Source organism: Amycolatopsis sp. MJM2582 (assembly GCF_000754115.1).
GTDB lineage: Bacteria > Actinomycetota > Actinomycetes > Mycobacteriales > Pseudonocardiaceae > Amycolatopsis > Amycolatopsis japonica.
The window spans coordinates 354,476-466,648 of sequence record NZ_JPLW01000001.1 but is presented as its reverse complement, the minus strand read 5'-3'; the positions used below and the strand labels follow the sequence as shown (position 1 = coordinate 466,648).

Sequence of the window (112,173 nt, the reverse complement as noted above, 5' to 3'; positions counted from 1 at the left end):
CCTCGCCGACCCCCGAGCGGGACTGGCCGAGGCAGTCGACGTCGCCCGCGCCCGTCTCGCAGGAGACCTTCACTTCGGCTCCCGCCGGAACGAGCACCGTCGAGTTGCCCGCACCGCTGGAGACCTTCGTGGTCACCGAAGCGCCCGCCGGCAGCTTGGTCAGGTCGACATCGACGTTCCCCGCCGAGCGGTGGTATTCCGGCAGCACCTCGGACACCTGGACAGGGGTCGCCGTCAGGTCGCCGACGCCGCCTTTCACGGAGAAGCTCTCGAACGGCACCGTGGTCAGCGCCATCCCGACGATCGCCAGCGGCACCGCGAGCCCGATCAGCCCGCGACCGCCCCGCACGAACGAACCGGCCACCAGCCCGATACCGACCACGCCCAGGGTGAGCCCGACGACGTGCTGCATGGTGAACCACGGCTCGCCGTCCAGGCCGAGGACGGTGCCGACGCCGCCGACCAGCACGGCGATCCCGAAGGTCGCGGCGCCGATCTTCGACTTGCGGCGGCGGGGCATCGGCGGCGCGGGCGGCGGCGGAGGGGTCTGCGGCGGCATGCCACCGGACGGCGAGGCGTTCGGCAGATCCCAAGCGGACGGGTCGGCCGCGAGCGGGTCCCAGCCGCCCTCGGTCGCCGTCGAAGCGGAGGCGGCCGACGCCGACGCCATCGAGAACGCGGCGGCGGGCTGAGCCGGGGCGGGCATCGACGGCCGGTTGAACTGACCGCGGTTGCGGTGCAGGAGGTACAGCGCGACGGCCATCAGCGCGAAACCGATCAGCCCGGTGCCGTCGGTCATCCAGCCGCCGCTCAAGGTCCAGGTGAGACCGGGGAACAGCAGGATCAGCAGCAGCACCGCGAACGCCGGAGAACTCGACGCGCGCCCCCGGCCGATCAGGCCCTCGAACGCGGAAACGCGGTCGCCTTCCTGCGGCAGGAACAGCCAGCCCAGCAGATAGACGAAGACGCCGAACCCGCCGAACACCGTCGCGGCGACCAGCGCGACCCGGACCACGGTCGGGTCGATGCCGTACCGGTAGCCGATGCCCGCGGCGACGCCGGCGAACTTGCGGCCGTGTACCGGCCGGACCGGCCTGCTCCGCCAGAAATCCTTGACGGTCTCCTCGAAGCCGGCCGCGGGGCCGCGCTTCGGAAACTGTGTCTCACTCCCACTCATGCCACAAAGAATGCGCCCCGGTGGGCCCTCGCCACATCCGGGAACTCCCCTGAGGTTTCCCCCAGCGGGAAGAGTCAGGGGTTTCCCCGATGGATCAGTACCCCACTCCGTGTGACCATGGAGAACGTGCAGGAATCCGTCACCGACGAGCTCGCCGGACAGGTGAAGCCGACGATCATCGAGCGCCCTCCGGTGCCCGTTCCCGGCAGCCTGTCCCCGGCACCGTTCGAGCCGCCCAAGATGTATCGCCGCCGTTCCGGCCGCGCCATCGCGGGTGTCGCCGGCGGCCTCGCCGACCACCTCGGCGTCAAGGTGCTCTGGGTCCGGATCGCGTTCGCGTTGCTGGCCGCCCTGAACGGCGCGGGCCTGCTCGCGTACGGCCTGCTCTGGGTGTTCGTCCAGCAGCGATCCGGCGAGGCCGAGCCGGAGAAGTCCGCGCCGAAGGAGAAGCAGCAGGCCTTCGGGCTCATCGCGCTGGGTGTCGGCCTCGCCGTCGCCAGCGGCACGCTGACCGGTCTGATCAGCGGCTGGGTCGCCATCCCGCTGGCGCTGGCGATGATCGGTGCGGCCGTCGTCTGGCGCGAGGCCGACGAGTCGCAGCGGCGGCGCTGGCGCATCAGTGCCAAGGGCGGGGTCGCCACGGCGTTCCTCGGTGGCGGGGGCTGGTCGGCCGCGATCCGCCTGGTCGCCGGTGTCGCGCTGGTGATGACCGGCATCGGCGTCGTCGTCCTGGAAAGCGGCAGCATCGACCAGGTCAAGTTCGCGCTGGTCGCGGTGATCGCGACGCTGTTCGGCGTCGCCGTGCTGACCGTCCCGTTCTGGCTGCGCCTGGTCCGCGACCTCTCCGACGAGCGCACCGCCCGCATCCGCACCGATGAACGCGCGGAGATCGCCGCGCATCTGCACGACTCGGTCCTCCAGACCCTCGCGCTGATCCAGAAACAGGCGGAATCGCCGCGCGAGGTCGCCAGGCTCGCGCGCGGTCAGGAACGCGAGCTGCGTGGCTGGTTGTACGGGCCGTCGGGGTACGGCAAGAGCAAGAAGACCGAGGAAGAGGCCGTCAGCGGTCAGCTGTCCGAAGTGCTCGCGGCCGCGTGCGGCGAGGTCGAGGACGCGTTCGCGATCTCGGTGCAGCAGGTCGTCGTGGGGGAGGCGACGCTGAACGAGCCGTTGACCGCGCTGGTCCAGGCGGCGCGCGAAGCGATCGTGAACGCCGCCAAGCACGCGGGCGTCGACGAGGTCAGCGTGTACGCCGAGGTCGAGCCGACGGCGGTCACGGTGTTCGTGCGCGACCGGGGCAAGGGGTTCGACCCCGACGTCGTGCCGAGCGACCGGCACGGTCTCGCCGATTCCATCCGGGGGCGGATGGAACGGCACGGCGGGAAGCTGAAACTGCGTACCGCACCGGGTGAAGGAACCGAGGTCCAGCTGGAGATGCCGGTCAAGGCGGGGAAGGGTGCGGCGTGAGGTCGCTATGCTCACGGGACAGGGCGAGCGAGGGAGCATCGTGACGGAGAACCAGCAGACGCGGGAGCCGGTCAAGGTCTTCCTCGTCGACGACCACGCGCTCTTCCGGGCGGGTGTGCGCACCGAATTGGACTCGATCACCGACGACGTGCGCGTGGTCGGTGAGGCGGGCTCGGTGGCCGAGGCGGTCGCGGGTATCGCCCGGACCAAACCGCAGGTCGTGCTGCTCGACGTGCATATGCCGGACGGTGGCGGCGCCGAGGTGCTGCGCCGGGTCCGGCCGGAACTGCCGGACGTCGTGTTCCTCGCGCTGTCGGTCTCCGACGCCGCGGAGGACGTGATCGCCGTGATCCGCGCGGGGGCGCGGGGGTACGTCACGAAGACGATCTCGTCGAAGGAGCTCGTGCGCGCCGTCGTGCGGGTCTCGGACGGGGACGCGGTGTTCTCGCCGCGGCTGGCCGGGTTCGTGCTCGACGCGTTCGCCGACCGGCCGGGTTCCGCGCCGATCAGCGACCCGGATCTCGACCTGCTGACCCCGCGGGAGCGTGACGTGCTGCGGCTGCTCGCGCGCGGGTACGCGTACAAGGAGATCGCGTCGGAGCTGTTCATCTCGGTGAAGACCGTCGAGACCCATGTGTCGAGCGTCCTGCGGAAGACGCAGCTTTCGAACCGGTACGAGCTTTCGCGCTGGGCTTCCGACCGGCGTCTCGTCTAGGTGGCGCCTGTTCTCCTCGGCCTGGTTGCCGTGTTCTTCCTGGGCATGGGCTTGCTCGGGCTCGCCGCGCCGAAGCGGCTGATCCGGCCGTTCGGCATCTCGCTGGAGTCGGCGACGGCGCGGACCGAGGTGCGGGCCGTCTACGGCGGCTTCGGGGTGGCTGTCGCGGTGCTGCTCGGGTTCGCGGCTTTCGACGTCGGCGGGATCCAGCGGGGTGTCGCGATCGCGGTGGCCGTCGCGCTCGCCGGGATGGCCTTCGGGCGGCTGGTCGCACGGTTCGCAGAACGGCCCGAACGGTTCTACCCGAGCTGGCTCTACTTCTGGGTCGAGATCGTTCTCGCCGCCCTGCTCGTCCTCGCGGCCCTGACGCCCTGACGTGCGTTTCGCGGGCTAAACGCGATCCGGCGAGCCCCCAGGCCCCACCGCGTCGCGATCAGCCCGCGAAACGCAGGTCAGCGGAATTCGTGGGTGACCTCGATCTTCCCCACGATGTGCGTGTTGAACTCGGCGAGGTCTTCGGCGGGGACCCAGAGCTCCAGGATCGTCTTCCCGCCCGCCTGCTGGACGGGGTACCGCTCGACGAACGACGTCTCGACCTCGAACCGTGTCACGAAGCCCGCGCCGTCGTGGCGCACGTTCCAGTCACGGGCGATCTTGATCGCGTAGTCCTCGTTCAGCACCGGGTAGAAGATGGGCTGCTCCGGCAGTCTCGGCGGCCACTCGCGCCAGCCCGACTCGCGGACGAGGTCGAGCTCGACGGGTCCGGTGGGGCGCCACAGCGTCGTCGTGTCCGTCATGGCGCGACCTTATCGACGGCGGCCAAAGGGGGCTTGACCTGCGGAGTGGTAGCAAAGGTCCCTTGCTCCCTCGGGCGGAGCCGGGTCAGCGCGACCCCGCCCAGCACGACGACCATCCCCGCGATCACCCGCAGGTTCAGCGGCTCGGCCAGGAACACCGCACCGAGCAGCACCGAGACCACCGGCAGCAGGTAGCCGACGATCGACGCCGCCACGGCGCCCTCGCTCGCGAGGAGCTGGTAGTTCAGCGCGAACGCGATCCCGGTCGACCCGATCCCCAGGATCACCACCGCGACGATCGCACCGGCGCTCAGACGCACCGGTTCGAAGCCGCCCATCGGCATCGCGAGCAGCAGGAACCCGGTCGCCAGCAGCATCTGCCCGCCGGCCAGCGACATCGGCGAGTCACCGGTGCCGGTGAGGTACTTGCCCTCGTAGACGAACGCGAAACCGTAGCTAGCGGCCGCCGCGAGGCACGCCAGCGCGCCCCAGCTGAGCAGGCCGGACGCCTCCCACGGCGCGAAGATCAGCAGGATCCCGGCGAGCCCGACGACCAGCCCGGTGACCCGCACCGCGGTCATCCTCGTCCGCGCGCCCATCATCGGAGCGGCCAGCAACACCCACAGCGGCGTCGTCGAGTTCAGCACGCCGGTGATCCCCGAATCGACGGTCAGCTCACCCCACGCGAACAACAGGAACGGCAGCGCGTTGTGGAAGAACGCCGCGACGGCCAGGTGTCCCCAGATCCGCCGCCCCGACGGCAGCCTGTCCCGGCCGAGATAGCAGAGCCCGATCAGCACCGCCGCGCCGAGCGCCACCCGCGCCAGCACCAGCTGCACCGGCGTGAACGCGCCGAGCCCCAGCTTGATCCAGAAGAAACTCGATCCCCACATGAGCGCCAGCGCGCCGATCCGCAGCAGGGTCTTCGTCTCGCCCACCCCAGTCCTCCTTAGTGCCTGGCCCAGCTTCGCCGGGTCGACGCGTAAGGACAAGCGAAAATAACTGCAGGGAGCCTTAAGAAGAACTGTACGATCGGAGCATGCTGGACGTCCGCCGCATGCAGGTCCTCCGAGCCGTGATCAGCAGCGGCTCGATCACCGCCGCCGCCCGGAACCTCGGCTACACACCATCCGCGATCAGCCAGCAATTGTCCACCCTGGAAAGGGAAGCGGGCGTCGAACTGCTCGAACGCGTCGGCCGGGGCGTGCGCCCGACCCCCGCCGGTTCGCTGCTGTCCGAACACGCGGAAACGCTGAGCACGCAGCTCGCCAAGGCCGAAGCCGCGCTCACCGAACTCAAGGAAGGCCGCACGGGCAGGCTCGCGATCCGCTATTTCGCCACCGCCGGCGCGTCACTGGTGCCCTTGGCCGTCGCCGCGCTGCGCCGGGACTTCCCGGGTGTCCGCCTCGACCTCAAACTGGTCGAGCCCGATGATTCGATGCCCGAGATCGAGTCGGGCAAGGCCGACGTCGCGATGATCGTGCTCCCCAGCAGCGCTCCCCGGATCAAGGGCGTCGAGTACATCCACCTCCTCGACGATCCGTACCGCGCGATCCTGCCGAAGAACCACCGGCTCGCCCGCAAACGCGTCCTCGATCTCGCCGAGCTCGCGGAGGATCCGTGGGTAGGCGTCGACGGGCTCCCCGGCGCCTGCCGCGACATCCTGCTCGACGCCTGCGGTGCGGCCGGTTTCGCCCCGAACCACGTCGTCGAATCCGAGGATTACCAGACGGCACAAGGGTTCGTGGCCGCCGGACTCGGCGTCGCGCTGATCCCGGAGCTCGGTCTCGGCGCCCCGCATCCCGGTGTCGCCATCCGCAAGGTCCGCCGTCCGGATCCGGTGCGGTCCATCCACGCGGCCGTCGCCGCGCACGCCAGGGAACATCCCGCGGTGCGGCGATTCCTCGGCGCGATCCGCGAAGGGGCCGTACAGACAAGCGGGAATGGCCGAGTGGGCACGAAAACCGGCTGAGCTTGAACAGCCGCGCGGGCGGTCGACAACCTGGCGGGGAAGCCACATTCCCGCCGGCGAAAGGACTTCCGTGCGTCCCCTGATCGTCCTGCACGGCTCATGGCACCAGCCCGCCCATTTCGACGACGTCGTCGAACGCCTCCGCCGGGACGGCGCCGAGGTCACCGTCCCCGACCTCGGCGCGCGCCCGATCGCCGAAACCACCCGCACCGTCCAGGAAATCGTCGACAAGGCGGCCGAGCCGCCGGTGGTGCTCGCGCATTCCTTCGGCGGCCTGACCGCCAGCGGGCTGCGGGGGACCTCGCATCTGATCTATCTGGCCGCGATCGTCAGCGAGCCGGGTGAAACCGCGCAGTACTGGATCGAGCGGACCAGAGAGGAAACCGGCCGCGAACCGCGGCAGCTGCCCTTGATCTTCGACGATGAAGGCTGGACCCATCTCGATCTCGCCGTCGTCCGCGAGGCCATGTACGCCGACTGCACGGACGCCGTCGCCGAGCGCGCCACGACCCTGCTGCGTCCCGAACCCGTCACGATCTTCGACGAGTCGCCGGAAGGCTCGGCGTGGAAGGACACCCCGACCACGTACGTCACCTGCACCGAAGACCGGGCGCTCGTCCCGGAAATGGTCGTCCACTTCGCCGCCCGGTGCGACACGACGGTGACCTGGCGCGCGAGCCACAGCCCGTACCTCAGCCGCCCGGTCGAACTGGCGACGTTGGTCCGCGAGCGGCTCTAAATCAGGAACAGCTCCGCGAACAGCACGCCGATCAGGATCGCCGCCACGACGGCGCCGACCGTGATCAACAGCTTCCGGGTGTCCGGCGACTTCGTGGCCGCCGGCGCGGCGGGAGCGGGAGCGTACTGCCGCGTCGGCGGCGCGTACTGCGGCTGCGGCGGCTGGTACTGCTGCGGCTGATGCTGGGGGAACTGCGGAACCGGCTGCTGCGACGGGATCGGCATCGACGCCGGAACCGTCGGCATCGCGGGGGCGGTCGGCGGGATGAACGCCGTCTGCCGCCCTTCGGTGATCGCGTTCAGCGAGCGGACGGTGTCCGCCATCGTCGGCCGCGCGTCCGGCTCCGCCCTCAGCATCTTGCGCAGCGCGCCGGCCAGCGGCCCGGCGGTCTGTGGCGGCCGTTCCGAAGACTCGCCGTCCTCCCCGAACGGCGGCACCCCCTCAACGGCCGTGTACAGCGTCGCGCCCAGCGAGAACACGTCGGACGCCGAAGTCGCCGGTTCACCGCGCGCCACCTCGGGCGCGCGGTACGCCGGACTCGGGCCGCCACCGGTGATGCCGATGTCGGTGAGCTTCACGCCGCCGTCGTCGGCCAGCAGGACCGTGCCCGGCTCGACCGTCCGGTGCACCACCCCGGCCTCGTGCATCGCGGCCAGCGCGCGGCCGAGCACGATGCCCAGCCCGGCCGCCTGTTCCGCGGTGAGCCTGCCGTGTTCGGCGAGGAAGGCCGCCATCCCGCGGGACGGGATGTACTCCATCACCAGCCACACGTCCGGCCCGTCGGGCAGCACGTCGTACACCTTGATGGCGGTGGCGTGCTCGAACTTGGCCGCGTCCTTGCCTTCTTGGACGACGACGGCCTTGGCCTGCTCCGCCCGGTCCGGCGGCAGGCCGACGGGCAGATACATGCGCTTCATCGCGACCGTGCGCAGCAGACGGGTGTCGAACGCCAGCCACACGATGCCCGCCCGGCCACGCCCGATGGGCTGGTCGAGGCGGTATCGGCCGCCGATGATGGAACCTTCAGAACTCAATTGCAGCCTCGGTCACGAGTTTTGCGGGGTCGATGTCGGCGTCTCGGTGTTCGACTGAGTCGTCGGCGTAGTCGGAGTCGGTGTCTTCGTCGGTGTCGTCTTGGTCGGTGTCTTCGTCGGCGACGGCGGGTCCGGCTCCTGCGTCTGGCTCGCCTTGCTCGACGTCTTCTTCGACGAGGTCGGCGTCTCCTTGGGCGGCTCGGCCGACTGGGTCTCCGTCGGCGTTTCCGTCGTCTCCGGAGCCGAAGACGTCGCCGAAGGGGTCGGCTTCGTCGACGAGTTCCCCACCTGCGCGGGCGTCTCCGGGTTGTTCGGGCTCAGCAGCCAGAAGCCCAGCGCGGCCAGCGCCACGACCACGACACCGCCGATGATCGCGGGTTTCTTCCACGCGCCCGGCTTCTCGTCGTCGTCCTCGTCCACCGGGCTGGTCTGCGCGCGGGTGGGCGGCGGCGGGGGCGGGGGCGGGTCGTCGTAGTCGTCGTCGTACGGATCGTCGTCGTAGTCGCCCGCGGGGATCGGGACGGCGCGCGTGGGCGCGGGGCCGGCGCCCGGGTGGCCGCGTTCGGCCAGCAGCGCCGTCTCGTCGTAGTTGTCGTACCCGTCGTAGTCGTCTTCCGGGTATCCCGACGCGGGTGGCTGGTGGTAGTCGTCCTCGTCGTCGTAGTACGAACCGGCCGCGGCCTGATCGTCGAGGAGCGAACCCGAGTGGCCGGCGGCCTCGCTGTCGAGCGCCTGGGTCACGCCGCCACCGGCGAGCGCGCCCGCGATCGGCGCGGCGAGCACGGTGTCGTCGGCGGGGCCGCCCAGCGGCGTTTCACCACGCGCGACGGCGGCGAGAAGCTCTTCGCACTCTTCGGCGGTGGGCCGGTGCCGCACCTCCGGGTGCAGCAGCACGGCCAGCACGCTGGCGAGCGGGCCGGACTGACGCGGCGGGATGATCTGCCCGGCCGCGACGGCGTGCAGGAGGCTCAGCGTGTTCTCGCTCAGGCCGAACGGCGGCTGGCCTTCACAGGCCGCGTAGAGCGTCGAGCCGAGCGAGAAGACGTCGGACTCCGGGCCGGGGTCGCCGCCGATGGCCACCTCGGGCGCCAGATAGGCGGGGGTTCCAGCGATCATCCCGGTTTTCGTGACCGTGACGTCGTCCTTGGCCCGCGAGATGCCGAAGTCGGTGATCTTCACGGTGCCGTTGGGCGCCAGCAGGATGTTGCCGGGTTTGATGTCGCGGTGCACGATGCCGACCGCGTGCGCCTCGGTCAGCGCCGCCGCGACCTGCGCGCCGATCCGCGCGACCTCGGTCGGCGGCAGCGTCCGCTCCTCCTGCAGCACCTGGGCGAGGCTCGTGGAGTTCAGGTACTCCATGATCAGGCAGGGCTGGCCGTTGTCGTCGGTGACGACGTCGAACACCGAGATGGCGTTCGGGTGGTGCAGTCTCGCGGCGATCCGTCCTTCGCGCATCGTGCGCTGGCGGGCGTCTTCGGCGTCGTGAGCCTCAAGACCCGGCTGCAGCAGCAACTGTTTGATCGCCACCGTGCGGCCGAGTACCTCGTCGTGCGCTTGCCACACGGCCCCCATCGCGCCCGTGCCGATCCGCCCGGCGATGCGATATCGACCGGCGACCAGGCGACCCTCGTCGCTCACGCGACCTCCCTTTGGGCTCCGTCTTCACGTCGCGGAGTCGTCCGCGCACGCGGTGCGGCCTTCAGCACGCCACAGCGTTGGAGCGTATGCACATGTAGTGGTCTGTGTGCCGGCTTTTCCGAGACCGACTCGTGACAAGGCTAGGCGCTCACTCTGCGCACACACACGCGGCACACTCTGATCGCCCTGGGTGGAGGGCCGTTACACGCGGGGTGTTCGTCACATGTGCTGCGCGGACAACAGCCGCGCGTCGGTGATCAGGCCGGTCGTCTCGTCGGCGAATTCCAGTACCTGGGTGACCCGGAGCAGGCCGCCGTCCGGGTTGCGCATGGTCACCACGGCGAGGATGGTGCCGTCGGCCTGTTCGCGGATGTCCTGGATCTGGATGGCGTCCATCGAGCTCCAGGCCTCGATCAGCCTGCCGGCTTCGGACTCGGCCAGCACCGGCGTGATCAGCGACATCGCGCCGTACGGATCGGCGTCGACGGTCCGGTAGAACTTCCGGACCGCTTCGATCTTGTCCTCGACCGTGCTGACCGCGGCCGGTTTGGTGGCAGGCTGAGAACTCGTGCTGCCCGCCGGGGAACTCGGCCGGGGGAGCGAGCCCGAACCGGTGCCCGAGGAGGGCTGGGCCTTCGAGCTGGTGCCCGACGTCGCCGGCGTCTCCTGCTTCCGCTGCGGCTCCGTGGCGTCCGGGACGGCGAGCCCGCCGAGCGCGGCGGCTCCGCTCATCGTCTCCGGCGCGGTGGCGCGCGGCACCGTGCCTTCCCGCTGGGCGCCCGCGAGCACGCCCGCGGTGACGACGGCACCCGCGACCAGCAGTCCGGCGGCGACCAGTCCGGCCAGCTTGGCCCGCCGGGCGGCGCGGCTCTCCGGCTCGTCCTCTTCGGGCTCGGGCCGGGGTGCGGGCTCTTCACGGGTGCGCGCGGGCACGAACTTCTGCGGCTCGCGGAAGACCTGCTCGAGATACTCGCGGTCGACGCGGGTGTCGTTCAGGATCTCTTCCGGGATGACGTCCTCGACACGTACGGCGTCCTCACGCCGTATGCGCTGTCGATCAAGCACGAAATTCCTCGCTCTGGTCCGGGGCAGGCACTGGGCCGTTCGGCCGGTGCCTTTGGTCCGCGCGGCCGTCTTCTGAACGGTGCGGACCCTGCAGTCGTCAGGTAACCCTGTGCGGACGGTGCACGGCCAGGCTCTATCGCCGGAATGCCGTCGCGATACGACGAACGGCAGCTTAGGTCACCCACCCGGACCAGGGATGACCGCTCAACGCACCGCACGTGCAGAGGAACAGGACACTTGCACGTGCGCGGTCGCCTACATGCCGTCGTCGACGATCTTGTCGTCGTCACCGAAGGTGAACGTGCGCTGCTCCATGGTCTTCGTACCGTCTTTGTGGGTGACTTCGACGGTGTTGACGGTGACGCCGCGGCGCTGGTCGATGCTGACCTTCTTCACCTCGAAGTAGGCGACGTCGGCGTAGCGCTCACGGAGGCCCTGAGCACCTTCTTCGCCCAGGCTGCCCGAGGTCACCGAGGACGCCTGTTGGGGGTCGGTGGTGACGGAGTTGAGGAAGAGCTCGGTGTTGTCGCCCATCGCCTGCGGGTCCGACTGCTCCTTGTACCAAGGGGCCGTGGTCGTGGTCCGGTCGGCGGGCACGACCGGCGGCTTCTGCGGCCGGTCGCTCGACGACGGCGCGGGCCCGGAGGTGACCGGTCCGCCCGAGTCGGGCCGCGACGAGCCGGTCCCGGTGTCGTCGCTGTCCGACGAGGTGCCGGAGTTGCTGGAACTCCGGTCGTCTTTTGTGGAGGAGTCGGTCTCGGATTCGGACGGGTTCCCCGCCGCGCCACCCTGCGGCGGGGTGGTCGGATTGCCGGCGAGACCGTCCTGGGACAGCGGGCTGCCGCCGCGGTAGCCGGGCCAGCCGCCCTGGCTCTGCTGCTCGGGGAGGGGTTTGCCGACCAGGAACGAACCGGCGAAGAGCAGGCCGACCACGACCAGCGCGGACGCCGCGGCCGCGAACCAGGCGGCCTTGCGCCAGGTCTTGGGCGGGGTCACGGAGGCGGGCACCGAGCCGAGGTCGAAGGTGCTCAGGCCGTCGACGGGCGGGGCGATGTAGACACGGACGTCGCTGTCGTCGATCTCCGCCGGCTCGGGACGGCGGGGTGAGGGGGCGGTCAGCGTCACCTTCGTGCGCTGGGCGGCTTTCGCGCGCCGCTCCTCGACGGGCGTCATGGTGGGTTCGGTCAACGAGACCTCGACGCGGGCTGGGCGCTCTACGGGAACTTCGCGAGCGGGCTGGGGGAGCGGCAGCAGGCCGCTCGATGGGGCGTAGCCGGGGCTCGGCGCCCTCCTGTTCCGCGGTGGCGGCAAGGGAAGGGAACCGGTGGAAGGCGGGGCGAACTCGCGGTGCGCGTGATGCCCGTGCCCGGTCGGGCGCTGCCGCCTCGGCGGCACGGGTGGCGTCCAGCTCTCGGTGCCGCCCGCCCGGTGACGACCTGTCTGTGTGGTGCCGTTGCGTCCCTGGTGTTCCGCCCAGCCGTTCATGTCCGAGCGACCCCCTCACAGGCCCACCCTGACGGCGATGTGACACCGGTTAAGCCGAACGGAGCAGCGGTTTCACGGGATCCCTCGCTTGCAGACTCCCGGGCAGTCTCGTGAGCAAATGCACGCGCATACGACTGGGGGCGCGCGGGGCCGTCGCCCCCGCGCGCCATGCGGGCATCGCCCGACCCAGACGCAAGGGTCCTCACGAGGTCCACACTAAAAGTTCGACACCCGCAAGTCTTCACCCACTCTGCAAGTTGCAGATGTTTCACTCGGTCGGGCGCGGCCGAACGGGCCTCGGTGACGTAACGCTGTGCTATCGGCGCTGGTGAGGTCGCTCAGTTGCCGCTGCGGTACTTCTGCTGGGTCGATTGCAGGGCTTTCGTGGCGGTGATCCCACTACCCGCTGCAAGCAAAATCGCGATGATGTCGAGCGGCGTTCCCCCACTCGTGAGCAGCCAGGCGAAAAGCGAAGCCGCGGTGGTACCCGCTGCGATCGGCCAGCGCGTCTTGACGTACTGGGCGACGGGAGTGCCACCGGCGCGCTTACCCGCCGCGTTGTTCAGCATGGCGAGATAACCGACATGGCCCAATGCCGCGAGGACACCGGCGATCGCGATGATCACGGCGATGAGGTTAATCATGTGTCCAATTTGCCTGGTCCCGCGCCGTCGTGGCTCGGGGAACACCCTGAGTTCCGCCTCACGCCGCAGGATCGTGACGTGGCCGGATCGCGTTTAGCGGGCTAAACGCGATCCGGGTGCGTCGTGGGGAGCAAGGGACCTTTGCTACCACTTACCGCCCCAGCCTGCCCCGCCCCAGGTTGAGCAGCGCCATCGCCAGCTGCCGGCCCTCCGGCCCGAGTTCGCGGTAGCGCGCGAGCACGTCCATCTCGCGGTTGTAGACGATCCTGGTGCCGCCCGCGGCCATCCTGGCCGCACCGATCGTCTTGGAGACTTCGACGCGGCGTTTGACCAGCCGCAGGATCTCGCCGTCGAGGAAGTCGATCTCCTTGCGGAGCTCGCCGATCTCTTCGGCCGTGGCGGTGGGTTCTTCGGCGTCCGGCTTCTGTGTGGTGTTCATCGGGACCTTTCTTCGGTCCGGATTCCCTGCTGGCCCCCGGAACAGCGTAAAGCCCCGGGGTCCGTGGACTCCGGGGCTTCGGGTGATGGCAATGGCGGCACTATGCGATCACGGGAGCCGGAGTCCGGGTCCCGTAAAAAAATCGCGTCGCGTGGTGCCGCATGCCGGTCATTATGCCACAGCGGCGCCGCCCTCCGGCCGGAAGCGACGGCGCGCTCCGCGGACACGCGCGTGCACGAGGACGCTCATGGCCAGCCAGAACATCGGCATCGCCGGCCAGAAGAACGGCACCCCGGAGGCGACCCAGCGGACGGTCAACAGCACCGAAAGCGCGACGGCGATCGCGAGATGGACCCGCACCGCCGGATGGCCGAGGACGATCGGCCGCCGCTTCGGGGCGGGTTCCGGCAGATCCGAGGTGAGCGCGGCGAGGTCGTCCGTGTATTTGGCGGAATACACAGCGCTCAGCCGGTCTTCCACCTCTTCGAGAGTGAGCCGTCCTTCACCGCCGGCGGCCTGGATGCGGGTGGCGACCCGCTCACGGTCGGCGTCGGCGGCCCTGAGCCTGGAGGGAATTCCGTTGGTGTCCATGGCATCCGATCCTCCGCCGCGAACACCGTCCGCGCGTCGGACGGCAGGCGGCAACACCGCCTACGCCCGGCGCTGTAGCGTGGACCGGCGATGAACACCCTCTTCGATCTCCCAGCGGACGGTCCGGCCAAGCCCCGGCACTCGGATCTGCTCGACGACCTGAACCCGGCACAGCGCGAAGCCGTGACCCACGCGGGCTCGCCGCTGCTGGTCGTCGCGGGCGCGGGTTCGGGCAAGACCCGGGTGCTGACCCGACGGATCGCGTACCTGCTGGCCGAGCGGGACGTCCACCCCGGCCAGATCATGGCGATCACGTTCACCAACAAGGCGGCCGCGGAGATGCGGGAGCGGGTGAGCGACCTCGTCGGCCGCCGCGCGAACGCCATGTGGGTGTCGACGTTCCACTCCATGTGCGTGCGGATCCTGCGCCGTGAGGCCAAAACGCTGGAGATGTCGTCGAGTTTCTCCATCTACGACTCGGACGACACGAAGCGGCTCATCACCCTCGTCGCCCGTGATCTCGACATCGACCCGAAGCGGTACGCGGCGCGCACGCTGGCCGTGCACATCTCGAACCTCAAGAACGAACTGATCGATCCGGAGACGGCGGTCGCCGACGCGGGCAACGACCTCGAACGCCGCGTCGCCGAGGTGTACGTCGAGTACCAGCGGCGGCTGAACCAGGCCAACGCGTTCGACTTCGACGACCTCATCATGCGGACGGTCGAACTCCTGCAGACCTTCCCGGACGTCGCCGAGTACTACCGGCGGCGCTTCCGGCACGTGCTCGTCGACGAGTACCAGGACACGAACCACGCGCAGTACACGCTGGTCCGCGAACTGGTCGGCACCGAGACGAACGAGGCCGGGATCGAGCCCGCCGAGCTGTGCGTCGTGGGTGACGCGGACCAGTCGATCTACGCCTTCCGCGGGGCGACGATCCGCAACATCGAGGAATTCGAACGCGACTTCCCGAACGCGCGGACCGTGTTGCTGGAACAGAACTACCGCTCGACCCAGACGATCCTGAACGCGGCGAACGCGGTCATCGCGCGAAACCCGAACAGGCGCGCGAAGCGGCTGTGGACCGACTCGGGCGACGGCGAGAAGATCGTCGGCTACGTCGCGGACAACGAGCACGACGAGGCGGCGTTCGTCGCGGGCGAGATCGACGCGCTGGCGGACAAGGGCGAAGCGGACTACTCCGACGTCGCCGTCTTCTACCGCACCAACAACCAGTCCCGTGTCTTCGAAGAGATCTTCATCCGCCTGGGCCTGCCGTACAAGGTCGTCGGCGGGGTGCGGTTCTACGAGCGGCGCGAGGTCCGCGACATGCTCGCGTACCTGAGGGTGCTGGCGAACCCGGAGGACACGGTCAGCCTGCGCCGTATCCTCAACGTTCCCAAACGCGGCATCGGGGATCGCGCCGAAGCCGTCATCGCGACGTACGCCGAACGTGAGCGCATCTCGTTCGCGCAGGCGCTGCGCGGTGCCGTCAGCGGTGAGGTGCCGCTGCTGAACCCGCGTTCCGCCAAGGCGATCACCGGTTTCGTCGAGTTGATGGACGAGCTCGGCGAGGTCGTCGAGAGCGGCGCCGAAGTCGCCGACATCCTCGAAGCGGTCCTGGAACGCACGGGTTACCGCGCGGAACTCGAGGAGTCCGACGACCCGCAGGACGCGTCGCGGGTGGAGAACCTGACGGAACTCGTCACCGTCGCGCGGGAGTTCACCGAATTCACCGCGGAGGTCGCCGGTCCGGACGGTGAGCTGCCGGAGGCGGACCCGGGTGTGCCGGAGCCGGGCTCGCTGCCCGCGTTCCTGGAGCGGGTTTCGCTGGTGGCCGACGCGGATTCGGTCCCGTCGCCCGACGGCGGCGACGACGGCGAGGGGCACGACGCGGGCGTGGTCACGTTGATGACCGTGCACACCGCGAAGGGCCTGGAGTACCCGGTCGTCTTCGGAACGGGCTGGGAGGACGGGATCTTCCCGCATATGCGCGCGCTCGGTGACCCGACCGAGCTGGCCGAAGAACGCCGGCTCGCCTATGTGGCGATCACGCGGGCGAGGAAGCGGCTGTACGTCTCCCGTTCGATGGTGCGCTCGGCCTGGGGCCAGCCGCAGATGAACCCGGCTTCGCGGTTCCTCGACGAGCTTCCCGCCGATCTGGTGGATTGGCGCAGGCTCGCGCCTTCCTCTTCCTCCGGTGGTTTCGGTTCGTCGGGCGGATCGCCGCGTGCCGCGACGACCTGGGGCAGCCGGGGCGGTGGCGGCGGTTCGTCGTCACGGGCGGCGAGCACGAGTCCGTTCGGCAAGGGCTGGAAGGACACCGTCGCGCTCAAACTCGACGTCGGCGACAGGGTCAGCCATGACAAGTACGGGCTCGGCACGGTCGTCGCCTGCGACGGCGCGGGTCCGCGTGCCACGGCGACGATCGATTTCGGTGCCGCCGGCAAGGTCCGGCTGATGCTGATCGGCAGCGTCCCGATGGTCAAACTCTAGCCCTGACCTGCGGTTTTCCCCGTGCGTCCGAAAACTGTCGGACCCTTCCCGTATACCTGTGTCGTCGAACACGAGTTCGATGCGCTGGGGTATGCTGGACAAGCCGGTGTGCCCCGAACTGGGGAGGGGGCGCACGGTGTGGACGGGGTGCTGTTTCAGGTTCTCTCGAGTGGGGTACTCGAGTACTTGCGGGGTGTTGAAGAAGGGGCGGGACCGGATCGGGGTCCGGAACCGCCGGAAGTGCTCAGGCTGGTCGCGGCCTGGCGCGCGTTACTGCGGACACACGAACCGGACGGGGCCGGACGGTGTGTCGTATGCGGGCACGCGCGGCGATGGCTGTTCGGGCCGCGGCCAGCCGGGTGCCGATCTCCGTCTCGGAGACTTTTCGCCGGATGGCGGCCGATCGAACGGCGCCCGGCCGGTCTCTGCACGGTCTGGCAGATCGCCGTGGGGTACTTCGTCCGGAAGCTGCCGGACGGCGTCGCCTGAGGGCTCTGAGGGCCCGGAAAATCACTCGGGTTCCGTACCGGAGGACCTACGACGCTTCGTGATGCCCGCGATGGGGGAAGCGGAGGTCCTGGAGGCGCGCCTGAGCGTCATTGCCCGGCGCGCCCTCGTCACGGACGGGATCACCGGTGTGGTGAGAAAAGGTGATGCGGGGACGAGCGGGGCTCGATCAGCCGACGTTCACGCCACGGGCGGCGAGCCACGGGCGCGGGTCGATCTTCTTCGTGCCGTTCTGCCACACCTCGAAGTGCAGGTGCGGGCCGGTGCTCTGGCCGCGGTTGCCGACCTCGGCGATCTCCTCGCCGCACTTGACCTTCTGGCCTTCGCGGACGGAGAACGAGTTCATGTGGCCGTAGACGTGGACGGTGCCGTCGGCGAGCTGGACCTTGACCCAGAGGCCGAAACCGCTGGCGGGGCCCGCTTCGATGACCGTGCCGTCGGAGGCCGCGACGATCGGCGTGCCGATCGGGGCCGCGAGGTCGATGCCGAGGTGGCTCGTGCCCCACCGGGCACCGAAGCCCGAGGTGAAGGTGCCCTTGGTCGGCATGCAGGTCTTGGGGCGCTTGGCCTCTTCTTCGGCCTTGCGGGCCGCTTCGGCCTCACGCTTCACGCGGGCCTGGGTGATGCTGTTGTTGTCCGAGAGCTTCTGGGCCTCGGCGGAGGCGTTCGTCGACTGGCTCGTCGGCAGCAGTTCGGGGGCGCCACCACCGGCTCCGCCACCGAGGGCGAACGAGGCGCTCGCGTCCTGGGTGCTGGCCAGCGGGGTGACGGCGGCGTCGGAGGATTCCGAAACGGACTTCAGGGTCTGCCCGGCAGCGGCGGCCGCGAAGGCGCCGGCAGCGACGGCTGCGACCACGACACGGCCACGAAGGGCCGAGGACGGGGGCGACAGGCGGTGCGAGCCCCGGACGCGAACGACCGCACCATCGAGTGCGTTCTCGAGCGCCGGGGAAGGAGCTTGGCCGCCGGGGGAGCGGTGTGAAGCCAAGACGGGGCCTTCCATAGTTCGGGGAGTCGGATCAAGAGCCCGGGCGGGGGATCCCGGTGAACGACCTCGGGGGTGGTTCGTTCGGTGCTCTCATTCGTGATCTGACTGTAATGGGGACCCCGGGACAGTAACGAAGCGGCACCCCGGTCAGCAAGATCTGACGGCGCTCTCGGCCGATCGGGCGACGGAGATCTGGCCGTTGTCCAGTGGGGATTACCCAAAGTTAAACCAGGTTTACTCACAACCGTGTGACTTGCGTTACAGATTCGAAGGGCCGTTCGGGGGTACCGGGCGGCCGGAAAGGGGGCGAACGAGGGAAATAACCGGTTGCCCGACGGTGTTGAAGGGTCCTTACCCGGAGCCAGGCCAAGCCAGTCACGGCGAGGGGCGTTCGGCCACGCTGGTGCCCTGCTGCCGGGCCCGGCCGAGCCCGGCTTGCTAGCGTCGCCGTCGATGACTTCGCGCTCACGGCACCCTGGTGACGAAACCACCGGGCAAGCCGTCCCCGGGACCGCGTCCGCCGAACTTCTCCGGAGCGAACCGGGCGCCCGCCCGCGAGCGCTCCTGCTGTCGGCGGGGCTGGTGTCGGCCGGTGCGGTCGCGCTGGCCGCCGGCGCGCTGATGCCCGTCGTCCGGGGTGGTTCGCCCGGGTTCACCGCCGCTCCCTTGCTGGTCGTGCTGGCCTTGGCGCCCGCGGCGGCCGTGCTCTACGCACTGGTCTCCGGGCGTCCGGGGCTCACGGCGGGCCTGGTGCTCGGGCTCACCGCGCTCGCGCCCGGGCGGCTGCTGCTGGATCTGCAGCTGCTCGCGGACGGTTCCCTGGCCGCGCGTCCGGAGTTGTTCCTCGCCGACAGGCTGCTCGCGATGCCGCAGACCGGGCCGGGACTGTGGCCGCTGGTGGCGGGGCACCTGCTCACCCTCGCGGCCGGGGCCTTCGCCGCCGGGACCGCCCGCGACGAGGCGGAACTGGCGGGTGAACTCGACGGACGGCGCCGCTGGCGGTTGCTCGGGCCCGTGCTCGGCGTGGCGGGCGGGGTCGGTCTGCTGCTCGCGCAGTTCGGTTCGGGCAACGCGTACCTCCTGGCCAAGAACGCCTTCGAGGGCCCGACGGTCGCGATGGCCGGGTACCTGCTGCTCGCGGCCTTGCTTCCGCTGACGGTGCTCGTGGCCGTGAGCTCGCCTTCGGCCGGGGTCGGCAAGGGCGGCTTCGCGGGCGCGGGGCTGGCGGCGCTCGCCGTCGGTGTCCCGCCGGTGGTCGCGGGGCTGGTCGTGGACCGGCTTTCGGTCGCGCCGGGTTCGGTGGTGGTGACCATCGCCGGTCTGGCGCTGGTCGGACTGGCCTTCACCCGGTTCGACGTCGCGGAAGCGGACGAGGCCGTCACCGGTGACCTGGCGGGCGAAGCCAGGCTGCCCGGACTGTTCTGGTGGCGGCTGGCCACCGGAGGCCTGGCGCTGCTGGCCGCCGGTGCCGCGGCCGCGGGTGCGCTTGCCCCGGTGCTGAAGGCCAACGGTCCGACGCCGGTCCCCGAGACACCCGCGCGCTGGCTGCTGCTCGGTGCCGCCGTCGTGCTCGCCGTGCCGGCGCTGTTCGTCTTCCTGCCGCGGCTCTCGGCGTTCGCCAGGGGAGTCGTCGCGGCCACGTGGGCGGGCGTCGTCCTCGCGGGCGCGGCGGTGCTGAGCGCGGCCTTGTCCGTGACCGAGGACAAGGCGGTGGACCCGGCATTGTTCGGGGTCGACCTCCCGGTGCCGTTGCCGGACAAGGTCGGCTACTCGGCGGGCGCCGGGGTCACCTGGACGTTCATCGCGCTCGTGCTGGCGGCGCTGGCCGCGCTCGCCGCGGTGATCACCGGCGTCGTGGAGCGTGACGACTCCGAGGAAGAAACGGACGAAACGCGCGTGAGCGGGACCGTGCTCACCCCGGTCGTCGCGGCCGCGGTGCTGGCGATCGCCGCGTTCGGCACCCCGGTGTTCGGCGCGCCCGGCTACACCGCCCCGGGACTGTGGTCGAACTTCGGCGCGGCGTCGTGGGGCCTGCTCGGCGCGCTGGCCGTCGTTCTCGGCTTGTACGCGCTCGTCCCGCGTTCGCGGCCGGTCGCCGCGGCGTCCGCGCTGGCCGGGGCCGCGCTGGTGCTCGGCCTGCGCGCGGCGGAACTGCCGCTCGTCGGCTCGGAGTACGACGGCTCGTCGGCAGGGGTGGGGTTCTGGCTCGCGCTGGGCGGCGCCGTCGTCACCCTCGTCGCGGCCGGGATGGCCGTCGCGGGTTCACGGCGGGCCGGATGACCCGGCCTCTTCTTCGGGTCGTGCTGGCCGAGTTCGGTGTCGAGGAAGGTTCGGCGGTCGCGCTCGGCAGATTGCTGCGCGACGAAGGCGTCGAGGTCGTCTACGCCGGACGTCTCGACACCGTCGAACAACTCGTCCGGACGGCCGAACAGGAGGATCCGGACATCCTCGGGATCCTGCGTGGCGCGAGCGATCCGGAAGGGCTCGCCGAAACCCTCCCGGGCGTTCTGCTCTTCGCGGTCGGTAACGGCCCGAGCGGGTTCGACAACGCCTTCGAAAGCCAGGAAGACGCGGCGAACTGGGTCTCCGGTGTGCGGTCTCACACCGTGGAAACACCGTCTGACCGCGTACGGTGACCGACTTCACCAGGTGCGGAGTCCCCTGCTTCTGCGCAGGTCGCTAACCTCGACTGGTCCGACAGCGCGGTCCGGCAACGGACCACCACAGTGGCGTGTCGTCAGGAGACTGGAGTAGTGGACCTCTACGAATACCAGGCGAGGGATCTCTTCGCCGCCCACGGAGTACCGGTTCTGCCGGGTGCCGTGGCAAACACCCCCGAAGAAGCCAAGGCCACCGCCGAGAAGATCGGCAACCAGGTCGTCATCAAGGCGCAGGTCAAGACCGGCGGCCGCGGCAAGGCCGGCGGCGTCAAGCTGGCCCAGACGCCGGATGAGGCCGCCGAGAAGGCCGAGGCGATCCTCGGCCTCGACATCAAGGGCCACATCACGCGTCGCGTGCTGGTGGCCGAAGCCTCGGACATCGCCGAGGAGTACTACTTCTCCTTCCTGCTGGACCGTGCGAACCGCACCTTCCTCGCGATGGCTTCGGCCGAAGGTGGCGTGGAGATCGAGCAGCTGGCCGTCGAGCGCCCCGAAGCACTCGCGAAGATCCCGGTCGACGCGATCGCCGGTGTCGACAAGGCGAAGGCCGTCGAGATCCTGACCGCGGGCAAGTTCCCGGAGAAGGTCGTCGACGAGGCCGCCGACGTCGTCGTGAAGCTCTGGGAGACCTTCGTCTCCGAGGACGCCACGCTGGTCGAGGTCAACCCGCTGGTCCGTGACCCGCAGGACAAGATCATCGCCCTCGACGGCAAGGTCACCCTCGACGAGAACGCCTCGTTCCGTCAGCCGGGCCACGAGGCCCTGGTCGACAAGGACGCGGAGAACCCGCTCGAGGCGAAGGCCAAGGCCAAGGACCTCAACTACGTCAAGCTCGACGGCGAGGTCGGCATCATCGGCAACGGCGCGGGCCTCGTGATGTCCACGCTGGACGTCGTGGCCTACGCGGGCGAGAAGCACGGCGGCGTCAAGCCCGCCAACTTCCTCGACATCGGCGGCGGCGCTTCGGCCGAGGTCATGGCGGCCGGTCTGGACGTCATCCTCAACGACACCGACGTGAAGAGCGTCTTCGTCAACGTCTTCGGTGGCATCACCGCTTGCGACGCGGTCGCGAACGGCATCGTCGAGGCGCTGAAGATCCTGGGCGACGAGGCCACCAAGCCGCTCGTCGTGCGGCTGGACGGCAACAACGTCGTCGAGGGTCGCCAGATCCTGGCCGACGCGAACCACCCGCTGGTCACCGTGGTGGACACAATGGACAACGCGGCCGACAAGGCCGCCGAGCTCGCCGCGGCAGGTGCGTGAGATGTCGATCTTCATCAACGAGAACAGCAAGGTCATCGTCCAGGGGCTCACCGGCTCCGAGGGCATGAAGCACGCGACCAAGATGCTGAAGTCCGGCACGAACATCGTGGGTGGCGTCAACGCCCGCAAGGCCGGCCAGACCGTCACCATCGAGGGCAAGGACCTCACCGTGTTCGGCACGGTCGAGGAGGCCATCAAGGAGACCGGCGCCGACGTTTCGGTCATCTTCGTGCCGCCGAAGTTCGCCAAGGACGCGGTCATCGAGGCGATCGACGCCGAGATCCCGCTGGCCGTGGTGATCACCGAGGGCATCCCGGTGCACGACTCCGCCTACTTCTGGGCGCACGCCGTCGCGACCGGCAACAAGACCCGCATCATCGGGCCGAACTGCCCCGGCGTGATCAGCCCCGGCAAGTCGAACGCCGGCATCATCCCGGCCGACATCACCGGCGCGGGCCCGATCGGCCTCGTGTCGAAGTCGGGCACGCTGACCTACCAGATGATGTACGAGCTGCGTGACATCGGTTTCTCGACCGGTGTCGGCATCGGCGGCGACCCGGTCATCGGCACGACGCACATCGACGCCCTCGAGGCGTTCGAGGCCGACCCCGAGACCAAGGTCATCGTGATGATCGGCGAGATCGGCGGCGACGCCGAAGAGCGCGCCGCGGCCTACATCAAGGACAACGTGACGAAGCCGGTCGTCGGCTACGTCGCCGGCTTCACCGCGCCCGAGGGCAAGACCATGGGCCACGCCGGCGCCATCGTCTCCGGCTCCTCCGGCACGGCCGCCGCGAAGAAGGAGGCCCTCGAGGCCGCCGGTGTCAAGGTCGGGAAGACCCCGAGCGAGACCGCCGTCCTGGCGCGCGAGCTGTACAACAGCCTCTGATCCTTCGGAGACTGAGCTTTCCCCGGCGGGCCGGGCACCCTCACCGGTGCCCGGCCCGCCTCTTTTCGCCCGGATCGCGTTTAGCCCGCGAAACGCACGTCCGCGGCCGACCTGCGTTTCGCGGGCTAAACGCGATCCGACGGTCGGGAAGGGGTTCCGCCGGGAACCTGATCGGGTGTACAGACGTCTCAGAGCCCGAGGCGTGGGGTGTCCGCGTGTGCGCTAGCGTTCGAGCATCACAGCCGCCTCGTTTGTCCCGGGAGTCCCGCGCGCCCCGGGGTGCCGGTCGAACGACAGGAGAGCATTCGGATGTCCTATCCCAGCGGTGGGCCCGGCTACCCCCAGCAGGGTGGCGGCCAGCAACACCCCAACCCCGCCTCGGGGGCCTTCCCTCAGCAGCAGGCGCCGTCACCGGCCGCCCCGCTGAACCTGGCGTTGCTGCTCGCGCTCGCCGTCACCGTCCTCGGCCTGGTGCAGTTCTTCATCGGTTTCTCCGACGAGGCCGACGCCGCCGGACAGGTCTCGGTCTTCCTCCTGGTCAGCGGTCTGCTCGCGGCCCTGCACGCGCTGCCGCGCGGCCCGAAGACGCTGCCGTTCGCCGCGTTGTTCAGCGTCATCGGCGCTTTCGGCGCGCTGGACCTGGTCATCGGTTACGGAAGCGGTCGTGAGGACGTCTCGGTCCCGGGCATCCTCACCGTGGTGCTGATCCTCGGCATCCTGCAGATGCTGGTCGCGGTCGCCGCGCTGCTCTTCGAACACGACGTCATCAAGCTGCCCGCCGCGAAGCCCCAGCAGCAGGCGCCGCAGGCCCCGTACAGCCAGCAGTTCCCGCAGCAGGGCCCGCAGGGTCCGTTCGGCCAGCAGGGTCAGCAGGGCCCGGCCGCCACGCAGGTCCAGCCGTTCCCCGGCGCGGGCCAGCAGGGGCAGCAGCCGGGCGAGCAGTCCGGTCCGTTTTCGCAGCCCGGCGGGTTCCAGCCGCCGGTGACGCAGCCGCCGGGCCAGCAGGCCACGACGTACGCGCCGCAGCAGGGCCAGTTCTTCCAGCAGCCGCCGTCCTCGTCGTCGGAGCCCGGCCAGAACCCGGGCACGCCGCCCGGTGGTTTCGGCCAGCAGAGCTGACCTGCCGAACGCGAAAGCACCCGCTGTGACTCTCCGTGTCACAGCGGGTGCTTTTCTTTTCCGGGGTACCCGACCGGGTGGGTTGGGCCACGTGCCCCGACCGGCGGCGGCGTGCCTCACCCGGACGGCCCAGTCCGGATGTCATGGTGCGGTTCATGAAGCTGCTCACCCGCGACGAACGCCCGCCGGGCGAAGAGCCGGTGAGCGACCTCGTCCCCGAGCTGGAGGTCTCCAGGGCGAAGCGGGTTCGTGTGTTGCTCGCCGCCGCCTGCGCGCCCCTGCTCTTCTCCTATTCCGCCATCGCGGCGGTGCTCGCGGTGGTCTCGTTCGCCGCCGACCGGACCCGGTTCTCCGCCACCGGCGCCCTGCTCGCCGCCGGCCCCGGCTGGCTCGCCTCGTGGCAGGTGGAACTCGACCTCGGCGGTCATCCGCTCGGCGTGCTGCCGCTGCTGCCGACGCTCGCCGTCGGCTGGCTCGTGGCGAGGGCGGCCGCGCGCGCCACCCGCCGTGTCGGCGGCCGGACCCCGGCGGACGCCGTCCCGGTGGTGACGGTGATCGCCGGGGCGCACGCGCTGTTCGGCGTGCTGATCGCGCTGGCGGCCGGCGGATCGCCGATCGACGTGAACCCGCTGACCGCTTTCTGTGTGCCGGGCCTCCTCGCGGGGCTCGCCGCCGTCGCCGGGGTCGCCAAGGTCTGCGGGCTTCCGGCCGTGGTCCGGGACCGGTTCGACCCGGTGGCCGTCCACGGCCTGCGGGCGGGCGCACTCGGCCTGGCCGCCCTCATCGCCTGCGGCGCCGTCGTCTTCACCGCGGCCACCGCGCTCTCGTGGTCCACTGTGGACAGTCTGTTCGAGCCGGGCTTCGGTGCGAGTTTCGGCCTGTTCGTGCTCTCCGTCGCCTATCTGCCCAACGCGGTCGTCGCCGCGCTGTCGTTCACCACCGGGCCCGGTTTCTCGGTCGGCTCGCTGACCGTCGGCATGTTCGGCTACCAGGAAGGGCAGGTGCCCGGGGTGCCGGTGCTGGCGGGGATCCCGTCGCACCACGCTGCCTGGTGGCCCGCGTTGCTGCTCCTGCCCGCGCTGGTCGGTGCGCTGGTCGGCTGGCGGATCCGCGCGATCGACGAGGATCCGATGCTGCGGATGCGGGCGGTCGCCGTCGCGGGCGCGCTGGTCGCGTTCGGCTGCGTCATCCTCGGGACCGTCTCCGGCGGCAGGCTCGGCGACGGGCCGTTCGACCCGGTCAGCGTGCCGGTCGGCGTCGCGTCCGTGATCGCGTTCTGCTGGATCGTCGTCCCCGGCGGGTTCGTCGCGTTCTTCGCCGGAGCGCACGAGGCCCCCGAACCGCCGGGTGAACCCGACGTCGAAGAGATCACCGAAGTCGAAGAAGAAGCCGAACCGGCCGAGGAACCCGAAGCACTCGAAGACGAAGCACTCGACGAAGAGGCCGAAGCGGAACTCGCCGGGGAACTGGGCGAGGACACCGACGAAGTCCCGGAGGAACCGGAGCCCGAAACCGAGCCCGAGCAGGACGACGCTGTGACCGAGTCCACCGACGGGTCCGGCGACGAAAGCGCCCCCGGCGACGACCGTTAGGGTTGTCGCGACCAGGTGAAGCGCCGTACGCCCGAGTGCGTACCGCCGTGGCAAGGAGCCCGTTCTGGCTAGTCGGTTGGACCTGCCCACTCCGGTGAAGCTCGTCGTCCTCGCGTCCGGTTCCGGCACGCTGCTGCAAGCCGTGCTCGACGCCGTCGAAAAGCCGAACTTCCCGGCGAAGGTGGTCGCCGTCGGGGCGGACCGCACCGGGGTCGCGGCGCTGACCAGGGCCGAACGCGCCGGCGTGCCGTCGTTCACCGTGCGGATGGCCGATCATCCGGATCGCGCGGCTTGGGACAAGGCGATCACCGAGGCCGTCGCCGCCTACCAGCCGGACCTGGTCGTCTCCGCGGGGTTCATGAAGATCCTCGGCGCCGAATTCCTCGCGCGGTTCCCCGGCCGCGTGATCAACACGCATCCGGCCCTGCTGCCGTCGTTCCCCGGCGCGCACGCCGTGGCCGACGCGCTGGCGATGGCCGTCAAGGTCACCGGGTCGACGGTCCATTTCGTCGACGCCGGGGTCGACACCGGGCCGATCATCGCGCAGGAGCCGGTGATCGTGGAGCCCGACGACGACGAAAACGTCCTGCACGAGCGGATCAAGGCCGTGGAACGCAGGCTCCTGGTGGAAACGATCGAGAAACTCGGCCGGAGCGGGTGCTCGGTCGAGGGACGAAAGGTGAGGTTTTCGTGAGTACCGCACAGGGACAGCGTCCCGTCCGGCGTGCGCTGATCGGCGTCTCGGACAAGGCCGGCCTGCTCGAACTCGCCACCGGGCTGCACGCGGCGGGTGTCGAGATCGTGTCGACCGGCGGCACGGCGAAGGTCATCGCGAACGCCGGGGTGCCGGTGACGCCGGTCGAGGAGGTCACCGGGTTCCCCGAGTCCCTCGACGGCCGGGTCAAGACGCTGCACCCGCGCGTGCACGCCGGTCTGCTGGCCGACCGTGACCGCCCGGAGCACGTCGAGCAGCTCAAGCAACTCGACATCGCGCCGTTCGACCTGCTCGTGGTCAACCTGTACCCGTTCACGCAGACCGTCGCCTCGGGCGCGAGCCCGGAGGACTGTGTCGAGAACATCGACATCGGCGGTCCGGCGATGGTGCGCGCCGCGGCGAAGAACCACAACAGCGTCGCCGTCGTGGTCGACCCGTCGCGCTACGAATGGGTGCTGGAGCGCGTCGCGGCGGGCGGTTTCGAGCTGGCCGACCGCAAGCGGCTCGCCGCGCAGGCCTACGCGCACACGGCGGCGTACGACACCGCCGTCGCCGCGTGGTTCGCCAACGTCTACGCGCCCGCGGACGACTCCGGCTTCCCGGACTTCACCGGCGCTTCGTGGGAGCGCGGCGACGTGCTGCGCTACGGCGAGAACCCGCACCAGAAGGCCGCGCTGTACAAGCACTGGCGGCCCGGGCTCGCGCACGCGGAACAGCTGCACGGCAAGGCCATGTCGTACAACAACTACGTCGACACCGACGCCGCGCGCCGCGCCGCCTACGACTTCGACGCCCCGGCCGTCGCGATCATCAAGCACGCCAACCCGTGCGGCATCGCGGTCGGCGAGGACATCGCCGAGGCGCACCGGAAGGCGCACGCGTGCGACCCGGTTTCGGCGTACGGCGGGGTGATCGCGACGAACCGGCCGGTGAGCCGTGAGGCCGCCGAGCAGATCTCCGAGGTGTTCACCGAGGTCGTGCTGGCGCCGGACTTCGACGCCGAGGCGCTCGAGATCCTGCAGCGCAAGAAGAACGTGCGGCTGCTGAAGCTGCCCGCGATCACGTCGCCGGATCCGATCGAGTTCCGGCCGATCTCGGGCGGCATGCTGGTGCAGACCGTCGACACGATCGCCGCCGAGGGCGACGACCCGGCGAACTGGACCTTGGCGACCGGCGCGCCCGCCGACGAGCGGACGCTGGCCGACCTCGAGTTCGCGTGGCGTTCGCTGCGCGCGGTGAAGTCGAACGCGATCCTGCTGGCGAACGACGGCGCGACCGTCGGCGTCGGCATGGGCCAGGTCAACCGGGTCGACTCCTCGCGGCTCGCGGTCTCGCGGGCCGGGGATCGGGCGAAGGGCTCCGTCGCCGCTTCGGACGCCTTCTTCCCGTTCCCGGACGGGCTCGAGGTCCTGCTGGAGGCCGGCGTCCGCGCCGTGGTCCAGCCGGGCGGCTCGATCCGCGACGCCGAGGTCATCGCCGCCGCCGAGGCCGCCGGGGTCACCCTGTACCTCACCGGCACGCGGCACTTCGCCCACTGAGCCGACCTGCGTTTCGCGGGCTAAACGCGATCCGCGCGCGGACCTGCGTTTAGCCCCCTAATCGCGATCCGGGGGTGCCCGCGGGAGTTCCCGGTGCCCCGGGTCCGGGGGTTCGTGCCATGCTGGCCCCGGATCGCGTTTAGCCCGCGAAACGCAGGTCCGGGCGCATGTCGCCTTTAGCGGGCTAAACGCGACGCGGACGTAAGTGAGTCGCCAGGGGAGGATCGGTGCACCAGCCGCCGCAGGGGTACGGCCAGGGGCCGGGTTACGGCCCGCCGCCTGGGCAGGGAGGGCAGCCGGGCTACGGACAGCAGCCGGGTTACGGCCCGCCCGCCGGTCCCGGATACGGTCCGCCGCCCGGCTATGGCCCGCCCGGCTACGGGCAGCCGCCCAAGAAGAAAAAGACCGGGCTGATCGTCGGCGTGATCGTGGGCGTCGTGGTCCTGCTCGGGCTGGGCATCCCCGGCGCCATCTTCGCGTCGGAGTACTACTCCTCGGTCGGCAAGGCGCCGGTCTCACAGCAGCCGCCCGCCGAGTGCGCCGTCTCCCCGGAGCTGCTGAACAAGACGTTCACCACCAGCTTCCAGGGCGTCCGCGACAACGAGATCAAAGCGGGCGAGATCGTCACCAAGCAGCAGGGCTGTTCCTGGCTGCCGCCGGAGAGCGACAACGTCCACGACCGCGCCCTCCAGGTCATGATTTACCGCCACGAGGGCCCGGACGCCGAGAAGCGCGCGGCCGAGTCGTCCACCGGATCGGCCGCGCCGTCCGAGCGCCAGCAGCAGGTGCAGGGCATCGGGGAGAAGGCGGTCCTCGTCTCCCTCGACACCGACAGCGCCTTCAGCGGCGCCGAGCTGCGGGTCATCCAGGGCGTGTACGTCGTCCTCGTCACCTACAAGGGCTGGGACAAGGGGTTCTTCACGAACTCGCCGATCCCGCCCGCGGAATCCGCTGAAGTGGCGAAATCCGTGGGCGCCGAACTCGTGAAGAACCTGCCCCGCTAGGCGTACAGGCCGTTCAGCCAGGCTGTCCACGCCTTCGCGGCCTTGTCCGCGTCGGCGTCTTCGGCGAACAGGTGGTGCCCGATGCCCACAGGCCAGCCCCAGACGTTCCGGCCGTAGAAGCGGTACAGCGCGTCTTCGGTCCGGACGCCGATGAAGGCCGGCGTCAGGTAGTCGACGACACCGTCGACGTCGGCGACTTCGAGATGCACCCGGTCGCCGACGGCCTTCGCGCCTAGAGCCGCCTTCACGATCTCGAACGCCTCCGGAGCCTTCGACGCGTCGGGCGCATCGGCCTTGAAGTACTTCGCCTGACGCCGGTTGAAGTGCGTCAGGTACTCGCCCAGCGAGTGGTAATAGAAAGCCGTGTGCTGCTCGCACGCGTCGTATTCGACGTCCCAGTTGTCGAGGACGGTGGTGTGCTCGTAGCGCAGGTACGTGCCTCCGTCTTTCGGTTCGAGGACGTATTCGAGCGTGTTGAACCAGCCGGTCTCGTCTTCCGCGTACGTGACGAAGCGCCGCGACGGCTTCCAGACGGTCACCATGCCGCCGTTGGGGGTGAGGCCGGACTCGGCGCCGCCGTCGCGGGGTTCGTACTGGATCGGCCAGAGCCAGCCGCCGCTGGCGGTGGTGATCGCGGCCCAGGTGTCGGCGGGGGTGGTGGGCATGAAGCCCTCGAAGCGGACCTCGGATTCCTTCGCCATGACTGTCCTCTCTCTTGTGCCTTCATGAGAGCGACGCCTGGCCAAGGGCGCTTTCGACAACCGGAGCGCATTTAGCTCGCTACGACTACCGCCGGGAAGTGATCAGCCTTCGGTGGGGCTGCCTCTTCAGAGGCGTTCGACGCGGTCGGCCTGCGGGCCCCGGTCGCTCTGACGCACCGTGTACCGGACCCGGTCACCCTTCCGCAGCGGCTCCGACCCCATGATCACGGACGCGTGGGCGAAGAGATCGTCGCCGCCCGCGTCCGGGGTGATGAAGCCGAAGCCGCGGTCGTCGTCGTAGCGCGCGACGACGCCCTCGCCGCCTCGTACGGGCACGTCCCGCGCCGCCGCGGCAGGTGCCGACCGCTGCGGCGCCGTCTGGGGCTCGGCGCCCCGGACCAGGTGCACGTCGCGGGCCTGCGGGCCCTTGTCCCCACTGGTCACCTCGTAGGCGACGCGGTCGCCCTCCGCGAGCCAGGTCAGCCCCTCGGCCAGGGCCCGGGCGTGAACGAAGACGTCCCCGGCGCCGGAGTCGGGGTTGATGAAGCCGAAGCCCTTGTCCTCGTCGTACCAGGCCACCGTGCCGTCGGCACCGTCCGCGATACCAGCCGCAGCGGGTGAGCCTGCCCCTGCTCCCAGCGGGATCACGTGCCCGGCCTGCGGGCCGCGCTCGCCTTCGACGATCAGGAAGGCCACCCGCTGCCCCTCGGTGACCACGCCGCCGGTCACGATGGCGGAGCTGTGCACGAAGACGTCGGCGCCGCCGCCGTCCGGCGACGCGAAGCCGTACCCCTTGCCCGGCTCGTACCAGTTGATGGTGCCGAGCAGGCCCACGGCGCTGCCGGCGGCCGCATCGGCGGTGACGCGAACGCGCAGCGCCTGGGGCCCGCGGTCGTTCTCGCCGACCTCGAACACGACGGCCTGACCCTCACGGAGCACTTTCGCGCCGCCGTCCCCGACGATCTCGGAGGCGTGCACGAACACGTCCGGCGAGCCGTCCTCGGGGGCGAGGAAGCCGAAACCCCGTTCGGCGTCGAACCAACGGACGGTCCCTTGCGGCATAAAAGACTCCAGGTCGAGAGGGCGGGCACTGGCCCCCAGTCTCTCTGACCGACCTCCGGCCCGTTGGGCCGGGCCCACAGGCGGGCGGTGCGGAGCCAGGGCGGGTCGTTGGTTCGCCGAGGTTGAGGTGGAGTGATGCAGGTCACATTTCACGATGTCGAAGTGCGGCGGACAGCGGCGTCCCCGGGGTGTCCGCGAAGACGGCGACCCGAGGAGAGAGACATGCAGCAGAGCACGATCGACGAGATCTTGAACCGCCCGTACGCCCAGGAGCTCCTGGCCCGTGACATGGCCCGGCTGGCCTACACCGCGCTCGACGGCACGCCCCGGGCGATCCCGATCAGCATCCACTGGAACGGCACGGAGATCGTCATGTGCACTTCGACCAACGCGCCGAAGCTGGCGTCGCTGCGCCGCAACCCGGCCGTCGCGCTGACGATCGACACCGAATCGCATCCGCCGAAGATCCTGCTCCTCCGCGGCACCGTCGAGCTGGACTACGTCGACGGCATCCCCGACGAGTACATGCAGTGGAACGGCACCTATGAGATGACGCCGGAACAGCGGGCCGAGTGGGAAGTGAACGTGAAATCGCTCTACGACAGCATGGTCCGCATCGTGATGACCCCGACCTGGGTCAAGCTCATCGACTTCGAGGAAACGCTGCCCACCGCCGTCGAAGAGCTCATCCGCCGCCAGAGCGCCTGAACGGAGCCGATCATGAAGCTGGAACACATCGGTGCCGTCGTCCACGATCTCGAAGCGGCCAAGGCGTTCTTCCTCGCGCTCGGTCTCGAAGTGGAAGGCGAGGCGTCGCTCGAAGGCGACACGGTCGATCGCATCACCGGGTTGAAAGGGGTCCGCACGGATATCGCCGTGCTGCGCCCGCCGGACGGCCACGGCGGAGTGGAGCTGATCAAGTACCACACGCCGGAAGGACCGGAAGGTGATCCGCACGCGCCGATGAACACGCCCGGTATCAGTCACTTCGTGTTCTCGGTGGAGGACATCGACGCGACCCTCGAACGGTTGCGGCCGCACGGCGCCACGCTCGTCGGCGAGCTGGTGCGGTACGAGGACAGCTACCGGCTCTGCTACGTGCGTGGCCCGGCGGGGATCGTCGTCGAGCTGGCGGAAGCGCTCGTACGACGGGAAGCGTAGGCGAGAAGCCGCGTTTCGACGGATTCCCGCGACGCCCCGCGCTGCCAGCATTTCCGCCATGACACTGACAGGAATCCTGGCCGCCGCGCTGATCGTCACCGGTGCGCCCGCCATCGGCACGGACGACGTCCACGTGCACACCGGAACGATCGACGGTGCCCGGTACCGGGTCGAGGTGCCGTCGAACTGGAACGGCAAGTTGTTGCTGTACAACCACGGGATCTATCCGCCGGGCTACGTTCCCGAGGAGATCGAACTCGCCAACCGGGCGGAGGCGAAACCCGTCCTCCTCGGCGAGGGATACGCGTTGGCCGCGTCGCTCTACAGCAAGCCGAACGGTTTCTCGGCCCGTGAAGCCGTTCACGATCAGACGGCGCTGCTGTCCTGGTTCGACCGCAACGTCGGCCGCCCGGAGCAGGTGCTCACCTGGGGAGCTTCCGGCGGCGGGCTCAACGCGATCCTGCTGTCCGAGCGGCTCCCGCACCGGATCGACGGCGCGCTGGCGATGTGCGGTCCCGTCGCGGGCGGTGCGGCGTTGTTCGGCCAGGCGCTCGATCTGGGGTTCACGGTCCGGACGTTGCTGGCGCCCGAGCTGGAGGTCGTCCGCGTCACCGACCCTGGGGCGAATCTCGCGAAAGCCCATCAGGTGATCGCGAAGGCGCTGGAATCACCCGATGGACGGGCGCGGCTCGCTCTCGCCAACGCGTTCGCCGACGTCCCTGGCTGGTCGACGGCGCATCACCCCCGTTCCACCGATGTCGCCGAGCAGATCCGTCAGCAGACGAAGTTCGTCCAAGCGGTCTACGACCAGCTGGCCTGGGGTGCGCATCGGGCCGATCTGGAGACGCAGGCCGGCGGGAATCCGACCGGGAACACCGGTGTGGATTACCGCGGCCTGCTCGCCCGGTCCAGTGAACGCGGCCTCGTGGACCAGGCCTACCGGGACGCGGGTCTGGACCTCGACGCCGACTTGGCACGGCTCGCGACCGCGCCACGGGTCGAGGCCGACAAAGCCGCCGAACGATGGCTCGGCCGCGTCGGGACCCAGGCCGGGCGCGGTCGTCAGCCCGTCGTCACGCTGCATCCGATCGGCGACGGCGTCGCCCCCGAACACGAGCGGACCTACGGCGACCGCGTCGATCCCGGCCGGATCCGGCAGCTGTTCGTGAACCGGGGCGGGCACTGCCAGCACACCGCCGCGGAAGAACTGACGGCGTTGCGCGTGCTGCGGGACCGCGTCGAAACCGGTCGCTGGCCCTCGACGTCACCGGAACGCTTGAACGCCGAGGCGAACCGGTTCGGCCCGGAGTTCCGCTTCCTCTACGACTGGCTGCACGGTGAGCCGGGTACCGCCGCACCCGCTTTCCGGCGGTATCACCCGGATCCGCTTCCCCGTGCCGTCTGAGGCCGGTCGCCGACGGGATGGCAGGCTTGGAATGCCAGCCGCCCGTCGGCGTCGGCCGCGATCCGGTCGAGGACGTCGTCCAGCCCCAAGAAGATCTCCCACGGCCGCTGTCCGGTCGCGACGGCGAGACGGTCGACGAGGGCCTGTTCGAGATCGGTGACCCGCTTCGCTTTCCACACCTTGTCCGCGACGCTCACGAGGAGATCTTCGAGACCGACGTCCGCCCTCCAAGCGGCGTGTGTCCGCGCGAAACGCGCGCGGTTCTCGGCGATCCCCCGGGAGACAAGGAGTTCGTAACCGGCCTGCTCGTGAGCGGAGCCGGGCCCGGACAACTCTTCACGGTGGATCGTCTTGCCGATGTCGTGGACGGCCGCGCCGAAGAGGGTCGCTTCGCGGTCGAAGACCACTTCCGGGTGTTGCTTCTCCAACCAGTCGGCCAGTGCACACGTCACGTCGTGAACCGCGCGCAGATGCGCGGCCAGCTGCGGGGGCGCGGCCAGCTCTTCCAGCAGTCCGCTCACCTCGTCCGGCAACGGGCGAAGCGGTGGCTCACCGGGATCGGTCAGGGCGCGGCGCAAGGCTGGCGAGGGCATGGCGTCCAGAATGACAGAAACCGCCGTTCATTCCCCCTGGTAGCGCAGGCCGGTGCGCTTCAGGACGACCCAGCGCTCACCGGGCCGGTCCGCCACGACCGGATACCACCGCGGCGCGACCGCGTCGGTCAGCTCGCCACCCTGTTCGATGAGGGAACTCACCGCCGGTTCACCCACCACGATGAGCGCGGACCAGTCGACGTGCGCCAGCAGGTTGTCCTCGGTGACGCCGAACCGTTCCTCCAGAACCGTGACCAGGTCGTGCCCGCTGTCCGGACCGGACCGGACTTCGCTGACGTCAGGCACTTCTTCGACGACAACGGGTTCGACCTCATCGAGGTCGTAGTCGTCTTCATCCTCTTCTTCGTCTTCCCGTTCCTCGGACCAGACGTGGTGATCGAGCCGCGAGATGCTGTTGCTCAGGTCGAAAGCCTGTTCGTCGGTCATGACCAGCGTCACGGTGTGCCCTTCGGTCAACGTGAACGTCAGTTCGGCCTCCGGGTGGCCGCTGGTGCCGGGCTCCGCCTCGACCATGCCCGCCACGGTCCCGGCCAGCGCCGTGGGCGCCGGGCTCGTGTGCCAGTCCAGCGACGGCAGGTTCGCGGCCATCTCCAGTACGCAGGTCGCGGCGGTCCAGAACGCGTCCTTGTCCCGGAAATCCTTGCGGCTGCTGGTCAGCGTCCGGCCGCCGCCCAGCGGCTCGGTGCGGGCGTCCACCCGGCCCCGCCCGGTCCCGTTCTCCCACATCGCGGTGACCGTGACCCGGTTGGCCAGGCGTTTGCGGTAGTTCTCGATATGGCCTTCCCTGGCGAGTTCCCAGCCGTTCACCGTCTCGGGCCAAGCGTCGTCCACTGCGGTTTTCCTTTCCTGACGGGAAGACCCCCGGTCTCGGACGTGACAGGTCCGGTGATCGTTCCGGCTCGCTTGACAACCGCTGCGCCACCCGGTCTACTGGAGGTATCGAACAAGCGTTCGAAGTGCCGCCTTCCCCGTGGCACGCCGGTGCCGTCCACAAAGGACGGTCTAGGTGTCGTGGGGAGGCGAGGTCCGGTGACAGCGGAGGTGGTCGAGGCGCGGGCCTTGCCGTTGGCGAGGCTGGCGGCTTTGCCAGGAGTGAGCACGGCCAGTGGCGTGGCTTCCGTGGCCGAACACGCGAGGACGACGGGAAGGGTGCTCCCGGTGTCCCCGGCGTTGTCCGGTCTGCTGCCCGCCGCGGGGCTCCGGCGCGGGAGCACCGTTTCGGTGCTGGGGTCCACGTCACTGATGCTCACCCTGCTGGCCGCCGCGACCGCCGGCGGTGCGTGGGCGGTCGCGGTCGGCCTGCCCGCGCTCGGGGTGGTCGCCGCCGCGGAACTCGGGGTCGAGGTGGGCAGGCTGGCGCTGGTCCCCCGTCCCGGTGCCGAGTTCCCGGCGGTGACCGCGGCCTTGCTGGACGGTTTCGATCTCGTGGTCGTCGGTCCGGGGCTCGCCCGGCCCGACGTGGCGAGAAGGCTGTCCGCCCGCGCGCGCAACCGTGGTTCGGTGCTGCTTTCGCTGGGTTCCTGGCCCGGCGCGGAGGTCGAGCTGAGTTGTCGTCGTTCGCGCTGGACGGGTTTCACCGGCGGCGGCGCGGGTTATCTGCGCGCCCGTGAGGTGGAAGTGCGGGCAGGCGGCCGGGGTGCGGCCGCCCGGCCGATGTCGGCCTTGCTGCGCTTTCCCGGCGAGGGCGAGGTCGAGCGGGCCGAGTTCCCCACGACCAAGTGGGGGACGGCATGAACCCGCCGGTGCGCATGCTCGTCCTGTGGTGCCCGGACTGGCCCGCGGTCGCCGCCGCGGCCGTCGCGGGCGAACCCGTCGGCCGCCCGGCCGCGGTCTTCTCGGCGAACCGCGTGGTCGCCTGCACCGCGGTGGCCAGGGGCTACGGCGTCCGCCGCGGGATGCGGCGGCGCGAGGCCCAGTCCTGCTGTCCGGAGCTGGCGGTCTTCGGGGAGGACGAAGGTCGCGACGCCCGGCTCTTCGAATCCGTCGCACGGGCGGTGGAAGAGCTGGCCGTCGGGGTCGAGGTGGTGCGCCCGGGGATCGTCGCCGTCCCGGTCGACGGCGCGGCCGGTTACTTCGGCGGTGAGCACGGCCTCCTCGAAAGACTGGTGGACGAGGTGTCGGTGGCGGCGGGAGTGGAGAGCCAGGTCGGCGTGGCCGACGGCCTGTTCGCCGCGACGCTCGCCGCCCGCCGGTCGGCGCTGGTCGAACCCGGTGGGACGGCGGAATTCCTTGCCCCGCTGCCCATCCGCGAACTCGATCAGCCCGAGGCGGGCCGCGCCGAGCTGGTCACCTTGCTCAAGCAGCTCGGCCTGCAGACACTGGGCGCTTTCGCGGCGCTCGGTGAAAGTGACGTCTCCGCGCGGTTCGGAATGGAGGGGGTGCTCGCGCATCGGCTGGCACGAGGACGGTCCGAACGTCCGCCGTCGCGCCGCCGTCCGCCACCGGAACTCTCGCTCGCGAAGGCGTTCGACCCGCCGATCGACCGGGTCGACGCCGCCGCGTTCGTGGCGAAAGGGCTCGGCGAACGCTTCCATGCCGGGCTCGCCGCGTACGGGCTGGCCTGCACCCGGCTCGGCATCTACGCCACCACCGAGACCGGCGAACAGCTCGGCCGGGTGTGGCGTTGCGCCGAACCGCTGACACCGCTCGGCGTCGCGGACAGGGTGCGCTGGCAGTTCGAAGGCTGGCTGAAAGCCAAAGATCGCCCCAGTTCCGGGGTCGTCCGGCTTCGGCTGGAGCCGGAGGAGACGGTCGAAGGCCGGTCGCTGCAGCTCGGGTTGTGGCAGGCGGGTGCGGCGGGTGTCCTGCGGCCGTCCACCGAGGACGAGGACCTGTCCGGCGAGCGCGCCGGTCGTGCCCTGGTGCGGGTGCAGGGGTTGCTCGGCCCGGAGAGCGTCTTCACCGCGGTGCTCGACGGCGGCCACGGCCCCGCCGAGCGGGTCCGGCTGGTGCCGTGGGGCGACAGACGGGAGAAGACGGCGCAAGCGGACGCGAACTGGGCCGGGAGGCTTCCGTCGCCCTCCCCGGCGACGGTGTTCGCCCGGCCGGTGCTCGCCCAGGTGCTGGACGAGAACGGGCGCGTCGTGGAGATCACCGCGCGGCGCCGGGTCACCGCCGCGCCGTACCTCGTGAGCTTCGAGGGCGGTGAGCCGCGCGAGGTTCTCGCTTGGGCGGGGCCGTGGTTCGTCGGTGTCCGGGCCGGCGCGGGCCATGCCCGGTCGGGGACGCGGATGCGGTTGCAGGTGTTGCTGGCCGACGGGCAGGACGCGGAGGAAGCGGTGCTGCTCCGCTTCGAGCACCACAAGAATCCGATGTGGACACTGGAAGGGAAGTACGACTGAACATGGACGAGGAGTACACGCGGCTGGTGCGGCGATGGCTGGAGGAGCCGGCCATCCCGGTGCAACGTGCCGAGCTGGATTCGGCCTGGGCGGCGTGCGTCCCGCGCGCGGAAGTGTTCGTCCCCGCGCCGAGAAGCTCGACCGAGAACCGGTGACCGATGGGCTGGAACAATCCTCCGCGGCCGTGGAAGGACCTCGCCCGCGAACTCGCGGGTGAGGTACCGCCCGGCGACGGCGGTGACAGCCCCGCGTGGAGTGCGAAGCGGCAGGGATACCAGCGGCCCGCGGATCTGACCGGGCTGATCGGTGACGACGACGGCGCCACCGCGCGCCGGGTGCCGTACGCCGAACTGCACTGCCATTCGAACTTCAGCTTCCTCGACGGCGCGAGCCATCCCGAGGAACTGGTGGAGGAAGCCGCGCGGCTGGGCCTGGACGCGATCGCGCTCACCGATCACGACGGCATGTACGGCGTGGTGCGCTTCGCCGAAGCGGCGAGGGAACTGGGCGTGCACACCGTTTTCGGCACGGAGCTCAGTTTCGGGCTGTCCGGCCCGCAGAACGGGTTCGCCGATCCCGAGGGCGAGCATCTGCTCCTGCTGGCCAAGCAGAAGGACGGCTATCTGAGCCTGAACCGGGCGATCACCGCCGGCCAGCTGCACGGCTTCGACCGGCGGTCGTTGTCCCCCAAGGAAAGGGCGGAGAAGGGCAGGCCGGTCTACGACCTGCGCGCGGTCGCCGAAGAGGTGCGCGGGAAGTGCGTCGTGCTCACCGGTTGCCGCAAGGGCGCGGTGCGCAAGGCGCTCGTCACCGATGGCCCTGCCGCGGCCGTGGTGCGGTTGAAGGAACTCATCGACTGCTTCGGCCGGGAAAATGTCTATGTCGAACTCATCGACCACAGTCTTCCCTTGGACAGCACGCACAACGACCTGCTGAGCGAGATGGCCGACGAGTTCGGCCTGCCGACGGTGGCGACCACGGCCGCGCATTACGCCCGGCCGGAGCGGGCACCGCTCGCCGACGCACTCAGTGCCATTCGCGCCCGGCGGGGCCTGGAGGACATGGAAGGCTGGCTGCCCGCCGCCGGGACGGCGTTCCTGCGGTCGGGGGAGGAGATGGCCGAAATCTTCGCGCGGTATCCGGGCGCGGTGCAGCGGGCGGCGCTGCTCGGCCGGGAGTGCGCGTTCGAACTCCACCACATCGAACCGAAGCTGCCGCCGTTCGAGGTGCCGGAGGGGCACACCGAAGCGTCCTACCTCAGGGAGCTCACCTACAAGGGCGCGAAGGAGCACGAGAAGAACAAAGACGCCGAGTACCGCGAGAAGGCCCGGAAGCTGATCGACCACGAACTGGACATCATCGAAGAACTGGGTTTCCCCGGCTACTTCCTGATCGTCTGGGACATCGTGCGGTTCTGCCGGGAGAGCGACATCCTCTGCCAGGGCCGGGGTTCGGCCGCGAACTCGGCGGTCTGTTACGCGCTCGGCATCACCAAGGTCGACGCCGTGCGCTACGGCCTGCTCTTCGAACGGTTCCTCGCCCCGGAACGCGACGGCTACCCGGACATCGACCTCGACATCGAATCCGATCGCCGCGAGGAGGCGATCCAGTACGTCTATCGGAAATACGGGCGGCTGAACACCGCGCAGGTGGCGAACGTGATCACCTACCGGGCGCGATCCGCGGTCCGGGACGCGGCGCGGGCGCTGGGGTACTCGCCCGGCCAGCAGGACGCGTGGAGCAAGCAGATCGACCGCTGGGGTGCGTTGCGGGCGACGGAGAAGGACCACGATCACGACATCCCGGAGGAGGTCGTGGAGCTGGCCTGCGCGCTCGAAGACTTCCCCCGGCATCTGGGCATCCATTCCGGCGGCATGGTGATCTGCGAACAGCCGGTGAGCGAGGTGGTCCCGATCGAATGGGCCCGTATGGAGAATCGCAGTGTCGTGCAATGGGAGAAGGACGACTGCGCCGCCGCCGGACTGGTCAAATTCGACCTGCTCGGGCTCGGAATGTTGTCGGCCCTGCACTATATGATCGATCTGGTTCGTGACCACAAAGGGGAAGAGGTCGACATCTCCGAATTGGATCTCAAGGATCAGAACATCTACGAAATGCTCTGCCGTGCCGACGCGATCGGCGTCTTCCAGGTGGAGAGCCGCGCACAGCTGGCCACGCTGCCCCGCTTGCGCCCCAAGAAATTCTACGATCTGGCGGTCGAGGTCGCGCTCATCCGGCCCGGCCCGATCCAGGGTGGTTCGGTGCATCCCTACATCCGGCGCAAGAACGGCCAGGAGAAATGGGATTTCGACCATCCGAAACTGGCCAACGCGCTGGGGAAGACGCTCGGCGTCCCGTTGTTCCAGGAACAGATGATGCAGATCGCCCTTGATATCGCCGATTTCACCCCGGCGGAGGCGGATCAGCTGCGCCACGCCATGGGTGCCAAACGTTCCGAACACCGGATGGAAAGGCTCAAACGACGTTTTCTCGAAGGTGCCGCGAGGAACGACGTCGACGGGGAGCTGGCAGAGAAGATCTTCGGCAAGCTCAAAGCTTTCGCGAATTTCGGCTTCCCGGAGAGCCACGCGCTGAGTTTCGCCCTGCTGGTGTTCGCGAGTTCGTACTTCAAGTACTACCACCCGGACGCGTTCCTGGCGGGTTTGCTGCGCGCGCAACCGATGGGGTTCTACTCGCCGCAGTCGCTGGTCGCCGACGCGCGGCGGCACGGAGTGCGCGTGCTCGGCCCGGACATCAACGCGAGCCTCCCGCACGCGACGCTGGAACCCTTGCCGGACGGGGGAGAACTGCTCGCCGTGCGCGGCGGCCTGTCCACCGTGCGGATGATCGGCGAGAACCTGGCGCGGAAGATCGTCGAGGAGCGGGAACGGGACGGCCCGTTCGCGGATCTGGCGGAGGTCGCCCGGCGGGTGCGGCTGACCAAACCACAGGTCGAGGCGCTGGCCGCGGCCGGAGCGTTCGGTTGTTTCGGCGAGAGCAGGCGGAGCGCGCTCTGGGCGGCGGGCGCGGTCGCCGACGAAAGCCTGGAGAAGTTGCCGGGGCTGATCACCGGGGCCAAAGCGCCGATGTTGCCGGGGATGGACGAAATCGACATCGCGGCCGCGGACGTCTGGGCCACCGGGGTGTCACCGGACAGCTTCCCGACGCAGTTCATCCGGGAACACCTCGACGAACTCGGCGTCGTCACCGCGGCGGGCCTGCGCGAGATCCCGCACGGCGCCGAGGTGCTGACCGGGGGCGCCGTGACCCATCGCCAGCGGCCGGCGACCGCGGGCGGCGTCACCTTCATGAACCTCGAAGACGAAACGGGGATGATCAACGTCATCTGCACGATGGGTGTGTGGCAGCGCTATCACCGGGTCGCCCGCGGCAGTCCCGCGCTGCTGATCCGAGGCGTGGTCGAGCGCACCGGTGAGGTGGTGAACGTCCTCGCCGAACAGATCCGGCATCTGCCGTTGCGGATCACCGCCAAGTCCCGTGACTTCCACTGAACCCTCTTGACGATCACTCGGGGGGTGTGCTGGAGTTGCGCCAGCGTCGCAGTGCACCCGGCAAAGAGACCGTCGCGGGCATGGAGGCGCCGGACCATGGGAAATCATGGAAACCCCTTCTCGGACGAACGGCCGGTTGACGGCGTTCGGAAATCAACTCGTTCAGGTTCACAACTGGCTGCGTAAAGAGCTGGCCCTGCTGCACGACGACCTCGGGTCGGTCGCGGAGGGGCGTGCCGAGCGGCTGCGCGATCTCCGTGCGCATTGCCTCACCTTCTGCTCGGCGCTCACGAGGCATCACACCGGCGAGGACGGCGGCGCTTTCCTTGTGCTGGCGGACAAATTCCCCGAATTGCGGCCTTCGCTCGAAGAGCTCGCGCACGACCACGGGGTGATGACCGGGATCATCGAACGGCTCGAAGAGCTGGTCGCCGGTGTCGGCCCGGGGTCGAGTCAGGACGAGATCCTCGACGTCCAACGGGAACTGGACGGCCTCACGGCGATCATGGAGACGCATTTCCGCTACGAAGAGAAGCGGATCGTCGAGGTGCTCAACTCGCTGGACATGCCGGAGTGGCAGGAATCGCAGCCGCCTTTCCTGCTGAAGACGCATTAGGACACGATCTGTCCTATACGGGTTCTAGTGTTCTTCCCATCGCTTACGACGACTGAGGAGAACTCTGATGAGCAACCCGATTCCCGCCGGCTACCACTCGGTCACCCCGTGGATCATCTCGCGTGACACCACGGGTGTGATCGACTTCCTCAAGCGCGTCTTCGATGCCGAGCCGATCGGTGAACCGGTGTACGTCGAGGGCGGGAAGATCGGGCACGCGGAGGTCCGGATCGGCGACTCGGTCGTCATGTTGTTCGACGCGCAGGACGACTGGGTCGACACTCCGGCTTATCTGAGGCTCTACGTCGAGGACAGCATCGAGACGCAGCGCCGGGCGATCGAGGCGGGGGCCAAGGAAGTCACGAAGCAGACCGAACTCTTCTTCGGCGACCGTGTCGGGCGGGTTCTCGACCCGTTCGGCAACCTGTGGTGGATCCAGACCCGGCTGGTCGATCTCGACTATCCGGAGATGGAGCGACGGATGAACGATCCGAAGTTCATCGAGGCCATGAACTACGTGGCGAGCTCGAAGATCATCCCCAGTCGCTGAAATCGGTAGGGTGGTGGCAGCGACGCGGAGGTGAGCCGGTGGATCACCACCCACTCCGGGGCAACCCCGGGGAGTACGAAGTCAGCGAGACAAGGCGCCCCGCGCGAGCGCGGCATGCTCCGCGTGCGAGTCCGCGCGGATGACAGGAGAAAGAGTCACCCCCGCGTCGCTCCTCGAACCCCTGCCGATCTGGCGATTCCAGGTGGCCCGCTGGACGACGTTCGACGAGTGCGCCGCCGGCCTCGACCTGACACCGGGCGAACTTTCGTGGTTCGCCGACGCGAAGGGCTGGAACAGGCGCGCCGCCGAGCCGGTCCGGCACTACACCTATCGCTGGATCCCAACCGCTTCGGGCGGTGTGCGGCTCATCGAGCGGCCGAAACCGCGGCTCGCCGAACTGCAGCGCCGGATCGTGCGGCACGTCGTCGACGCGCTGCCGGTGCACGAGGCCGCGCACGGATTCCGGCGCGGGCGTTCACCGCTGTCGTGCGCCGCGCCGCACGCGGGCCGGGAGACCGTGGTCAGGATGGACCTCGAAGGGTTCTTCCCCGCCGTGTCCGCGCGCCGGATCTCTGCGCTGCTCGCCCTCGCCGGCTACCCGCCCGCCGTGGCGGAGGCGCTGGCGGGCGTGCTCACCACCGCCGTTCCACCCGATGTTCTCGCCACCGTGCCCGGCGGACGCCGGGATCCGGCGCGAACGCGGCTGTTGAGCAACCTGGCGGCCACGCATCTGCCGCAGGGCGCGCCGTCCTCGCCCTCGGTCGCGAACGCGGTCACGCACCATCTGGACCGTCGGATCGACGGGCTCGCGCGGGTGCTGGGCGCGACGTACACGCGGTACGCCGACGATCTGACGTTCTCCGGGGATTCCCTGCCACTGCACCGGTTGCTGCCCGGTGTCCGGCGGATCGTGACCGACGAGGGTTTCCGGCTCCGGGACGACAAGACCTCGATCGCCGGCGCGCACCAGCGGCAACGCGTCGCGGGGCTGGTGGTCAACAGCGCGCCCGCCGCGACGCGTGCCGACTACGACGCCCTGCGTGCCCTGCTCCACAACTGCGCCCGGACCGGCCCGGAAGCGCAGAACCGGGGCGGGCATCCGGACTTCCGCGCCCATCTGCTCGGCCGGATCGGCTGGATCGCCGCGTCTTCGCAGGCACGGGCGGCGAAGCTGCGCGCTATGTTCGGCAGGATCACCTGGGAGTGAGCGGGTATGCGATCCTGGACGGGTGATCGAGACTGCCGAGGACTACCGAGAAGCCGTCCTTTCCCGGCAATGGTGGGAAAAACGCAGTTTCGTCGGCTGTGATTTCACCGAAGCCGACCTGCGCGGGCTGCGTACCCAAGGCTGCACCTTCGACCAGTGCGACTTCACCAAGACGGACTTCGAGGGCTCGCGCCACGAGGCGTCGGCGTTCCGCTCGTGCACCTTCGACCGCACCGTACTGGCCGGCACGCGGTGGAGCTCCTGCTCGATGCTCGGATCGTCCTTTGTGGACTGCCGGTTCCAGAAGATCGCCTTCACCGAATGCGATCTTTCGCTCGTCTCGCTCAGCAAGGCTCGTTTGTCCAAAGTGGACCTGGGTGGCCTGCGGCTGCGTGAGGCGAACCTGCTGGACGCGGACCTGACCGGCGCCGATCTGCGCGGCGCGGATCTCACCGGTGCCCGGCTGGCGGGCGCGAAACTCGAGGGCGCGGACCTGCGCGGCGCGCGGCTCGACGCCAACGGCCTGGTGCAGGCGAACCTCTCCGGTGTCCACGTGGACACCGAGACCGCGATCGCCTACGCGGCCGCGCACGGCCTCGTCATCCACTGACCCCGACCCCCTGGATGTCATGAAAGGGTCGTTCCTGACGAAAAACGTCAGGAACGACCCTTTCATGACATTTGAGGGCTAGTCGATCGGCGGTTCGCCCGGGTCCAGCTCGATGAGGTCGCCCTCGGCGAGCAACTCCTCGATGGACGCGGGCAGCAGGTACGCCGACCCGCCACCCGGCTGGTTGAACCACGGGATCGCGACACCGGCGAGGGCTTCGAGCGGACGCTGCACGCGGTACACGTGGTACGGCCGGTTCACCCATTCCGGCACGAGCGAGCGCTCCTCGAACGGCGTCCCGGCCGCGTAGGTCAGGTTGCCGTTCGGGCCGCCGAAACGGTCCAGTTCGCTGCCGGCGGGCAGCTCACGCAGTTCCTTGCCGCGGAACAGTGTCAGCGGCGGCTCGCCGTTGAGCGGCGAGATCGGCCAGTTCTGCTTGGCGTCGGGAGCCCCGGCGTTCGCCGCGACCGGCGGACGGGCCGGTTCCTCGCGCCGCATCGGCGGCGGAGGCGGCGGCGTCACCGGCGGCTCACGCCGCGGCGGCGCGGGCGGCGCGGGCGGCGGGCTCGCCAGCACCGGGTTCGGCCGCGACGGGGGCGCGGGCGGGACCGGAGCAGGGGCGGGCTCGTCGTCCAGATCGTCCCCGAGCAGCTCCTCGGCCGTCGTGAACGCGGTCTGTTCCTGAGCCGGGATCGACTCCCGCGGCGGCACCGGATGCGAACCGGTCGCGATCTCGGGGGACAGCGTCGCCAGCACGGGAGGCGCCGGAGCGGGCTCCTCGACAGGCGGCTCTTCGGCGGCGGGCGGCTCCTCGGGAGGCGGGGCGCCGTTCGGGTTCAGGAGGACCTTGCCGAGCATGAACGCGGCCGCGTCCTCGGCGTCGCCGAACACCGCCGGGTTGGTCAGCTTCCCGTCGTACCAGCCGACGCGCCAGCCGCCGCCGTCGACCTGCTCGACGCTCCAGCCGTGCTCGGCGGGGCCGCCGATGCGGTAGACGTCTTCGGGCACGTCGAGCTCGTCGAACCTCGCCTGCAGCTCGTTCAGCACCGGCACGGGGTGCTCGGCGCGGCGCGGCTGCGCTTCCTCGCGTCGCGGCTCGGGCTCCGGCTGGGGCGCGGGAGTGGTAGCAAAGGTCCCCCGCTCCTGCGGTGGGGCGTCGACCTGCGTGACCTCGGAATCCGACGGCGGCGGTGCCACGTTCGGCTCCGCGTCGTGCGTCAGGAGAGGCAGCTCAGGACCGGCGTCGGCCTGCTCGACCGGGGTATAGCCGGTGGTCGTCTCCTCCTCCGGGGGCGCGTACGGCTGCTCTTCCTCCTGCCGGGCATACGCGTCCTGCTCCTCCTCGTGAGGAGGCTGCTCGTAGGCGTCGGCCTGCGGAGCCCGCGCGTACGTGGTCGCCTCCGGGTCGGCGACCCGCGGTTCCGGCTCGGGCTCGGTGTCCTGCCGGGCCTCGTCGGTGTAGGCGTCCTGTTCGGACGTGTACGGGTCTTCGTAACCCTCTTCGTACTGCTGCTCGGCGGCGGCCTCGTGGAAGTCCTGCGCCTGGTAGTCCCGGGTGTCGTAGTCGTCTTCGTACCGCTGGGCCTGCTCGGCCTGGTCCGGGACGGCCGACTCGGCGGCGGGGACGGCCGCCGCCGCGGCGACCGGTGCCGCGGCCGCGGCGGCCGCCACGGCCGGATCCGGGCCCTGCTGGTGCGGCGGCGGGACGGGCGGCTGAGCGGGGGGCTGGTTCGGCCCCGGACCACCGGGACCGGCCTGTGCGGGAGCGCCCGGGCCTGCCTGCGGCGAAGGCGCCGGGCCGTTCTGCGGCGGGCCCTGCGGAGGCGGTCCCGCGGGCACGCCGTTGGGTCCACCGGGGCCAGGGCGCTGCTGCGGGGGCTGGTTCCCCCGGGTGAGGTACCCCGCCGCGGCCTGCAGCGTCGGGGCGTCGACCTCGGGCAGCGTGAAGTCGTTCTGCCGGACGTGGTCGATCAGGTCGAGCTCCGGCGAGACGCCGTACTCGCGCAGGTAGAAGTTGACGGCGGCGGGCCAGATCCACTGCCCGTCGCTGTGGAAGGCGACCGGGACGGTGGCCTCGGGCGTCTGGGCGAGCCGGTCGATGTCGTAGCCGCGTTCGGTGACCACCAGCGGCGCGTGGTCGAGGTATTCGAGCAGCCTGTCCTGCTCCTCGATTTCCAGGTCGGGCCGGTTGATCACCGGACGCCCGGCCGGGCCGATGGTGTCGAAGATGCGGGCGATGCGGAAATGCGGTCCGGGCTGCTCGGGGCCGAGGCCGGACATACGCCGGATCAGCCATTCGGGCACGTTCTCCTCGGAGCGGGGGAACATGCGCAGTTCGTCGGAGAGCGCCTGCGGAGGCGGCGCGAGGCGCCACTGCGGCTCGTCGCGGTTGTACTCGAGGTTGTAGCTGGACGGGTGGTCGAGCTGGTAACGGGCGTTGAACCAGGTGCCGCGGCCGTCGCGGTACATCCCGGCACGGAGCCTGCCGAACAGCGTCGCGATGTCGTGCGTCGCGACCCACTCGTGCGAGGTGCCGTCCTCGGTGATGATCTCGCCGGTCATCTCGTGGTACCTGCCGACGGCTCGGTACTCGGCGGTCACCTTCCGCCAATCACGCGGAGCGGCCCGCAGCAGGGCGAGGCCGATCTGTTTGACCAGGGTGTCCTGCTCGGTCGCGTTCAACTGAGTCGTCGGTTGTGCCACGGTCACATTTTGACCGTATCCGCGCTCCTGTGCACCCCGCATGTGGGTTTTGCCGCTATTGACTCCCTCGGAAGACGCCCTGACCTGCTGCCGGATCACTCACCCGGGATACTGACGGCGTGAACCGATTTGCCGGCGAGACCCCGAAGGACGAGGACTGATGGCGGTGGCCGGACAGCGGCGTGACCGTGGGGCACTGCTCCATCACCTGCCGTTTCTGCTGGTGATGCTCGTGGTGGCGGTCGCCGCCTTGCGGATCGGCCAGTACCACTGGCGGCAGGGCGCCGCGCTGATCGGCGGCGCGTTGCTGCTCGCCGGCCTGCTCCGGGCGGCGCTGCCCGAAGCGAAGGCCGGGTTGCTGGCGATCAGGGGCAAGCCGGTCGACGTCCTGACCTACGGCGCGCTGTCGGTGTTGATCCTCTTCATCGCGTTCACGATCACCGGCGGGCCCCTGTCTTAAGAGGTCAGGACGCCATCGCGGGCGCCAGGCGTGCTTCGCGGCGGTCCATGCCGCCGGACACGACGGCCAGCGAGAGCCCCAGGACGGCCAGCAACGCACCGACCCAGTTCGGCGCGACCAGGCCGAAGCCGCCCGCGATCACCAATCCGCCCAGGTAGGCGCCGATCGAGTTCGCGATGTTGAACGCCGACTGCACGGCCGCGGAGACCAGCGACGGCGTCCCGCCCGCCTTCTCCATGATCCGCGCCTGCATCATCGGGCCGATCATGAACCCGGCGAGGCCGACGAAGAAGATCGTCACCGCCGCGCCGACCTTGCCGTTCGCGGTGAAGGTGAAGATCGCCAGCACCGCGGCCAGGCCCAACAGCGAGACGTAGAGGCTCGGCATCAGCGCCTTGTCGGCGAGCCTGCCGCCGAGGATGTTACCGATCGTCATGCCGACCCCGGCCAGCGAGAGCAGCAGGGTGACGTTCGACGGCGAGTAGCCGGTGACGTCGGTCAGCATCGGCGCGATGTAGGACAGGCAGGCGAACACGCCGCCGAGGCCGAAGGTGACGATCGCGAGGGCGAGCCACACCTGCGGACGGCGGAAGGCGCCGAGTTCGCCGCGCAGCGACGGCTCGGCCGGTTTGCCCTGGTGGGGGACCAGTTTCGCGATCGCGGCCATGGCGATCAGGCCGATCACGGCGACGACGCCGAAGGTCGCGCGCCAGCCGACCTTCTGGCCGAGCAAAGTGCCCAGCGGCACGCCGACGACGTTGGCCAGGGTCAGGCCCAGGAACATCATCGAGACGGCCTTCGCGCGTTCGCCCGGCTTGGCCAGGCTGGACGCGACGACCGCTCCGGCGCCGAAGAACGCGCCGTGCGGCAGGCCGGCGAGGAAGCGGAACGCGACACCGAACTCCTGGTTCGGCGAGAGCGCGAAGAGGGTGTTGCCGAGCGTGAACAGCCCCATCATCGCCAGCAGCATCGTCTTGCGTGGCAGCCGGACGGCGGCGGCGGTGAGCAGCGGGGCGCCGACCACGACGCCGAGGGCGTAGCCGGAGATGAGGTAACCGGCGGACGGGATCGACACGCCGAAGTCGGCGGCGGCTTCGGGCAGCACGCCCATCATGACGAATTCGGTGGTCCCGATGCCGAAGGCACCGATGGCGAGCGCGAGCAGCGCGACGGGCACGGCTCTCCCTTCGAGGGTCGTACGTGAGTAAACGATTACTCGCCCAGCGTCGCGGATGGGGAGCTGAATCGATTTAGGTCTCGGGCACAAAAGAAGACAGCGCGTGCGGCCCCAGCGTCGACGAGCTGTCCTGCGTCCAGTTCAACGGATCGAGGGGGCGTTTGTCATCCCGGTTTCGGGTGAGGCTGACCACCCTCAGCGGCGGGCGGCGAGCACGCCCTGGAGCAGTCCGGGGAAGAGCTCGTCGAGATCGTTGCGACGCAAGGAGTTGTAGCGGGCGGTGCCCTGCTGGCGGCCCAAGATGATGCCCGCTTCGCGCAGTGTGCGCAGGTGATGGGTGAGTGTGGACTTGGTCACGGCGACGTCGAAACCGCTGCACGAGATCTCGGAGCCGGCGTCGGCCAGCTGGCGGACCATGTCGAGCCGGACCGGGTCCGCGAGCGCGGCGAGGACCGCCTCGATCCGGATCTCGTCCCGATCGGGGTAGACGTACTGCTGCGTCGCGGTCATCCGTCCATAGTACGACGCCTCTCGAACTTCCCGCGTATCCGTAGTACGGTCACCATCGAACTACGACAACCATCGAACAACGACCCCGTGTCGCCTTTCGCGGGCGAACCGCGATCCGGCGCCGACCTGCGTTTAGCGGGCAAAACGCGATCCGCGGGGTCTGGAGCTGGGGAGTCATGACTTTCGCACCACCCAGGACCGCGGTGCTGGCGCTCGGCACCTTCGCGGTCGGCACCAGCGGCTACGTCGTCGCCGGGCTGCTGCCGGCGCTGACCGGCGAGCTCGCCGTCTCCGAGACGGCCGCCGCCCAGCTGGTCACCGCCTTCGCCATCGCGTACGCGGTCGGTTCGCCACTGTTCGCCGCGGTCACCGGCCGCTGGGAGCGCCGCACGCTCCTGGTCGCCGCGCTCGTCGTCACCGCCGTCGGCAACGCGCTCGCCGCCCTCGCGCCCGGCTACGTGACCCTGCTCCTCGCGCGGGTCGTCACCGCGATCGGCGCGGCGGTCTTCACCCCGGCCGCGAGCGCCGTCGCCGCCGAACTCACCGCGCCGGAACGCCGGGGCCGCGCGGTCGCGCTCGTCTTCGGCGGGCTCACCGTCGCGACGATCCTGGGCGTCCCGCTCGGCAGTGTCCTTTCGCAGAGCGTCGGCTACCAGGCCGTCTTCGCGCTCGTCGCGGCCTTCTCGCTTCTCGGCGCCTTCGCCGTCCGGCTGGTCCTGCCCGCCGTCCCGGCGCCGCCCCCGGTCCGGCTGGCCGAACGGTTCACCGTCGCCAAGGACCCGCGCGTGCTCGCCATGCTCGGCGCGACCGTGCTCGGCTGCCTCGCCGCGTTCTCCGTCTACACCTTCATCTCGCCGGTCCTGTCGGCCACCGCGGGTATCCACGGCACGACGGTCAGCCTGCTGCTGTTCGTCTACGGCGCGGGCGGCGCGCTCGGCAACGTCCTCGGCGGCCGCGCCACCGACCGCTGGGGCGCCAGGGGACCGCTGCTGATCGTGTTCGGCGGGATCACCGTGGTGCTCGCGATGCTGCCGCTGGTGGCGACCACCGTCGCGGGCGCGGCCGTCGTCCTCTTCCTCTGGGGGCTGGCCACCTGGTCGGTCAACCCGCCGATCCAGCACCGGCTGATCGAGCTGTCCAAGCAGAACGCCGGACTCGTGCTCTCGCTCAACGCGTCCGCGATCTACCTCGGCGTCGGCCTCTCCGGCCTGGTCGGGGGAGCGGTGCTCAGCGGCGGCGGGCCGCTCCTGCTGCCCGAGATCGCGGCGGTGCTGACCGCGCTCGGCGCGGCCGTGGTCGTGGCGGGCTGGCGGAGCCGCGTGAAGCAGCCCGCCATGGCCGAGTGACGGCTACTCGGCGCGTGTCTGGACTTCGCAGTCGGGGCCGGGGAAGACCAGCCCTTCGTGTCCGTCCGCGAACCGGACGAGATACGGCGGGGCACCGTGTTCGCCGCGTACCTCGAGGATCTCGCCGCGTTGTTCGGCCGAGCCCACCGTGCGTCCGTGCACGTGGATCTCGTCTCCGACGGTCGCCTGCATGAGAACCACCTCCGACGTTTCAAGGTTAGGAGCGTCGGAGTGATCCCGCTACAGTGTCGGCATGATCCTCGAAATCCTTGGAGGCGCGACGCCTCACGTCCGGTGAGCCCGTCGATCCGGGTCCGCACGCCCTCGGAGCTGCGTGCGGCCAGAAGAAGGAAATCCCATTCCTGCTGGGGGCATCTCGTCGCGGCACCGCTGTGGCCGCTGCACGGCGCGAACCTCGGCACCCTGCTGCGGACCTGCGACGCCGTAGGCGCTTGCCTTGCCGTACCGAGGTTTCCCTGGGTGCCGGAGGCGCTGCGCCGCGGGAACACGTTGCGGCGTCCGGCTTGTGTGCACTGGGTGCACGATCCACCCGGCTGGCTGACGCGGGAGAAGGCGGCGGGCACGGCGATCGTCGGCGTCGAACTCGCCGACGAGGCCGTGCGCCTCGCCGATCTCCCGCCCGCGCGAGGGCGGACGATCGCCGTGCTCGGCCATGAGCAGCAGGGGATTCCGCCGGAAGCGCTGGACCTTCTCGACACCGTCGTCGAAATCCCGATGGTGGGCACTGGCGCGAGTCTCAACGTCGCCGTCGCGGGCAGTCTGGTGTTGTACAAATTGGCGGGCTTGCTGTGACCGTCGCCGATAGGCTGCCCGGATGACCGACGTACTCGACAAGGTGGCCGGGAAGAGCGGCGAACTGGTACTCCGCCGGGCGGGCGGCGATTTCGAGGTCATCGCCAACGGCGTCTTCCTGATGGACACCCGTAACGGTGAATCCGAACGGTTGCTCGTCTCGGTGGCCGCGGATCTGGTGCCGGGCAAGGTACGGATGCTGATCGGCGGCCTCGGGGTCGGCTATTCGCTGCGCGCCGCGCTGGATCACCCCGGTGTCGGCGAGGTCGTGGTCGTCGAGCGCGAGCCCGCCGTGATCGGCTGGAACCGCGAGGGCCCGCTCAAGGACGTCCACGACGACGCCCTGTCCGACGAACGGGTCACCGTTGTCGAGGCCGATCTGGTGAAATGGTTGCGCCGGACGGAAGAGCGGTTCGACGCGCTGTGTCTCGACATCGACAACGGTCCTGAGTGGACGGTCACCGACGGCAACGCGAAGCTGTATTCCGGCGCCGGTCTCGACATGCTCACCGCGCGGTTGCGGCCGGGTGGCGTGCTCGCGGTGTGGAGCGCCGAGTCGGTCCCGTCGTTCGCGAAACGGTTGCGGGCGCGGTTCGGCGAGGTGCGGGAGCTGAAGATCCCGGTGCCGCAAGGAGAACCGGACGTGCTGTGGTTCGCGCGGGTGTAGCCGACGCCGCGCGCGTCAACGCCCGCTGGTGCGATGTGGTGTGCCGGACGGGCACCTTCACCACCCGCGTCTGGAAGTCGCCGATCCGGACGCCGCCGCTGTACCCCGACGCGGTGACCCTGGCTCCCGACGCGACGGTCGCGGAGGTACTGGACGGGATCGACACCTCGCCGGGCTGCGCGGTGAAGGACAGTTTCGCCTGCCTGGATCTCGCGCGCGAAGGTTTCGAGGTGCTCTTCGAGGCGACGTGGATCGCGCGGATGGCCGACGTGCCGCTCGAACCGGACTGGGCCCGAGTCGACGACCAGTACGGCGATCCGTCCGTCGCCGTGTGGTCGAACGGCGTCGCCGGGGTGACGGCCAATCGTGACGGCGGCTTCGCTGGACTGTCCAATTTGTACACTCAAGGCGACCTGGATGAGGCCTGGCGCGGCGCGACCTCGGCCGTCTCGGCGAGCTTCCCCGGCTTGCCGATCACCGGCTACGAACGCGGCGAAGATCTCGACGCCGCCCTTCGCGACGGCTACACGGCGCTGGGGCCGCTGCGGGTCTGGCTGAAATGATCGCCGTATGGAGATCACGACCTGGCACCTCGAACAGACCTCGCCGGACGACCTGAGCGCGGCGAAGCCGCCCGCGATCCCGGTGACGGTCACCCGCGCCGAGCTGGTCAGCCCGGAGCTGAACCGCTACCTCTACACCGCGGTCGGCGGCGACTGGTTCTGGATCGACCGGCTCGGCTGGTCGTGGGATCAGTGGATCGAGTGGCTGGACAGGCCGGGCGTCGAGACCTGGGTGGCGTACGCGCAGGGGACGCCGTGCGGCTACTTCGAGCTCGACGGCACTGTCGAGGGCGAAGTCGAACTCGCGTACTTCGGACTTATGTCGTCCTTCGTCGGCAAGGGCCTCGGAGGGCATCTGCTGACCGTCGCGCTGCGGGAGGCGTGGGCGCTCGCGGAGCGCTGGCCGGGCAAGACGCCGGCGCGCCGCGTCACGGTCCACACCTGCACCACCGATGGCCCGGCCGCGCTCAAGAACTACCAGGCGCGTGGCTTCCGGCTGTTCCGCACCGAGGTCGAGCAGGCCGAACTGCCCGCCGAGACGCCGGGGCCGTGGCCGGGAGCCGGGAAGAAGTAGCTACTTCGCCGGAGCCTTGGCGGCCGCCTTCGCCGCCTTCTTGAACGCGCGCACCTCGCCGAGCGTCTTCGCGTCGACGACGTCGGCGATCGAACGTCGTGAGCCGCGGTCGCCGTACGCACCCGCGGCGGCACGCCAGCCCTTGGGCTGCACGCCGAGCTGCTTGCCGAGCAGCGCGAGGAAGATCGCGGCCTTCTGGTCGCCGTAGCCGGGCAGCGCCTTGAGCCGCTTGAGGACTTCGGGGCCGTCCGGTTTGGGCCGCCCGGCGGTCCAGATCCCGGCCGCGTCGCCGTCGTAGACCTCGACGACGTGCTGGGCGAGATCCTTCACCCGGCGCGCCATCGAGCCGCCGTAGCGGTGGATCGCGGGCGGCACCACGCACAGTTCGACGAAGGTCTCGGTGTCCATCGCGTGGATCTTCTTGATGTCGAAACCGTCCATCCGGTCCGCGATCTTCTGCGGGCCGCGGAACGCGTGTTCCATCGGGAACTGCTGGTCGAGGAGCATCCCGACGAGCAGCGCGAACGGGTCTTCGGTGAGCAGCCGGTCCGCTTCCTCGTCTCCGACCAGGTGCAATGCGCGCGTCATGCGCCCAGGATCTCACGAGCGGCCCGGTGCGCGCGTCCTCATCCGTGTGGGTCCACCAGCAGGTCCGCGGCCGCCGTGGTGACGGCGTCCGACACCGCAGCCAGCGCGGGGGAGTCGAGTTTCCACTGCTGCCAGAACAGCGGTACGTCGATCGGGTGATCCGGGTCCAGGCAGGCGAAGGTGCCGTCGCGCAGGCGGTCACCGATCTGCGCGAGCGGCACCATGCCCCAGCCCATGCCGGCCGCGACGGCGTCGAAGAACCCTTCGGACGACGGGACGTAGTGCCGCAGCGAGCTCGCGATCGTGCCGCGCTCGCGCGCGAAGCGGTCCTGAAGGTCGTCACGACGGTCGAAGACGACGACGGGTGCTTCGGCGAGGTCGAGGTCCGTGCCGAGCGCCGGGCTCACGAGGGCCAGGTAGCGCATGTGCCCGAGCCGGTGCACCGAACACCCCGCGACCGGATCGGGTGACGACGTCACGGCGGCCATCACCAGGCCCTCCCGCAGCAGGGTCGTGGTGTGGTCCTGGTCTTCGCGATGCAGTTCGAAGCAGATCTTCTGCTCCGGCGGCACCCGCGTGAGCGCGGGAAGGAACCAGGTCGCCAGCGAATCCGCGTTCACCGCGATCGGCAGCCGGACCGGTTCGTCGCCGGCGGTCAGGCCGAGTTCGGCCCGGGTGTCGGCCTCCAGCAGGGCCATCTGACGGCCGAACCGCACCACCGCCTGCCCGGATTCGGTCAGCCGCACCGGTTTCGTGCGGATGAGCAGGACGAGGCCGGTGCGCTGTTCGAGCGCCTTGACGCGCTGGCTGATCGCCGACGGCGTCACGTGCAGCGCCGACGCCGCCGCGTCGAACGTGCCTTCGTCGGCGACCACCAGCAGCGTGCGGACCAGGTCGAGGGGCAGATCTCTCATCACGAGCGCTAATCTTACGTAAGAATCTTTAGCTGTACTGTTGACGATCGGCTTCCTAGCCTGGTCCGTATGGGAGACGTTCTGTTCAGCCTGGGTGCCGGATTCGGCGCCACCATGGCCCTCATCGTCGCGATCGGCGCCCAGAACGCGTTCGTGCTGCGCCAGGGCATCCGTCGCGAGGCAGTGCTCGTGGTGGTGCTGATCTGCATCTTCTCGGACGCCATCCTGGTCAGTCTCGGCGTCGGCGGGGTCGGCGCGCTGGTGGGGACGTCACCCGAAGCGTTGACCGTTGTCGCTCTGATCGGTGGCGCCTTCCTGCTTTGCTACGGCGCTCTCGCGGCCCGCCGCGCGTTCAAACCGGCCGCGCTGGAGACCGGCGGCCCGGAGACCGGCGGATCGCTGCGCCGCATCGTGCTGACCACGCTGGCGATCACGTGGCTGAACCCGCACGTCTACCTCGACACCCTCCTCCTGCTCGGCGCGATCGCGGCCGGGCACGGCAGCGACCGATGGGCGTTCGGGGTCGGTGCCGTGTCGGCCAGCGTGCTCTGGTTCCTCGCGCTCGGTTTCGGCGCGCGGCTGCTCAGCGGGTTCTTCCGCAAACCGTCGTCGTGGCGCGTGCTGGACGGCCTGGTCGCCGCGACGATGATCGGCCTGGGCGTGGCGCTGGTGGCCGGCGCCTGATCACGGCAGGCGGGCCAGCTCCTCGGCGGTGAGCACGAGATCGGCCGCGGCCGCCGAATCGCGGATCGTGGCGGGCCTCGTCGAGCCGGGGATCGCGATCATCGACGGCGATTTCGCGAGCAGCCAGGCCAGGCACACTTGCTGGGGGCTGACGCCGCGTTCCTCCGCCACGGCACGGAATTCCGCGCCGATCCCGCGGAGCGGGCCCCACGGCAGATACGCGAGCCCGAGTTCGGTGCACAGTGCCAGCTCCGGTTCGTGCACCAGGTGCGCGGGCGCGTGCTCGTTCTGCACCGAAACCAGTGTCTCGCCGAGGATCTCCCGTGCTTCGAGGATCTGTGCCCGGGACACGTTGGAGATCCCGGCGAGCCGGATCTTGCCTTCGTCGGCCAGTTCCTTGATCGCGCCGACGGACTCCGCCCACGGCACGTTCTCGTCGGGCTTGTGCAGCTGGTAGAGCCCGATCGCGTCGACGCCGAGCCGTTTCAGCGAGCCCTCGCAGGCGTTCTTGAGGTGCGTTGGAGTCCCGGTGACGGTCCATGAGCCGTCACCGGGACGGCCACGGCCGCCCTTGGTCGCGACGAGCACCGCGTCCGCTCCACTGTGGACGGCCAGTGCGGCGGCGATCAGCTCCTCGTTGTGGCCGATCTCGTCCGCGTGCCAGTGGTAGGAGTCGGCCGTGTCGATCAGCGTGACCCCGGCGTCGAGAGCGGCGTGGACGGTGGCGATCGCGCGGTCGCGATCCGGCCGGCCTTCGATCGAAAGCGGCATCGCGCCAAGGCCGATCGCGCTCACTTCGACGTCTCCGATGCTGCGGTAACGCATGGGGGTCAAGCCTTTCTGAGTTCTTCGACGGCTTCGCCGAGCCAGTCGGTGGTGGTGGAGAAGGAGAAGCCGAGGCCGGTCGCGCGCGAAGTGTCCAAGACGGCGTAGCGGTCGAAGGAGAACGGCGAGGCGTCCTGCTCGACGACCCGGAACTCCGGCTCCGCGCTGATGGCGGCGGCGAGATCGAGCACCGACAGTGCGCCGTGCGAACCCGCGTTGACCGGGCCGGTGAAGTCCGCGAGCGTGGCCCAGGTCAGGAAGTCCGCGATTTCACGCGCGTGGATGAACGTCGAGGGGCGCGGATCCGCGTGGATGTCCACGGCGTCCCCGGCGTCCAGCCGTTCGACGTAATGCCGCAGCCGCCCGGTGAAGTCTTCGCCACCGAGGACGTGCGCGACGCGTACCGGGACGAACGGTGTGTCTCCCGCCGAGAAGACCGCTTCGGCCTGCCGTTTGCCTTCGCCGTACTCGTACTCGGGAAGTTCGAGGTCGACGGTCGCCGGGGTGAGCAGCGCTTCGGTCATCGGGGTCTCGGTCCGGACCTGGTCGTAGACCTCGATCGTGGACGTCATCACGTAGCGGTCCGCGCGCAGGACGCGGCGCGCGATCTCCGCCTGGACCGGCGTGTAGCAGACCTGGTCGAGCACGACGTCGAACGCACGGGAACCCACCGCGGCCTTGAGTCCGGCTTCGTCGTCGCGGTCGGCGATCAAATGCGCGACGCCGGACGGCGCGGGGGTGGAGCCGCGGTTGAGGACGGTGACGTCCATTCCGGCATCACGGAGCCGCTCGACCACCCCGCGGCCGAAGTACCGGCTTCCGCCGAGAACGAGCACTTTCTTCATGTTCACCAGTGTTACGGTGGTGATCCAGGTGTTTGAAGGGGAAAGCATGGGTGAAACGGCGGAATCGCAGAAAGATTCTCGGTCGAATCGAGGATCCACTGAAAGCTCACTGGACGTGATCGATCGGCGACTTCTCGAACTCCTCCAGGAGGAAGGCCGCATCACCCTGAGCGAACTCGGGCGCCGTGTCTCGCTGAGCCCCGCGGCCGTCGGCGAACGCGTCAAACGCCTCGAAGCCGACGGCACGATCACCGGCTACGCGGCACTCGTGTCGCCGTCCGGGATCGGTCTCGGGCTGCGGGCGTTCGTGCGGATGGCGCCGCACAGCGGGTTCACCGTCCGGCATCCGCGGACGCGGAAGATCATGGACCGCCCCGAAATCCTCGAACTGCACCATGTGGTGGGCGAGGACTGCTGGATCCTGAAGATCGCCGTGCGGGACACGAGCCACCTGGAAGAACTACTGGAGGACCTGTCCGCGCTCGGCGCCACGACGACGTCGATCGTCATGTCCAGTCCGATCGAAAGGCGCGTACTGCTGCCGTTGTGATCCGTCACAAGAGGCGACGCGTAAGTCTGGTCGTTCTCCCGGTTCGGCTCGTCGGTTTGTGACGCATGATGACTCGCATCACATACTGACGAGTAACCGGAGGCAGGGATGCGGGCTCGGATCCTCACCACGCTTGTCGCGGCCTTGACGTTCACGATCGCCGTCCCGGCGGTGGCGAGCGCGGCGCCGTCGAGCGGTTGGAACGACTGGTCGTGCCGGCCGAGCGCGAGCCATCCCGAGCCGGTGGTGCTGGTGCACGGCCTCGGCGGCAACGCGACGACCAACTGGTTCTACCACGCGCCGAAGCTCAAGGACGCCGGTTACTGCGTCTATTCGCTGACCTACGGATCGACCGTCCTGGGTGGACAGTTGTTCGGCGGGCTCGCTTCGATGCGGAAGAGCGCGGCCGAACTCGGCGCGTTCGTCGACCGCGTGCGCACGAGCACCGGCGCGGACAAGGTCGACATCGTCGGGCATTCCGAGGGGACGACGATGCCCGCGTACTACCTCAAATTCGAGGGAGGCGCGGAGAAGGTGAAGCATTTCGTCGGCTTCGGCTCGAACTTCAAGGGCACGTCGCTCAACGGGTTCTCCGAGCTGGCGAAGGCCGTGCTGTCGCTGCCCGGGATCGACCTGCTCGCCGACGGCGTCTGCGGGGCGTGCCGTGAATACCTCGCGCCATCGGCGTTTCTCGACGACCTCGCCCGCGGTGGGGTGAGCGTGCCTGGGCCGACGTACACGAGCATCGTGAGCCGGCACGATCGAGTGGTCACGCCGTACACCAGCGGTGTGCTCGGCGAGCCGGGCACGACCGACATCGTGTTGCAGGACCGGTGTGGCGTGGACGTTTCCGGGCATCTCAGCCAGGCGATCGACCCCAACGTGACGGGCCTGATCCTCAAGGCGCTCGACCCGGAGAACGCACCCGCGCCGAAGTGCGTGCCGTTCTTCGCGCCGCTGTAAGCCTCAGGGCCTGGTCGCGTGCACCACGAACACCGACCGGACCCGATCGTCGGACTCGACGTCGAGCCGCTTCACCGTCACCTCGGTGAAGCCGGCTTCGGCGGCCAGGTCCGCCGCGTCGTCCTCGGTCTCCGGCAGCTTCAGGTCGGCGGGGACGATCGCGGCGAACGCCTCCGACGGCCGGAACGCCGACGCGATCGGCAGACTGAATCCGACCCGTCCGCCCGGGCGCAACGCACGCAGCCAGTCGCGCAGGGCGGCCGCGCCGAGGAAATGCAGCGAGGACGCGCACAGCACGGCGTCCGCGCCCTCGTCCTCCACCGGCGACGGGACCGCGGAGGCGACCTGCCAGGTGATGCGCTTGCCGGGATCGTGCGTCGCCGCCTTCGCCTCGGCCTGGGCGATCATGCCCGGTGAGATGTCGATCGCCAGCACTTCGCCCGGCTCGAGGCGCAACGCGGCGAACGCGGCCACCCCGGTCCCGGTCGCGACGTCGAGAACACGCTCGGGCGCGGTGCTGCCGAGACCGTCGACGAGCGCGTCGGCGACAAGGCCGTGGAAGGTGTCTTCGTCATAGTGCGCGGCGATGCCGTCGAACAGCCCGGCCGCGATCTCCTCGCTCACGACCGAGACCCTATCCGGGAGGCGCCGCCGCCCGGCGAAACCCAGGTCGACGCGGTGATACCAGCACAGCTCCGGGTCGCCTTCGAGCCAGCACAGCAGGACGTCGACGCCGTCGAGCTCGGCGGGGAAGTCGACCAGGAGCGGGGCGAACCCCTTCAGCTCCGCACCGGTCCGCTGGACGGTGGTCATCAGGTCGTCCAGCCGGGCCTGCGCGGCCTTCCACTCCGGCATCCCGCCGAGCGAGGTCTCCCGGCCGCCGGGGCGCAGGGAAGCGGCGAGCTCGGCCGCGTCGGCGCGGAGACGGACGAGCTCGTCGAGCACCGGGCGTAGCCGGGCGAGCTCGGCGCGGGCTTCGGGAACGGTGAACAGACCCATGCGCCGATGGTCCCAGCCCGCTCAGCGGCGCCTCCGGGCGAGTCTCGACGCGAGGCCCGCGCCGATCAGGAGGAAACCGGTCGCGAGCAGGCCGCCGATGAACAGCCAGCTCGTGACGCCGTAGGTGACGTCGTTCTGCGGCAACAGTTTCACCAGCCGGAAGCCCCACTCGGGCACGGCGATGGTGGCCACTCCGGGGGCGACGCCCCAAACGAGACCGCCGAGGATCGGGCCGGTCGCCGAGAGCGCGCCGAGCAGCCCGACGGCCAGCAGGAGGATCCCGCCGCCCACGAGCAGGCCGATGCTGAAGACGTCACGCTGGGTGCTGAGCGTCGCCTGGACGAGCATCTGCTGCCGCAGCCCGCCCCAGGCAAGCAGACCGAGGGCGACCGGCGTCAGGATCAGGCCGCCCGCGCCGCTGAGGACGCGCCGCACACCTCGGCCGGCGCGCGGGTCTTCGGCGCCCAGGTCGTCGTCGAACGGCTCGTACGGTTCGTACGACTCGACGTCCTCGTACGGCCTCCGGGGGTCTCGCGGGCTTTCGGGTTGCTCGTACTCGCCGTACTCCTGGTAGTCCTCGTCGTCGTACTCCGCGACGTACCGGTGCGATGACATGGGCGGGTCACCTCCCTGACCCGGACTACGGACGCCGGCCCCCTTCGGTTCACTTTGATCTCCGCGGAGCGCGTTTAGCCCGCTAAACGCGATTTGAACGACGGCGCGAGAGGGTGCCCACCAGACCCGCCCCGATCAGCAGGAAACCGCTCCCGACCAGCGCGCCCATCACCAGCCAGGTCACCAGGCCGACACCGAGGCCGCTGCCCCCGGCGTCGTAGATGACGCTCATGACGTCGCGCGGGCTCAGGAGGAACCCCACGCCCGGCAGCACACCCCACACCAGCCCGCCCAGCACCGGACCGAGTCCGGACAACGCCCCGAGGAACGCCACACCGAGCAGGAGCAGGCCGCCCAGGAACAGGAGGATGATGCCGAGCGGGTCCTCGCTGATGGACAGGGAGCGCGAGAAGCCCCGCTGGACCAGCGTGCCGCCGTAGATGGTCACGCCGAGCGCGACCGGCGTGAGCAGGAAACCGCCGAGCCCGCTGATCACCCGGGGCACCGCCCGGCTGCTTTGCCTAGGCTGGAGGTAAGGCTCCGGCGTCGCCGGCTGCCCGTGCGGTGGCACGGCGTAGGGGTCGGTGGTCATGAGGTCCGCCTTTCCGGTGGCCGACGTGCCGATTGTCGGGTTCGGTTCGATGATGGCGCGGTCGCCGACGTTCCCGTGACGGCCGGATGGCCGTCGTACGACCGGGTGACGTCGGACACATCAGCCTCGTGGAGACTTGATACCGACCACTACTGGAACCATCCAGGACCGTTAAGCAGTACGCTTGTACCGCTACCGGAGACTGAAGAAGAAACGCGAAGATCCGCGGAAGGAGCACCGCTGCTCATGGCCAAGATCAAGGTCCAGGGCACCGTCGTCGAGCTCGACGGTGATGAGATGACCCGCATCATTTGGCAGTTCATCAAGGACAGGCTGATCCACCCGTACCTGGACGTGAACCTGGAGTACTACGACCTGGGCATCGAGGAGCGGGACCGCACCGACGACCAGATCACCGTCGACTCCGCCAACGCGATCAAGAAGCACGGCGTCGGCGTCAAGTGCGCCACGATCACGCCGGACGAGGCGCGCGTCGAAGAGTTCGGCCTGAAGAAGATGTGGCTCTCGCCCAACGGGACGATCCGCAACATCCTCGGCGGCGTGATCTTCCGCGAGCCGATCGTCATCCAGAACATCCCGCGCCTGGTACCGGGCTGGACCAAGCCGATCATCATCGGCCGTCACGCGCACGGTGACCAGTACAAGGCGACCAACTTCAAGGTCCCCGGCCCGGGCACGCTGACCATGACCTACACCCCGGCCGACGGTTCCGAGCCGATGGAGTTCCAGGTCGCGCAGTACCCCGAGGGCGGCGGCGTCGCCATGGGGATGTTCAACTTCCGCAAGTCCATCGAGGACTTCGCGCGTGCCTCGCTGCAGTACGGCCTCGACCGCGAGTACCCGGTCTACATGTCGACCAAGAACACCATCCTGAAGGCCTACGACGGCATGTTCAAGGACGTGTTCGAGGAGATCTACCAGGCCGAGTTCAAGGCCGACTTCGACGCCAAGGGCATCACCTACGAGCACCGCCTGATCGACGACATGGTCGCCGCGGCGATGAAGTGGGAGGGCGGCTACGTCTGGGCCTGCAAGAACTACGACGGTGACGTGCAGTCCGACACGGTCGCGCAGGGCTTCGGCTCGCTGGGCCTGATGACCTCGGTGCTGCGCACCCCGGACGGCAAGACCGTCGAGGCCGAGGCCGCGCACGGCACGGTGACCCGGCACTACCGCCAGCACCAGCAGGGCAAGCCGACCTCGACGAACCCGATCGCGTCCATCTTCGCGTGGACCCGTGGCCTCGAGCACCGCGGCAAGCTGGACTCGAACCCGGAGCTGATCGGCTTCGCGAACAAGCTGGAGCAGGTCGTCATCGAGACCGTCGAGAGCGGCAAGATGACCAAGGACCTCGCGCTGCTGATCAGCAAGGACCAGCCGTTCCAGACCACCGAGGAGTTCCTCGCGACGCTGGACGCCAACCTGGCCAAGAAGATCGCCCAGGCCTGAGTCCCGTAACCGCTTGAAGGCCCCCTTCCCTCGCGGAAGGGGGCCTTTTCGCGTTGTGACGGTGGGTAGCCCGTGACCGGCCGGGTTGGCGCCTCCGGGTGGTAGGCGATCCGGGATCTGGGCGACCGCCCCGGCTTCTGCCACTCTGGACCGGACAGAAAACGATTCCCTTGTTCGAGGAGTGACCATCATGGCCATCTCGAAACCGGTCTTGTTCATCGGCGGCGGACTGGCGCTGATCGTCGTCGTCGCCATCTCGGGACAGGACAGGGAGTCGAGCGCGTCGAGCCCGACCGGTTGCCAGGTCGTGGTGACGGCGGACGTGCTCAACGCGCGCGACGCCCCCGGTGGGCAGAAGATCGTCGGCAAGTACGTCAAGGACGCGAAGATCGACGCGCAGCCGGTGGTCGAGAACGGCTTCCGCAAGATCGCCGAGGGCAAATGGGTTTCGGCCGAGTTCGCGCCGCCGGTCCAAGGTTCGAAATGTGGCCCGTGACCTGCGGCTTCGCGTTTAGCCCGCGAAAGGCGACGTGGGCGTTGACCTGCGGCTTCGCGATTAGCCCGCGAAACGCAGGTGGGCCCCTTCCGCGGCCGCCAGGACCTCGCCGCTGAACTCCTGCCGCGCTTCGGCCACCGAGATCCCGCGGTCGGAGCCGGGCCAGAAGTGGGTGAGCAGCAACCGCCGGGCACCTCCGCGCTCGGCCCAGTACCCGGCCTCGCCCGCCGTCGACACCAGGCGTGGCGTCTCGTCGGGGGAGGGGCCCTGGAGCGTGGCGTCGGCGATGAGCAGGTCGGCGTCGCGCGCCAGCTCCGCGAGGATCGGGCTGGGCCCGCTGTCGCCGGTGTAGGCGACGGTCAACCCCGGCGCGGTCAGCCGCACCCCGTAGTTCGGCACGTGGTGCGGCAGCAGGAACGTCGTCATCCGGAACGGCCCGACATCGCGCGGCGGGCCGAGCTCGTGCACGTCGAAGATCGTCGTCGGATGCGGGCGCGGTTCCATCGCTTCGAGCCGTCGCACCGTGCCAGGCGTGCAGTGGAGCGGGATCCGCGGCTCGTCCGGCAGCCCGTAGGCGCGAGCCCGGCCGAGCGCGCTCACGTCGGCGCAGTGATCGGGATGCTCGTGCGTCACCACCACCGCGTCGACCCGGCCTTCGGGGCAGTACTCGAACAGCCGTGACGCGGCGCCGTAGCCGAGGTCGAGCACCACCTTGAAGCCCCCGTGGACCAGGAGGAAGCCGGCGCAGGCCCGGCCGGGTTCCGGCCAGGCGCCGCAGCTGCCCAGCACGGTCAGCTCGCTCATGCGCGCAGTCTCCCAGTGCCGTTTCTGTCGGACCCCCCAGGTAGCGTGCGAAGGGTGCTGACCGTCTCCACTGTGAATGTCAACGGCCTCCGTGCCGCCGCGAAAAAGGGCTTCGTCGAGTGGCTGGGCTCGACGAAGGCGGACGTCGTCGCCTGCCAGGAGGTCCGGGCCGAGCTCAAGGAGCTCCCGGCCGGTGCCGCCGCGCCCGAAGGCTGGCACGTGGTGCACGCGCCGTCCGTGCAGAAGGGGCGCAACGGCGTCATGCTCTTCAGCCGGGCGGAGCCGGAAGAGGTCCGCATCGGTTTCGGCGAGCCCGAATTCGAGGACAGCGGCCGCTACGCCGAGATCCACCTGCCGAACGTCGTCGTCGCGAGCCTGTACCTGCCCAGCGGCGATGTCGGGACACCGCGCCAGGACGAGAAGGAGCGCTTCATGGCGGCGTTCCTGCCGTACCTCGTCGACCTGCGCGCCAAGGCCGAGGCCGGTGGCCGCGAGGTCGTCGTCGTGGGCGACTGGAACATCGCGTACGACAAGATCGACCTGAAGAACTGGCGCGGGAACCAGAAGAGTTCGGGCTTCCTGCCGGAGGAGCGGGAGTGGCTCGGCCGCGTGTTCAGCGAAGCCGGCTATGTCGACGTGCAGCGCAAGCTCGACCCGGAAGGCCCCGGCCCGTACACGTGGTGGTCGTACCGCGGGAAGGCGTTCGACAACGACACGGGCTGGCGCATCGACTGCCAGATCGCCACTCCCGGCCTGGCCGAGCGGTGCACCTCCGTCGTGGTCGAGCGCGCCGAGACCTACGACCAGCGCTGGTCCGACCACGCGCCGGTGACGGCGACGTACGGCATCTGAGGGCTCGGCCGGTGATCCCGGAGGTCATGGGTTTCACCGTGACCTCCGGGATCCGGTCAAAAGCGTGAGATCGAGGAGCTTGCCGAGCACACTCAGTGCGCCGCCTCGATCTGTTCGGGTCGGTTGTGAGTGACAGGTTCGACCTGCGATCCAGTGATGTCGACGTGCTCGTCGAGTTCTCGGCTTTCCGAACTGGACAGTGGACTCGCGGCGCAGGTGCCGGATCTCGGACGGGTCGTCGCCTTTGGCGGCATCCTCAGCCACGGTTACGCGACGGGTTGACGCTGCCTAGATCCGACAACGCGACGTACTCCGGATAACCTGCGCGCAGGAGATCCGGGGGTTGCGATGGAGACGAACGAAGCCAGGCGTATCGAGGCGACCAACGCCGAGCGCTACGCGATGTCCGGCCAGTACGGGTGGGAGTTCAGCCCGGACGCGCCGAACCTGCTGGAGCGCTGGACGGTCCTGCCGTTCAACCAGCGCGGCGACAAGCGGATGGCGTTCGGCGCGCTGAGCGGCGCGTACAACGGGCTTCGCTTCAGCGTCTTCGATTACCACCGCCGCCCGACGGTCACGAGCGTGCACACGCGGTGGACCAACAAGAAGGTCAACGAGCTCGACACGATCTCGATCGACACGGTCTGGGTCGTCACCCTGCCCGCGCCGATGCCGAATTTCCAGATCGTGTCGAGTATCGAGTCCGCCTGGGACGTCGATCAGTACCCGGAGCCCGCCACCGCCGACCGGAAGTTCAACCGCTGGTACAAGCTGATCGACACCGACCCGAACGTCGCGGTCGCCGTGCTGACGCCGCAGGTCGCCGCCACGATGCGGTCGTCGAAGCTGCACACCTGGTCGCTGGTGGGCGCGGAACTGGTCTACGTCGAGAACCCGACCTTCGGCCGGACCAAACCGGACGACGTGCTCTCCACGCTCGGGAGGCTCGCGCAGCTCGTGTCGCTGCTGCCGTTCCACCTCGGTGCGCAGCCCGCCGCGCCGCCTCCGCCGCAGCCTTACTATCCGCCGCAACAGCAGTATCCGCCGCAGAACCCCGGGTATCCGCCGCAGTACCCGCCCCCGCCGCAATACGGTCAGCCGCCGTATCCGCCGCAATATCCGGGACACCCGCCGCAGCACTATCCGCCACAGCAGTACCCGCCCCAGTATCCGCCGCCGGGATACCCGCCGCGCGGCTACTGACGGGACTTCGCGCTCTCCGTCCACACTGGACTTTCGACGAAGTGGTTGTCGAACTTTTCCTGACTGTCCAAGAGATCCTGGACGGTCGCCTCGCCGTGTCCGACCTTCTCCAGTAGCCGGAAGTAGCCGAACCGTTCCACGCCGGGGATGAACACGATCAGAACGTCCGCCGCCGAGTCCACGGCCGCCCGGAACGCGTGTGTGGTCAGCGGCGGCACGACGAGCATGTCGCCTTCGGAAACGGTCACGATCTCTTCTCCCACAAGGACTTCCAGCTTTCCACCGAGCATGAAGAACATCTCGGACGAGCCGGTGTGGTAGTGCGGCGCCGCGCCGTCGGCGCCGACGCCCAGCTGTGTTCTCGCGCTGCTCATGACTCCGCCTGTGGTCGAGACGTCGGCGAGCAGGGTGACGAGGGTGGGGGCCGCGCCGACGGTCTCGGCTTCGGCGGCGCGGACGAGGACGGGTTCGCGGGTTTCGATGCGCCGTGTCATGACTCGATAGTTCCACCGCTGATAGTTCGCTGTCAAACTATCTCCCGTCGAATAGACTGCGTTCGTGAGTGAACAAGGAAGCGCGGACGCGATCGACGCCGTCGTCGACGCCTGGCACCGCGAGCGGCCGGAGCTGGACTTGACCGCGATCGGGGTCGCCGGCCGCCTCGGCCGCGTCACGATGCTGACCACGCCGATGGTCGAGGCCGTCTTCGCGAAACACGGCTTGAAGCAAGGGGAGTTCGACGTGCTCGCGGCGCTCAGGCGGTCCGGGAAGCCGTACACGCTGATCCCGTCCGAACTGTCCGCGACCCTGATGATGTCCAGGGCCGGGATGACCAGCCGAATCGACAGGCTCGAGTCGGCCGGGCTGGTGGAGCGGGCGCTCGATCCCGAAGACCGGCGCAGCTTCCGGGTCACGTTGACCGAGCGCGGCTTCGAGGTCGTCGATGCCGCGATGACCGAGCACGCGGCGAACGTCGCGAAGCTGCTCTCGCCGCTGGGAGAGGACCTCGGCGTCCTCGACGCTTCGCTGCGTCGGCTACTGGCGTCCCTCGACGAAAACTGAAGGGGCCCTTCGCCGCGTCACATGCGGCGAAGGGCCCCTTCAGTTCCCTGGACGGATCAGCAGTACAGGTTGCCGCCGGGGTCGACGCCGAGGATGCCGGTGAACTGCTGGTACTTGCTCACGCGGCTCTGCACCTGGGCGGGGTTGCCGCCGTTGCACTCGATGCTCCCGTTGATGCTGCGGATCGTCTCGCCGAAGCCGCGGCTGTTGACCATCGCGTTGTGCGGGGTCATCGTGCCGGGACCGTTCTGGGTCATCCAGTACCAGATGCCGGTCTTCCAGGCGACCGCCGCGTCGTTCTGCACCAGCCACGGGTTGGTCAGCAGCGGCAGGCCCAGTGCGTCGCCGGCGGCCTTGTAGTTGAAGTTCCAGCTGAGCTGGATCGGGCCGCGGCCGTAGTACGCGGCGTTGCCGGCGGGACAGCCGTAGGACTGGCTCGTGTCGCAGTAGTGCGGGTAGTTCGCCTCGTTCTGCTCGACGATGTGGACCAGGCCGCCGGTCTCGTGGCTGACGTTCGCCAGGAAAGCCGCCGCTTCCTGCTTCTTCACGGTGTCGCTGCCCGTGCCCGCGAAGGCCGGGTACGCGCTGAGGGCGGTGACCAGGCCGTTGTAGGTGTAGAAGGGATTCCGGCTCGGGAACATCTGGTTGAACTGCGCCTCGCTGACCACGAAGCCGGACGGGTTCGGCGGGTTGGTCGTCCCGCCGCCGCAGGCGCCCTGATCGGCCCAGACCTGCGCCGTACCTGGGGTTTCGTTCTGCGTCCACCACTTCGCGGACCAGTTGTGCCCGTTGTAGGAGGCCGTGTTGCCGCCCCAGTAGACCGAGCTCGCGTTCCACGGCGCCACGCAGTCCGCGGCGGAGGCGGACTGGGCCGGGACGACGGCGACGGTGGTGGCGGCGAAGGTTGCGGCGACCGCCGCGAGAATACGTCGAAGAGACATCGGTGGCTCCTTCGTACGAGGGGACCATGCAGGGAGATTGGTCTATACCTTTTAAGGGGTATGGCCAACAGGTATAGACCATTGCGCACAAGAAACCAACCGGGGAAAGTCGGATCGTGCCTGTTCGGCCGCGTGCGACAGCCGAATGGCCTAACCCCTGTCCGGTTTTGTCAGAAACCGATTCCCCGCATGGCAACTCTGAGGCGAGGGGTGCTCGAAACATCCCCCCTGTGAGGGGCTAGTCTCGGGCCCCGAGTTGATCAGAACCCACAGGTCTTGACACGCTCGGTAGTTTTTTGACCAGCAACCTGGAAATGCTCACTCGTTCGGGTTAGCGTTCCGGTTCGGCAAAGTCACGTCACGGGAGGCACTCCGGTGCGGAACCCAGTTCATCTCCTGATGCGATCGTCCGTGCCCGCGGCCCGGGCCGCGGCGGTCATCGCGATCCCGGTCGCGCTGCTCGTCGCTGGCGCCGTTCCGGCGTCGGCAGCGGAGTCGGCGTCACGTTCGGAGATGGCGTTCGGCCTGCTGGGCCCGGTCGGCCTGATCGCCGTCGCGCTCGGCATCGTCGGCATGGCCTTCGGTGTGTTCCGTCAGCGCCGGAAGGCCCGCGCGGCCGCCGTCGCCCCCGCTCCCGTCGTCCCGCCGCAGCCCGCCGCCCCGCATGTGGCCGCGATGGCCGAGGCCGTGCTCGCCGACGACGCCCTCACTCGCCAGCAGCGCCCCTGACCTGCTTTCCCCTGCTTCGGATCGCGTTTAGCCCGCGAAACGCAGGTGGGTGCCCTGGGCCCGGCGGATCGCGGTTAGCCCGCGAAACGCAGGTCGGCGGATTTCTTGGGTAGGTACACCTAGTCCCGCCCGGATTGTTTCGCCGCGCGCTGATCGCCACGCTCGGGTCCATGACGGTGACGCGGCGTCGCAGCCGGCCCGGTGACCCCTTCCCCCGCGCCCTGGACCGGGCGATCACGGAAAGCGGCCTCGGGCTCGACCGGATCCGGCACCGGCTCGCCCAGCAGGGAGTCCGGATCAGTGTCGCGACCTTGAGCTACTGGCGGACAGGAAGAAGCCGCCCCGAGCGGTGCGACTCCCTGAAGGCGGTCGCGCTGCTGGAGCGGCTCTTCGAACTACCGCACGGTTCCTTGCTGAACCGGCTGGGCCCGCGTCGCCCCCGGGGACGGTGGGGCGACGCGGGGACCGGGTCAGACGCCGGAGTTGGTGCGGATCCAGCTGCGGAAGTAGGGGACGTCCACGTAGATCGACGGCCCGGTCGCGCAGGTGCTGCTGTTGTTCCCGGCGCGGCTGGTGGCGCCGACCAGCTGCCAGACACCGCTGACCTGCTTCACCTGCGGGCCGCCCGAGTCGCCGTAGCAGGCGCCCGAGTTGCCGTTGGGGTTGTTGGTGCAGATCTCGCTGGCGGCGTTGATGCCGCTGCACCGGGTGTCGGCGACGATCGAGGTGTTCAGCTCCTGGAGGTTGATCGGGGCGCCACAACCACCGCGGACGGGGCAGGTCTGGCCCCAGCCGATGATCCGCGTCGCGGTGCCAACGGCCCCGGACGAAGCGGCGATCGTGACCGGCGCCTGCGACACCGCCGTCGAGAGACGCAGCAGCGCCAGGTCGGCGCTCGGGTGGGCGATGCGCTGGGCGACGCGGGCGACGGAACCGCCGCTGGTGCGGTTCGTGGTGCCGACCCGCACCTGGTACGGCGTGCCACAGTGCGCCGCGGTGACCACCCAGGTCGAGCTGATCAGTGAGCCACCACACTGGTGGCTGCCGGAGCTCGACTGCTGGGACACCATAAACGAGTAGACCTGGGTCGCGTTGCCGCCGCCGACGATGTTCGGCTGGACGCCTCCGGTGGGCTCGGCCGCCGCCGCGACGCCGGAAAGCGAGAAGACGGCCGCAGCCGCCATGGCCAAGCCCATCAGCAGGGATCGTGCCTTCATCTGGGTTCTCCTTCGGTGTGGCCGGAAGATCCGGTGCCATGAACGCTAGGAATCGGACACCGCGCCCAGAACCGTCGGAAGTATGTGGCGTTTAACCGTTTAGCCCGTTCGGCCGGGCCGAGGCCGGATGACCCGCCGCGGCGTGGCCTGACAGAATCCGGGCGTGTCCGACGAACAGAAGCGCCCGCGCGTACTCTCCGGGATCCAGCCGACCGCCGACTCGTTCCACCTGGGCAACTACCTGGGTGCGCTGCGGCAGTGGGTGCGGCTGCAGGACACCCACGACACCTTCTACATGGTCGTCGACCTGCACGCGATCACCGTCGAGCAGGACCCGAAGGTGCTGCGCGAGCGCACGCGCCGCTCGGCCGCGCAGCTGCTCGCGCTCGGGGTCGACCCCGCCCGCAGCGCGCTGTTCGTCCAGAGCCAGGTGCCCGAGCACGCCCAGCTGAGCTGGGTGCTGGAGTGCCAGACCGGGTTCGGCGAGGCGAGCCGGATGACGCAGTTCAAGGACAAGGCCGCGAAGCAGGGCACGGATCGCGCCAGCGTCGGCCTGTTCACGTACCCGGTCCTGCAGGCCGCGGACATCCTGCTGTACCAGGCGAACGAGGTCCCCGTCGGCGAGGACCAGCGGCAGCACCTGGAGCTGACGCGCAACCTCGCGCAGCGGTTCAACAACCGCTACGGCAAGACGTTCACCGTGCCGGAGCCGCATATCGTCAAGGACACGGCGAAGATCTACGACCTGCAGGACCCGACCGCGAAGATGAGCAAGTCCTCGTCGACCGGCAACGGCCTCATCGAGCTGCTCGAAGACCCGAAGAAGTCGGCGAAGAAGGTGCGCTCGGCGGTCACCGACACCGGCCGCGAGATCGTCTTCGACGCCGAGAACAAGCCGGGCGTCTCGAACCTGCTGACGATCCTGTCCGCCCTGACCAACCAGCCGGTCGCCGAACTCGAGAACGCCTACGAGGGCAAGGGCTACGGCGACCTGAAGAAGGGCGTCGGCGAGGCGTTCGTCGAGTGGGTCACGCCGGTGCAGGAGCGCGTCCGGTCCTACCTGGACGACGTCGCCGAACTCGACAAGGCCTTGGCGCTCGGTGCGGAACGGGCCAGGGAGGTCGCTTCGGTGACCTTGCGGAACGTCTACGAGAACATCGGGTTCCTTCCCCCGGCAGGCTGATTCGCGCTGCGCGGCCGCGGCCGTGTGGTTAGCGTTTCAAGGTGGCGAAAGACGACGGCGCGAAGCCGGAAGAGGACAAGCTGCTACCGCGCCTGAGGCGCAAGTACGCCTGGCTCGATCACCTCATCCGGGCCAATGACGCCTTCACCGAGCGCTACGGCAACCACTACGCGGCCGCCATCACCTACTTCAGCGTGCTTTCGGTGATCCCGATCTTGATGGTCGCCTTCGCGATCGTCGGGATCGTGCTCAAGGGCGACACCGCGGTGACGAACCAGCTCGTCGACGGCATCACGAAGTCCGTACCGGACGGGCTACGGGGTCTCGTCGGCGAGATCATCGGCGCGGCGCTGAAATCCGGTGGTGGCATCGGGGTGTTCGGTCTGTTGCTCGCCCTGTACTCGGGCGTCGGCTGGATGTCGAACCTGCGCGACGCGCTGACCGCCCAATGGGGGCAGGAAAAGCAGAAGCTTCCGCTGGTTTCGACCACCATCAAGGACCTGCTGTCCCTCGTCGGGCTCGGTCTCGCGCTGGTGGTCTCGTTCGGTCTCACCGCGGCGGGCAGCGGGGTCGGGCGGTTCCTGCTCGAACTGGTCGGCCTCGAGAACCAGGGCTGGGCCGTTTTCCTGTTGAAGGTCGCGACGATCCTGCTCGGTCTTCTCGCGAACACCCTGGTGTTCCTGTGGGTCATCGCGAGGCTGCCTCGTGAGCACGTCGCGCTGCGCAGCGCGGTCAAGGGCGCGATCTTCGCCGCCGTCGGGTTCATCGTGCTCCAGCAGGCCGCGACCGTCTACCTCGGCAGCGTCACGAAATCACCGGCGTTCACGCTGTTCGGCCCGGTGATCGGTCTGCTCGTGTTCGCGAACCTCGTGTCGCGGTTCCTGTTGTTCGTCACCGCGTGGACGGCGACGGCGAAGGAGAACCAGCAGACGGTCATCGAGCCGCCGGCCCCGGTGCTGATCCACCCGAGGGTGACCGTGCAGCAGGGGCCGGGGCTCGGTGCCGTCGGCGGGGCTTTCGCGACCGGTGCCCTGTTGGGCTGGTTCGGCCGCCGGAGGTCCTGACTTACCGGCCGGGCTCCTGCGTGACCGGAGCCGGCTGTGCCTGCGCAGCCTTCTTGGTGCGGACGATGCCCGCGACGAGCAGGACGACACCGAGTACGCCGACGACGATGCCGAGCACCGGCTGGTAGTCCTCGGCCCACATCAGCAGGATGAACTGGCGGTCGGTGTAGGTCAGCGCGACCGAGCCGAAACCGAGCAGGATGAACAAGAACGCGAGTCTCTGCATGGAAAGAACACCTCGGAAACGAGTACTTGAAATCGGGGACACCCACCGCCGTCCCCCGAACGGCGCGCGGGTGGAGACCGAAGGTTAGCGGTCGCGGCCGTCGTTGTCCGCCGATTTCGTTTTCCGCGGTCTACTCGCCCGCCATGGCCTTTTTCCGCTGGTGACCGACGACGAACGACGCCACGATGATCAGGAACACGACCAGCGTGATGATCCAGCCCGTCACCCCGAACGGGTCTTCGGCCGCGGCCGCGGCGCCGCTGTTCGACGCTCCGTCCCCGTTCGGCGTGGCGTTCGCCGGGTCCGCGTTCACGATTTCCGGTGACCGGTATTCGATGCGCCCCACCGATTCGGCCTTGGCGTCGCGCAGCGCGATGCCGTAGTCGAGGAGTTTCGCCGCCTGCTCGACGACCCGCGTCGGGCGCTGCTCGGCGCGCAGCATCACGACCCCGATCCGGTGACCGTTCTGGACCGCGCTGCCCGCGTAGGTGTGGCGCGCGTCGTCGGTGAAACCGGTCTTCCCGCCGGTGAACCCGGGGTAGGTGCCGAGGAGTTTGTTGTCGTTGTAGATCGTGATGAGCGGCTTTCCCGCCGTGGGCGGGATTTCGAAGGTCTTGGTCTTGACCACCTTGGCGAATTCGGGCTTCTTCATCGCGTAGTGGAAGATCAGGCTCATGTCGTAGGCCGACGTCGACATACCGGGGCCGTCGAGCCCGGACGGCGTCGCGGCCCGGGTGTCCGTGGCGCCGATGCGGGTGGCCAGCGCGTTCATCTTCGCGACGGTCGCGTCCACCCCGCCGAGCACGGTGGAGAGCGCGTGCGCCGCGTCGTTGCCCGAATGCATCAGCAGGCCGTGCAGCAGCTGGTCCACTGTGTACTGACCGCCCGCGGCGATGCCCATGCAGGTGCACTCCTGCTCGGCGTCCTCCTTGGTCGGCACGATGCTCTTGCCCGGCGGGAGTTCGGTGACCACGACCAGCCCGAGCAGCACCTTGATCAGCGACGCCGGCCGCTGGCGCGCGTGCGGGTCCTTCGCCGCGATGATGTCGCCGTTGTCGAGATCCTGCAGCACCCACGACGCGGAGGTGTTCCCCTCGGGCGGGTTCAGCGCGCGCTTCGGGAGCACGAGCCCGCATTCGGCCATCCGGTCGCCGCCCACCGGGACCGGCGGGACCGGCAGCGGGGCCGGCGCGGCCTCACCGGGACGTGGCTTCTCGGAGGTGTCGATGGGCGGGGGAGGCGTCGTCTTGTTCGCGCACGGCTGCGCCTGGGCTGGTGGCTTCGGGGCGGCTGTGGCCACCGGCGTCACCGCGAGGGCGAGCACACCGGAAACGAGGACCAGGAGCGACCGGGAGATAGCGCTGTGCACCCGAGCAATGTAGCGTCGCCGGGCCCGCTGCATACTCAGGGGCATGCGCATTTCGCGAGGTACTTCGATGTTCCTGCTGGGTTTCGGCGTGTGGTCGTGGATCATCTGGATCACGTTCGCCAAGAACCTCTGGGACAGTGACCGCGCCTGGGCCGCGGACGGCTCGCCCACCGCCTACTTCATCGTGCACGCGGTGCTGACGGTGGTCTCGTTCGTGCTCGGCACCATCATCGGCGTCATCGGTCTGCGCACGCTTCGTGGCGCCAAGTCACGGGACGCGGAGAAGGCTGACGCCTGATCCGGTTTGTCGTCCTTTTGACGGTGGTGGCCCGCCTTCGGCTCGCTTACGTTCACTCCACCGAATCATGGAGGTGGAATGTCCCGGATCAGACGCCTGCTCGTCCCCGCGCTCGTCGCGGCGGCGGCGGGAAGCGTGTTCGCGGCCCCGTCGGCGAGCGCCGCGCCCGCGCCGCAGTGCGACACCGCGAGCGCGCCGTTCAACTACGTGGTGCTCTACAACCCGCGTACGCCGGAGCGCAAGGTCGACAGCGAGCTGCGCGCCAAGTGCGGCGAGAAGGTCGCGTACTACCCGGAGATCGGGGTCGCGGTGGCGACCTCGCGCAACGCCGACTTCCAGGCGAAGATCGGCGTCTTCCGCGCCTACTCGGGCGGCCGTGACGTCGCGTTCCCGCCGGCGGCCACCGCCCGCGCGACCCGCTCCGCCGTGGTCGACACCAAGGAGAACGAAGAGACCACCAGCGTCGCGGTCGAAGAGGACCTGTCGGCCCAGCAGTGGGACATGCGGGCGATCCAGGCTCCCGAGGCGAACAAGATCTCCGGCGGCAGCAGCTCGGTGACCGTCGGCGTGCTGGACTCGGGCATCGAGCCCACCCACCCCGCGCTGAAGGCGGCCCTCGACCCGACCGTGTCGGCAGGCTGCAACAGCGGCGCGCCCGACACCACGCCCGCCGCCTGGGCGCCCACGACGTCGGACCACGGCACGCACGTCGCCGGCACGATCGCGGGCAAGGACGCCTCGCGCGGCTTCACGGGTGTGGCGCCCGGCGTCAAGCTCGCGTCGGTGAAGGTCGTGAACGACGACGGCCTGATCCTCCCCGAGGCCGCGGTGTGCGGGTTCATGTGGGCGGCGAAGCACCGATTCCCGGTCACGAACAACAGCTACTACATCGACCCGGGCATGTTCTACTGCGCGAAGGAGCCGGGCGACGCGGCCGCGTTCGAGGCCGTCCGCCGCGCGGTGACCTACTCGACCGGACGTGGCGTGCTGAACGTCGCCGCCGCCGGTAACAGCGGTTTCGACCCGGACAAGCAGACCACCGACCCGAACCGCCCGCACCCGGTCGACGAGAGCTGCGGCATCCTGCCCAAGGCCATCGACGGCGTCGTCAACGTCTCGGCCATCGGCTACGCGGGCACGAAGTCGTCGTACAGCAACTACGGCGACGACGTTTCGGTCACCGCCCCCGGTGGCGACCGCGCCCAGCTGCCGCCCGCCGGCCAGGGAGTGGGCTGCCCGCTGTCGACGATCTTCAACGGTGGTTACGGCGCCAAGTGCGGTACCTCGATGGCGTCCCCGCACGCCGCCGGTGTCGCCGCGCTGCTGGCTTCCCGCTACCGCCACGCTCCGCCGCGGCTGCTGACCTGGCTGCTGGAGCACCAGGCGGACGAGGTTCCCTGCGGGACCGCGGCGCCGGTCTGTGAAGGCCCGGCGAAGGACAACTCGTACTACGGGCACGGCCGCGTCGACGCCCTGGACGCGGTGAAGTAAAAGGATTTCCGAATATTCGGGGCCGGTCCACGTGGTGGGCCGGCCCCGAATGCGTTCCGGTCGCTTGCGGAAAGGCAAGATCCGTTCGGTGACCACCCGAACACGTGCCGGATTTTCCGGTCTTGGTGGCCCGTGAGCGCGGTAAACTCGTATAGGTGAAACCCCAATGGGGTAGGTGCCGAGTGAAGATCGAGCGACTTCGGCTACTGTGCCGTCCACCACATCGGCACCGATGGGGGCGACCAATCAACCTCGCGAATGGATGCACATGATGACCGGCGGTTCTGAGACGGGTGGCAACTAGCCACCGCCTGGCTCCGGCATGAAACCCGTGCCGGAGCGTCAGCCGTTACGCGTGTAGTCCGCGACGAAGCCCATGTGCTCGCTCAACCGGGGCTCGCGGGCGGAGTACTCGACGATCACATCGTTGTTCCGCACCTTCTTCTTGAAATTGCGTGCCCCCTGATTGCGCACGGTGAGAGACGCGGGGTTCGGGACGTTGCGGAAGACGACCCGGTGGGTGAACTTGCAGACCTGCTTGTCGAAGACCACGTCGAAGTCCTCCGGCTCCGCACCGCTCATCAGGTCCGCCGACATCTTCGGCCACCACCACTCGACGGTCACGAGATCGCCGTCCGCGACCCGGTTTCCCAAGTGGACGTAGATGTCGAGGCGGGGTTTGCCCGCCTTCGAGTTCTTCCAGACCGACGTGGCCTTCGCCCGTGTGCGCTCGGACGCGCTTTCCGGTCTCGCGTGGTACGCCTTGCACGAGATGCGCCGTTTCGCCCTGGCGGTCAAGGGGGTTAGGCCGTAGTAGGTCATTTTGAGCGAAACGTATCTCGGCTTACCGTCCGAGGCGGCGCTGAGGATCATGTTGCGTTTGCAGTAGACGTCGCCGTTGTTCTCGACGATGGTTTCTTGCCGCCATTCACGGAGGACGATCGGTGAATCCGTGTGCATGCTGTCGGCATAGTCGTGAAGGATGTTCTCCACGTTGGCGAGTCTGTTGCGTTGCCGTTGCGTTCCCGCGAACGAAACCAGCGCGGCCAAGACGAACAACGTGCCGGCGGCGGTGGCGAAAGCCGTTCTGAGCCAGGCGATGCCGAGCACCTGGCCGAGCAGGCCGACCGTACCCAGCATGGTGATCGTGCTTCCGAATACGCGAATGTAGCCGTGTTTGTAAACCAGTTCTTCGATTTCCGCGATCAGAGGCACGAGTCGCTGCGAAAGGATCGCGCGCAGCTCCGAACCAGCACCCATCGCCTCGCCGCCCCTCGATCACCCGGCTTGGTGACTCTCCAGGCTATCTCAGTCACACACCGTTTCCAACGGTCTTCTTGGCGGTGAAGCACCTTTCGCCGGATTCGCGACCGGTGCGTTCTCGCTACGTTGTGAACACCTTCGACAGTGGGGAGTTCACGATGTCGGTGTTCGGTCGGTTGGTTCCCGTGGCGGTGGGGCTGGCGATGCTCCCGCTGGTCAGCACGCCCGCGGCGGCGGCTCCGGTGGTGCCCTGCAGCGAAGAGCCGCGGGAGCTGCCCATCAACGAGTTCACCGACTACCGCGAAATGGTGGGGGAACTCGGCAGGCTCGAGCGCGTGAGCAAGGGGCGCGTGGCGGTCAAGGAGGCCGGGCGGTCCAACCGCGGCCGGGTGATCCATCAGGCGACCGTCGGGACCGGGCCGAAGGTCTTCGTGGTCTCCAGCGAGATCCACGGAAACGAGAAGACCGGCACCGACGCCCTGCTCCGGATCCTGGACTACCTCGGTACCTCGGAGTCGCGGGACGCCGAGCGGCTGCGGAAGACCATCACCTTCGTCGCGGTGCCGAAACTGAACCCGGACGGCGCCGAACTCGACCGGCGCGGCGACGACCTGTCGTGGGCCGAGGTGCAGCGCAAATTCCCCCAGCTGAAGGACCGGCCGCCCGCCTGGAACTACCTCAGCGACGTCCTGCAGGGCGACGACTACCGGAAGCGGCCCGGGTTCGACGTCAACCGCGACTTCAATCCGGACCTGAACTACGTCCCGCGCGCGGAGGACTTCCCGGGCGCGCCGGATCAGCCGGGCTGGTTCATCACGCCCGAGGCGCGGGCTTTGCGGTCTGTGTACATGGAGCTGACCGCGCGGCGCGGGAAGGTGCCCGACGTCTACGTCGATCTGCACCACCAAGGCGCGTGCGTCCGTCAGGAAGGCAGCAACCGGCTCCTCGATGTCGGCATCGACTACCCGCCGCTGCCGGACAAGTTCTTCGAGCCCGGCCAGAAATACGCGAAGTACCGCGACGTGTACACAAAGGACGAATCGCGGCAGCTGGCGATCAGCGGCTTCAACGGGATGACGTCGCGTGGGTTCGTCGGGGCGCGGTACCCGCATGGCGCGGATCGTGATCTGCCCGGGCAGGCGCGGTGCTCGTTCGCGTTGAACGGGACGGGGACGGTGCTGTTCGAGGTGCGCGGGCAGACGCAGACGCTCGGGCAGCAGCACCGGGAGCACTTCACGCGCGCGGTGATGGCGGGGCTGTACAACATGCTGCGGGATGTGAGCACGGGCGCAGTGGACCGCATCGACCCGGAGGCTTTCGACCTGCTGCCCGGCACCGTTGACTCCGGTGCCGACCATCACTCGCTGGACGCCCGGATCCTTGAGTAGCGGCTGTCCGTGAAGGCCTCCTTGAGGGACCCAGGGTCCCTCAAGGAGGCCTTCACGGACGGTCAAGCCGCACGAGACGTCAGACCGACAGGTGGGCGCGGGCGCGCGGCGGCTGCGAGACGAGCCGCTTCCAGTTCTGCCAGAACTCCGGCGGGATCTGTCAGCAAGCGGGAAGGCAAGGTCTGTACGACGACTATCCCGGCGGCCGCGTAGCGCGTATTGCGCATGACAGTGCGCCTGTAGTCCTCGCGATGGAAATGGAAGTCGAACGAGTCGATCTCCCACGCGAGTGCGATGTCGTCCCACCAAGCATCAGGACGACCGATGTAGCCGCCGCGGCTGTCGCAGATCTCCGGATTCCAGTGGCTCGGCTGAACGAGGAGACTGCGGCTCAAGATCTTGGCTCGTGCTTCCGCGACCGAGTAGAGATCCTTCCACTCGCCGAGAATTCTGCGCGGGATCGCGGTGCCTCGTTTGGAACCCTTGTTCAGTTCGTGGGCCAGCGCTTCAGGCGAACACCGGCCACGCTGGATGGCTTCGACGAGAAGGCGTCCGATGGGTTCGACCGTTCGCAGGCGTCGGCAAGCGTCCGTGGTCGCGCGAACGAGTGGAGCGAGGGGTACGCCTTCGTGGGTTCGTGCTTCAGGCAGACGATGGGTTCGCTCGACGGTCACGAACTCAGCGCTGCGGACTTTGTGTTCATGCGGAATGAGAACGTGAATGTCCTTGTCCGGAGGTAGCTCACGGGGACGAAGCCCGTGTCGGCGGCAGGCCTCCACGCCGGTCACGAGTGCGCGAGGCCCCGCATGCAGGAGCGCGCCGATCACCCGTTCCTCGATGGTCGGGGGCGCCTGGTGCAGCAGAATGATCCCCGGTAGCAGGCGTTGCCAAGGACCGCCGGGCAGGCATCTTCGATAGATGACCTTGCTGCTCATGTCGAGCGATTCCAAGGTCGTCGCCTTGATGACGCCATGCCGGCTCCGCTGCTGGAGCAGTTCGGGATGCTCAGCCCATCTGCCGCGCTTGTTCATGACCACAGAGTGGGCCCGCTGGCATCGCGATCACCAGACACACTTCCGCGGCCTGTGGATAACCCACCCTTGTGGATAACTGCCCAGAAATCCGTGAAGGCCTCCTTGAGGGACCCAGAGTCCCTCAAGGAGGCCTTCACGGACAGTCCAGAAGCCGCCAGAAGCGTCAGACGCGCTTGAAGAGCAAAGCGCGCTTAACCTCCTGAATCGCCTTCGTCACCTGGATACCGCGCGGGCAGGCGTCGGTGCAGTTGAACGTCGTCCGGCAGCGCCAAACGCCCTCGGAGTCGTTCAGGATGTCGAGACGCTCTTCGGCGCCTTCGTCACGCGAGTCGAAGATGAACCGGTGCGCGTTGACGATCGCGGCCGGGCCGAAGTACGAACCGTCGTTCCAGTACACCGGGCACGAGGACGTGCAGCAGGCGCACAGGATGCACTTGGTCGTGTCGTCGAACCGGTCGCGGTCGGCCTGCGACTGGATCCGCTCGCGCGTGGGCTCGTTCCCGTAGGCGATCAGGTACGGCTTCACGGCCTTGTACGCCTCGAAGAACGGGTCCATGTCGACGTAAAGGTCCTTGAGCGTCGTCAGGCCCTTGATCGGCGCGATGGTGATCGTCGTCTTCTTGCCGTTGGTCTCGAGCAGATCCTTCATCAGGACCTTGCACGCCAGCCGGTTGATGCCGTTGATCTGCATCGCGTCGGAACCACACACGCCGTGCGCGCACGAGCGCCGGAACGAGAACGTCCCGTCGATGTAGTCCTTCACGTAGAAGAGCAGGTTCAGCAGCCGGTCGGTGCGCTGCGCCGGGACGTCGTAGGACTCCCAGTGCGGCTCGTTGTCGATCTCGGGGTTGAACCGGAGGATCTTCAGCGTGACGGTGATCGGCGTGTGGTCGGAGGACACGGCCTCCGACTTCTCGGGGGTTGCCGTGGTCATCAGTACTTCCGCTCCATCGGTTCGTAGCGGGTGAAGGTCACCGGCTTGTAGTCCAGGCGGACGTCGGCGGTGAGACCTTCGCCCTCCTTGTAGGCCATGGTGTGCCGCATGAAGTTCGTGTCGTCGCGGTTCGGGTAGTCCTCGCGCGCGTGCCCGCCGCGGGATTCCTTGCGCGCCAGGGCGCCGACGACGAGGACCTCGGCGAGTTCGAGCAGGAAGCCCAGCTCGACGGCCTCGAGGACGTCGGTGTTGTACCGCTTCCCCTTGTCCGACACGGTGATCCGGCTGTACCGCTCCTTCAGCGCCTGCACGTCGGTCAGTGCCTGCTTCAGCGTGTCCTCGGTGCGGTACACCGAAGCGTGCGAGTCCATCGTGCGCTGCAGCTCGGTGCGGATGTCGGCGACGCGCTCGTCACCGTGCTCCGAGAGCAGCAGCGCGAGCTGGTCCTCGACGACCTTGGTCGGGTTCTCCGGCAGCTCGATGTGCTCGTGCGCCAGCGCGTACTCGGCGGCCGCGATGCCGGCGCGACGGCCGAACACGTTGATGTCGAGCAGCGAGTTCGTGCCGAGCCGGTTCGAGCCGTGCACGGACACGCACGCCACCTCGCCCGCGGCGTACAGGCCGGGGATGACGTTTTCGTTGTCCCGCAACGCTTCGCCGTGGACGTTGGTCGGGATGCCGCCCATCACGTAGTGACACGTCGGGAACACCGGCACCGGTTCGGTGACCGGGTCGACGCCCAGGTACGTCCGCGAGAACTCCATGATGTCCGGGAGTTTCGCGTTCAGCGTCTCTTCCGGGATGTGCGTGACGTCGAGGACGACGTAGTCCTTGTTCGGCCCGCAACCGCGGCCCTGCAGCACTTCCTGCACCATCGATCGGGCGACGATGTCACGCGGCGCGAGGTCCTTGATGGTGGGGGCGTAGCGCTCCATGAATCGCTCGCCGTCGGCGTTGCGGAGGATGCCGCCCTCGCCGCGCACGGCCTCGGAGATGAGGATGCCGAGCCCGGCCAGACCTGTCGGGTGGAACTGGAAGAACTCCATGTCCTCCAGCGGCAGGCCCTTGCGGAAGATGATGCCGAGGCCGTCACCGGTGAGGGTGTGCGCGTTCGACGTCGTCTTGAAGATCTTGCCCGCGCCACCGGTGGCGAACACGATCGACTTCGCCTGGAAGACGTGCAGCTCGCCGGTCGCCAGCTCGTAGGCGACGACGCCGGAAGCGGCCGGGTTGCCGTTCTCGTCCGGGGTCAGCACCAGGTCGAGCACGTAGAACTCGTTGAAGAACTCGGTGCCGTGCTTGACGCAGTTCTGATACAGCGTCTGCAGGATCATGTGCCCGGTGCGGTCCGCGGCGTAGCAGGCGCGGCGTACCGCGGCCTTGCCGTGGTCACGGGTGTGCCCGCCGAAGCGGCGCTGGTCGATCTTGCCTTCGGGCGTCCGGTTGAACGGCAGGCCCATCTTCTCGAGGTCGAGGACCGCGTCGATGGCTTCCTTCGCCATGATCTCGGCGGCGTCCTGGTCGACCAGGTAGTCGCCGCCCTTGATCGTGTCGAAGGTGTGCCACTCCCAGTTGTCCTCTTCGACGTTCGCGAGCGCGGCGCACATGCCGCCCTGCGCGGCGCCGGTGTGCGAACGCGTCGGGTAGAGCTTGGTGAGGACCGCGGTGCGGGCACGCTGGCCGGATTCGATGGCCGCGCGCATGCCGGCGCCACCGGCGCCGACGATCACCACGTCGTACTTGTGGAACTGCATGAGGACTCCGCTTTGAACGTGTGGTGGGGCGTCAGTTGGCCGAGATGCCGGGATCGAAGGTGAAGATCACCATCGTGCCGACGGCGAGGATCAGCACCATCGAGACGTAGAGCACGATCTTCAGCCAGAACCGGGTGCTGTCCTTGCGGGCGTAGTCGTCGATGATCGTCCGCAGGCCGTTGCCGCCGTGGATCTCGGCGAGCCACAGCATCGACAGGTCCCAGAACTGCCAGAACGGCGAGGCCCAGCGGCCGGCGACGAAACCCCAGTTGATGCGGTGCACGCCGCCGTCGAGGATGTTCATGATGAACAGGTGGCCGAGCACCAGCACGATCAGGGCGAGGCCCGAGATGCGCATGAACAGCCAGCTGTAGAGCTCGAAGTTGCTGCGGCGGGCGGCGGGGCGCTTCGGCGAGCGCGGCTTGTCGAGGGTGAGGACTTCGGATGCCATGGTCAGTTACCCCCGAAGAGCGTCTCGACGGTGCGCTTCATCATGAAGAACGCGCCCGGAATCATCACCACGACCCAGATGGCCAGGATGGTCCAGAGCATCGGCTTCTGGAACTTCGGTCCCTTCTCCCAGAAGTCGACCAGCATGACCCGGATGCCGTTGAGCGCGTGGAACAGCACCGCGCCGACCAGGCCGACCTCGAGGAGGTTGACCAGCGGGGTCTTGTAGGTCTCGATGACCTCGTTGTACGTGTCGGGCGACACGCGCACGAGCGCGGTGTCGAGCACGTGCACGAAGAGGAAGAAGAATGTCAGCACGCCGGTGATGCGGTGCAGCACCCAGGACCACATACCGGGGTCTCCCCGGTAGAACGTCCCTTGCCGGCGTGAGGCACCCGCCCGATCGCTCGCGGCCGCCTCAGTGGCGGTGCTAGCCGTGGTGGACATCGGTGAACGGCCTCCAACGTCATGGCTTGGGCCCGCTGACCGCTGGTTTCCGCGCCTGCCGCCGGGACGTCCACCTGGGGACGGCTCCGGCGACGGTGCCGAGATCATGGTCATCGAGCGTGGATGAAAAGGATGCTAGACCCGCACCTCACGGTGGGCTCACCTCCGGGTTCGTGTGTGTGATGGACCAGACATCACGCCCCGTCGCGGGCGAAGGCGGCGGATCCGCCCCGGTTCGCCGCTTACGCACCGATCCGGGCCGCTGAAGGCCGCGAACATCCGATCTCTTTCAGTGGGACATCGCCTCGGGGTGAACACGGATCGGCCGAAGGGGTTGCTTCAGCCGGGGCGGATTGACGTATCGTATTTCATATCTTACGTTCGGCCGGGTAGACATCTGATCACTAGGCCGAGTTCACGATGGGGTGACCATGGGCCAGCCTCAGGGTCATCCGCCCGCTTCCCGGGATGAGCGGGCCGTCCCGCCGTGCGGGCCCCGCTCACGCCGATGAGTGAACTCTCGAGTATCGCCGCAGGCCGGTGCCGCTTCCCGGATCCGCAGGTCCTATGTGGACGGCGGATACGCGATCCCTTCCGCCGTCACCCCGTCCCCCGACGAAGGGAAAACCGTCATGGAGAACATCGACCGCCGGAAGGCACTCGTCCTGGGCGCCGGCGTGTTCGGCGCGGTCGCGCTCGGCGCCGGGACGGCGCGGGCGGCGACCTGGACCTTGCGATGGAGTCCCGATCCCGCCGAGGACGGGCTGAGGGCGTTCGAAGGACTGGAGGACGATCGCGCGGGTTCGCATCCCGGGGTCAAGCACATCTATCCAGAGGGTGATCACTGGCGGTTCGACATGCACACCCGCGATGTCGACACATCGACAGATCGGCAGCGCAACGAGTCGAAGGGGATGCGCGACGGCGACACCACCTACAAGATCCTCCAGAACCAGACGTGGAGGATCTCCTACCAGGCCTACTGGCCCACCGAGCTGACCGCCACGACGTCGTTCACGCATCTGTTCCAGATGAAGGTGCCCGACGTCGGCGCTCCACAGTGGACGCTCACGCCGCGCCAGAAGGGCGGGAAGGGGGTGCTGACGATCGCCGGTGACTCGGGCGCGGAGGCAGACCTCGCCGACTACGCGCCCCTGCAGAACAAGTGGATCGACGTGTCTTGGGAGTTCAAGGCCTCGCACACCGGGTACCTGCGCTGCGTGCTCAAAGACGGCGCCCGCACCGTCGCCGACGTCCGGAAACCGGCGGATCTGTGGCGGGACAAGAACTATCTGCGGCCGAAATGGGGTATCTACCGCAGCCTCGACTCGTCCGGCCTGAAGAACTGTCACCAGAACATCCGTGGTCTCAAGTCCTACCAGCTGGTCTGAGGGGGGCGGCGTGCGGAAGACCGGAGCGACGCTGATGGCGGCGGTCGCGCTGGCCGTGCTGGTGACGGCTCCCACCGCGGAGGCCTTGCCGGACGGACTGGCGCCGACCCCGCCCATGGGGTTCAACAACTGGAACACGACCGGCTGCGACGTCGACGAGAAGCTGATCCGCGACACCGCGGACATCTTCGTCTCGAAGGGACTCAAGGCCGCCGGCTACGAGTATGTCAACGTCGACGACTGCTGGGCGGAGCCGCTGCGCGACGCCGACGGGAAGCTGGAAGCGCACAGGACACGATTCCCGAGCGGTATCAAGGCACTCGCCGACTACGTGCATTCGAAGGGGCTCAAGTTCGGCATCTACACCAGCGCCGGCACGGTGACCTGCGCGAAGACGATGCCGGGCGGGCTCGACCACGAAGAGGTCGACGCGCGGACCTTCGCCGACTGGGGTGTCGACTACCTCAAGTACGACAACTGCAACAACCAGGGCCGCCCCGCGCTGGAGCGGTACACGAAGATGCGGGACGCGCTGAAGAGGACCGGTCGACCGATCGTGTTCTCGATCTGCGAGTGGGGCGAGAACAAGCCGTGGCAGTGGGGTGCGGACGTCGGCCATCTGTGGCGGACCACCGGCGACATCAAGGACAACTGGTCGCGGATGCTCCAGCTGATGAAGCAGAACGCGCCGCTGGACGCCTACGCCGGACCGGGCCGGTGGAACGACCCGGACATGCTCGAAGTCGGCAACGGTGGCATGACCACGGCCGAGTACAAGACGCATTTCGCGCTGTGGGCCATGATGGCCGCGCCGCTGCTGATCGGCGCCGACCTGCGGAAGGTGTCGGCCGAGCATTTCGACATCCTCCGCAACGACGAGATCATCGCGGTCGACCAGGACCGCAAGGGTGTCCAGGCGAAGGTGCTGTCCACCGTGGACGGGAAATGGGTCTTCGCGAAACCACTGGCGAACGGCGACGTCGCGGTGGCCCTGTTCAACGAGAACTCGGCGAACGCGACGATCTCGACCAGCGCGCGGGAGATCGGCCTGCCGTCCGCGGCCGGGTACACCCTGCGGGATCTGTGGCGGCACGAGAACTTGCAGACCGCGGGGCGGATCTCCGCGGTCGTCGGCCCGCACGAAACGGTGATCTACCGGGTCAAGGCGGGTGGCGACTGGTTCCGGCACGCACCGCTGGTCAGCGGTGGGCTCGAACTCCGTGCCCCGGTGCCGGGCATCCCCGGCGAAATCCTTCCTCCGGGTGAACCTGTCGAGGTCACGGTCCGCGCGACCAACGAGGCCCGCGTCCCGGTGTTCGCCCCGGAGGTCTCCTTGACGGCACCGGAGGGGTGGAAGACCGAGCGAGTGGCCCTGCCGCGGCCGGTGGTGCTGACCACGGGGGAGTCGGCGACCGGACGATGGCGGCTCACTCCGCCACCGGCGGCGGCCGGTACGAAAGCCGTGCTCACCGGCGCACTCGCGTACCGGACGACACGGTTCGAGAAGGTGACGAGAGCCACGGACTCACCGGTGACGGTGCCCGCGGCGCCGCCGTCCGGCCGGGTCTGGGCCAGCGATGTCGCCATCGCCGCCGAACGGAACGGGTACGGGCCGGTCGAGAAGGACATGTCGAACGGCGGGATCCCGGCCGGTGACGGCAAGCCGCTGACCATCAACGGCGCGAAACACGCCAAAGGCCTGGGGACGCACGCGAGCGCCGAAGTCGTGTTCTATCTCGGCGGCCGCTGTTCGGCGTTCAGCACCGACGTCGGGATCGACGACGAGAAGGAGCCGGCGGCGAAACAAGGTTCGTCGGCGTTCGAGGTCTACGCGGACGGGACCAAGGCCGCCGGGTCCGGTGTGAAGACCTGGGCGGATCCGGCGACCACCTTGACCGCGGATGTGACCGGGGCCCGCTACCTGCGGCTCGTGCTCACCGACGGTGGCGACGGTGTCCAGTACGACCGGGGTGATTGGGCCTCGCCGCTGCTCACCTGCGAGTAGGCCCTGAACAGGGCGTGAGCGCCTTCTCCCCCGCGCCCGAACGGGGGAGAGGGCCTGCTCGCGACTACTCCATTGTGATCACCGTAAGTACTCCATTCGTCGCGCTTACGACTCATGAGTAAACGTTTGTGTTACGTAGCGTGCCTTTCCTATGGCGGCAAAGCGGCCGTTAGGTACCGTTCCTCGGTCGAACCCGGCAGTGTCGCCGGGTCGCTTTCTTCGGACCATCCGCTGGATCAGCGGGGAGGGAGACACACGTTGCGTCGCATGCGTGGAACCGCGCTGGCCGCCGCCGCCATGGCCGGTGCACTGGTACTGGCCGGGTGCGCGAAGGATTCGGGTGCGGGGAACAACAACAACGCGAGCACTGGGGACCAGTCCGCCAGCTGCGTGACGGCGCCGAAGCCGCCTGCCGCGGCGGCCGCCTCGACCAGCTCCAGCCAGGCCGGTGAGAAGGTCGACGGCAGCAAGCTCAAGGTCGCGCTGGCCTTCGACGTCGGCGGCCGTGGCGACGCGTCGTTCAACGACTCCGCCGCCGCCGGTACCGACAAGGCGAAGAGCGAACTCGGCGTCACCTCGGTGACCGAGAGCACCGCCGCCGCGACCGAGGACGAGGCCGCGAAGTCGCAGCGTCTCGACCAGCTCGCTTCGCAGGGCTTCAGCCCGGTCATCGCGGTCGGCTTCGCCTACGCCAAGGCCGTCGGCGCCATCGCGCCGAAGTACCCGAACACCCAGTTCGCGATCGTCGACGACGACTCCGTCAAGGCGCCGAACGTCACCCCGCTGGTGTTCGCCGAGGAGCAGGGCTCGTTCCTGGCCGGTGTCGCCGCCGCCTACAAGTCGAAGAAGTGCCACGTCGGCTTCGTCGGTGGCGTGAACACGCCGCTGATCCAGAAGTTCGAGGCCGGCTTCCTCCAGGGTGTGAAGGCCGCGTCGAGCAAGGCCAAGATCGAGGACGAGTACCTCACCCCGGCCGGTGACTTCTCCGGGTTCCAGGACCCGGCGAAGGGCAACGTGAAGGCCGCCGCCCAGATCGCCAAGGGCGCGGACGTCGTCTACCACGCCGCCGGTGCCTCCGGTAAGGGCGTTTTCGAGGCGGCCAAGTCCAACAACGCCATGGCCATCGGCGTCGACTCCGACCAGTACAACCAGAAGACGGTCGAGGCGTCGAAGGACGTCATCATCACCTCGATGCTCAAGCGCGTCGACGTGGCGGTGTTCGACTACCTGCGCGCGCTGGCGAAGGGCGACCTGACGTCGCTGCCGAAGCGGTTCGACCTCAAGGTCGACGGCATCGGCTACGCCACCTCCGGCGGCAAGGTCGACGACATCAAGGACGTGCTCGACGGCTACAAGGCGCAGATCGTCTCCGGGGCGATCACCGTCTCGGACAAGCCGCAGAAGTAAGGTTCGTCTGGCAGCGGGGCTCGGGAGGGTAACCCCTTCCGAGCCCCCACCTGTTTACCCCCAGAACTGGATGGCTTTTTCATGAGCGCTCCCCAGGCCGAGGTCACCGACGCCCCCGACCGGGGTGAACCGGCCGTGCAGCTGACCGGGATCACGAAGCGATTCCCCGGTGTCGTGGCCAACTCCGACGTCAACCTCACCGTCACCAAGGGCGAGGTGCACGCAGTCTGCGGCGAGAACGGCGCGGGCAAATCGACCCTGATGAAGATCCTCTACGGCATGCAGCAGCCGGACGAGGGCGACATCGCGATCAACGGTCGACCGGTGAAACTGCGCAACCCGCAGGACGCCATCAAGACCGGGATCGGGATGGTCCACCAGCACTTCATGCTGGCCGACAACCTGACCGTCGGGGAGAACGTCTTCCTCGGCGCGGAGAACCTGCACGGCATCGGCCGCGCGGCGAGGGCGAAGCTGGCGGAACTCGCCGGACGCGTCGGCCTGCGCGCCCGCCCGGACGCGCTGCTGGAAGAGCTCGGCGTCGCCGACCGCCAGCGCGTGGAGATCGTCAAGGTGCTCTACCGCGGCGCGCGGATCATCATCCTCGACGAGCCCACCGCGGTGCTCGTGCCGCAGGAGGTCGACGCGCTGTTCGAGACCGTCCGCGCCATGCAGAAGGACGGCTTCACCTTCATCTTCATCTCGCACAAGCTCGACGAGGTGCGCGCGATCGCCGACACGGTCACCGTGATCCGCCGCGGCACCACCGTCGGCACGGCGGATCCGAAGACGATCACCTCACGGCAGCTGGCCGAGATGATGGTCGGCACGGAGCTGCCCAGCCCGGAGACCCGCGAGTCCACCGTCACCGATCGGGACGTCCTCCGCCTGGACGACGTGTGCCTGAGCGTCGAGGGTTCCGAGCGGAACGTGCTCGACCACATCTCCTTCACCGTGCACGCGGGCGAGGTGCTCGGGATCGCCGGCGTCGAGGGCAACGGCCAGACCGAACTCGTCGAGACGATCATGGGCATGCGCAAGGGCGGCGGCCGGATCGAACTGACCGAGGCCGACGGCAAGGTCGTCGAACTGCACAAACTGGGGACGCTCGCCCGCCGCGAGGCAGGCATCGGCTACATCGCCGAAGACCGCACGCGGCACAGCCTCCTGCTCACGCAACCCTTGTGGGTCAACCGGATCCTCGGTTACCAGACGCGCAAGCCGGTCGCGAAAGGACAGTTGCTCGACATCGACGGCGCGCGGGAGGACACCCGCCGCATCGTCGAGGAGTACGACGTCCGCACCCCGGGTATCGACGTCCCCGCCGCCGCGCTTTCGGGTGGTAACCAGCAGAAGCTGATCGTCGGGCGCGAACTTTCCGGCAACCCGGTCCTGCTGATCGCGTCGCATCCGACGCGTGGTGTCGACGTCGGTGCGCAGGCGCTGATCTGGGAACAGATCCGCCAGGCGCGTGCCGCCGGGCTGGCCGTCCTGCTGGTTTCGGCCGACCTCGACGAGCTGATCGGCCTTTCCGACACCATTCAGGTCATGCTTCGCGGACGGCTGGTCGGCGAGGCCGACCCCGCGACCGTGACCCCGCAGCAACTGGGCTCCGCGATGACGGGTGCTTCCGAAGACTCCGAAGAGGACGGTGCGGCGTGAGTTCCTGGCGTACGAGGCTGCTGCCGCCTCTGCTCGCGATCGTTTTCGCGGTCATCCTGACGGCCATCGCGCTGATCATCTCGGGGGCGGATCCGCTCCAGGCCTACGGCACGATGATCGGCCAGCTCTTCAAGGGCTCGACGGCCGTCGACACGGTGAACCTCGCGACGGTCTACTACCTGTCCGGGCTCGCGGTGGCCATCGGCTTCCAGATGAACCTCTTCAACATCGGTGTCGAGGGTCAGTACCGGTTCGCCGCCATCGTCACCGCCATCATCGGCGGGGCGTTGCAGCTGCCGCCGGTGATCCACGTGCTCGCGATCCTGATCGTCGCGGTGGCCAGCGGCATGCTCTACGCGGCGATTCCCGCCGTGCTGAAGGTGACCCGCGGGGTTTCCGAGGTCATCTCGACGATCATGCTGAACGCGATCGTCGGCGGCATCGTGGCGTTCCTGGTCAACGCGGACCAGTTCGGCGTGCAGACCGGCAACAACATCGCCACCCGCGAGATCGCCGAGACCGGCCGGATCCCCGGTATCCCGATCGGGTCCGGCGAGCTGTTCGGCTTCGTGCTCATCGCGGCGCTGATCGGCGGGGCCTACTGGTTCATGCTCAACCGGACCCGGTTCGGCTTCGAACTCAAGGCCTCCGGCGAATCGACGACGGCCGCCGCGGCGGGTGGCGTCAACGCCAAGAAGATGACGCTGATCGCGATGCTGCTTTCCGGTGGTGTCGCCGGCCTGGTCGCGATGCCGGAACTGCTCGGCCGCGACTTCAGCTACGGCATCACCTCGACCCAGATGTACGGCTTCACCGGCATCGCGGTCGCCCTGCTCGGGCGTAATCACCCGGCCGGTATCGCGCTGGGCGCCCTGCTGTGGGCGTTCCTCGACCGGTCCGCCGTTTCGCTGGAGCAGATCAACGTGTCCAAAGAGATCGCCACGATCATGCAGGGCGTGATCGTGCTGTCGGTCGTCATCGCGTACGAGATCGTGCGCCGCGCCGACCTGGCCGCCGAGCAACGCCGCGTGGGTCGCGCGCTGGCGGGCAACGGCCGCAAGGGTTCCAGCGTGTCCGAGGGAGGTGCGGTGTGACCACCGCGGACGTTCTTTCGCCCAACACGGGCGGCACCACCATGCCGGTGAAGCCGCCGAAGCGGCGTATCCCGGGCTGGCTCAAGGGCGCCATCTGGGGTCTGCTGGCGGTCGGCGTACTCGCGATCGCGTCGTACGCCACCGGCGTCAACACGCTGACCTCGACCAACACCGCGCACACCGCGTTGCGGCTGGCGCTGCCGATCCTGCTGTGCGCGCTCGGCGGGCTCTGGGCCGAACGCGCGGGCGTGATCAACATCGGCCTCGAAGGCATGATGATCCTCGGCACCTGGGGTGCCGCGTGGGGCGCGTACCACGGCGGGGTCTGGGCGGGGCTGATCTCGGCGGTCGTGTTCGGCGCGCTCGGCGGGCTGCTGCACGCCGTCGCGACGGTGACCTTCAACGTCAACCACATCGTCTCCGGTGTGGCGATCAACCTGCTGGGTCTCGGTGTCGCGAAGTACCTGGCGAACCTGGTGTTCACCCCGCTTTCGGGTAACCCGCGCCAGTCGCCGCCGGTGCCGAAGTTCGACACCTACTCGGCGACGTTCCTCTCAGACTGGTTGTCGGACCTGGAAAAGATGCAGCGCGTCTTCATCTCCGACCTCGCGGGCATCCTCAACGGCCTGATCACCGAGGTCGCGCCGCTGACGATGATCGCGATCGCGCTGGTGCCGATCAGCTACTTTGTGCTGTGGCGCACCCGGTTCGGCCTGCGGCTGCGGTCGTGCGGTGAGAACCCGGTGGCGGCGGAATCCCTCGGCGTCAACGTCTACCTGCACAAGTACGTCGCCATGATCATCTCCGGCGGGCTCGCCGGCATGGGTGGCGCGTCGCTGGTGCTGCTCGCCGGTGGCGCGGACTACCTGGAGAACCAGACCAACAACCGCGGTTACATCGGCCTCGCGGCGATGATCTTCGGCAACTGGCGGCCGGGCGGCCTGCTCGGCGGTGCGGCGCTGTTCGGCTACGCGGACGGTCTCCAGCTCGCCGGTGGCGGCACCGCGGTGCTCGCGCTGCTGTACGGCGCGGTGATCCTGCTGGCCGTGATCGTGGCGGTGCAGTTGTTCCGCCGTCAGTGGATCGCCGCCGCGCTCGGTGTCGTCGGCGCCGCCGCGCTGTACGCGATCTACTGGACCAACGATGACCTGCCCAGCGACCTCATCCCGTACACGGCGCACTTCGTGACGCTGATCGTGCTGGCGGTGGCTTCGCAGCGGCTGCGGCCGCCGAAGGCCGATGGCGCGCTGTACCGACGAGGTGAGGACTGACATGGCGGAGTACGACTGGGAAGCCTTGCGGGCTCAGGCCATCGAGGCGGCGAAGTCGGCGTACGCGCCGTACTCCGGCCTGCACGTCGGTGTCGCGGCCGTGGTGGACGACGGCCGGATCGTCGTCGGCTGCAACGTCGAGAACGCTTCGTACGGCTTGGGAATGTGCGCGGAATGCACGATGGCGGGGCAGCTGCGGCTGACCGGCGGCGGCAAACTCGTCGCCGTCGCGTGCCGCAGCGGTGAAGGCGCACTGCTGATGCCGTGCGGGCGCTGCCGTCAGATCCTGTTCGAACACGGCGGTTCCGACTGCCTGGTGGACACCCCGAGCGGCATCCTGCCGATGTCGGCGGTGCTGCCGGACGCGTTCGGACCGGACGACCTGCCGTGAGCGCTTTCGCCGCCGTAGACGTCATCCGCGCGAAGCGGGACGGCGGACGGCTGTCCGACGAGCAGATCGACTGGACGATCGACGCGTACACGCGCGGCGACATCGCCGAGGAACAGATGGCCGCGCTCGCGATGGCCATTTTCCTGCGGGGGATGGACTCCGGCGAGATCGCGCGCTGGACCGGCGCGATGATCTCGTCGGGGGAGCGGCTGGACCTGAAGGTCAGCCGTCCGACGATCGACAAGCATTCGACCGGCGGGGTCGGCGACAAGATCACGCTCCCGCTGGCGCCGCTCGTCGCGGCGTGCGGCGCGGCTGTGCCGCAGCTGTCCGGGCGCGGGCTCGGGCACACCGGCGGGACGCTGGACAAACTGGAGTCGATTCCGGGCTGGCGTGCCTCTTTGTCGACATCGGAGATCATCCGGCAGCTCGACGAGGTCGGCGCGGTGGTCTGCGCGGCCACTTCCGGGTTGGCGCCCGCGGACAAGAAGCTGTACGCGCTGCGCGATGTGACGTCGACGGTGGAGTCGATCCCGCTGATCGCGAGCTCGATCATGAGCAAGAAGATCGCCGAGGGCTCGGCCGGGCTGGTGCTCGACGTGAAGACCGGTTCGGGCGCGTTCATGAAGACGCTTCCGCAGGCCCGCGAACTCGCGCGGACGCTGGTGGAGATCGGGACCGCGCACGGCGTCGCGACGACGGCGCTGATCACGGACATGAACGTGCCGCTGGGGCACGCCGTCGGCAACGCGATCGAGGTCGCGGAGTCGGTCGAGGTGCTGCGTGGCGGCGGTCCTTCCGACGTCGTCGAGCTGACCGTGGCGTTGGCGCGGGAGATGCTGGCGCTGGCCGGGCTGTCCGATGTGGACCCGGCGGCGGTGTTGGCTTCCGGCCGGGCTTACGAGACGTGGTGCCGGATGATCGCCGCTCAGGGCGGGGATCCGGAGGCTGCTTTGCCGCGGCCTCGTTATGTGCACGTGGTTCCGGCGCCCGCCGATGGTGTCCTGACGTCTCTGGACGCGTACGCGGTCGGGGTCGCCGCTTGGCGGCTCGGGGCCGGGCGGGCACGCAAGGAGGATCCGGTGCAGGCCGCGGCCGGCGTCCTGTGCCTGGCGAAGCCGGGCGACACCGTGTCGGCCGGGCAGCCGCTGCTGGAGCTGCACACCGATACGCCGGAGGCTGTTCCTTCGGCTCTCGCTGCGCTCGAAGACGCCTACGCCGTCTCCTCGGAGGCTCCGGCCTCCGCTCCGCTCGTCCTGGAAACCGTGCGCCCCTGACCCCTCGCGTTTCGTCCTCTGGATGCGGTACTTGCGCGTGCAACTACGCATCCAGAGGACGAAACGCGGGCGACCGCCGGATCGCGATTAGCCCGCGAAACGCAGGTCGGCGCGGGGCGGGTGTCCCCAATGTGGCATTGGGGACGCTGAGTGCCTCCAATGCCACATTGGGGGCATCGGACCCGGCCCGGCCGGCGCCGGGCCCCAGGCGTGCACCGCATTTAGAGGACGAAACGCGGGCGGCCGCCGGATCGCGATTAGCCCGCGAAACGCAGGTCGTGGCCCGAGAAAGCGTGAAGGCCCCCGTCCCAGGCGAAGCCGTGGGAAGGGGGCCTTCACGCGTTAAGAGAGGGCGTCAGTCCGAGGACTCGTCGCCGCCGTCGGCCTTCGCCTTGGCGTCGGCCGCCTTGGGCGCCCGGCCGTTGCGCGAGCTGCGGCGCGGCTGACGCGGGGCGGGCGGCGGCGGGGAGATCTGCTGCACGGCCGGGCCACCGCCGAGCATCAGCTCCGCGAAGGTCGCCATGGCCTCGTCCAGCTGGCCGCCGATACGGCGCACGGACTCGTCGTTGCTCTTGCGCACCAGCGAGTCGACCGAGTCGGTGTCCGGCTGCTTCTGCAGCGTGCTCTCGACCTTCGACAGGCCGGAGCGGATCGAGCCGTCGAGGTCGCCGAGGCGGCCGGTGAAGCCGTCCTCGACCTTGTCGAGCCGCTCCGCCAGGTCGTCGAGCCGCGAGGTGACCTTCTCGAGCCGGTCGCCGAGGCCGTCGAGGCGCTCCGAAGCGTCGATCATCTCGCCGGTCTCGGTCAGCGCGGTCTTCAGCGCCTCGGTGTTCGCGGTGAGGCTTTCCTTGGTGGCCTTGTCGAGGTTCTCGACGCGGGTGCGCAGTTCGCGGTCGACGGTGTCGACGCGGTCCCGCAGGGTGGACTCGGCCTGCTCGACGCGCTCGCGCACCGGCCCGATCACCGACTGCGGCAGCGTGTCGGTCTTGACGTCCTGCTTGTCGAGGTGCGCGCCGAGCTCGTCGAGACGGCGGTGGATGTTCTGGAGCTTGTCCTCGAGCCCGTCCATCCGGCCCCCGACGCCTTCCAGACGCGCGGCCATGCCGTCGAGGCGGCCGTCGAGCTGAGCGAACGGCTTGGCCAGCTTGTCGACGATGCTTTCGACGGCGCGGGTCAGCGCGGCGATCGCGGTGTCCTGCGCTTCGAGCCGCGACATGGTCTCGTCGAGCCGCTCGGCGAGCACGCTGGTCTCGGTGCGGTCGGGCATCTCGGAGAGCCGCTTGCGCACCGCGCCGAGCGAGTCGACGGGCGCCAGACGTGCGTAGATGTCGTCGAGCGCGTCGAAGATCTGCTGCTGTTCGCTCTCACGCACTTCGGCCGCGCGCACCAGCATGTTGCGCATCCGGTCGAAGGACGGGGCTGCAATGTGGTTGTCAGTGGTCACTGCGGTGTCCTTCGTGGGCGGGGAAATGGGAGGGACGTGACGTGAAGCTTATCCATTGCGAAATTGCTCTGCGTATGGCCCCCGGGTATCGGACAATGCCGAGCTCTGCCCTGATGGCCGATTCAGCCGGTGATCCACAAAGCCGAGGGTTAAGTCAAGCATGAGACTTACAGCCATGTAGGGGAATGACAGGCTGGTTACCGTTACGTATGTCCTCTGAAAGCAGCAGACCACGCGTCCCGGAGGCGGTACTGGCCCGCGCTCCCAAGGTTCTCCTCCACGACCACCTGGACGGCGGATTGCGTCCCGCGACGGTCGCCGAACTCGCCGAGCAGACCGGCTACGAGGCCTTGCCCACCACCGATCCCGTGGAACTCGGCCGCTGGTTCCGCGACGCCGCCGATTCCGGCTCCCTCGTCTCGTACCTTGAGACGTTCGCGCATACCTGCGGCGTCATGCAGACCGAGGAAGCGCTGGTCAGAGTGGCCGCCGAGGCGGTGGAAGACCTGGCGGCCGACGGCGTCGTCTACGCCGAGGTGCGTTATGCCCCCGAACTCTTCGTCGAACGCGGACTGTCACTCGATGCGGTGGTCGAGGCCATTCAGGCCGGGTTCGCCGAAGGTGAACGGAGAGTGGCGGCCGCCGGTGGCCGGATCCGCGTCGGGACGTTGCTCTGCGCGATGCGCCAGCACGCCAGGGCGCTGGAGATCGCCGGGCTGGCCGTCCGCTACCGCGACGCCGGCGTGGTCGGGTTCGACATCGCCGGACCGGAAGACGGATTCCCGCCTACCAGAAATCTCGACGCATTCGAGTTTCTGCGGACGAATAATGCGCATTTCACCATTCATGCCGGGGAGGCGTTCGGGCTCGCGTCCATTTGGGAGGCGATTCAGCATTGCGGCGCGGAGCGGCTGGGCCACGGCGTGCGCATCGTCGACGACATCAAGACCGACAGTGACGGCACGGTCCATTTGGGACGGTTGGCCGCCTACGTCCGCGACCGGCGGATCCCGCTCGAGATCTGTCCCACGTCCAATGTCCAGACGGGAGCGGCGCGCTCGATCGGCGAGCACCCCATCGGCCTGCTCGCCAGGCTGCGGTTCCGGGTCACCGTCAACACCGACAACCGGCTGATGAGCGGCTGCTCGATGACCAGCGAATTCGCGGCTCTGAGCGAGGCGTTCGGCTTCGGGCCGGCCGATCTCGAGTGGTTCACGATCAATGCGATGAAATCCGCCTTCCTCGATTTCGACCAGCGGCTCGACATCATCAACACGGTCATCAAGCCCGGGTACGCGGCCTTGCGTTAGTTAGCAGCGACAACTATCGTTCACTATGTAGGAGTGCTATTCCAAATAGTGGAACGGTGGCGAAGATGGCGCAGGTCGTGGACGTGGGGATCGGCGGCAAACGACGCTGGCTCATCCTCGCGCTCGGTCTCGCCGCGCAGACCGCGAGTTGCTCGTTCCTCTATGGGCTCCCGTTCCTGGTGCCGTCGATGCAGCGTGCGGAGGGTCTCACGCTCGCCGAAGCGGGAACCGTGGTCGCGGCGCCGAGTCTTGGCCTGCTGTTCACCTTGATCCTGTGGGGCGCGGCCGCGGACCGTTACGGAGAGCGTTTGGTAATGGCCATCGGGCTCGGCGTCTCAGGGTTACTCCTCGTGTACGCGGCCGCCGGTGACCACTCGCTCGGGATCCTCTTTGGGGTGTTCCTGCTCGCCGGCGCGAGCACCGCGTCAGTGAACGCCGCGAGCGGCCGGGCCGTCCTGGGCTGGTTCGGCCCGGCCGAACGCGGTTTCGCGATGGGTATCCGCCAGATGGCCCAGCCGCTCGGGGTGGGCGTCGCCGCCTTCGGCCTCCCGCCGCTCGCGGACCGCTGGGGCTTCCAGGTCTCGCTCCTGCTGCCCGCGCTGACCGCGATCGGCGTCGCGCTCCTGGTCGCCTGGCTCCTGATCGACCCGCCGCGTCCGGAATCCGGGACGGCGGGGGAGAAACCGCCGTCGCCGTACCGGAGGCCGGCGTTGTGGCGGGTCCACGGCGCGAGCGCGCTGCTCGTCGTCCCGCAGTTCACGGTCTCCGCGTTCACTCCCGTGTATCTGGTGACCATGCACGATTGGACGGCGGCGTCCGCGGGCTGGTTCGTCGGCGCCGTCCAGGTCCTCGGCGCGCTGGGCAGGCTGGTGTCGGGCTACTGGTCCGACCGCGTCGGCAGCAGGCTGCGGCCGATGCGGCAGCTGGCGATCGCGAGCGCCGCGGTGATGCTGCTGGTCGCGCTCGGCGACGCGACGTGGCCGTGGCTGGTGCTGCTGGCGCTCGTCCTGGCCGCGGTGATCACCGTGTCCGACAACGGGCTCGGGTTCACCGCGTCGGCGGAGATGGCCGGGCTCGCGTGGGCGGGGCGGGCGATGGGCACGCAGAACACCGGCCAGAACATCGCCGCCGCGCTGACCCCGCCGATGCTGGGTCTCGTGATCGGTGATTCGCGATACGCGCTGGCGTTCTGCGTGGCCGCGATCTTCCCGGCGCTGGCCGTGGCGCTGGTACCGGTCAGAGACGAAAAGGGCCCCTCAGGACGAACCTGAGGGGCCCCTTCGCGGGTGGATCAGAGAACCGTCAGGCGGTTCTCGAAGGTCTCGACGAGCTTGCGCCACTCCGACTGCTCGGCGTCGAACGGAGCGCTCGGCTCCAGCCGCGACGGGTCCGGCCGCAGCACGAACGACACCAGCCAGCCGAGGCTTTCGTTGGCGGCCAGCGCGGTTTCGACGCTGTCGTCCTCGGCCCACTCGGCGGCGTCGGTGATCAGCTCGACGGCCAGCTCCAGCTGGGTCGGGTCGATCGACTCCGGGCCTTCGGCGATGTCGTCGGCGATCCCGTTGAGCACGTAGGTGTTCTCGGTGTCGACCTCGATCTCGAGCTCGCCCGCGGTGGCCTTCGTGGTCACCTCGTCCCAAGTGGACACTCCGGCGAGGTCGTTGCCCGCCAGCTCCTTGCCGTCCGCGATCGCGCGGATGAGGGCCTTCTCGGAGGTGAAGACGTCGATCTCGCCTTCGCTGCCGAGGAAGATCGGCTTGTCGTCGAGGTAGCAGCGCAGCGTGTAGTACTCGGCGCCGGAGGTGATGATCTTGATCGGGTCGATGCCGACCTCGCCCCAGAAGCCGACGGGCTCGTCGTCTTCCTCGTCGTCCTCGTCCGAGTCGTCGATGAGGTCCGCGTCGACGGCGGCCGCTTCGGCCTCGGCGGACTCCGCGAGGAAGGTCGCGAGCTCCTCCGCGGTCTGCTCCAGCACCTTCTCGTCGACGTCGGGGACGGTCACCAGGCCGTCGATCGCGTCGAGGACGGTGTCCCACTTCTCGGAGACCGCCTGCGACAGGTCCGCCCAGAGGCGCTCGCCGTCGCGGCCGGAGAAGGGCAGCGTGCCCTGGTCCAGCAGCGAGAAGCTCTCGTGCGCGTCGAGGACTTCGTGGACCTCTTCGAGCTCGCACACGTCCGCGAGCGAACGCACGATGCCGATGATCTCGGCCAGCTCGCCGAGCGTCCACTGGTCCGGCTTCTCGGCCACCAGCTCGGGGACGCCCACCAGGTCGTAGGTGTGGTCGTCGTCCGGGATGAGCTCGGGCACGTTCAGCGCCGGGACGACCTCCCACGCGGGGTGGTCGAGCAGGTCGTGCTGCTCGGAGGTCCGCACGAAGGCGGCGAGATGCGCGGCGTCCGGGAAGGCGTACAGGTCTTCCTCGTCGCCGAGGAAGGCTTCCCATTCCTCGCCGTCTTCCCGCCAGCGCGGCGCCCAGAGGGTGACGACGTCACCCTGTGGCAGGCCGAGTTCGATCGGGATGATGTCCTGTGCCATTCCTTTAGCCCTCTCGGATTACCGCCTGTGTGCGCGGCCGGGTGATGGTGCCCGGAAGGTGCGCGGTACCGCGAAGCCTACGGGTTTCCGCCGATGGGCGCGATCACCCCTGGGCAAGAAGCGACCAACGGATGGCACGATAGGTCCTCTGATGACACTTACAGACCTCCTGCCTGCGGATCCCGACCCCGACTCGCTGTTCGAAGCCTTCTCCACCTGGACGGCCGAGCGCGGGTTGGAGCTGTACCCCGCGCAGGAAGAGGCCATCATCGAGGTGGTCTCCGGCGCGAACCTGATCCTGTCGACGCCGACGGGCTCGGGTAAGAGCCTCGTCGCCGTCGGGGCGCACTTCACCGCGCTCGCACACGGCCGCCGCAGCTACTACACGGCACCCATCAAGGCGCTCGTCTCGGAGAAGTTCTTCCAGCTCATCGAGATCTTCGGCGCGGACAACGTCGGCATGATGACCGGCGACTCGGCGGTCAACGCCGACGCGCCGATCATCTGCTGCACGGCGGAAATCCTGGCGAACATGGCGTTGCGCTTCGGTGCCGACGCGCCGGTCGGCCAGGTCGTCGCGGACGAGTTCCACTTCTATTCGGAGCCGGATCGCGGCTGGGCCTGGCAGGTGCCGCTGCTGGAACTGCCGAAGGCGCAGTTCGTGCTGATGTCGGCCACGCTGGGCGACGTCTCGTTCTTCGAAAAAGATCTCACCCGCCGGACCGGCCGTCCGACCGCGGTGGTCACCTCGGCACAGCGGCCGGTGCCGCTGACCTTCCGTTACGCGCTGACGCCGTTGCACGAGACGATGTCCGAGCTGCTCAACGGCGGGCAGTCGCCGGTCTACGTCGTCCACTTCTCGCAGGCCGCGGCGATCGAGCGCGCGCAGACGCTGATGAGCATCAACGTCACTTCGAAGGCGGAGAAGGAGGCCATCGCCGAGATGCTCGGCGACTTCCGCTTCTCGGCCGGGTTCGGGAAGACGCTGTCGAGGCTGGTCCGGCACGGGATCGGCGTGCACCACGCCGGCATGCTGCCGAAGTACCGGCGCCTCGTCGAGCAGCTGGCGCAGGCGGGGCTGCTGAAGGTGATCTGCGGGACCGACACGCTCGGCGTCGGCATCAACGTACCAATCCGCACGGTGGTCTTTTCGGCGCTGACGAAGTACGACGGTGTGCGGCAACGGCATCTCAAGGCGCGCGAGTTCCATCAGATCGCCGGCCGCGCGGGCCGCGCCGGATACGACACCGACGGCTACGTCGTCGTGCAGGCGCCGGACCACGTCGTCGAAAACGCCAAGGCGCTGGAGAAGGCCGGCGACGATCCCAAGAAGAAAAAGAAGATCGTCCGCAAGAAGGCGCCCGAAGGGTTCGTCAACTGGACGGAGAGCACCTTCGACCGGCTGATCGCGGCCGAGCCGGAGCCGCTGACGTCGAGCTTCCACGTCAGCCACTCGATGCTGCTGAACGTGATCTCCCGGCCGGGCAACGCGTTCGACTCGATGCGGCATCTGCTGGAGGACAACCACTCCGACCGGCCCACCCAGCGGAAACTGATCCTGCGCGCGATCGCGATCTACCGCGCGCTGCTCGCGGCCGGTGTGGTGGAACGGCTCGACGAACCCGACGAGCAGGGCCGCATCGTCCGGCTGACCGTGGACCTGCAGTTCGATTTCGCGCTGAACCAGCCGCTTTCGCCGTTCGCGCTCGCCGCGATCGAACTCCTGGACGTCGAGTCGCCGTCGTATCCGCTCGACGTCGTGTCCATTGTGGAATCCACTGTGGACAATCCGCGTCCGGTGCTGTCACAGCAGCAGTTCAAGGCGCGCGGCGAGGCCGTGCAGGCGATGAAGGCCGAGGGTATCGAGTACGACGAGCGGATGGAGCTGCTCGAGAACGTCACGTACCCGAAGCCGCTGGAGGAACTGCTGGAGGCGGCGTATTCCCGCTACCGGCAAGGGCATCCGTGGGTCGAGGACTACGAGCTCAAGCCGAAGTCCGTCGTGCGCGACATGTACGAGCGCGCGATGAACTTCGTGGAGTACATCGGTTTCTACCAGCTCGCCCGCTCGGAAGGGCTGGTGCTGCGGTACCTCACCGACACCTACGACTCGCTGCGGCACACGGTGCCCGACGAGGCCAAGAACGAGGGGTTGCAGGACCTCATCGAATGGCTCGGCGAACTCGTGCGCCAGGTCGACTCCAGCCTCCTGGACGAGTGGGAAGCCTTGCGGCATCCCGAAGAGGAGGGCCCGGTTTCGACGAGGCCGCCGTCCGAGCCGCCCGCCGTCACGCGGAACGAGCGGGCGTTCCGGGTGCTCGTGCGCAACGAGCTGTTCCGGCGGGTGGAGCTGGCTTCGCGGCGTGCCTACGACGCGCTCGGCGAGCTGGACGCCGCGTCGGGCTGGGACGCGGACGCGTGGGAAGACGCCATCGAGGACTACTACGACGAGCACGAAACGCTCGGCATCGGGCCGGACGCGCGCGGGCCGAAGCTGCTGATCATCGAGCAGGAGCCGGAGATCTGGCGGGTGCGGCAGATCTTCGACGATCCGGCGGGTGATCACGACTGGGGCATCAGCGCCGAAGTCGATCTGGCCGCTTCGGACGAGGCGGGCTCGGCGGTCATCCGGATCACGGCGGTGGACCAGCTCTGATTTCGGCATTCCGCTGAAACGACTGTGCGGCCCAGCGGATCGGTGTTACATTCGTCAGGTAAGTGTCACAGGGGCTGGGAGGAATCATGGGCGTCTTCAAGCGTGCGCTGGTCGTCGTGGCCATAGCGGCGGGACTGGGAATCGCGGGCGGGGCGGCCGCGCAGGCCGCGTCGATGACCGAGTACTCGCTGCCGGGGGAGGACGCGACCACCGTCGAGTACGGCGTCGCTTCGGACAACTCGGCCGACATCGTGGCCGGCGCGTACAAGAAGTAGCTCGTTCCGTGAAGGCCTCCTTGAGGGACCCAGAGTCCCTCAAGGAGGCCTTCACGGACTTGTGACGACGCGCCGCCGGATCAGCTGGACGATCAGCACCACCAGTGAAAGCGCCGGCAGCGGATAGCCGAGGAGCAGGCCCACCGTGATATCGGTGAGCGGCGCGAGGACCGCGGCGACGAACACCCACGTCGGCGCGGTCGGCAGTTTCACGCCGGAACGGGCCTTGCCCCACGGTTTCGCCACCGAAAGCCAGGCCTGGAATGCCAACGCGCTCGCCATCAGCGCGGTCCCGGCGACCAGCGCCACCGGCGGTGGATCGCCGGCCCTGGCGGCGTCGACGGAATCCCGCAAAGCGCCCGACAGCAGGAAGATCCCGGCGTAGAGCTGGACGAGCGTGATCGCGAACTTCGCCAGCACCCACCAGTGCCGGGTGAATCCCCACGCCGTCGCCGCGGCGAGCAGGAAACCGGTGAAGGCCGACGCGTTGGCCAGCGGCGCCAGCAGGAACGAGTCGATCTCGTGCGCCATCGACGTCGCCGCGACGCGGATCTCGCCGTCCGCGCTCGTCCGGCCGATCGCCAGGAGGGTGAACAGGGCCAGGGCCTGCCCCATCCAGCCCACCGAGGTGACGACGTGCAGCCACACGGTCAGCTGCCGCCAGGTCTTCGTCCGCATGGCGCACAGATTCGCGCGACCGCCCGGCCCGGCACATCGGGGACGACCCTGAAATCAGGCCGGAAGGGGCGGGAAACAGGCCTGGGCGTCGTGGCCGTCGAACCAGAGACCGACCATGAACGCCATGGTCGCCTCCATGAGCCCCGCCCGGTCGAGCCCGCCGGCGTTCAGCGGCGTGCAGCCGAGGTCGCGGACCAGCGAACTCACCACTTCGACGGCCTCCGGCGCACCGCAGAGCGGCACCGCGAGCGGGCGGCCGCCGAACACCGGGGGAGTCATCCGCCAGACGTCCACCTCGCAGAGGTTGAACGCCTTGACCACGTGCGCGCCGGGTGCGGCTGCGGCGATCCGGGCGGCCTGATCGGGGACCGTGAGCACGGCGCCGGGACCGACGGCGTTCGTGCAGTCGATCAGCACCTTTCCGTCGAGATTCCCCGCTGTGGCAAGGACTTCCGGCACCGATGCGGCGGGGAGGGCGAGCAGGATCACGTCGCTCGCGCGGGCGGTCTCCGCCCACGTTCCGACCCGCGCGGAGATCTTGGCGGCCTTGGCCCGATCGCGCGCCGCGACCATCACGTCGTGCCCGGACCACTGGCCGCCGAGCGCCTCCGCCATCCCGCCCGCCCCGAAAATACCGATACGCATGTGCTGCTCCCTAAGATCGAGTGACGACACCGACCGTAGAAAGCCGCGCGGGTACCGAATGGTTACCGGAGGTCCGATGAACGACGTCTTCCTCGCCGATTGCCGTGCCCGGCTGGCCTTCGACCTGATGGCGAACACGTGGAACCCGGTCGTGCTGTGGGCCTTGCGCGAAGGACCGCTGCGCCCGGCCGAACTGCGGCGACGGCTGGGCGGGATCAGCACGAAGGTGCTCACGGAGACGGTCCGGCGGCTGGAGTCCAACGGTCTCGTCCACCGGCGTGACTGCGGGCGGACGGCGAAGGTCGAGTACTCGCTGACGGATCTCGGGACCACGTTGCTGGCGCCCATCGAGGCCTTCGGGGAGTGGGCGTTCCGGTACGGCGACGAGGTCATGGCGGCGCAGGACGAGGCGGCCCGGTTTCGCGATCACGCGTGATTGGGCAGCGATCTCGCGTGATTGGAGGCGGATCACGCGTGATTGGAGGGCGATCTCGCGTGATTGGGCGGACGACACGGGGTCAGGGGAGTGGGCGGGCCTCGGCCAGCCGGAGTAAGGGGACGGCCGCGGCGGCGTCGGTGATCAGGGTCGAGACCATGCCGGAGCGCAGGACGGCGTCTATCGCTTCGGCCTTCGGTTCCGTGTAGCCCAGCGCGATCACTTCGGGGACGGCGAGGAGTTCCTCGGCGCTGATGGCCAGCACGTGGTGGGCCAGCCCGGTGGACATCGGGTTGCCGTCGGCGTCGAACAGGCGGGCCGAGACCTCGGCCTTGGCGCCGCGTTTCGCGATCGCGCTCCGCTCGGCCTCGTCGAGCGCGTCGTACACCGTCGACTCTTCGGGTTTCCACGCGCCGATGCTGACGACGGCCTTGGTCAGGTTCTTGAACTGCCCGAAGGTCTCCGCGATACCCGGCTGCCTGCGCAGTGTTTCGGTGGTGCGGCGGTCGGGGAGGACGAGCGGCCCGAAGATCGGGTACGACGCTCCGCCCGAGACGGAGGCGACCCGGCTGACCGTCTCCACCGACCGGTCGCGCATGTCCATTCCCGCCTGCACGCCGCACAGTTGCACGATCGGGCATTTCGGCAGGGACTCGATCGCGTCGGTCATCGCGTTCACCGAACGTGCCCAGGAAAGGCCGAGGACGTCGCCGGGGGTGACGATTTCGGCCAGGAGTCGGGCGGCGAGCGTGCCGATCTTGCGGCGGGCCACCTCGCGGGATTCCGGTTCCGGCGCTCGTTCGAGCACCAGGACCCGGTCCAGCCGGTACGCGGCGCGGATCTCCTCGGACAGTACGAGATCGACCGGCGCGGGCAGGTGGAACCCGACCTTGACGATGCCGCTTTCCCTGGCCGTGTCCAGCATTCGCGCGACCTTGAACCGGCTGATCCCGAACTCTTCGGCGATCTCGAGTTTCGAGGCGCCCTGTTCGTAGAAGCGCCGGGCCACCGCGGCCAGGCGTAGCGATTCAACCAGGCCAGGATCCTGTTTGTGAGCGCTCATATGAGCACTATAACGCGAAATCAACCCGAAAGGTTGACGTAACACCTGGGAAAAGTTCACCATGCCTGGACATGCAGTCCGAAGCATAAGCCTGCCCCGCTCATTTGAGCGGAGAGAAGAGGAGCTGGCATGCGTGCCGCGATCGTGGACAAGCCCGGGGAGATCAGGGTCGGCGAGGTGCCCGACCCGAAACCGGGGGATCGCCAGGTCGTCGTCAAGGTGGGTGCCTGCGGGATCTGCGGGACCGACCTCCACATCGCCGACGGGCATTTCCCGCCGACGCCCTACCCGATCGTCCCCGGCCACGAATTCGCCGGCGAGATCGTCGAACTCGGCGCGGACGTGCCGGGTGGCTGGAAGATCGGCGACCGGGTGGCCGTCGATCCGTCGCTGTTCTGCGGCTACTGCAAGCCTTGCCGGTCCGGCCGCGGCAACCTCTGCGAGAACTGGAACGCGACCGGCGACACCGTGAACGGCGCTTTCGCCGAGTACGTCGCCGTTCCCTCCGCGAACTGCTACCGCATGCCGGACACGATGACCTGGGAACAGGGCGCCCTCGTCGAACCGGTCTCCTGCGCGGTGCACGGCGTGCGCCGGATCGGGGTCGAGGCGGGGGAGCGGTTCCTCGTCGTCGGCGCGGGCACGATGGGGCTGATCATGCAGCAGTTGCTGCAGCGCGCGGGCGCCCATGTCACGGTGGTCGACCGCAACACCGCCCGCCTCGGCCGGGCGATGGACCTCGGCGCGGCCGCGGTCGCGGGTGACGTGAAGGACCTCGACGACGAGAAGTTCGACGCCGCCGCGGACTGCACCGGCGCCGCGCCCGCCATCGAAGCCGCTTTCGATTCGCTTCAGCGCGGAGGCCGTCTGCTGGTCTTCGGGGTCGCGCCCGCCGAAGCCCGCGTCGCGCTTTCGCCGTTCCGGATCTACAACGACGAGATCACCGTTGTCGGCTCGATGGCCGTCATGAACAGCTTCGGTGCCGCGCTCGACCTGGTCGCCGACGGCGCCGTCGACACCGCCGCGCTGCTCACCGACTCCCTTCCGCTGGAGCAGTACCCCGACGCTCTCGCCCTCATGCGCAGCGGCGCCGGCCTGAAGGTGCAGGTCATACCGGGAGGCGAAGGTGCGTAAAGCGGCCGCTCTGCTCGCGGTGCTCCTGCTGACCCTCACCGGATGCGCCGGTGCGGGCGCGCTCGGCACCGGTGACCGGACGCTCGTCGTCGCGATCGTCGCGAACCCGCAGATGAAGGACGCCATCGAGCTTTCCGGCGAGTTCGAGAAGGCGAATCCCGGCGTCAGCCTCAAATTCGTGTCGCTGCCGGAGAACCAGGCACGCGCGAAGATCACCGCGTCGACGGCCACCGAGGGCGGCGAATTCGACGTCGTCATGATCAGCAACTACGAGGCGCCGCAATGGGCCGCGAACGGCTGGCTCGAAGACCTCGGCCCGCATATCGCGGCGAATCCGTCCTACGACGCGGACGACTTCATCCCGAGTATCAAGGAATCCTTGTCGCACAACGGGTCCATGTACGCGGTGCCGTTCTACGGCGAATCGTCGTTCCTGGCCTACCGGAAGGATCTGTTCGAGCGGGCCGGGATCACCATGCCCGCCAAACCGACGTGGACCCAGATCGCCGAGTACGCCGCGAAACTGGACGACAAGGCCAAGGGCATCGCCGGGATCTGCCTGCGCGGCAAACCCGGCTGGGGTGAGAGCCTCGCGCCGTTCACCACGGTCGCCAACACCTTCGGCGCGCAGTGGTTCGACAAGGACTGGAACGCGAAGCTGACCAGCCCCGAGTTCAAGGCGGCCGCCGAGTTCTACGTGAACCTCGTGCGGAACCACGGCGAGGTCGGCGCGTCGAGCGCGGGCTTCTCCGAATGCGGCACGCGGTACACCCAGGGCCAGGCCGCGATGTGGTACGACGCCACGGTCATGGCGGGTACGAACGAGGACCCGTCGGCCAGCAAGGTGGTCGGGAAGTCCGGCTACGCCCCGGCGCCGGTGGAGAAGACGCAGGCGAGCGGCTGGCTCTACACCTGGGCTTTGGCGATCCCCAAGGTCGCCAAGGACAAGGAAGCCGCCTTCAAGTTCATGTCCTGGATGACCGACAAGGCTTACGTGCAGCGGGTCGCGAAGGAGTTCGGCGACTGGAACCGTGTCCCGCCGGGCGTGCGGAAATCGACCTACGACATCCCGCAGTACCGCGAGGCGGCCAAGGCCTACGCGCAGCCGACGCTGGACGGTATCGCGGACGCCGACCAGCGCAAGGCGATGGCGAATCCGGTGCCCTATCCCGGGATCCAGTTCGTCGGCATCCCCGAGTTCCAGGATCTCGGCACGCGGGTGAGCCAGCAGCTTTCGGCGGCGATCGCGGGCCAGATCACCGTGGACGAAGCGCTCGAGCAGTCGCAGGAATACGCGCAGACCGTCGGCAAGTCGTATCAGGAGGTGCAGTGATGGCCACGATCTCCGCTCCTGCTCGTCCCGAGCCCGCCCATGCGAAGAAGGCGGCTCCGAAACGCGGCACCGATACGCCGTTCAAACGACGGCTGCCGCTGTTGCCCGCGCTGCTGTTCGTCGTCGCCGTGACGCAGTTGCCGTTCGTGCTGACGGTGTTCTACTCGTTCCAGTCGTGGAACCTGGTGCGGCCGGGGTCGCGGCATTTCGTGGGCTTGCGGAACTACATCGACGTCTTCGCCGACTCGACGTTCCTCGGGGCGTTGCTGAACACCGTCGTGCTCACGGTGGTGTGCGTGTTCTTCTCGCTGCTGCTCGGCCTGGGGCTGGCGATCCTGCTGGACCGCAAGTTCCTCGGCCGCGGGGTGGTCCGGACCCTGCTGATCACGCCGTTCCTCATCCTGCCCGCGGCGGGCGCGCTGCTGTGGAAGACGACGATGTTCGACCCGACGTACGGGTTGCTGCACTTCGTGTTCGGCACCGACGTCGACTGGCTTTCGGAATTCCCGCTGGCCGCCGTGATGGCGCAGGTCGTCTGGCAGTGGACGCCGTTCATGATGCTGCTGATCCTGGCCGGGCTGCAGAGCCAGCCGAAGGACGTGCTGGAGGCCGCGTCGGTCGACGGCGCCGGCCGCTGGCGGACGTTCACCGCGATCACGCTGCCGCATCTGAGCCGGTTCCTGCAGCTGGCGACGTTGCTGGGCGCGATCTACATCGTGAACAGCTTCGACGCGATCTTCCTGATGACCCAAGGCGGCCCGGGGACCGCCAGCACGAACCTGCCGTTCTACATCTACCAGCGGGCGTTCCAAGGTTTCGACATCGGGCAGTCGTCCGCGATGGGCGTCATCGTCGTGATCCTGACGATGATCGTCGCGACCTTCGCGCTGCGGCTGATGTTCCGCACGTTCTCGGTACAGGGAGGCGCGAAATGAAAAGCCGTTTCGGCCCCGGTGCGCTGACGGTCGCGACCTGGGTGATCGCGATCCTGTTCGTGTTCCCGCTGCTGTGGATGATCCTCACGGCCTTCAAACAGGAGGCCGACGCCTACACCGATCCGCCTCGGCTGCTCTTCACCCCGACCCTCGACCAGTTCGCGGGCGTACTCGAACGCGGTTTCCTGCCGTACCTGTCGAATTCGGCGTTCGTGACCGTGGTTTCGACGCTTTTCGTGCTGCTGCTGGGAATCCCGGCGGCGTACGCGCTGTCGCTGGCGCCGGTGAAGGGGACGAGCAACGCGCTCGGCTTCTTCCTGTCGACGAAGATGCTGCCGATCGTGGCGGCGATCATCCCGCTTTATGTGATCTCGCAGAACACCCAGCTGCTGGACAACGTGTGGGCGCTGATCATCCTGTACACCTCGATGAACCTGCCGCTGGCCATCTGGATGATGCGGTCGTTCTTCCTGGAGGTGCCGCACGAGATGATCGAGGCCGGCCGGATCGACGGGGCGACGCTGCCGGTCCTGCTGCGGAAGATCATCATGCCGGTGGTCGCGCCCGGGGTGGCCGCGACCGCGCTGATCTGCGTGATCTTCTCGTGGACCGAGTTCTTCTATTCGGTCAACCTCACCGCCGCGCGGGCCGGGACGGTGCCGGTGTTCCTGGTCGGCTTCATCACCAGCGAAGGCCTGTACTGGGCGCAGCTTTCCGCCGCCGCGCTGCTCGCGTCGCTGCCGGTGATGATCGTCGGCTGGATCGCGCAGAACCACCTGGTGCGCGGCCTGTCGATGGGCGCGGTCAAGTAAGACGTCGGTACAGGTGGTCGTGAGTGGCGTTTCGGGTTAGAACCCGAAACGCCACTCACGACCCCCACGCCTCACGCGAGCGACAAGGCCTGCCCCGGACAGATGTGCACGGCGGTGCGGGCGTTCTCCTCCGCCTCTTCGCCCTCGGGCTCGGCGTTCAGCAGCAGGACCGTCCCGTCGTCCTCGTTCTGGTCGAACAGATCGGGATCGGTGAGCACGCACTGGCCCGCACCGACGCATTTCCCGGTGTCCGCGATGATCTTCATGGCTCCTCCTACCAGGTGACCGGCAGGGCGTGGAGGCCGTAGATCGTCGAATCGTGCTTGAACGGCAGTTCGTCGACCGGTACGGCGATCCGGATGCCCGGCACTCGCCGGAACAACGTATCGAACACGATCTGGAGTTCCAACCTCGCCAAGTTCTGCCCGAGACATTGGTGCACACCGAATCCGAAGGCGACGTGATGCCGCGCGCCCCGTTCGATGTCGAAGGCGTCCGGGTTCTCGAAGCCTTCCGGATCGTGGTTGCCCGCGTTGCTCAGGCCGACGACGCCTTCACCCGCGCGGATGAGCGTGCCGCCGATCTCGACGTCCGCCGTGGCGAAACGTGAGGTCGCCGTCTCCGCGATGGTGAAGACCCGCAGGAGTTCCTCGATCGCGGCGAGGGTCTTGTCCGGATCCGCCTTGATCTTCGCCAGTTGATCCGGGTTCTCCAGCAGGGTCACCGTGCCGAGCGAGATCATGTTCGCCGTGGTCTCGTGGCCGGCGATGAGCAGCAGGAACGCCAAACCGACGAGTTCGCCGTGGTCGGCCTCGCCCGATTCACGTTGCTTCAGGATCTGACGGCCGAGGAGATCGTCCTCGGTGGCGTTCGCTTCCTTCTTGGTGACGAGGTCGTCGAGATAGTTCCGGAGGCCCTCGAACGCCGTCTGCCGTTCTTCGGCGCTGACCTCCCGGTTGAGCATGCGGGAACTGCACGACTGGAAGAAATCGTGGTCCGCGTAGGGAACGCCGAGCAGTTCGCAGATCACCAGCGACGGAACCGGCAGGGAAAGCGCCTGGACCAGGTCGGCGGGTTTGGGGCCGGCGAGGAGGGCGTCGATATGGTCGTCGACGATCTGCTGGATCCGCGGCTGCAGTGCCTTCATGCGTTTGACCGTGAATTCCCCGACGACGTCGCGCCGGGCCTGGCTGTGCTCCGGCGGATCCATCCCGATGAGGGACGGGCGGAACGAGTCGTCCTCCGGGCGGACCGGGCGCGCCACCATCAGCGGGAACGACGGATTACGCCGGTCGGAGCTGAAATGCGGGCTGCTCAGCATTTCGCGGATGTCTTCGAGCCGGGTGAGTGCCCAAGCCGTTTGCCCGGACGGGAGACCGACCCGGGAAATCGGACTTTTCTCGCGAAGCGTCTCGTATTCGGGAGGCGGCGAAAACGGGCATTTACGCGCCAGCGGCAAGGTCGCGGTGGTTTCCTCGACGTCGGTCATCGGGTTGTCCTTCCCCAGAATGTCGGGTGGGTTCGGGCGATATCGGACAGTGAGGCCCAAAACGTATGCGGATGGTTTCATTCCGCTTATGCACCCAAGGTACTCAAGTGGAGACAGGTCGTCCACTCGCGAAGGGGTGGTTTCCCGGGAGGCGTGAAGGGCACGCCCTTACGTGCGAGAATCACGGCCCTGAAGGACCTTCGAGAGGCGAGGACCATGACAGCCGACCCCGAGACCCGCTTGCGTGCCGACGCGCGCCGGAACCGGGATCAGATCCTGGCCGCCGCGAGAGTCATCTTCGCCGCCCAGGGCGCCGAGGTCCCGATGGAGGAGATCGCGCGCTCGGCGGGCGTCGGCGTCGGCACCCTTTACCGTCGCTTCCCGGATCGGGACGCGCTGATCCGGGCGGTCGCCGTCGACAACTTCGACCGGGTCCTCAGGGACGCGAAGGCCGCGAAGGATCAGGAGTCCTCGGATTGGGAGGCGCTGATCCGGCTCCTGCACCAGTCGATGGAACTACAGCTGAGCATCCAGCTCGCGATGGTGTCGCCGCGGGCGCTGGCGATCCTGAAGAGCGACCCCGCGATCAAGGCCCTGCGTGACGAATTGCTCCTGGTGATGGACTCGTTCGTCCAGGGCGCGCAGGCGGAGGGCAGGCTCCGGACGGACGTCGCCACCGGTGACGTCGCGATCCTGTTCGCGACGCTGCTGCGGCAGATGCCCGGCAAGGGCGAGGAGGTCGCGCGGATGGCGACGCGGCGGTGCATCGGGATCATGATCGACGGGTTGCGGGCCGTGGGCTCGAACGAGCCGCTGCCGGGCCGGGTGCTGACCGGGGCCGATCTCGATCCGTGAGGCGTGAAGTCCCGGATGTCAGGAAAGGGCCGTTCAGGACATGAAACGTCCTGAACGGCCCTTTCCTGACATTTGCCCGCGCGGTCAGGTGTCCAACTGCGGAAAACGGACCGGCTTAGACACCCAGCGGATGCCAAACGGTCTTCGCCTCCAGGTACCGCCGCAGCCGCGCGATGTCGGCGTCGGCGGTCCAGTCCGGCTCGGCGTCCGGGACGGTCAGGACCCGCTTCACGGTGCCCGCGGCCTCACGCGCCAGATCCGCCCGCGCGGACGGCTCCGCGCCGGTCGGGTCGAGGGCGTTGACGTCGCCGTGCGACGCCAGCCACGAGCCCAGCTCCGACGCGCGGCCGGTCAGGATGTTCGCGACGCCGCCGGGCAGGTCGGAAGTCGCCAGGACCTCCGAAAGCGTGATCGCGGGCAGCGGCCGGTCCGCGCTGGAGACGACCACCGCGGTCGAGCCGGTCGCCAGCACCGGGGCGAGCACGCTCACCAGCCCCAGCAACGACGACTGCTGCGGTGCGAGCACGCCCACGACACCGGTCGGCTCGGGCACGGTGAAGGAGAAGTACGGGCCCGCGACCGGGTTGGCCGCGCCGAGCACGGTCGCGATCTTGTCCGTCCAGCCCGCGTACCAGACCCAGCGGTCGATCGAGGCGTCCACAATGGACTGAGCCTTCTTGGCCGCCACGCCTTCGGACGCGGACACCTCCGCGACGAACTGTTCGCGGCGGCCTTCCAGCATCTCCGCCACCCGGTACAGCACCTGGCCGCGGTTGTACGCGGTCGCCGCCGACCAGCCGCCGAAAGCCTTGCGGGCGGCCGAAACCGCGTCACGGACGTCCTTGCGCGACGCGTGCGAGGCGTTCGCCAGGAACTTGCCCTTGGTGTCGGTGACCGGGTACACCCGGCCCGACTCCGAACGCGGGAACTTGCCACCGATGTAGAGCTTGTAGGTCTTCGCCACCGAAATACGGTCAGACATCGAGGTAGGCCTCCAGTCCGGTGCGTCCGCCTTCGCGGCCGAAACCCGACTCCTGGTAGCCGCCGAACGGCGCGGCGGGATCGAAGCGGTTGAACGTGTTGGCCCAGACGACGCCGGCGCGGAGCTGGTTCGCCATCCAGAGGATGCGCGAGCCCTTTTCGGTCCAGATGCCGGCGGAGAGCCCGTACGGCGTGTTGTTCGCCTTGGTGACGGCCTCGTCCGGCGTGCGGAAGGTCAGCACCGAAAGCACCGGACCGAAGATCTCCTCGCGGGCGATGCGCATCGACTGCTGGACGTCGGAGAACACCGTGGGGGCGAAGAAGAAACCGCGTTCCGGCACCGGGCACGGGCTGGTCCAGCGCTGCGCGCCCTCGGCGTCGCCGGACTCCACGAGCCCCTTGATCTTCGCGAGCTGCTCGGCGGAGTTGATCGCGCCGATGTCGGTGTTCTTGTCCAGCGGGTCGCCCAGGCGCAGCGTCGAAACGCGGTAGCGCAGCTTTTCGAGCAGTTCCTCGGCGATGGACTCCTGCACCAGCAGGCGCGAGCCCGCGCAGCAGACGTGACCCTGGTTGAAGAAGATCCCGTTGACGATCCCCTCGACGGCCTGGTCCAGCGGAGCGTCATCGAAGACGACGTTCGCCGCCTTGCCGCCCAATTCCAGCGTCAGCTTCTTCGCGGTACCCGCGATCTGGCGCTGGATGGCCTTGCCGACCTCGGTCGATCCGGTGAAGGCGACCTTGTTCACGTCGCCGTGGCCGACCAGCGCGGCGCCGATGTCCCCGGCGCCGGGCAGGATGTTGACCACGCCGGGCGGGAGTTCGGCCTGCTGGCAGATCTCCGCGAACACGAGCGCGGTCAGCGGCGTGGTCTCCGCGGGCTTGAGCACCACGGTGTTGCCGGTGGCCAGCGCGGGCGCGATCTTCCACGCGAGCATCAGCAGCGGGAAGTTCCACGGGATGACCTGGCCCGCGACGCCGAGCGGCTTCGGGTTCGGGCCGTAGCCCGCGTAATCGAGCTTGTCGGCCCAACCCGCGTGGTAGAAGAAGTGCGCGGCGGCCGTCGGCACGTCGGAATCACGCGATTCCTTGATCGGCTTGCCGTTGTCGAGGCTTTCCAGCACGGCCAGCTCCCGCGACCGTTCCTGGATCAGGCGGGCGATGCGGAACAGGTACTTGGCGCGCTCGGAGCCCGGCATTTTCGACCAGACATTGTTGTACGCCTTGCGAGCGGCCTTCACCGCGGTGTCCACATCGGACACCGACGCGGTGCCGACCTCGGCGAGCACCTCTTCGGTGGCCGGGTTGATCGTCTTGAGCGGCTCGCCCGAGCCGTCGACGAATTCGCCGTTCACGAACGGCCGGTAATGCGACTTGAGGTTCGCGAGGTCGCGCGATTCGGGCGCGGGCGCGTACTCGAAGATGCCCATGGATTAGTCCACCGTCACGTAGTCGGGACCGCTGTAGTGGCCGTCGGCCTGGGTGCGGCGCTGCAGCAGGAGGTCGTTGAGCAGGCTGGACGCCCCGAACCGGAAGAGGTCCGGGTTCAGCCACTGCTCGCCGGCGACCTCGTGCACCGCGACCAGGTACTTGATCGCGTCCTTGGTCGTCCGGATGCCACCGGCCGGTTTGACGCCGCGCAGTTCACCGGTCTGGACGAACCAGTCGCGGACGGCCTGCAGCATCACGTGCGTGACCGGCAGCGTCGCGGCGGGCG

The 112,173-nt window shown here is 68.8% G+C and carries 112 protein-coding genes and 2 pseudogenes (1 of these 114 running past the window's edge); 65 read left to right on the top strand and 49 right to left on the bottom strand.

Going from position 1 to position 112,173, the window contains the following annotated elements; all coding sequences use genetic code 11:
• Window positions 1–1,177, bottom strand: the 5' portion of a protein-coding gene (locus ED92_RS02250; RefSeq protein ID WP_037332536.1) for a PspC domain-containing protein. It extends 95 nt beyond the left edge of the window; only the first 1,177 of its 1,272 coding nucleotides appear in the window; its start codon is at window positions 1,175–1,177; the stop codon falls past the left edge of the window.
• Window positions 1,178–1,288: 111 nt separating this feature from the next.
• Here ED92_RS02250 and ED92_RS02245 point away from each other — a divergent pair, with 111 nt between their 5' ends.
• Genes ED92_RS02245 through ED92_RS02235 form a run of 3 tightly spaced genes read left to right on the top strand, consistent with a single transcriptional unit; the run spans window position 1,289 to window position 3,734 of the window.
• Entirely contained in the window at window positions 1,289–2,644 is a 1,356-nt protein-coding gene (locus ED92_RS02245) for an ATP-binding protein (protein ID WP_081975677.1), read from the top strand.
• A 7-nt stretch (window positions 2,645–2,651) separates the two neighbouring features.
• Entirely contained in the window at window positions 2,652–3,359 is a 708-nt protein-coding gene (locus ED92_RS02240) for a response regulator transcription factor (protein ID WP_085939730.1), read from the top strand.
• Complete coding sequence (locus tag ED92_RS02235) at window positions 3,360–3,734, top strand: DUF4345 domain-containing protein (protein ID WP_037332534.1); 375 nt, start codon at window positions 3,360–3,362, stop codon at window positions 3,732–3,734.
• 77 nt (window positions 3,735–3,811) lie between these two features.
• Here ED92_RS02235 and ED92_RS02230 read toward each other — a convergent pair whose 3' ends face one another.
• Together ED92_RS02230 and ED92_RS02225 are read right to left on the bottom strand one after the other, a co-directional pair.
• Window positions 3,812–4,156: a hypothetical protein gene (locus ED92_RS02230; protein ID WP_037332532.1), complete on the bottom strand. Its 345-nt coding sequence runs from the start codon at window positions 4,154–4,156 to the stop codon at window positions 3,812–3,814.
• The gene (locus ED92_RS02225; protein ID WP_037332531.1) at window positions 4,153–5,094 is read right to left on the bottom strand and encodes a DMT family transporter; all 942 of its coding nucleotides are present in this window, start codon (window positions 5,092–5,094) and stop codon (window positions 4,153–4,155) included. Before ED92_RS02225 ends, ED92_RS02230 begins: the two co-directional genes overlap by 4 nt.
• A gap of 101 nt (window positions 5,095–5,195) precedes the next feature.
• On the opposite strand from ED92_RS02225, the gene ED92_RS02220 reads away from it, so the two are divergent.
• Together ED92_RS02220 and ED92_RS02215 are read left to right on the top strand one after the other, a co-directional pair.
• Window positions 5,196–6,128 carry a LysR family transcriptional regulator gene (locus tag ED92_RS02220; protein WP_037332530.1) on the top strand — a complete coding sequence of 311 codons (933 nt, stop codon included), beginning with the start codon at window positions 5,196–5,198 and terminating at the stop codon, window positions 6,126–6,128.
• Between the two features lie 70 nt (window positions 6,129–6,198).
• Complete coding sequence (locus ED92_RS02215) at window positions 6,199–6,867, top strand: alpha/beta hydrolase (protein ID WP_037332529.1); 669 nt, start codon at window positions 6,199–6,201, stop codon at window positions 6,865–6,867.
• Here the strand turns inward: ED92_RS02215 and ED92_RS02210 are convergent.
• From ED92_RS02210 to ED92_RS02180, 7 genes are all read right to left on the bottom strand, one after another.
• Window positions 6,864–7,901 carry a serine/threonine-protein kinase gene (locus ED92_RS02210; protein ID WP_037332528.1) on the bottom strand — a complete coding sequence of 346 codons (1,038 nt, stop codon included), beginning with the start codon at window positions 7,899–7,901 and terminating at the stop codon, window positions 6,864–6,866. The genes ED92_RS02215 and ED92_RS02210 overlap by 4 nt on opposite strands.
• A gap of 12 nt (window positions 7,902–7,913) precedes the next feature.
• Window positions 7,914–9,539 carry a serine/threonine-protein kinase gene (locus tag ED92_RS02205; protein WP_037332525.1) on the bottom strand — a complete coding sequence of 542 codons (1,626 nt, stop codon included), beginning with the start codon at window positions 9,537–9,539 and terminating at the stop codon, window positions 7,914–7,916.
• A gap of 219 nt (window positions 9,540–9,758) precedes the next feature.
• Window positions 9,759–10,604, bottom strand: coding sequence for a hypothetical protein (locus ED92_RS02200; protein ID WP_037332523.1), 846 nt, complete (start codon window positions 10,602–10,604; stop codon window positions 9,759–9,761).
• Window positions 10,605–10,859: 255 nt separating this feature from the next.
• Entirely contained in the window at window positions 10,860–12,089 is a 1,230-nt protein-coding gene (locus ED92_RS02195) for a hypothetical protein (RefSeq protein WP_235213177.1), read from the bottom strand.
• Window positions 12,090–12,427: 338 nt separating this feature from the next.
• Window positions 12,428–12,733 (bottom strand): hypothetical protein, encoded by a 306-nt coding sequence (locus ED92_RS02190; protein WP_037332522.1) that lies wholly within the window; start codon window positions 12,731–12,733, stop codon window positions 12,428–12,430.
• A 151-nt stretch (window positions 12,734–12,884) separates the two neighbouring features.
• Window positions 12,885–13,172, bottom strand: a complete 288-nt coding sequence (locus ED92_RS02185; RefSeq protein WP_016331191.1) for a chorismate mutase — start codon at window positions 13,170–13,172, stop codon at window positions 12,885–12,887.
• A gap of 171 nt (window positions 13,173–13,343) precedes the next feature.
• On the bottom strand, window positions 13,344–13,763 hold the full coding sequence (locus ED92_RS02180; RefSeq protein ID WP_037332521.1) for a DUF1707 domain-containing protein: 420 nt from the start codon (window positions 13,761–13,763) through the stop codon (window positions 13,344–13,346).
• A gap of 90 nt (window positions 13,764–13,853) precedes the next feature.
• On the opposite strand from ED92_RS02180, the gene pcrA reads away from it, so the two are divergent.
• Window positions 13,854–16,262 carry a DNA helicase PcrA gene (pcrA, locus tag ED92_RS02175; RefSeq protein WP_037332520.1) on the top strand — a complete coding sequence of 803 codons (2,409 nt, stop codon included), beginning with the start codon at window positions 13,854–13,856 and terminating at the stop codon, window positions 16,260–16,262.
• A 676-nt stretch (window positions 16,263–16,938) separates the two neighbouring features.
• Here the strand turns inward: pcrA and ED92_RS02165 are convergent.
• Window positions 16,939–17,625 carry a M23 family metallopeptidase gene (locus tag ED92_RS02165; RefSeq protein WP_037332518.1) on the bottom strand — a complete coding sequence of 229 codons (687 nt, stop codon included), beginning with the start codon at window positions 17,623–17,625 and terminating at the stop codon, window positions 16,939–16,941.
• Window positions 17,626–18,210: 585 nt separating this feature from the next.
• Between ED92_RS02165 and ED92_RS02160 the strand changes: the two genes are divergently transcribed.
• The 9 genes from ED92_RS02160 to ED92_RS02120 all read left to right on the top strand — a co-directional run bounded on the left by ED92_RS02160 (window position 18,211) and on the right by ED92_RS02120 (window position 28,537).
• Window positions 18,211–20,037: a hypothetical protein gene (locus ED92_RS02160; protein ID WP_037332517.1), complete on the top strand. Its 1,827-nt coding sequence runs from the start codon at window positions 18,211–18,213 to the stop codon at window positions 20,035–20,037.
• Window positions 20,034–20,393: a hypothetical protein gene (locus ED92_RS02155; protein ID WP_037332516.1), complete on the top strand. Its 360-nt coding sequence runs from the start codon at window positions 20,034–20,036 to the stop codon at window positions 20,391–20,393. Before ED92_RS02160 ends, ED92_RS02155 begins: the two co-directional genes overlap by 4 nt.
• Before the next feature lie 117 nt (window positions 20,394–20,510).
• Window positions 20,511–21,680 (top strand): ADP-forming succinate--CoA ligase subunit beta, encoded by a 1,170-nt coding sequence (gene sucC / locus ED92_RS02150; protein ID WP_016331197.1) that lies wholly within the window; start codon window positions 20,511–20,513, stop codon window positions 21,678–21,680.
• A gap of 1 nt (window position 21,681) precedes the next feature.
• Entirely contained in the window at window positions 21,682–22,569 is an 888-nt protein-coding gene (sucD, locus tag ED92_RS02145; protein ID WP_016331198.1) for a succinate--CoA ligase subunit alpha, read from the top strand.
• Between the two features lie 309 nt (window positions 22,570–22,878).
• On the top strand, window positions 22,879–23,688 hold the full coding sequence (locus ED92_RS02140) for a DUF5336 domain-containing protein (RefSeq protein ID WP_037332514.1): 810 nt from the start codon (window positions 22,879–22,881) through the stop codon (window positions 23,686–23,688).
• Between the two features lie 143 nt (window positions 23,689–23,831).
• A complete protein-coding gene (locus ED92_RS02135; RefSeq protein ID WP_037332512.1) occupies window positions 23,832–25,280 on the top strand; it encodes a DUF6350 family protein in 1,449 nt (482 codons plus the stop codon).
• A gap of 76 nt (window positions 25,281–25,356) precedes the next feature.
• On the top strand, window positions 25,357–25,974 hold the full coding sequence (purN, locus tag ED92_RS02130; protein ID WP_037332511.1) for a phosphoribosylglycinamide formyltransferase: 618 nt from the start codon (window positions 25,357–25,359) through the stop codon (window positions 25,972–25,974).
• Complete coding sequence (purH, locus tag ED92_RS02125) at window positions 25,971–27,533, top strand: bifunctional phosphoribosylaminoimidazolecarboxamide formyltransferase/IMP cyclohydrolase (protein ID WP_016331202.1); 1,563 nt, start codon at window positions 25,971–25,973, stop codon at window positions 27,531–27,533. The genes purN and purH overlap by 4 nt, the downstream gene beginning before the upstream one ends.
• Window positions 27,534–27,760: 227 nt before the next feature.
• Complete coding sequence (locus tag ED92_RS02120; protein ID WP_037332510.1) at window positions 27,761–28,537, top strand: hypothetical protein; 777 nt, start codon at window positions 27,761–27,763, stop codon at window positions 28,535–28,537.
• Here ED92_RS02120 and ED92_RS02115 read toward each other — a convergent pair.
• The 3 genes and pseudogenes from ED92_RS02115 to ED92_RS43240 all read right to left on the bottom strand — a co-directional run.
• Complete coding sequence (locus ED92_RS02115; RefSeq protein ID WP_037332508.1) at window positions 28,534–29,238, bottom strand: membrane protein; 705 nt, start codon at window positions 29,236–29,238, stop codon at window positions 28,534–28,536. The genes ED92_RS02120 and ED92_RS02115 overlap by 4 nt on opposite strands.
• A gap of 126 nt (window positions 29,239–29,364) precedes the next feature.
• Window positions 29,365–30,072 (bottom strand): cold-shock protein, encoded by a 708-nt coding sequence (locus ED92_RS43780; protein WP_369797388.1) that lies wholly within the window; start codon window positions 30,070–30,072, stop codon window positions 29,365–29,367.
• A gap of 30 nt (window positions 30,073–30,102) precedes the next feature.
• Window positions 30,103–30,300 (bottom strand): annotated as a pseudogene (locus ED92_RS43240) (cold-shock protein); the annotation flags it as partial.
• A 222-nt stretch (window positions 30,301–30,522) separates the two neighbouring features.
• Here ED92_RS43240 and ED92_RS02105 point away from each other — a divergent pair.
• Genes ED92_RS02105 through ED92_RS02095 form a run of 3 tightly spaced genes read left to right on the top strand, consistent with a single transcriptional unit; the run spans window position 30,523 to window position 32,866 of the window.
• Window positions 30,523–31,008, top strand: a complete 486-nt coding sequence (locus tag ED92_RS02105; RefSeq protein ID WP_037332505.1) for a pyridoxamine 5'-phosphate oxidase family protein — start codon at window positions 30,523–30,525, stop codon at window positions 31,006–31,008.
• 12 nt (window positions 31,009–31,020) lie between these two features.
• A complete protein-coding gene (locus ED92_RS02100; RefSeq protein ID WP_037332504.1) occupies window positions 31,021–31,461 on the top strand; it encodes a VOC family protein in 441 nt (146 codons plus the stop codon).
• Between the two features lie 58 nt (window positions 31,462–31,519).
• Window positions 31,520–32,866 carry a hypothetical protein gene (locus ED92_RS02095; protein WP_037332503.1) on the top strand — a complete coding sequence of 449 codons (1,347 nt, stop codon included), beginning with the start codon at window positions 31,520–31,522 and terminating at the stop codon, window positions 32,864–32,866.
• On the opposite strand, the gene ED92_RS02090 is transcribed toward ED92_RS02095, so the two are convergent.
• On the bottom strand, window positions 32,836–33,459 hold the full coding sequence (locus tag ED92_RS02090) for an HD domain-containing protein (protein WP_037332502.1): 624 nt from the start codon (window positions 33,457–33,459) through the stop codon (window positions 32,836–32,838). The two genes, ED92_RS02095 and ED92_RS02090, sit on opposite strands and share 31 nt — an antisense overlap.
• A gap of 27 nt (window positions 33,460–33,486) precedes the next feature.
• A complete protein-coding gene (locus ED92_RS02085) occupies window positions 33,487–34,311 on the bottom strand; it encodes a hypothetical protein (protein ID WP_037332500.1) in 825 nt (274 codons plus the stop codon).
• Window positions 34,312–34,539: 228 nt separating this feature from the next.
• Between ED92_RS02085 and ED92_RS02080 the strand changes: the two genes are divergently transcribed.
• The 8 genes from ED92_RS02080 to ED92_RS02050 all read left to right on the top strand — a co-directional run bounded on the left by ED92_RS02080 (window position 34,540) and on the right by ED92_RS02050 (window position 43,316).
• Window positions 34,540–35,214, top strand: coding sequence for a hypothetical protein (locus ED92_RS02080; RefSeq protein WP_037335861.1), 675 nt, complete (start codon window positions 34,540–34,542; stop codon window positions 35,212–35,214).
• On the top strand, window positions 35,211–36,821 hold the full coding sequence (locus ED92_RS02075) for a DNA polymerase Y family protein (protein ID WP_235213176.1): 1,611 nt from the start codon (window positions 35,211–35,213) through the stop codon (window positions 36,819–36,821). Before ED92_RS02080 ends, ED92_RS02075 begins: the two co-directional genes overlap by 4 nt.
• Before the next feature lie 2 nt (window positions 36,822–36,823).
• Entirely contained in the window at window positions 36,824–36,976 is a 153-nt protein-coding gene (locus tag ED92_RS42945) for a hypothetical protein (protein ID WP_162836879.1), read from the top strand.
• A gap of 3 nt (window positions 36,977–36,979) precedes the next feature.
• Window positions 36,980–40,333, top strand: a complete 3,354-nt coding sequence (locus ED92_RS02070) for an error-prone DNA polymerase (RefSeq protein ID WP_037332498.1) — start codon at window positions 36,980–36,982, stop codon at window positions 40,331–40,333.
• A gap of 106 nt (window positions 40,334–40,439) precedes the next feature.
• Window positions 40,440–40,949 carry a hemerythrin domain-containing protein gene (locus ED92_RS02065; RefSeq protein ID WP_037332496.1) on the top strand — a complete coding sequence of 170 codons (510 nt, stop codon included), beginning with the start codon at window positions 40,440–40,442 and terminating at the stop codon, window positions 40,947–40,949.
• Window positions 40,950–41,016: 67 nt separating this feature from the next.
• On the top strand, window positions 41,017–41,499 hold the full coding sequence (locus ED92_RS02060) for a VOC family protein (RefSeq protein WP_037332494.1): 483 nt from the start codon (window positions 41,017–41,019) through the stop codon (window positions 41,497–41,499).
• A gap of 139 nt (window positions 41,500–41,638) precedes the next feature.
• Window positions 41,639–42,706 (top strand): reverse transcriptase family protein, encoded by a 1,068-nt coding sequence (locus tag ED92_RS02055; RefSeq protein WP_052120210.1) that lies wholly within the window; start codon window positions 41,639–41,641, stop codon window positions 42,704–42,706.
• A 22-nt stretch (window positions 42,707–42,728) separates the two neighbouring features.
• A complete protein-coding gene (locus ED92_RS02050) occupies window positions 42,729–43,316 on the top strand; it encodes a pentapeptide repeat-containing protein (protein ID WP_037332493.1) in 588 nt (195 codons plus the stop codon).
• Between the two features lie 78 nt (window positions 43,317–43,394).
• Here ED92_RS02050 and ED92_RS02045 read toward each other — a convergent pair whose 3' ends face one another.
• Entirely contained in the window at window positions 43,395–46,061 is a 2,667-nt protein-coding gene (locus tag ED92_RS02045) for a glycohydrolase toxin TNT-related protein (protein ID WP_369797371.1), read from the bottom strand.
• 118 nt (window positions 46,062–46,179) lie between these two features.
• Between ED92_RS02045 and ED92_RS02040 the strand changes: the two genes are divergently transcribed.
• The gene (locus tag ED92_RS02040; protein ID WP_007032100.1) at window positions 46,180–46,479 is read left to right on the top strand and encodes a DUF3017 domain-containing protein; all 300 of its coding nucleotides are present in this window, start codon (window positions 46,180–46,182) and stop codon (window positions 46,477–46,479) included.
• A 4-nt stretch (window positions 46,480–46,483) separates the two neighbouring features.
• On the opposite strand, the gene ED92_RS02035 is transcribed toward ED92_RS02040, so the two are convergent.
• Window positions 46,484–47,656, bottom strand: a complete 1,173-nt coding sequence (locus ED92_RS02035; protein WP_037332491.1) for an MFS transporter — start codon at window positions 47,654–47,656, stop codon at window positions 46,484–46,486.
• Window positions 47,657–47,851: 195 nt separating this feature from the next.
• On the bottom strand, window positions 47,852–48,166 hold the full coding sequence (locus ED92_RS02030) for a helix-turn-helix transcriptional regulator (RefSeq protein WP_037332490.1): 315 nt from the start codon (window positions 48,164–48,166) through the stop codon (window positions 47,852–47,854).
• 176 nt (window positions 48,167–48,342) lie between these two features.
• On the opposite strand from ED92_RS02030, the gene ED92_RS02025 reads away from it, so the two are divergent.
• Window positions 48,343–49,512 (top strand): MFS transporter, encoded by a 1,170-nt coding sequence (locus tag ED92_RS02025; protein WP_037332489.1) that lies wholly within the window; start codon window positions 48,343–48,345, stop codon window positions 49,510–49,512.
• Window positions 49,513–49,515: 3 nt separating this feature from the next.
• Here ED92_RS02025 and ED92_RS02020 read toward each other — a convergent pair whose 3' ends face one another.
• On the bottom strand, window positions 49,516–49,704 hold the full coding sequence (locus tag ED92_RS02020; protein ID WP_037332488.1) for a DUF1918 domain-containing protein: 189 nt from the start codon (window positions 49,702–49,704) through the stop codon (window positions 49,516–49,518).
• Between the two features lie 102 nt (window positions 49,705–49,806).
• Here ED92_RS02020 and ED92_RS02015 point away from each other — a divergent pair, with 102 nt between their 5' ends.
• The 4 genes from ED92_RS02015 to ED92_RS02000 are packed head-to-tail and all read left to right on the top strand — an operon-like array spanning window position 49,807 to window position 52,129.
• Window positions 49,807–50,325 carry a TrmH family RNA methyltransferase gene (locus ED92_RS02015; RefSeq protein WP_228694728.1) on the top strand — a complete coding sequence of 173 codons (519 nt, stop codon included), beginning with the start codon at window positions 49,807–49,809 and terminating at the stop codon, window positions 50,323–50,325.
• 22 nt (window positions 50,326–50,347) lie between these two features.
• Window positions 50,348–50,992 (top strand): spermidine synthase, encoded by a 645-nt coding sequence (locus ED92_RS02010; protein WP_037332483.1) that lies wholly within the window; start codon window positions 50,348–50,350, stop codon window positions 50,990–50,992.
• Window positions 50,974–51,555 carry a hypothetical protein gene (locus ED92_RS02005; protein WP_037332482.1) on the top strand — a complete coding sequence of 194 codons (582 nt, stop codon included), beginning with the start codon at window positions 50,974–50,976 and terminating at the stop codon, window positions 51,553–51,555. Before ED92_RS02010 ends, ED92_RS02005 begins: the two co-directional genes overlap by 19 nt.
• Before the next feature lie 7 nt (window positions 51,556–51,562).
• Window positions 51,563–52,129 carry a GNAT family N-acetyltransferase gene (locus tag ED92_RS02000; RefSeq protein WP_037332478.1) on the top strand — a complete coding sequence of 189 codons (567 nt, stop codon included), beginning with the start codon at window positions 51,563–51,565 and terminating at the stop codon, window positions 52,127–52,129.
• Here the strand turns inward: ED92_RS02000 and ED92_RS01995 are convergent, their stop codons facing one another.
• Together ED92_RS01995 and ED92_RS01990 are read right to left on the bottom strand one after the other, a co-directional pair.
• Window positions 52,130–52,717, bottom strand: a complete 588-nt coding sequence (locus ED92_RS01995) for an HhH-GPD-type base excision DNA repair protein (RefSeq protein ID WP_016331228.1) — start codon at window positions 52,715–52,717, stop codon at window positions 52,130–52,132.
• Between the two features lie 38 nt (window positions 52,718–52,755).
• Complete coding sequence (locus ED92_RS01990) at window positions 52,756–53,634, bottom strand: LysR family transcriptional regulator ArgP (protein WP_037332476.1); 879 nt, start codon at window positions 53,632–53,634, stop codon at window positions 52,756–52,758.
• 66 nt (window positions 53,635–53,700) lie between these two features.
• On the opposite strand from ED92_RS01990, the gene ED92_RS01985 reads away from it, so the two are divergent.
• Entirely contained in the window at window positions 53,701–54,315 is a 615-nt protein-coding gene (locus ED92_RS01985) for a LysE/ArgO family amino acid transporter (RefSeq protein WP_037332475.1), read from the top strand.
• On the opposite strand, the gene ED92_RS01980 is transcribed toward ED92_RS01985, so the two are convergent.
• Window positions 54,316–55,140 (bottom strand): aldo/keto reductase, encoded by an 825-nt coding sequence (locus ED92_RS01980; protein WP_037332474.1) that lies wholly within the window; start codon window positions 55,138–55,140, stop codon window positions 54,316–54,318.
• A gap of 5 nt (window positions 55,141–55,145) precedes the next feature.
• Window positions 55,146–55,985 carry an NAD-dependent epimerase/dehydratase family protein gene (locus ED92_RS01975; protein WP_037332473.1) on the bottom strand — a complete coding sequence of 280 codons (840 nt, stop codon included), beginning with the start codon at window positions 55,983–55,985 and terminating at the stop codon, window positions 55,146–55,148.
• 115 nt (window positions 55,986–56,100) lie between these two features.
• Here ED92_RS01975 and ED92_RS01970 point away from each other — a divergent pair, with 115 nt between their 5' ends.
• Together ED92_RS01970 and ED92_RS01965 are read left to right on the top strand one after the other, a co-directional pair.
• Entirely contained in the window at window positions 56,101–56,535 is a 435-nt protein-coding gene (locus ED92_RS01970; RefSeq protein WP_200882661.1) for an Lrp/AsnC family transcriptional regulator, read from the top strand.
• 108 nt (window positions 56,536–56,643) lie between these two features.
• A complete protein-coding gene (locus ED92_RS01965; RefSeq protein WP_037332472.1) occupies window positions 56,644–57,498 on the top strand; it encodes a triacylglycerol lipase in 855 nt (284 codons plus the stop codon).
• A 3-nt stretch (window positions 57,499–57,501) separates the two neighbouring features.
• Here the strand turns inward: ED92_RS01965 and ED92_RS01960 are convergent, their stop codons facing one another.
• The 3 genes from ED92_RS01960 to ED92_RS01950 all read right to left on the bottom strand — a co-directional run bounded on the left by ED92_RS01960 (window position 57,502) and on the right by ED92_RS01950 (window position 59,704).
• On the bottom strand, window positions 57,502–58,497 hold the full coding sequence (locus tag ED92_RS01960) for a DUF2203 family protein (protein WP_037332470.1): 996 nt from the start codon (window positions 58,495–58,497) through the stop codon (window positions 57,502–57,504).
• A gap of 21 nt (window positions 58,498–58,518) precedes the next feature.
• Complete coding sequence (locus tag ED92_RS01955) at window positions 58,519–59,112, bottom strand: hypothetical protein (protein WP_037332465.1); 594 nt, start codon at window positions 59,110–59,112, stop codon at window positions 58,519–58,521.
• An 82-nt stretch (window positions 59,113–59,194) separates the two neighbouring features.
• Entirely contained in the window at window positions 59,195–59,704 is a 510-nt protein-coding gene (locus ED92_RS01950; RefSeq protein WP_235213175.1) for a hypothetical protein, read from the bottom strand.
• A gap of 246 nt (window positions 59,705–59,950) precedes the next feature.
• On the opposite strand from ED92_RS01950, the gene ED92_RS01945 reads away from it, so the two are divergent.
• Window positions 59,951–61,174: an NADP-dependent isocitrate dehydrogenase gene (locus ED92_RS01945; protein ID WP_037332460.1), complete on the top strand. Its 1,224-nt coding sequence runs from the start codon at window positions 59,951–59,953 to the stop codon at window positions 61,172–61,174.
• Between the two features lie 190 nt (window positions 61,175–61,364).
• Window positions 61,365–61,670: a hypothetical protein gene (locus tag ED92_RS01940; RefSeq protein WP_081975676.1), complete on the top strand. Its 306-nt coding sequence runs from the start codon at window positions 61,365–61,367 to the stop codon at window positions 61,668–61,670.
• 60 nt (window positions 61,671–61,730) lie between these two features.
• On the opposite strand, the gene ED92_RS01935 is transcribed toward ED92_RS01940, so the two are convergent.
• Window positions 61,731–62,474 carry an MBL fold metallo-hydrolase gene (locus ED92_RS01935; RefSeq protein ID WP_037332459.1) on the bottom strand — a complete coding sequence of 248 codons (744 nt, stop codon included), beginning with the start codon at window positions 62,472–62,474 and terminating at the stop codon, window positions 61,731–61,733.
• A gap of 45 nt (window positions 62,475–62,519) precedes the next feature.
• On the opposite strand from ED92_RS01935, the gene ED92_RS01930 reads away from it, so the two are divergent.
• From ED92_RS01930 to ED92_RS43125, 3 genes are all read left to right on the top strand, one after another.
• Entirely contained in the window at window positions 62,520–63,326 is an 807-nt protein-coding gene (locus ED92_RS01930) for an exodeoxyribonuclease III (RefSeq protein WP_037332458.1), read from the top strand.
• A 95-nt stretch (window positions 63,327–63,421) separates the two neighbouring features.
• Window positions 63,422–63,646 carry a hypothetical protein gene (locus tag ED92_RS43775; protein WP_152610815.1) on the top strand — a complete coding sequence of 75 codons (225 nt, stop codon included), beginning with the start codon at window positions 63,422–63,424 and terminating at the stop codon, window positions 63,644–63,646.
• A 28-nt stretch (window positions 63,647–63,674) separates the two neighbouring features.
• A complete protein-coding gene (locus ED92_RS43125) occupies window positions 63,675–64,529 on the top strand; it encodes a hypothetical protein (protein WP_037332457.1) in 855 nt (284 codons plus the stop codon).
• On the opposite strand, the gene ED92_RS01920 is transcribed toward ED92_RS43125, so the two are convergent.
• Window positions 64,523–65,023: a cupin domain-containing protein gene (locus tag ED92_RS01920; protein ID WP_037332456.1), complete on the bottom strand. Its 501-nt coding sequence runs from the start codon at window positions 65,021–65,023 to the stop codon at window positions 64,523–64,525. The two genes, ED92_RS43125 and ED92_RS01920, sit on opposite strands and share 7 nt — an antisense overlap.
• A gap of 64 nt (window positions 65,024–65,087) precedes the next feature.
• Here ED92_RS01920 and ED92_RS01915 point away from each other — a divergent pair, with 64 nt between their 5' ends.
• Window positions 65,088–65,591, top strand: coding sequence for a MarR family winged helix-turn-helix transcriptional regulator (locus ED92_RS01915; RefSeq protein WP_037332454.1), 504 nt, complete (start codon window positions 65,088–65,090; stop codon window positions 65,589–65,591).
• A 56-nt stretch (window positions 65,592–65,647) separates the two neighbouring features.
• On the opposite strand, the gene ED92_RS01910 is transcribed toward ED92_RS01915, so the two are convergent.
• Window positions 65,648–66,532: a glycoside hydrolase family 19 protein gene (locus ED92_RS01910; protein ID WP_037332453.1), complete on the bottom strand. Its 885-nt coding sequence runs from the start codon at window positions 66,530–66,532 to the stop codon at window positions 65,648–65,650.
• A 399-nt stretch (window positions 66,533–66,931) separates the two neighbouring features.
• Here ED92_RS01910 and ED92_RS01905 point away from each other — a divergent pair, with 399 nt between their 5' ends.
• Complete coding sequence (locus tag ED92_RS01905; RefSeq protein WP_037332451.1) at window positions 66,932–67,261, top strand: hypothetical protein; 330 nt, start codon at window positions 66,932–66,934, stop codon at window positions 67,259–67,261.
• 470 nt (window positions 67,262–67,731) lie between these two features.
• Here the strand turns inward: ED92_RS01905 and ED92_RS01900 are convergent, their stop codons facing one another.
• Entirely contained in the window at window positions 67,732–68,478 is a 747-nt protein-coding gene (locus tag ED92_RS01900) for a trypsin-like serine protease (protein ID WP_037332450.1), read from the bottom strand.
• Window positions 68,479–68,641: 163 nt separating this feature from the next.
• On the opposite strand from ED92_RS01900, the gene trpS reads away from it, so the two are divergent.
• Window positions 68,642–69,661: a tryptophan--tRNA ligase gene (gene trpS, locus ED92_RS01895; protein WP_037332448.1), complete on the top strand. Its 1,020-nt coding sequence runs from the start codon at window positions 68,642–68,644 to the stop codon at window positions 69,659–69,661.
• A 41-nt stretch (window positions 69,662–69,702) separates the two neighbouring features.
• Window positions 69,703–70,725, top strand: coding sequence for a YhjD/YihY/BrkB family envelope integrity protein (locus tag ED92_RS01890; protein WP_037332446.1), 1,023 nt, complete (start codon window positions 69,703–69,705; stop codon window positions 70,723–70,725).
• A gap of 1 nt (window position 70,726) precedes the next feature.
• Here the strand turns inward: ED92_RS01890 and ED92_RS01885 are convergent, their stop codons facing one another.
• Together ED92_RS01885 and ED92_RS01880 are read right to left on the bottom strand one after the other, a co-directional pair.
• On the bottom strand, window positions 70,727–70,951 hold the full coding sequence (locus ED92_RS01885; RefSeq protein WP_037332444.1) for a hypothetical protein: 225 nt from the start codon (window positions 70,949–70,951) through the stop codon (window positions 70,727–70,729).
• A 130-nt stretch (window positions 70,952–71,081) separates the two neighbouring features.
• The gene (locus ED92_RS01880; RefSeq protein WP_037332442.1) at window positions 71,082–72,320 is read right to left on the bottom strand and encodes a D-alanyl-D-alanine carboxypeptidase family protein; all 1,239 of its coding nucleotides are present in this window, start codon (window positions 72,318–72,320) and stop codon (window positions 71,082–71,084) included.
• A 43-nt stretch (window positions 72,321–72,363) separates the two neighbouring features.
• Between ED92_RS01880 and ED92_RS01875 the strand changes: the two genes are divergently transcribed.
• Together ED92_RS01875 and ED92_RS01870 are read left to right on the top strand one after the other, a co-directional pair.
• Window positions 72,364–72,618, top strand: coding sequence for an SCO4848 family membrane protein (locus ED92_RS01875; protein WP_125732324.1), 255 nt, complete (start codon window positions 72,364–72,366; stop codon window positions 72,616–72,618).
• Window positions 72,619–72,696: 78 nt separating this feature from the next.
• The gene (locus ED92_RS01870) at window positions 72,697–74,109 is read left to right on the top strand and encodes a S8 family serine peptidase (RefSeq protein WP_037332440.1); all 1,413 of its coding nucleotides are present in this window, start codon (window positions 72,697–72,699) and stop codon (window positions 74,107–74,109) included.
• 342 nt (window positions 74,110–74,451) lie between these two features.
• Here ED92_RS01870 and ED92_RS01865 read toward each other — a convergent pair whose 3' ends face one another.
• A complete protein-coding gene (locus tag ED92_RS01865) occupies window positions 74,452–75,369 on the bottom strand; it encodes a hypothetical protein (protein ID WP_037332438.1) in 918 nt (305 codons plus the stop codon).
• A gap of 161 nt (window positions 75,370–75,530) precedes the next feature.
• Here ED92_RS01865 and ED92_RS01860 point away from each other — a divergent pair, with 161 nt between their 5' ends.
• Complete coding sequence (locus ED92_RS01860; protein WP_235213174.1) at window positions 75,531–76,760, top strand: M14 family zinc carboxypeptidase; 1,230 nt, start codon at window positions 75,531–75,533, stop codon at window positions 76,758–76,760.
• Window positions 76,761–76,822: 62 nt separating this feature from the next.
• On the opposite strand, the gene ED92_RS41725 is transcribed toward ED92_RS01860, so the two are convergent.
• From ED92_RS41725 to sdhC, 5 genes are all read right to left on the bottom strand, one after another.
• Window positions 76,823–77,791 (bottom strand): hypothetical protein, encoded by a 969-nt coding sequence (locus ED92_RS41725; protein ID WP_081975675.1) that lies wholly within the window; start codon window positions 77,789–77,791, stop codon window positions 76,823–76,825.
• Window positions 77,792–77,957: 166 nt separating this feature from the next.
• Window positions 77,958–78,728, bottom strand: coding sequence for a succinate dehydrogenase iron-sulfur subunit (locus ED92_RS01850; RefSeq protein WP_016331256.1), 771 nt, complete (start codon window positions 78,726–78,728; stop codon window positions 77,958–77,960).
• Window positions 78,728–80,482 carry a succinate dehydrogenase flavoprotein subunit gene (sdhA, locus tag ED92_RS01845; RefSeq protein ID WP_037332431.1) on the bottom strand — a complete coding sequence of 585 codons (1,755 nt, stop codon included), beginning with the start codon at window positions 80,480–80,482 and terminating at the stop codon, window positions 78,728–78,730. The genes ED92_RS01850 and sdhA overlap by 1 nt, the downstream gene beginning before the upstream one ends.
• A 31-nt stretch (window positions 80,483–80,513) precedes the next feature.
• Entirely contained in the window at window positions 80,514–80,933 is a 420-nt protein-coding gene (locus tag ED92_RS01840; RefSeq protein ID WP_007032045.1) for a succinate dehydrogenase hydrophobic membrane anchor subunit, read from the bottom strand.
• A gap of 2 nt (window positions 80,934–80,935) precedes the next feature.
• A complete protein-coding gene (sdhC, locus tag ED92_RS01835; protein ID WP_073847418.1) occupies window positions 80,936–81,379 on the bottom strand; it encodes a succinate dehydrogenase, cytochrome b556 subunit in 444 nt (147 codons plus the stop codon).
• A gap of 632 nt (window positions 81,380–82,011) precedes the next feature.
• Between sdhC and ED92_RS01830 the strand changes: the two genes are divergently transcribed.
• From ED92_RS01830 to ED92_RS01795, 8 genes are all read left to right on the top strand, one after another.
• Window positions 82,012–82,770 (top strand): hypothetical protein, encoded by a 759-nt coding sequence (locus ED92_RS01830; RefSeq protein ID WP_037335845.1) that lies wholly within the window; start codon window positions 82,012–82,014, stop codon window positions 82,768–82,770.
• A gap of 34 nt (window positions 82,771–82,804) precedes the next feature.
• Window positions 82,805–84,775, top strand: a complete 1,971-nt coding sequence (locus tag ED92_RS01825; protein WP_152610860.1) for an NPCBM/NEW2 domain-containing protein — start codon at window positions 82,805–82,807, stop codon at window positions 84,773–84,775.
• Between the two features lie 267 nt (window positions 84,776–85,042).
• Complete coding sequence (locus ED92_RS01820; protein WP_037332429.1) at window positions 85,043–86,182, top strand: BMP family protein; 1,140 nt, start codon at window positions 85,043–85,045, stop codon at window positions 86,180–86,182.
• A gap of 81 nt (window positions 86,183–86,263) precedes the next feature.
• Window positions 86,264–87,844, top strand: a complete 1,581-nt coding sequence (locus tag ED92_RS01815) for an ABC transporter ATP-binding protein (RefSeq protein WP_037332427.1) — start codon at window positions 86,264–86,266, stop codon at window positions 87,842–87,844.
• A complete protein-coding gene (locus ED92_RS01810) occupies window positions 87,841–88,938 on the top strand; it encodes an ABC transporter permease (protein WP_037332426.1) in 1,098 nt (365 codons plus the stop codon). The genes ED92_RS01815 and ED92_RS01810 overlap by 4 nt, the downstream gene beginning before the upstream one ends.
• The gene (locus tag ED92_RS01805) at window positions 88,935–90,209 is read left to right on the top strand and encodes an ABC transporter permease (protein WP_037332425.1); all 1,275 of its coding nucleotides are present in this window, start codon (window positions 88,935–88,937) and stop codon (window positions 90,207–90,209) included. The genes ED92_RS01810 and ED92_RS01805 overlap by 4 nt, the downstream gene beginning before the upstream one ends.
• A 1-nt stretch (window position 90,210) precedes the next feature.
• The gene (locus ED92_RS01800; RefSeq protein WP_016331264.1) at window positions 90,211–90,600 is read left to right on the top strand and encodes a cytidine deaminase; all 390 of its coding nucleotides are present in this window, start codon (window positions 90,211–90,213) and stop codon (window positions 90,598–90,600) included.
• Window positions 90,597–91,877: a thymidine phosphorylase gene (locus ED92_RS01795; protein ID WP_037332424.1), complete on the top strand. Its 1,281-nt coding sequence runs from the start codon at window positions 90,597–90,599 to the stop codon at window positions 91,875–91,877. Before ED92_RS01800 ends, ED92_RS01795 begins: the two co-directional genes overlap by 4 nt.
• A gap of 355 nt (window positions 91,878–92,232) precedes the next feature.
• Here the strand turns inward: ED92_RS01795 and ED92_RS01790 are convergent, their stop codons facing one another.
• Window positions 92,233–93,321: a hypothetical protein gene (locus ED92_RS01790; RefSeq protein WP_016331266.1), complete on the bottom strand. Its 1,089-nt coding sequence runs from the start codon at window positions 93,319–93,321 to the stop codon at window positions 92,233–92,235.
• Window positions 93,322–93,530: 209 nt separating this feature from the next.
• On the opposite strand from ED92_RS01790, the gene ED92_RS01785 reads away from it, so the two are divergent.
• Entirely contained in the window at window positions 93,531–94,631 is a 1,101-nt protein-coding gene (locus ED92_RS01785; protein ID WP_037332423.1) for an adenosine deaminase, read from the top strand.
• Window positions 94,632–94,696: 65 nt separating this feature from the next.
• Window positions 94,697–95,902, top strand: coding sequence for an MFS transporter (locus ED92_RS01780; RefSeq protein ID WP_052120351.1), 1,206 nt, complete (start codon window positions 94,697–94,699; stop codon window positions 95,900–95,902).
• A gap of 20 nt (window positions 95,903–95,922) precedes the next feature.
• Here ED92_RS01780 and ED92_RS01775 read toward each other — a convergent pair whose 3' ends face one another.
• A complete protein-coding gene (locus ED92_RS01775) occupies window positions 95,923–97,167 on the bottom strand; it encodes a hypothetical protein (RefSeq protein WP_037332421.1) in 1,245 nt (414 codons plus the stop codon).
• A 151-nt stretch (window positions 97,168–97,318) separates the two neighbouring features.
• On the opposite strand from ED92_RS01775, the gene ED92_RS01770 reads away from it, so the two are divergent.
• Together ED92_RS01770 and ED92_RS01765 are read left to right on the top strand one after the other, a co-directional pair.
• Complete coding sequence (locus ED92_RS01770; protein ID WP_037332417.1) at window positions 97,319–99,823, top strand: RNA helicase; 2,505 nt, start codon at window positions 97,319–97,321, stop codon at window positions 99,821–99,823.
• 86 nt (window positions 99,824–99,909) lie between these two features.
• Entirely contained in the window at window positions 99,910–100,098 is a 189-nt protein-coding gene (locus ED92_RS01765) for a hypothetical protein (protein ID WP_037332415.1), read from the top strand.
• Window positions 100,099–100,149: 51 nt separating this feature from the next.
• Here the strand turns inward: ED92_RS01765 and ED92_RS01760 are convergent, their stop codons facing one another.
• Window positions 100,150–100,776 carry a hypothetical protein gene (locus ED92_RS01760; protein ID WP_037332414.1) on the bottom strand — a complete coding sequence of 209 codons (627 nt, stop codon included), beginning with the start codon at window positions 100,774–100,776 and terminating at the stop codon, window positions 100,150–100,152.
• Between the two features lie 54 nt (window positions 100,777–100,830).
• Window positions 100,831–101,421 (bottom strand): NADPH-dependent F420 reductase, encoded by a 591-nt coding sequence (locus tag ED92_RS01755; RefSeq protein ID WP_037332412.1) that lies wholly within the window; start codon window positions 101,419–101,421, stop codon window positions 100,831–100,833.
• Window positions 101,422–101,497: 76 nt separating this feature from the next.
• Here ED92_RS01755 and ED92_RS01750 point away from each other — a divergent pair, with 76 nt between their 5' ends.
• Entirely contained in the window at window positions 101,498–101,857 is a 360-nt protein-coding gene (locus ED92_RS01750; protein ID WP_037332410.1) for a helix-turn-helix domain-containing protein, read from the top strand.
• Window positions 101,858–101,939: 82 nt separating this feature from the next.
• Here the strand turns inward: ED92_RS01750 and ED92_RS01745 are convergent, their stop codons facing one another.
• Window positions 101,940–102,920, bottom strand: a complete 981-nt coding sequence (locus tag ED92_RS01745) for a sugar-binding transcriptional regulator (RefSeq protein ID WP_037332408.1) — start codon at window positions 102,918–102,920, stop codon at window positions 101,940–101,942.
• A gap of 129 nt (window positions 102,921–103,049) precedes the next feature.
• On the opposite strand from ED92_RS01745, the gene ED92_RS01740 reads away from it, so the two are divergent.
• From ED92_RS01740 to ED92_RS01725, 4 genes are read left to right on the top strand one after another with little or no spacing between them, the layout of a single operon-like run.
• Window positions 103,050–104,054 carry a zinc-dependent alcohol dehydrogenase family protein gene (locus ED92_RS01740; protein ID WP_037332407.1) on the top strand — a complete coding sequence of 335 codons (1,005 nt, stop codon included), beginning with the start codon at window positions 103,050–103,052 and terminating at the stop codon, window positions 104,052–104,054.
• On the top strand, window positions 104,047–105,387 hold the full coding sequence (locus ED92_RS01735; RefSeq protein WP_037332406.1) for a sugar ABC transporter substrate-binding protein: 1,341 nt from the start codon (window positions 104,047–104,049) through the stop codon (window positions 105,385–105,387). The genes ED92_RS01740 and ED92_RS01735 overlap by 8 nt, the downstream gene beginning before the upstream one ends.
• Window positions 105,387–106,322 (top strand): carbohydrate ABC transporter permease, encoded by a 936-nt coding sequence (locus tag ED92_RS01730; RefSeq protein WP_037332403.1) that lies wholly within the window; start codon window positions 105,387–105,389, stop codon window positions 106,320–106,322. The genes ED92_RS01735 and ED92_RS01730 overlap by 1 nt, the downstream gene beginning before the upstream one ends.
• A complete protein-coding gene (locus ED92_RS01725; RefSeq protein ID WP_037332401.1) occupies window positions 106,319–107,134 on the top strand; it encodes a carbohydrate ABC transporter permease in 816 nt (271 codons plus the stop codon). Before ED92_RS01730 ends, ED92_RS01725 begins: the two co-directional genes overlap by 4 nt.
• 71 nt (window positions 107,135–107,205) lie before the next feature.
• On the opposite strand, the gene ED92_RS01720 is transcribed toward ED92_RS01725, so the two are convergent.
• Window positions 107,206–107,400 (bottom strand): ferredoxin, encoded by a 195-nt coding sequence (locus ED92_RS01720; RefSeq protein WP_037332400.1) that lies wholly within the window; start codon window positions 107,398–107,400, stop codon window positions 107,206–107,208.
• Between the two features lie 8 nt (window positions 107,401–107,408).
• Entirely contained in the window at window positions 107,409–108,623 is a 1,215-nt protein-coding gene (locus ED92_RS01715) for a cytochrome P450 (protein ID WP_037332399.1), read from the bottom strand.
• A 216-nt stretch (window positions 108,624–108,839) separates the two neighbouring features.
• On the opposite strand from ED92_RS01715, the gene ED92_RS01710 reads away from it, so the two are divergent.
• Window positions 108,840–109,478: a TetR/AcrR family transcriptional regulator gene (locus ED92_RS01710; protein WP_037332398.1), complete on the top strand. Its 639-nt coding sequence runs from the start codon at window positions 108,840–108,842 to the stop codon at window positions 109,476–109,478.
• A gap of 115 nt (window positions 109,479–109,593) precedes the next feature.
• Here the strand turns inward: ED92_RS01710 and ED92_RS01705 are convergent, their stop codons facing one another.
• The 3 genes and pseudogenes from ED92_RS01705 to ED92_RS01695 all read right to left on the bottom strand — a co-directional run.
• On the bottom strand, window positions 109,594–110,460 hold the full coding sequence (locus ED92_RS01705) for an aldehyde dehydrogenase family protein (RefSeq protein ID WP_037332396.1): 867 nt from the start codon (window positions 110,458–110,460) through the stop codon (window positions 109,594–109,596).
• Window positions 110,453–111,886: an aldehyde dehydrogenase family protein gene (locus ED92_RS01700; protein WP_037332394.1), complete on the bottom strand. Its 1,434-nt coding sequence runs from the start codon at window positions 111,884–111,886 to the stop codon at window positions 110,453–110,455. The genes ED92_RS01705 and ED92_RS01700 overlap by 8 nt, the downstream gene beginning before the upstream one ends.
• Before the next feature lie 3 nt (window positions 111,887–111,889).
• Window positions 111,890–112,173: pseudogene (locus ED92_RS01695) on the bottom strand (deoxyribose-phosphate aldolase); the annotation flags it as partial.

Coding starts and splice junctions, on each gene's coding strand:
- ED92_RS02240 (WP_085939730.1), top strand. CDS start 2,652: ATGCTCACGGGACAGGGCGAGCGAGGGAGCATCGTGACGGAGAACCAG.
- ED92_RS02230 (WP_037332532.1), bottom strand. CDS start 4,156: ATGACGGACACGACGACGCTGTGGCGCCCCACCGGACCCGTCGAGCTC.
- ED92_RS02220 (WP_037332530.1), top strand. CDS start 5,196: ATGCTGGACGTCCGCCGCATGCAGGTCCTCCGAGCCGTGATCAGCAGC.
- ED92_RS02195 (WP_235213177.1), bottom strand. CDS start 12,089: ATGAACGGCTGGGCGGAACACCAGGGACGCAACGGCACCACACAGACA.
- ED92_RS02190 (WP_037332522.1), bottom strand. CDS start 12,733: ATGATTAACCTCATCGCCGTGATCATCGCGATCGCCGGTGTCCTCGCG.
- ED92_RS02185 (WP_016331191.1), bottom strand. CDS start 13,172: ATGAACACCACACAGAAGCCGGACGCCGAAGAACCCACCGCCACGGCC.
- ED92_RS02180 (WP_037332521.1), bottom strand. CDS start 13,763: ATGGACACCAACGGAATTCCCTCCAGGCTCAGGGCCGCCGACGCCGAC.
- pcrA (WP_037332520.1), top strand. CDS start 13,854: ATGAACACCCTCTTCGATCTCCCAGCGGACGGTCCGGCCAAGCCCCGG.
- ED92_RS02160 (WP_037332517.1), top strand. CDS start 18,211: ATGACTTCGCGCTCACGGCACCCTGGTGACGAAACCACCGGGCAAGCC.
- ED92_RS02155 (WP_037332516.1), top strand. CDS start 20,034: ATGACCCGGCCTCTTCTTCGGGTCGTGCTGGCCGAGTTCGGTGTCGAG.
- sucD (WP_016331198.1), top strand. CDS start 21,682: ATGTCGATCTTCATCAACGAGAACAGCAAGGTCATCGTCCAGGGGCTC.
- ED92_RS02140 (WP_037332514.1), top strand. CDS start 22,879: ATGTCCTATCCCAGCGGTGGGCCCGGCTACCCCCAGCAGGGTGGCGGC.
- ED92_RS02135 (WP_037332512.1), top strand. CDS start 23,832: ATGGTGCGGTTCATGAAGCTGCTCACCCGCGACGAACGCCCGCCGGGC.
- ED92_RS02115 (WP_037332508.1), bottom strand. CDS start 29,238: ATGGCGAAGGAATCCGAGGTCCGCTTCGAGGGCTTCATGCCCACCACC.
- ED92_RS02105 (WP_037332505.1), top strand. CDS start 30,523: ATGCAGCAGAGCACGATCGACGAGATCTTGAACCGCCCGTACGCCCAG.
- ED92_RS02100 (WP_037332504.1), top strand. CDS start 31,021: ATGAAGCTGGAACACATCGGTGCCGTCGTCCACGATCTCGAAGCGGCC.
- ED92_RS02095 (WP_037332503.1), top strand. CDS start 31,520: ATGACACTGACAGGAATCCTGGCCGCCGCGCTGATCGTCACCGGTGCG.
- ED92_RS02090 (WP_037332502.1), bottom strand. CDS start 33,459: ATGCCCTCGCCAGCCTTGCGCCGCGCCCTGACCGATCCCGGTGAGCCA.
- ED92_RS02075 (WP_235213176.1), top strand. CDS start 35,211: ATGAACCCGCCGGTGCGCATGCTCGTCCTGTGGTGCCCGGACTGGCCC.
- ED92_RS42945 (WP_162836879.1), top strand. CDS start 36,824: ATGGACGAGGAGTACACGCGGCTGGTGCGGCGATGGCTGGAGGAGCCG.
- ED92_RS02070 (WP_037332498.1), top strand. CDS start 36,980: ATGGGCTGGAACAATCCTCCGCGGCCGTGGAAGGACCTCGCCCGCGAA.
- ED92_RS02065 (WP_037332496.1), top strand. CDS start 40,440: ATGGAAACCCCTTCTCGGACGAACGGCCGGTTGACGGCGTTCGGAAAT.
- ED92_RS02060 (WP_037332494.1), top strand. CDS start 41,017: ATGAGCAACCCGATTCCCGCCGGCTACCACTCGGTCACCCCGTGGATC.
- ED92_RS02055 (WP_052120210.1), top strand. CDS start 41,639: ATGACAGGAGAAAGAGTCACCCCCGCGTCGCTCCTCGAACCCCTGCCG.
- ED92_RS02045 (WP_369797371.1), bottom strand. CDS start 46,061: ATGCGGGGTGCACAGGAGCGCGGATACGGTCAAAATGTGACCGTGGCA.
- ED92_RS02040 (WP_007032100.1), top strand. CDS start 46,180: ATGGCGGTGGCCGGACAGCGGCGTGACCGTGGGGCACTGCTCCATCAC.
- ED92_RS02030 (WP_037332490.1), bottom strand. CDS start 48,166: ATGACCGCGACGCAGCAGTACGTCTACCCCGATCGGGACGAGATCCGG.
- ED92_RS02025 (WP_037332489.1), top strand. CDS start 48,343: ATGACTTTCGCACCACCCAGGACCGCGGTGCTGGCGCTCGGCACCTTC.
- ED92_RS02020 (WP_037332488.1), bottom strand. CDS start 49,704: ATGCAGGCGACCGTCGGAGACGAGATCCACGTGCACGGACGCACGGTG.
- ED92_RS02010 (WP_037332483.1), top strand. CDS start 50,348: ATGACCGACGTACTCGACAAGGTGGCCGGGAAGAGCGGCGAACTGGTA.
- ED92_RS02000 (WP_037332478.1), top strand. CDS start 51,563: ATGGAGATCACGACCTGGCACCTCGAACAGACCTCGCCGGACGACCTG.
- ED92_RS01995 (WP_016331228.1), bottom strand. CDS start 52,717: ATGACGCGCGCATTGCACCTGGTCGGAGACGAGGAAGCGGACCGGCTG.
- ED92_RS01985 (WP_037332475.1), top strand. CDS start 53,701: ATGGGAGACGTTCTGTTCAGCCTGGGTGCCGGATTCGGCGCCACCATG.
- ED92_RS01980 (WP_037332474.1), bottom strand. CDS start 55,140: ATGCGTTACCGCAGCATCGGAGACGTCGAAGTGAGCGCGATCGGCCTT.
- ED92_RS01975 (WP_037332473.1), bottom strand. CDS start 55,985: ATGAAGAAAGTGCTCGTTCTCGGCGGAAGCCGGTACTTCGGCCGCGGG.
- ED92_RS01965 (WP_037332472.1), top strand. CDS start 56,644: ATGCGGGCTCGGATCCTCACCACGCTTGTCGCGGCCTTGACGTTCACG.
- ED92_RS01960 (WP_037332470.1), bottom strand. CDS start 58,497: ATGGGTCTGTTCACCGTTCCCGAAGCCCGCGCCGAGCTCGCCCGGCTA.
- ED92_RS01955 (WP_037332465.1), bottom strand. CDS start 59,112: ATGTCATCGCACCGGTACGTCGCGGAGTACGACGACGAGGACTACCAG.
- ED92_RS01950 (WP_235213175.1), bottom strand. CDS start 59,704: ATGACCACCGACCCCTACGCCGTGCCACCGCACGGGCAGCCGGCGACG.
- ED92_RS01945 (WP_037332460.1), top strand. CDS start 59,951: ATGGCCAAGATCAAGGTCCAGGGCACCGTCGTCGAGCTCGACGGTGAT.
- ED92_RS01940 (WP_081975676.1), top strand. CDS start 61,365: ATGGCCATCTCGAAACCGGTCTTGTTCATCGGCGGCGGACTGGCGCTG.
- ED92_RS01935 (WP_037332459.1), bottom strand. CDS start 62,474: ATGAGCGAGCTGACCGTGCTGGGCAGCTGCGGCGCCTGGCCGGAACCC.
- ED92_RS43125 (WP_037332457.1), top strand. CDS start 63,675: ATGGAGACGAACGAAGCCAGGCGTATCGAGGCGACCAACGCCGAGCGC.
- ED92_RS01920 (WP_037332456.1), bottom strand. CDS start 65,023: ATGACACGGCGCATCGAAACCCGCGAACCCGTCCTCGTCCGCGCCGCC.
- ED92_RS01910 (WP_037332453.1), bottom strand. CDS start 66,532: ATGTCTCTTCGACGTATTCTCGCGGCGGTCGCCGCAACCTTCGCCGCC.
- ED92_RS01905 (WP_037332451.1), top strand. CDS start 66,932: ATGCGATCGTCCGTGCCCGCGGCCCGGGCCGCGGCGGTCATCGCGATC.
- ED92_RS01900 (WP_037332450.1), bottom strand. CDS start 68,478: ATGAAGGCACGATCCCTGCTGATGGGCTTGGCCATGGCGGCTGCGGCC.
- ED92_RS01885 (WP_037332444.1), bottom strand. CDS start 70,951: ATGCAGAGACTCGCGTTCTTGTTCATCCTGCTCGGTTTCGGCTCGGTC.
- ED92_RS01875 (WP_125732324.1), top strand. CDS start 72,364: ATGCGCATTTCGCGAGGTACTTCGATGTTCCTGCTGGGTTTCGGCGTG.
- ED92_RS01870 (WP_037332440.1), top strand. CDS start 72,697: ATGTCCCGGATCAGACGCCTGCTCGTCCCCGCGCTCGTCGCGGCGGCG.
- ED92_RS01865 (WP_037332438.1), bottom strand. CDS start 75,369: ATGGGTGCTGGTTCGGAGCTGCGCGCGATCCTTTCGCAGCGACTCGTG.
- ED92_RS01860 (WP_235213174.1), top strand. CDS start 75,531: ATGTCGGTGTTCGGTCGGTTGGTTCCCGTGGCGGTGGGGCTGGCGATG.
- ED92_RS41725 (WP_081975675.1), bottom strand. CDS start 77,791: ATGAACAAGCGCGGCAGATGGGCTGAGCATCCCGAACTGCTCCAGCAG.
- ED92_RS01850 (WP_016331256.1), bottom strand. CDS start 78,728: ATGACCACGGCAACCCCCGAGAAGTCGGAGGCCGTGTCCTCCGACCAC.
- sdhA (WP_037332431.1), bottom strand. CDS start 80,482: ATGCAGTTCCACAAGTACGACGTGGTGATCGTCGGCGCCGGTGGCGCC.
- ED92_RS01840 (WP_007032045.1), bottom strand. CDS start 80,933: ATGGCATCCGAAGTCCTCACCCTCGACAAGCCGCGCTCGCCGAAGCGC.
- sdhC (WP_073847418.1), bottom strand. CDS start 81,379: ATGTCCACCACGGCTAGCACCGCCACTGAGGCGGCCGCGAGCGATCGG.
- ED92_RS01830 (WP_037335845.1), top strand. CDS start 82,012: ATGGAGAACATCGACCGCCGGAAGGCACTCGTCCTGGGCGCCGGCGTG.
- ED92_RS01825 (WP_152610860.1), top strand. CDS start 82,805: ATGGCGGCGGTCGCGCTGGCCGTGCTGGTGACGGCTCCCACCGCGGAG.
- ED92_RS01820 (WP_037332429.1), top strand. CDS start 85,043: ATGCGTGGAACCGCGCTGGCCGCCGCCGCCATGGCCGGTGCACTGGTA.
- ED92_RS01815 (WP_037332427.1), top strand. CDS start 86,264: ATGAGCGCTCCCCAGGCCGAGGTCACCGACGCCCCCGACCGGGGTGAA.
- ED92_RS01800 (WP_016331264.1), top strand. CDS start 90,211: ATGGCGGAGTACGACTGGGAAGCCTTGCGGGCTCAGGCCATCGAGGCG.
- ED92_RS01785 (WP_037332423.1), top strand. CDS start 93,531: ATGTCCTCTGAAAGCAGCAGACCACGCGTCCCGGAGGCGGTACTGGCC.
- ED92_RS01780 (WP_052120351.1), top strand. CDS start 94,697: ATGGCGCAGGTCGTGGACGTGGGGATCGGCGGCAAACGACGCTGGCTC.
- ED92_RS01775 (WP_037332421.1), bottom strand. CDS start 97,167: ATGGCACAGGACATCATCCCGATCGAACTCGGCCTGCCACAGGGTGAC.
- ED92_RS01770 (WP_037332417.1), top strand. CDS start 97,319: ATGACACTTACAGACCTCCTGCCTGCGGATCCCGACCCCGACTCGCTG.
- ED92_RS01765 (WP_037332415.1), top strand. CDS start 99,910: ATGGGCGTCTTCAAGCGTGCGCTGGTCGTCGTGGCCATAGCGGCGGGA.
- ED92_RS01760 (WP_037332414.1), bottom strand. CDS start 100,776: ATGCGGACGAAGACCTGGCGGCAGCTGACCGTGTGGCTGCACGTCGTC.
- ED92_RS01755 (WP_037332412.1), bottom strand. CDS start 101,421: ATGCGTATCGGTATTTTCGGGGCGGGCGGGATGGCGGAGGCGCTCGGC.
- ED92_RS01750 (WP_037332410.1), top strand. CDS start 101,498: ATGAACGACGTCTTCCTCGCCGATTGCCGTGCCCGGCTGGCCTTCGAC.
- ED92_RS01745 (WP_037332408.1), bottom strand. CDS start 102,920: ATGAGCGCTCACAAACAGGATCCTGGCCTGGTTGAATCGCTACGCCTG.
- ED92_RS01740 (WP_037332407.1), top strand. CDS start 103,050: ATGCGTGCCGCGATCGTGGACAAGCCCGGGGAGATCAGGGTCGGCGAG.
- ED92_RS01730 (WP_037332403.1), top strand. CDS start 105,387: ATGGCCACGATCTCCGCTCCTGCTCGTCCCGAGCCCGCCCATGCGAAG.
- ED92_RS01725 (WP_037332401.1), top strand. CDS start 106,319: ATGAAAAGCCGTTTCGGCCCCGGTGCGCTGACGGTCGCGACCTGGGTG.
- ED92_RS01720 (WP_037332400.1), bottom strand. CDS start 107,400: ATGAAGATCATCGCGGACACCGGGAAATGCGTCGGTGCGGGCCAGTGC.
- ED92_RS01715 (WP_037332399.1), bottom strand. CDS start 108,623: ATGACCGACGTCGAGGAAACCACCGCGACCTTGCCGCTGGCGCGTAAA.
- ED92_RS01710 (WP_037332398.1), top strand. CDS start 108,840: ATGACAGCCGACCCCGAGACCCGCTTGCGTGCCGACGCGCGCCGGAAC.
- ED92_RS01705 (WP_037332396.1), bottom strand. CDS start 110,460: ATGTCTGACCGTATTTCGGTGGCGAAGACCTACAAGCTCTACATCGGT.
- ED92_RS01700 (WP_037332394.1), bottom strand. CDS start 111,886: ATGGGCATCTTCGAGTACGCGCCCGCGCCCGAATCGCGCGACCTCGCG.